This is a genomic window from Klebsiella sp. 54, from assembly GCF_018223875.1.
Lineage (GTDB): Bacteria > Pseudomonadota > Gammaproteobacteria > Enterobacterales > Enterobacteriaceae > Klebsiella > Klebsiella quasipneumoniae.
In genome coordinates, this window is sequence record NZ_JAGRRA010000002.1 from 224,070 (window position 1) to 337,696 (window position 113,627).

Here is a 113,627-nt window from a genome sequence, read left to right on the forward strand (position 1 = left end):
CGGCTTCCCGTACCTGATGATCACCCCGGGCTTTATTCTGCTGGTCTTTGTGGTGATCTTTCCCATTCTGTTTGGTTTCGCCATCGCCTTCACCAACTACAACCTGTACCACACGCCGCCGGCGAAGCTGGTGGACTGGGTGGGGCTGAAAAACTTCGTCAATATTTTCACCCTCTCCATCTGGCGCTCCACCTTTCTGGATGTGCTGCAGTGGACCGTGGTGTGGACGCTGCTGGCGACCACCCTGCAGTGTACGGTGGGCGTGCTGTTGGCGATTCTGGTGAACCAAAAAGATCTGCGCTTTAAGCCGCTGATCCGCACCATCTTTATTTTGCCGTGGGCGGTGCCGGGGTTTGTCACTATCCTCGTCTTTGCCGGGATGTTCAATGACTCCTTCGGGGTGATTAACAACGCGATCCTGTCATTCTTCGGCATCAGTCCGAAGGCATGGCTAACCGACCCGTTCTGGACCAAAACCGCGCTGATCATGATGCAGACCTGGCTTGGCTTTCCGTTTGTCTTTGCCATGACCACCGGCGTGCTGCAGGCGATCCCGGACGATCTGTATGAAGCGGCGACGATGGACGGCGCCAGCGCCTTTACCCGCCTGCGCACCATCACCCTGCCGCTGGTGCTGTACGCGATCGCGCCGATCATCATCACCCAGTACACCTTCAACTTTAATAATTTCAACATTATTTATCTGTTTAACAACGGCGGCCCTGCGGTGGCGGGATCTAACGCCGGCGGGACGGATATTCTGGTGTCGTGGATCTATAAGCTGACGATGTCCTCGTCGCAGTACGCCATCGCGGCGACCATCACTATCCTGCTGTCGATCTTCGTCGTCGGCCTGGCGCTGTGGCAGTTCCGCGCCACCAAATCCTTCAAAAATGACGACATGGCGTAAGGGAAGCAACATGGCTCAATCACCTAGTATTAAACGCGAAAAGTGGATACGACTCTCTCTTACCTGGCTGGTGGTTATCCTGGTCTCGGTGGTGATTATCTACCCGCTGGTCTGGACCGTCGGGGCGTCGCTGAACGCCGGCAATAGCCTGCTCAGTACCTCGATCATTCCGGAAAACCTGTCGTTCCAGCACTATGCCGATCTGTTCAATGGCAATGTGAATTACCTCACCTGGTACTGGAACTCGATGAAAATCAGCTTTCTGACCATGGTGCTGACCCTGATTAGCGTCAGCTTTACCGCTTACGCCTTCTCCCGCTTCCGCTTTAAAGGGCGGCAGAACGGGCTGATGCTGTTCCTGCTGCTGCAGATGATCCCGCAGTTTTCCGCGCTGATTGCCATCTTTGTGCTGTCGCAACTGCTTGGCCTGATAAACAGCCATCTGGCGCTGGTGCTGATCTACGTCGGGGGAATGATCCCGATGAACACCTGGCTGATGAAGGGGTATCTCGACGCGATCCCTAAAGATCTGGATGAGTCCGCCCGCATGGACGGCGCCAGTAGCTTTCGCATCTTTATTGAGATCATCATGCCGTTGTCGAGGCCGATCCTCGCGGTGGTGGCGCTGTTCTCCTTCACCGGCCCGCTGGGGGATTTCATCCTCTCCAGCACCATCCTGCGTACCCCGGATAAATACACGCTGCCTATCGGTCTGTATAACCTGGTGGCGCAAAAAATGGGGGCCAGCTACACCACCTACGCGGCGGGGGCGGTGCTGATTGCCGTGCCGGTCGCGATCCTCTATCTGGCGTTACAAAAATACTTCGTCTCCGGCCTGACCTCGGGCAGTACTAAAGGATAAGCACATGAAAAGATTTACACCCGCATGGCTTGCGGTTTGTCTGGCATGCAGTTTTTCCCTCCCTTCGCTGGCAGCGGACGCGCTTGAAACCCGCGCCTTTCAGGGTATGCCGGCGGACTTTATTAAAGGCGCGGATATCTCCACGCTGCTGGATGCCGAAAAGCACGGGGCAATTTTCTACGACCAGAATAACCAGCGTAAGGATCCGATCGCCATTCTGAAAGAGAACGGCGTCAACTATGTTCGCCTCCGCCTGTGGGTGGATCCGCAATCGGCAAGCGGCGAGGGCTATGGCGGCGGGAATAACGATCTGGCCACTACCCTGGCGCTGGCGAAACGGGCGAAAGCCCAGGGAATGAAGCTGCTGCTCGACTTCCATTACAGCGATTTTTGGACCGATCCCGGCAAGCAGTTCAAACCGAAGGCCTGGGAAAAGATGGATTATCCGCAGCTGAAAACGGCGATTCATGACTATACCCGGGATACCATCGCCCGCTTTAAGCAGGCGGGCATCCTGCCGGATATGGTGCAGATCGGCAATGAGATCAACGGCGGTATGCTGTGGCCGGAAGGGAAAAGCTGGGGGCAGGGGGGCGGCGAGTTCGACCGGCTGGCCGGGCTGCTGAACGCGGCCATTGATGGTCTGAAGGCGAATCTGCGCAATGGCGAGCAGGTGAAAATCATGCTGCATCTGGCTGAAGGGACCAAGAACGATACCTTCCGCTGGTGGTTTGACGAAATAGAGAAACGTCATGTGCCCTATGACGTGATTGGTTTGTCGATGTACACCTACTGGAACGGGCCGATCAGCGCCCTGAAGGCCAATATGGATGACATCAGCAAACGCTATAACAAAGATGTCATTGTCGTCGAGGCGGCCTATGCCTATACCCTGGCTAACTGCGATAAAGCGGAAAACAGTTTTCAGGCCAAAGAGGAAAAGGACGGAGGCTATCCCGCCACCGTGCAGGGGCAATATCGCTATATCCACGATCTGATGCAGGCCGTAATAGATGTTCCCGACCAGCGCGGCAAAGGTATTTTTTACTGGGAGCCGACGTGGATTGCTGTGCCGGGAAATACCTGGGCCACCCCGGCGGGGATGAAATATATCCATGACGAATGGAAAGAGGGTAATGCGCGGGAAAATCAGGCGCTATTTGACTGCCAGGGAAAAGTATTGCCGTCGGTAAAAGTATTTAATTAATTATTTGTCGTTCTTTTCAGGAAGTTTATTATGAATAAATTTGCACCTTTACATCCAAAGGTTAATACGCTGCTGCATGGCGCGGATTATAATCCGGAACAATGGGAGAATGACCCCGACATTATTGATAAAGACATTGCCATGATGCAGCAGGCAAAATGCAATGTGATGTCGGTGGGCATATTTAGCTGGGCGAAACTTGAGCCGCGCGAAGGGGTATTTGATTTCGCCTGGCTGGATACTATTCTCGATAAACTGTATGCCGCCGGCATTCATGTATTTCTGGCCACGCCGAGCGGCGCGCGTCCAGCGTGGATGTCTCAACGCTATCCGCAGGTTCTGCGGGTGGGGCGCGATAGGGTGCCGGCCCTGCACGGCGGCCGTCACAACCACTGTATGTCATCGCCGATCTATCGTGAGAAGACCCTGAAAATTAATAGCCTGCTGGCGGAGCGCTATGCTGCGCACCCGGCGGTGCTGGGCTGGCATATTTCCAATGAATATGGCGGCGAATGCCATTGCGAGCGCTGCCAGGCCCGCTTTCGCGGCTGGCTGAAGGCGCGGTATCAGACCCTGGAGAACCTCAACCAGGCCTGGTGGAGCACCTTCTGGAGCCATACCTATAGCGACTGGTCGCAGATTGAATCGCCTGCGCCGCAGGGCGAAACGTCGATCCACGGTCTGAATCTGGACTGGCATCGCTTTAATACCGCCCAGGTGACCGATTTCTGCCGCCATGAAATCGCCCCGCTGAAGGCGGCGAATGCCGCCCTGCCGGTGACCACCAACTTTATGGAGTATTTCTACGATTACGACTACTGGCAGCTGGCGGAGGTGCTGGACTTTATCTCGTGGGACAGCTATCCGATGTGGCACCGCGATAAAGACGAAACCGCGCTGGCCTGCTACACCGCGATGTATCACGACATGATGCGCAGCCTGAAGGGCGGCCAGCCGTTTGTGCTGATGGAGTCCACGCCGGGCGCGACTAACTGGCAGCCGACCAGCAAACTGAAGAAACCGGGCATGCATATTCTCTCCTCGCTGCAGGCGGTGGCGCATGGCGCCGACTCGGTGCAGTATTTCCAGTGGCGGAAAAGTCGCGGTTCGGTTGAGAAATTTCACGGCGCGGTGGTCGACCATGTCGGGCACATCGATACCCGTATTGGCCGTGAAGTCAGCAAACTCGGTGAGATACTGAGCAAGCTACCGGAGGTCCGGGGCTGTCGCACCGAGGCGAAAGTGGCGATTATCTTCGACCAGCAGAATCGCTGGGCGCTTGATGACGCCCAGGGACCGCGCAATCTGGGGATGGAGTATGAGAAGACGGTCAATGAGCACTACCGTCCGTTCTGGGAGCAGGGCATCGCCGTCGATGTGATTGACGCCGACGCTGATTTAACGCCATACCGGCTGGTCATTGCCCCGATGTTATACATGGTGCGCGACGGCTTTGCCGCGCGGGCGGAGGCGTTTGTCGCCAGCGGCGGCCATCTGGTGACCACTTACTGGACCGGCATCGTCAACGAATCCGATCTCTGCTATCTCGGCGGCTTCCCTGGCCCGCTGCGCAATCTGCTGGGCATCTGGGCGGAAGAGATCGACTGCCTGAATGACGGCGAGTTTAATCTGGTGCAGGGCCTGGCCGGGAATCAGTGCGGTCTGCAGGGCCCGTATCAGGTGCGCCATCTCTGTGAACTGATCCATACCGAAAGCGCGCAGACGCTGGCCACCTACCGGGATGATTTTTATGCCGGAAGGCCAGCGGTGACGGTGAACGGCTTCGGGAAAGGTAAAGCCTGGCATGTGGCCTCCCGCAACGATTTGGCCTTCCAGCGCGACTTCTTTGCCGCCCTGAGCAAGGAGCTGGCGCTACCGCGGGCGATCGCGGCGGATTTACCGCCCGGCGTGGTGGCTACTGCGCGCACCGACGGTGAGAGCACGTTTGTCTTCCTGCAGAACTACAGCGCGCAAAGCCATACCCTGAGCCTGCCGTCAGGGTATCGGGATTGCCTGACCGACGCGGCGGTGTCGGACCCGCTAACCCTGTCAGCATGGGATTGCCGTATTCTCCGTCGCCACGCCTAATCTTTTTTCTCCACGCCTGCTCTGACGAGCAGGCTTTTTTTTATCTATTACCCTGGAGTTTATGATGGTGAGTTTAAAATCTTTCCTGCACTATTTCTCTCCGGCACGTCCGGCACAGCCGTTAAGCGAAGCGGAAAAACAGCAAATCGAGGCGTTGGTTCAGGCCTTCGGCGGTGAAGCGAATATTACCCAAGTGGACGCCTGTATTACCCGTCTACGGGTAACGGTTCGTCATCTGGCAGCCGTGGACTCGGACGCATTACAGCAGCAGGGCGCGCTGGGTGTCATTATTCTTGGCCAGCAGGTTCATGCTATTTTCGGTAAGCAGTCCGATGCGCTACGTCAATTGCTGGATGACCATTTTGCTGCGCGGAAATAAATAAAACGGGATAACCTGAAAACAGGTTATCCCGAAAATAAGACAAAGACAGCAGTGGCAATAATGATTACCGGAGGGAAATTAATGACCTTACAGTTGGAGATATCAATAACGTATTTGTCTTACCAGCGCGATATTACCACCAGGCCTCAACCTGCACGCCGAAATTCCAGGTATTATTCGCCGTCTGGTCTTCAAACGGTTTACCATCTTCGGAATCATTCAGATACGACGCGAAAATACGTAATTCCGGGCGTGACATAAAGTCCGGCCCGTCCGCCAGGCCCAGCGCAATGGTATATTTCTCACCGGCCTGTTTGTAGCTGGTGCCATTGTTATAGCTGTCTTTCTGATAGAAACCGCCGACTTCGCCAATCAGGCGCACGTAGTCGGTGAACTGATACTGCCCGCGGGCGACCAGCGACAGCATCCGCGTTTTATCGGTATAGTCGGTAATGTCATCCGCCGAGCCCCAGGTCAGAACGTGGTTGATGGAGAACTTCTCGGTAATGGGGATCAGACCGGTGTTAATCACGCGATAGCCGGTGGCGTCGTTCACGTAGTTCCACATATCGTACCAGCCGCCGCCCTGGGAGACCATATTCTGCGCCAGACCTTTGTTGGCATACTGCAGCACGGTTTTGTTATAGCCGCCCAGCATATCCTGACTGATTTCACCGGTCAGCATCACGCCATTTTCGGCATCGTACAGTCCGCCGTAGCTGTCCTGTTTTTTGGTGGTGTTCGGCATGGCGTAGTCGATGCCGAATTCGGTCCACGACCCGGACCACGGCTTCCATCCCGCGTAGCGTAAATCGATATAGTTGATATTGACGTTGCTGTCGCCATCGACGCGATAGTCAACGTCGTTGGCATCGCCGCGGATCCACGCCAGCGAGACGGCGCCCGGGCCAAGGGTGTAGTTTTCCACCCCGGCCCCGGAGCCGGAAATGTTCCAGTATTTAGTATCGATGATGTGCAGGTCGTGACGCTGGTAGTAACGTTTGCCGCCCCAGATCACCGCATTCGGATCGCCCGGGATCAGCCCTTTGATCTGCAGGTTCAGCTGACGTAAGCCGAACTGCGCGTCATCGTTCAGCGTGGTTTCATTATCGTTAGAGCCATCGGAGACCATGCTGACCATGCTGTCGAGATAGAAACTGACATCATCTTTTTTGTAGACCTCGGAGCCTAACTCCAGCTCGCCATAGGTATCCGATTCGTTCCCCAACCGGCCCAGCTTGTTCTTTTGCCATTCCGCTTCGCTACCGTCGCCGGAGACCCCAACCCCGGCACGCAAATAGCCATGAAAATCAACGGTCGGGATCGCAGCGGTAGCCGCAAAGGCGGAAGGGGCGATTAGCGCAGCGGCTAATGCTGTGGAAAGGACGCGCAGTGTCGTATTCATCTCTATCCTCTTATTGTTTTGTATTACGTTCACATAACTGATGTCATAAAATGCCTAAATGTAACTTCAGGCAAATGAGATATGATTATTGTGTGACTAAGTGCAAATAATAACGCTGGTTTTTGTTGTGATGAGTGAAGTGTTTCACAATTAACCTGGTTGTGAACGTAATACTTTTTGTGGTGTAATTTTGCGATGAGAGGTAGCGGTGAGCGTTTTTTCAAATGGCCCCTGTTACAATCATGGGATAACAACATAAGGAACCGGACCATGAAGTCTAAAAGCGCTACTCTGGAAGACGTCGCTCGTCATGCGGGCGTCTCTTACCAGACCGTGTCCAGGGTACTCAACAAATCTGCCAATGTATCCGAAGCGACGCGCCGCAAGGTGGAGAAATCGATAGAGGCTCTGCGCTATGTGCCAAACCGGCTGGCGCAGCAGCTGGTGGGGAAGGAGAGCCAGACGGTCGGACTGGTGACGATTTCGCTGGCCTGGCATGCCCCCTCCCAGGTGGCGGCGGCGGTAAAACGCTATGCTAATCTGGAAGGTTACCAGGTCCTGATTTCAATGATTGATGAGAGCGTCAACCAAAGCATCCAGGATTCCATCAATGAGCTGAAGTCTCAGCGGGTGGATAAGGTCATTATCAACGTGCCGCTGGAGACCGAACAGGCGCAGAAAATCGCCGCTGACAATGATGATATCGTCTGCCTGTTTCTCGACGTTGATCCCTACAGCTCCGTGTTTAACGTTTCGTTTAACCCGGCGGACGGCACCCGGGCCAGCGTCAAATATCTCTATGAGATGGGGCATCGGGAGATTGCGTTGCTGGCAGGCCCGGACAGCTCCGTATCGGCGAAACTGCGGCTGAAAAGCTGGCTCGAGACCCTGGATGGCTACGGTCTGAAGCCGGTGACCGTCCTGCGAGGCAACTGGGATGCGCAGAGCGGCTACGCCGGCGCGCTGCAGATGCTGCGGGAAACGCCTAATTTCAGCGCCGTGCTGGTGGGCAATGACCAGATGGCGCTGGGGGTGCTCAGCGCCTTCCATCAGCATCAGGTGGCGGTGCCGGGAGAGAAGTCGGTGATTGGCTATGACGATACCTACGAAAGCTCCTTTTTCTATCCGGCATTGAGTACGGTCTCGCTGGACCTCGACCTGCAGGGGAAAGAGGCGGTGCGGCGGATCCTCGCCAGTACCAGCGGTGCGGCGCATACCTCATCCATCCTGCCGGCGCGCCTGGTGATTCGCCATTCCAGCGGCGCCAGAGTCGAGCAGGGGAAAGATCTGCAGGCTATCGCGGAGCAACTTCGCGCTATCGCCCACCGTCTGGCGCCCTGAAGCCAAAGGCGAGGAAACTCGCCTCTTTGTTATTACCCCTGATATGACCATGGTTGATCTTTGTCGTGGAACGGCGTACCTTAATTGTTATGTTATAACATAATGACGAGGTCATCATGAAAGCCCATATCCATCCTCCCTATCGCACGGTGGTGTTTCACGACACCAGCGCCAATGAATATTTTAAAGTTGGCTCAACCATCCGCACCGAACGCGTGATTGAGCTCGACGGTGAGACGTATCCGTATGTGACGATCGACGTCTCCTCGAAATCGCATCCGTACTACACCGGCAAACAAAAAACGTTCGCCAGCGAGGGTAGCGCGGCCCGTTTCCGCCAGCGCTTTGGCGGCTTCATTGATGCAAAAAGGAAGGCATGATGCAGGTCGTTAACTCATTACGCAGCGCCAAACAGCGCCACCCGGATTGCCAGCTGGTCAAACGCAAAGGGCGGCTGTACGTGATCTGCAAGAGCAACCCCCGCTTCAAAGCAGTGCAGGGGCGCAAAAAACGTCGTTAACGGAAGCTTTCCAGGGGACGGCGCTGCTGACCGTCGGCGGTAAAATTGTCGGCGGCCAGCCATTGGCGCATGGCGCTATCCAGCTGCGGCCATTCGCCATCAATCACTGAAAACCAGTCCGTGTCCCGGTTGTGTCCTTTGCTCACCAGCGCCTGACGAAAACGTCCTTCGTACTGAAATCCCAGTCGCCTTGCCGCCCGGCCTGACGGCGTATTGAGGCTATTGCATTTCCATTCATAGCGACGGTAGCCGAGCGTCTCGAACACATACTGCATCAACAGCCAGTGCGCTTCGGTGGCCATAGCCGTTCGGCTTAGCAGCGGAGAGAAATGGACATGCCCCACCTCGACCACGCCATGGGTGGCATCGATGCGCATTAACGCCAGCGAGCCGACCGCCGTTCCACGCTGCTGGTCAACGACGGCGAAATGGATCGGATCGGCCAGCGTCGCAACCTGCGCCACCCAGGCGCTAAATTCAGCCAGGCTCGTTTCCGGTTCGCGCAGCAGCCACGTCCAGCTGCGGGCGTCGGGCGCCAGCTGATGGGCAGCAAACAGATCGCTGGCGTGGGCGAGGGTGAGTGGTTCGAGCCGACAGCGGCTGCCCTGAAGTACCTGCCGGGTCGGCCAGGGGCGGGGTTGCCAGTCGGGCAGCGCGGCGCCGAGCGCCTGTCCAAACTGATTGTATTCACACATTGCGGTTTCCTTATTGAGGATGTACAGGCAGCGTACGCGCTGGCTGGTTCCATAAAAAGTGCCATTAGAGTATGTTTTTATGGATCCACGAGGAGGCGACATGAATATACCGGACGATGCGTTTTATGGGTTGGTGACGCAGGGGATGCGGCAGCGAACGGACGAAACCCTGCAGCGTGCCCTTTACCACACTTTGCGCCATGCCATCCTGCAGGGAACCCTGGCGGCCAGCTGCCGTTTGCCAGGATCGCGCGTGATTGCCGGTCGACTGCATCTGTCGCGTAATACGGTGAATGCCGCACTGGAGCAGCTGACGCTGGAGGGATACCTGACGCGAAGCCGTCAGGGGACGCAGGTGGTGCCGCTCGCCGCTAGCGGTCGGCAGGAGGTAATCGCGCCACCCGTTGTGCTGTCTGAGCGGCTGCAGGGGCTGCCAGCCGCTATGCGCCGTGACTCGCCGGCGCTGCCGTTTACGCCTGGCATGCCGGCGGTGAACTATTTCCCGCTGCCGCTGTGGCGGCGGTTAATCGATAAGGCATTGCGCGACGAAGGCAGCACGCTGCTGGGCTACGGTGAGGCCGCGGGCGATCCCCAACTGCGGGAGGCTATCGCCCGCCATCTGGCGCTCTCCCGGGGCATCCGGTGCGATATCCGGCAGATCGTCATCACCGAGGGGGCGCTGGAAGGGGTCAACTTATGCGCCTCGCTGTTGACCAACCCGGGCGACAGCGTGTGGCTGGAAGAGCCGGGGTACCTGGGCGCCAGGAGTGGTTTCCAGCGAGCGGGGCTGCGGGTCTGTGGGATGGCCGTCGATGGTGAAGGGATGTGTATTGCCAACGGCGTGGCAGAGCCACCCCGGCTGATTTTCACCTCTCCCTCTCATCAGTATCCCCTTGGGAGCGTCATGAGCGCCGCGCGGCGTCTGGCGCTGGTGGAGTATGCCCATCGGCACGGCGCGTGGATTGTGGAGGATGACTACGACAGCGAGTTTCGCCACAGCGGAGAGCCGATCCCGGCGATGCTGGGGATGGTCCCGGATGCCCCGGTGGTCTATCTCGGCACCTTCAGCAAAACCCTGTTTCCGGCGCTGCGTATCGGTTTTATGGTCATGCCGTCCGCGCTGGCGGATGCCGCTCAGGAGGCCATTGGCGCGCTGCTGCGCGGCGGGCACCGCGCTGAACAGCGTGCGCTGGCCAGCTTTATCGAGATGGGACACTATGCGCGTCATCTGGCAGCGATGCGTCGTCTGTACCGCAAACGTCAGCAACAGCTGCGCGAGGCGCTGGCACAAGAGATTACCGTGCCGTGCGAAGTCCTCGGTGGGGAAGGGGGACTCCATCTGACGTTGGCCATAGAGGGGATCGACGATCAAACGATTGCGCAGCAGGCGCGTCAGTTTCAGCTGGCGCCCGCTGCGCTAAGTCATTTCTATCTCGACCCGCGGCGGGGGCGGAGCGGGCTGGTGCTGGGGTATGGCAATACTTCGGCTTCCCGCTATCCGCTGGCGCTGCGGACGCTGAATCGTCTTATTGCGCAGTACCGGCGCGGGTCAGCGTAAAGACATCGTAAAAGGAGAGTTCGCCTTTGGTGTCGACCATTTTTTTAAGCTGTGCCTTCTGCTCGCTATCGACGTCCGGCGACTGCAGGATACGGTCGATCAGCTGTTGGGGGACAAAGCGGGTGTTGTACCATTCGCCGTTGTAACACACGCGAAAGTCGAGGACATCGATATCTTCGTAACGATAGCGTGGATAGACGTCAAAGAAGAAAAAAGCGTTGAACAGGATGAACAGCACCACCAACAACCAGACCGAATCCACCAGCGTTTCAGAGCGCAGCATGACCACCAGCGTCGCCAGAAACGCAGCATACATGGCAACAAACAGGCCCGGATGGTTGCGGATGAAACTGATGCTAAAACGCGGGCGATTATCGCGTTTTTCCTGCACGTTAAGTTCGTCAATGGTGTGAGTCAGCAGGCGTTGTATTTCTGTCATCTTGGTCCCCGAATTCTGCAATAAGCCCGCCCCGTGCGCCCGATGGATCAGGTGCGGCAGGCTCAGCCTGAAGGTTATTTTATGTTGCAGTATTCTGCGGAGAAAGTAACAGATCAGTTACAGAAAAGCATAACAGTTACGCATTCGGCGGCGGAAGGCGCTTGATGATCTGCGCCGGGTTGCCGCCGACAACGGTACTGGCGGGAACGTCTTTAGTGACCACCGCTCCGGAGGCGATGACCGCATTATCGCCAATGGTCACCCCGGGATTGATCACCGCCCGACCACCAATCCACACATTGTGGCCAATGGTCACCGTTTGCCATATTCCTGGCCGCTGTTTCGGGCCTCAGCATCCAGCGGATGGGTGGCGGTATAGATATGGACGCCCGGCGCCAGCATGCAGTTATCGCCAATATGGATAGGGCAGACGTCCAGCATCACACAGTCGAAATTGGCGTAAAAACCGGCGCCGAGAAAGATATTGTAGCCGTAGTCGCAGCGAAAGCTTGGCTCGATATACGCATCGCCAGCGCGACCGAACAGCTCGGCCAGAATATGCTGACGTTCTTCCTGGGCATTCGGGGCGGAATGATTATAACGGTGCAGCAGCTGTCTGGCGCGCAGGCGATCGGCGCGAAGCGTTGGGTCGCCAGATAAATAGAGCTCACCGGCGATCATTTTGCGTTTTTCTTCACTCATTGGTCTTCCTTATACCTGACGTTAGAGGGTCGCAACAGTATAAAAAAGAAACCGGTTACAAGTTTGCTGTTGGCTGAATGCTGTGATGACTATCACAAAGATGTCCTGCTGAGGCTGGCGATTACCATCCGGTCAGCAGACCGCGTCGGGCGCACTAATTAGCGGATAAATTTCCAGACCGACGTCGGGATTTTATCGTACAGCTTATTCATAGTCAGTTCAGCCAGACGATGATCGGCGGCTGAGTAAAATACCGCCAGCTCATTATCAGAAAGTTCATATTTGTTTTTTTCAATGACGCGCTCCAGCGTGTCAATTGTCTGGCAACGACGTAAGCGCATCAAATAGTCTGTTTTAGTTAATGGCTTATCAGACATAATTCCACCTTTTGATTGTAATAATCCTAACACGAAAGACTGGCCGGATTTTCCCGGCTGGCGTTGACAAAACAACGAAATAACCGATTACCGGATTTTTTCCACTTTTGCAAATCCGTAGAGTTAATGCCGTAGTTACTGAACAACGTAAATGTGTCGTCCAGATATTCGTCAACCTGAGCGATCAGCTTATTATCCTCAGCGTACTTAATTTTATAATTAAGGGCGAATGTGGCAATGTGCTCGATCAGTTCATTTAACTGGAGATTGACAGCCGATGTCGGGTCGTTGACCCAGCCATGGTTGCTCTCTTCCAGGTTTGCAAGGCAGTCATGATACAGCGTTTCGCAGAGAAAGCGTAGTTGTGCGATATCATGTCTTTTTGGCGAGTATTCGTCCATAACGCATCCCCTTTTGAGTGGTTTAAACGACGACTAACAAACACCGTTGTGGGATGAACACGACTAACTGACCTGACACTAACTGAGTAATCCTGCTGATTTAACTATAATCCACTCTCCAGGAGATTTCATCGTGCTATTACGAAAAATTACAATTATCAGAGAGAAATTATCTTAAAAATAGACGAATTAATTTCTGCGGCCCGGGCGCGCAGCCTGAAAAATAGAGATGTCTTATCAATCATTGGCTTAAGACAGGCAGTCGTCGCGTTCAGAAACCGCCGGCCGTGAATGATGATATTAGGATTATTCCTGGTAAATGAGCGTAAGAAGATCCTAAGGGCTAAACAGCGCGATAGATATAGTCTGCAACACATCAATAGATATTAAATGCAGCGCGAAAAATAAACAATGGCAATATGTGCCCTGTCGGTAATGAACAAAAAAAGGGCCGCGGTGGCGGCCCTTTGTTCAGTAGTGCAGATTAATGATGCTCAACCTGATGGCTGTGCTCAATATCTTCCGTTTTCTTACTAAAGCGGCGACGAACCACCACAAAGAACACCGGCACGAAGAAGATAGCCAGGATCGTCGCGGTCACCATCCCGCCCATTACGCCTGTACCGACGGCGTTCTGCGCACCGGAGCCAGCACCGGAGCTGATAACCAGCGGCATAACCCCAAGGATAAACGCCAGAGAGGTCATCAGGATCGGACGCAGACGCATACGCACCGCTTCAAGCGTCGCCTCAATCAGCCCTTTGCCCTCTTTCTCCATCAGGTCTTTGGCGAATTCAACGATCAGTATCGCGTTCTTCGCCGACAGGCCGATGGTGGTCAACAGGCCAACCTGGAAGTAAACGTCATTGGTTAAACCGCGGAGGGTGGCGGCTAACAGCGCGCCGACCACACCTAACGGTACGACCAGCATGACCGAGAACGGAATCGACCAGCTCTCATACAGCGCTGCCAGACACAGGAAGACGACAATCAGCGAGATGGCATACAGGGCAGGGGCCTGGTTACCGGACAGCCGCTCCTGATAAGACATCCCGGTCCAGTCGTAGCCGATACCCGACGGCAGTTTACCCGCCAGCTCTTCCATCAGGCTCATCGCCTCACCGGTACTCTTGCCTGGCGCTGCCTGGCCAAGAATTTCCATCGATGGCAGACCGTTGTAGCGTTCCAGACGCGGCGAACCGTATTCCCAACGCGAGGTGGAGAAGGCGGAGAACGGCACCATCTGGCCATCGCTGCCGCGAACATACCACTTGCCGATGTCCTCAGGCAGCATACGGTATTTCGCTTCGGACATGATGTACACTTTCTTCACGCGGCCGCGGTCGATAAAGTCGTTGACATAGCTTCCGCCCCAGGCAGCGCCCAGCGTGGTGTTAATGTCGCTGATGGAGACGCCCAGCGCCTGGGCTTTTTCCTGATCGATATCGACTTTGAACTGCGGTGTATCTTCCAGACCGTTAGGACGCACGCCGGTCAGCACGTCAGGATGCTGCGCCACCATGCCAAACAGCTGATTACGTGCCTGGGTCAGTTTTTCGTGTCCCAGGCCGCCCTGATCAATCAGCTGGAAGTCAAAGCCGGTCGCGGTACCCAGTTCAACGATAGCCGGCAGGTTAAAGGCGAAGACCATCGCGTCTTTAATCTGCGAGAAGTAGCCCATCGCCCGACCAGTGATCGCTTCAACTTTGTTTTCTTCGCCCGGACGTTGGCTCCAGTCTTTCAGCGAGACGAACGCGATACCGGTGTTCTGGCCGCGGCCGGCGAAGCCGAAGCCGTTAACCGCAAACACGGATTCCACGTTGTCCTTCTCTTTGGTGAGATAGTAATTCGTCATCTCATCCAGCACTTTCTGCGTGCGCTCCTGGGTGGCGCCGGCAGGCAGCTGGGCCATACTCAGGAATACCCCCTGGTCTTCGTCCGGCAGGAACGAGCTGGGAAGACGAACGAACAGCCACGCCATGCCCACCACGATGATCAGATACAGCACCAGATAGCGACCGGTGCTGCGCAGAATGTTGCCTACGCTGTCGGTGTAATGGTGCGTGCTCTTATCGAACATGCGGTTAAACCAGCCGAAGAAACCGGTGGTCGCGCCGTGGCTGCCTTTCTGAATCGGCTTCAGCATCGTGGCGCACAGCGCCGGCGTCAGGATCAGCGCGACCAGCACCGATAGCGCCATCGCGGAAACGATGGTGATGGAGAACTGGCGATAGATGGCGCCGGTTGAACCGCCGAAGAATGCCATCGGGATAAATACCGCCGACAGCACCATGGCGATACCTACCAGCGCGCCCTGAATCTGCCCCATCGATTTACGCGTCGCTTCTTTCGGCGGCAGGCCTTCTTCGGCCATGACGCGCTCGACGTTCTCGACCACCACGATGGCGTCATCCACCAGCAGGCCGATGGCGAGCACCATCCCGAACATCGTCAGGGTGTTTATCGAGAAGCCAAACGCCGCCAGCACCGCGAAGGTCCCTAACAGGACCACCGGCACCGCGATGGTCGGGATCAGCGTGGCGCGGAAGTTCTGCAGGAACAGATACATCACCAGGAAGACCAGGATGATCGCTTCCACCAGCGTTTTAACCACTTCGTGAATAGAGATTTTCACGAACGGGGTGGTGTCATACGGGTAAACGATTTTCATCCCCGACGGGAAAAACGGCTCCATCTTCGCCAGTTCAGCGCGGATCGCGTTGGCGGTATCCAGCGCGTTCGCGCCGGTAGCCAGTTTAATACCCAGACCGGACGCTGGCTGGCCGTTATACTTCGCCACCACGTCATAGCTTTCGCCACCCAGCTCAATTTTGGCGACATCACGCAGACGAACCTGGGAACCATCCTGGTTCACCTTCAGCAGGATGTTGCCAAACTCTTCCGTATTGGTCAGACGCGTCTGTGCGACGATGGACGCGTTGAGCTGCTGGCCTTTCACCGGCGGCGTACCGCCTAACTGACCAGCGGCTACCTGGGCGTTCTGCGCTTTCAGAGCGCTGATCACGTCCACCGGCGTGAGCTGGAAGTTGTTCAGTTTATTCGGATCCATCCAGATACGCATCGCGTACTGGGAACCGAAAAGCTGAACGTCACCGACGCCGCTGGTACGGCTGATCGGGTCCTTCATGTTGGCCGCCACGTAGTCCGAAATATCGTCCTGGTTCATGGTGCCGTTGGTGTTAATAACGCCGACAACCATCAGGAAGCTGCTGGACGCTTTCTCAACGCTGATCCCTTGCTGCTGTACTTCTTGCGGCAGCAGAGGGGTGGCCAGGGCCAGCTTGTTCTGAACCTGAACCTGGGCGATGTCCGGATCGGTACCGGATTCGAAGGTCAGGGTGATGGTCGCCGTACCGGTGGAGTCGCCATTCGAGGACATGTACATCAGGTGATCGATACCGTTCATATTCTGTTCGATAACCTGAGTCACGGTGTTTTGCACGGTTTCGGCGTCAGCACCGGGGTACATGGCGGTAATGGAAATTGCTGGCGGCGCAATCGTCGGATATTGCGCCACCGGCAATTTGAGGATCGATAATCCCCCAGCCAGCATGATGATGATGGCGATCACCCATGCAAATATGGGGCGATCGATAAAGAAATTAGGCATGTCTTAACGGCTCCTGTTTAAGTTAAGACTTGGTTTGTTCTGATGGCGCGTTGCCAGCGGCTTGCTGTTTATCATCAGAAGCTACTTCCTGCGCTTTTACCTGCACGCCTGGTTTGATTTTTTGCAGGCCGGTGACGATAACGCGATCGCCGGATTTCAGACCGTCAGTGACCAGCCATTTATCGCCAATCGCTTGAGAAGCAGTGACCTGGCGGACTTCGACCTTATCGCCTTCACCCACAACCATAACGCTGGCATCGCCGCGCGGCGTACGGGTGACACCCTGTTGCGGCACCAGCAGGGCGTCAGGGTTAACCCCTTCTTCCAGACGGGCACGGACAAACATCCCCGGTAGCAGGGTGTGATCCGGGTTAGGGAAAATAGCGCGCAGCGTGATAGAGCCGGTGGTCTGATCGACGGTGACATCCGAGAATTCCAGCGTGCCGGCCTGCGGATACTTAAGACCGTCGTTAGTCACCAGCTCCACTTTCGCTTTCCCGTTTTCCTGTTTCAGGCGGCCATCGGCCAGCTCCTGTTTCAGGCGCAGGAAATCATTGCTCGACTGGGTGACGTCGACATAGATCGGATCCAACTGCTGAACGGTTGCCAGGGCGGTTGTTTGACCATTTTGCACCAGCGCCCCTTCGGTCACCGCGGATTTACCAATGCGGCCGCTAATCGGCGAGGTGACTTTGGTGTAGGCCAGATTGATGCGCGCGGTTTCAACGGCTGCTTTCGCCGCGACCACGGCCGCATTGCTCTGCTGCGCCGTCGCGACGGCGGTATCGTAGTCTTGTTGACTGATATATTTAGTGCCTAACAGTTTCTGATAACGCTTGACCGTCAGTTGATCCATGTTTGCCGCCGCCTGGGCTTTTGCCAGGTCGCCTTTGGCGCTGTCATAGCTGGCCTGATAGGTGGCTGGATCGATCTGATACAGGGAAACGCCGGCCTGGATATCGCTACCTTCCACGAAGTTACGTTTTAAAATAATGCCACTGACCTGAGGACGAACTTCCGCAATGCGATAGGCGCTGGTGCGGCCTGGCAGTTCGGTGGTTATTTGTAGAGGTGCGGATTTGAGCGTCACAATACCGACTTCCGGCATGTGCTGGGCTCCTTGTTGAGCCGGTTTATCGTCACATCCTGTTAGCGCTAAGCTGCCTGAGAGCATCAGAACGACCGCCAGAGGCGTTAACCCTCTGTTTTTGTTCATATGTAAACCTCGAGTGTCCAATTTCAAAATGTTCAGTGGCTCAAACAACCACAAACCCACTACAGTCTTTCTATTATGGTCGTGCTATGGTACATACATTCACAAATGTATGTAAACGTAACCTCTGTAAAGTCATTAACCTATGGCACGAAAAACCAAACAACAGGCACGTGAAACCCGGCAACTGATTCTGGATGTTGCTCTGCGTCTGTTTTCGCAGCAAGGCGTATCATCTACCTCGTTGGCAACAATTGCAAAAGCTGCGGGTGTAACGAGGGGGGCTATCTACTGGCATTTCAAGAATAAATCAGATTTATTCAACGAAATTTGGGAGCTGTCAGACGCCAGTATTAGCGATCTCGAAATTGAGTATCGGGCAAAATTCCCCAACGATCCACTCTCAGTTATCAGGGAGATATTAGTCTATGTTCTTGAAGCGACAGTGACAGAAGAGCGTCGTCGGTTGATGATGGAGATTATCTTCCATAAGTGTGAATTCGTCGGAGAAATGACCGTAGTGCAGCAGGCCCAGCGGCAGCTCTCCCTGGCGAGCTACGAGCGTATCGAGCAAACCTTAAAAGAGTGTATCGCGGCGAAGCTGTTGCCTGCCAATTTACTCACCCGGCGAGCGGCGATTTTAATGCGCAGCTACCTTTCAGGCCTGATGGAGAATTGGCTGTTTGCTCCCGACTCGTTCGACCTGCATGCGGAAGCGCGTGACTACGTCGCCATCCTGCTGGAGATGTATCAATTCTGCCCCACGCTTCGCGGCCCGGAGAGCCTGCCAGCTTAACGAAGCGTGCGGATGAGCGTGAATTTTTAGCGCAGTCCGCCGCTATTCGCCAGCGATGAGAAGTGCTATTCTGCGCGCTTGCGACGACCCCCGGTATTCTCCGGCATTTGCATTCATTCATATTAACTATGCTGCACACGATCTCCAGGCAACGCGCCACGTTCATCTTTACCATTATGCTGCTCTGTTTTATTGGCCTTTTCAGTCCAGTTCAGGGCCGCGCCGCAGACCTCCCTGACCGGGCGGAGGTGCAGAGTCAGCTCAACACATTAAACAAGCAAAAGGAACTGACTCCGCAGGATAAACTGGTCCAGCAGGATTTGACCCAGACCCTGGAAACGCTGGATAAAATCGATCGCATCAAGAGCGAGACGACGCAGCTCCGCCAGCAGGTCGAGCAAGCCCCGGCGAAGCTGCGCCAGGCGGTGGATAACCTTAACAACCTGAGCGATGTCCCGAACGACGACGCGACGCGCAAGACGCTGAGCACGCTCTCCCTGCGTCAGCTGGAATCACGCGTCACCCAAACGCTGGACGATCTGCAGAATGCGCAAAACGATCTGGCAACCTACAACAGCCAGCTGGTTTCCCTGCAAACGCAGCCGGAACGGGTGCAAAATGCGATGTACAACGCCTCCCAGCAGCTGCAGCAGATCCGTAATCGTCTGAATGGCACCTCGGTGGGCGATGAGACTCTGCGTCCGACCCAGCAGGTGTTGCTGCAGGCCCAGCAGGCGTTGCTCAACGCGCAGATCGAGCAGCAGCGTAAGAGCCTCGAAGGCAACACTATCCTGCAGGATACCCTGCAGAAGCAGCGTGACTATGTAACCGCCTGGAGCAACCGGCTGGAGCATCAGCTGCAGCTGCTGCAGGAGGCGGTGAACAGCAAGCGGCTGACGCTGACTGAGAAAACCGCCCAGGAGGCGGTCACGCCGGATGAAACCACGCGTATTCAGGCCAACCCGCTGGTCAAGCAGGAGCTGGATGTTAACCACCAGTTGAGCGAGAAGCTGATCCAGGCGACGGAGAATGGCAACCAGCTGGTGCAGCGCAATATCCAGGTAAAGAACTGGCTCGACCGCGCCCTGCAGTCTGAGCGGGATATTAAAGAGCAAATTTCCGTGCTCAAGGGCAGCCTGCTGCTGTCGCGCATTCTTTATCAGCAGCAGCAGACGCTGCCGTCGGCGGATGAGCTGCAGGATATGACTAATCGCATTGCCGACCTGCGGCTTGAACAGTTTGAAGTTAACCAGCAGCGCGACGCCCTGTTCCAGAGCGATGCCTATGTCGCTAAGCTGGAAGAGGGGCACAGCGCTGAAGTAACCGATGAAGTGCACGCCGCGCTGCTGGAAGTGATCGACATGCGTCGCGAGCTGCTTGACCAGTTCAATAAACAGCTGGGGAACCAGCTGATGATGGCCATCAACCTGCAGATCAACCAGCAGCAGCTGATGAGCGTCTCCAGCAGCCTGAAAGAAATCCTGACCCAGCAAATTTTCTGGGTGAACAGCAATAAACCGATGGACTGGGAGTGGATTAAGGCCTTCCCGGAAGCGCTGAAAGGTCAGTTTAAGGCGATGAAAATCACCGTGAACTGGGAAAAAGCGTGGCCGGCGGTATTTATCGCTTTCCTCGCCGGATTACCGCTGCTGCTAATTGCCGGCCTGATCCGCTGGCGTTTGCAGTGGCTCAAGGATTATCAGGCGAAGCTGGCTTCTCAGGTAGGCCAACTACGCAATGATACCCAACTGCATACGCCGAAGGCGATCTTTATCGACCTGATCCGCGCCTTACCGGTGGTGCTGGTGATTCTGGCGATTGGCCTGATCTTACTCACCATGCAGTTAAATATCAGCGGACTGCTGTGGGCGTACAGTAAAAAACTGGCGATGTTCTGGCTGGTGTTTGGCCTGTGCTGGAAAGTGCTGGAAAAGAACGGCGTGGCGGTCAGCCACTTTAATATGCCGGCGCAGTTGACCAGCCACTGGCGGCGGCAGATTGTCCGCGTCAGCCTGGCGCTGCTGCCGCTGAATTTCTGGTCGGTGATTTCCGAGCTGTCGCCGCTGAACCTGATGGACGATGTGCTGGGGCAGCTGGTGATTTTCTTCAACTTACTGCTGATCGCGGTGCTGGTCTGGCCGATGTGCCGGGAAAGCTGGCGCGATAAAGAGTCGCACAGCCTGCGCCTGCTGACGATCACGGTGCTGTCTATCGTTCCGGTGGCCCTGATGGTGCTGACGGCGACCGGCTACTTCTACACCACGCTGCGCCTGGCGGGACGCTGGATCGAGACGGTTTATCTGGTAATGATCTGGAACCTGCTGTACCAGACCGTGCTGCGTGGCCTGAGCGTGGCGGCGCGGCGTATCGCCTGGCGCCGGGCGCTGGCGCGCCGTCAGCATCTGGTGAAGGAGGGCGCGGAAGGCGCCGAGCCGCAGGAGGAGCCGACTATCGCCCTCGAGCAGGTTAACCAGCAGACGTTGCGCATCACCATGCTGGTGATGATCGCGCTGTTCGCGGTCATGTTCTGGGCGATTTGGTCGGATTTGATCACCGTTTTCGCCTATCTCGACAGCATCACCCTCTGGCATTACAACGGCACCGAGGCGGGGGCCAGCGTGGTGCGCAGCGTGACGATGGGCAGCCTGCTGTTTGCCATTGTGGCGTCGATGGTTGCCTGGGCGCTAATCCGCAACCTGCCGGGGCTGCTGGAGGTGCTGGTCCTGTCGCGGCTCAATATGCGTCAGGGGACTTCCTACGCCATCACCACCATTCTTAACTATGCGATTATCGCCATTGGGGCGATGACGGTATTCGGGTCGCTGGGCGTCTCCTGGGACAAACTGCAATGGCTGGCGGCCGCGCTGTCGGTTGGTTTGGGTTTTGGTCTGCAGGAGATCTTCGGTAACTTTGTCTCCGGCCTGATTATTCTGTTCGAACGTCCGGTGCGCATCGGGGATACGGTGACTATCGGCACCTTCTCCGGTACGGTAAGCAAAATCCGTATTCGCGCCACCACCATTACCGACTTCGATCGCAAAGAGGTGATCATCCCGAACAAGGCGTTCGTTACCGAGCGCTTGATCAACTGGTCGCTCTCCGACACCGTGACCCGCGTGGTAATCCGCCTCGGCGTCGCCTACGGTTCCGACCTGGATAAGGTGAAGGAGGTGCTGCTGAAGGTGGCGCACGATCATCCGAAAGTGATGCAGGAGCCAGCGCCGGCGGTCTTCTTCACCACCTTCGGCCCCAGTACGCTGGATCATGAACTACGTCTGTATGTCCGTGAACTGCGCGATCGCAGCTACACGGTGGATGAGCTCAACCGCGCCATCGACCGTCTGTGTCGGGAGAATGACATCAACATTGCCTTTAACCAGCTGGAAGTCCATCTGCGAAATGAAAAGGGTGATGAAGTCACGGAAGTGAAGCGGGATGGAAAGGGCGACGATTTAGCTCCCTCCGTCGCGTCTTAACTGAAGAGGGGCGGCGCAACGCCGCCCCTGCTGCATCAGGGCGCCAGCGCGGCGAGCTCCTCGTCGCTAAGCCCGGTGAGTTCCCGCACGATTTGTCTTTCGAGGCCGCGCGCCAGCATTCTGGCGGCGATGCTGCGAGTGGCGGCTTCTCGACCTTCCTGCTCGCCCTCCTGCTGCCCCTGTTTACGGCCTTTCTCTTCCAGCCATTCGGCAATGGTCATCATCAGCTCCTTATGCCTGGGCGACTGCGCCGCCAGCGCGCGGATCAGCGCCCCCGGATGTTCCGTTGTACCCGCCTGCAACATATAGCGCAGCAGCGTATTCAACTGCGCTTCTGTCAGATAGCCTTGCGTCATCAGCGCAATCAGCGGCACCTGCAGCTCGGCCAGATCGCGATGGCGGATATGCTTTTGCAACAGCTCCAGCATGGCCATCCGCCGATGACGGACGATCTGATTATCTGGCATAACGGTGAGGTCCACCAGCGGAAAATCACCGCTATAGAGCGCCTTCGCCAGCGCCGGTTCGGCGAATAGCTGTTGCCAGTTGCGGGGCCAGGGCCAGGGGGTGACCTTGCCGTGATAAAACAGAATCGGCACCACCAGCGGCAGCGTATCGTGGCCAGCGTCCAGATGACGCTGCATGGCGGCCAGCGCGTAGCGCAGCAGTCTAAACGCCATCAGCTTGTCCGGGGTACTCTGGTGCTCAATCAGCGCGTAAACATAGCCCGGTCCGTGGCGGGTGCGCAGTGAGTAAAGGATATCGGAATAGCTGGCGCGCAGGTCCTCTTCAACAAAGCTACCGGAGACCAGCTGCAGCGAATCCAGCTCGCAGATTGCCAGAAACGGCGCGGGCAGATACAGCTGCATGAAATCCTTCGCCACCGCATGATGCATCAGCATCTGGCGAAAAACCGCATCGTGCGGGGTTTGACTGACCTTTTCCATCAATATTGCCTCCATCGGCGTCATGCGCAGAGGACCACTCTGCCAGCACTCCGCCGTGGGCAACATCTTACTTCTGCGGCGTTTGCGAGGCGCTTTCCGCGTTTTTTAACTTGTTTGCATAATCCCGCCTGACAATTTCCAGCGCGTCCAGCACGGTTTGCGCCGGGATCTGATGTGATTCCAGCAACATGATTAAATCGACGGCCAGTTTGACCTCATCGGGGGCATTTTCCAGCGACATCGGACTCTCCTGTTAGCGCGTCAGCCGCGCCAGTACGTTTTCAATCTTATCCAGCGCCTGTCGGCAGCGTGCCAGCCGTCCACTGTAGACCTCGACTTCCCTGGCCAGCCGCTGCTGCTCGTCGAGGCTGGTAGCCTGCGTCAGCTGGCGCTGGCGTTGGTCGCGCATCGCCAGCAGGCGGCGCTCATACTCCTGATGCTGTAGGCGACGGCGCTGCCAGCGGCTCAGCGTTGGCGAGGCATGGTCCCAACTGCGCAGCGACCAGGTGGCGGTTTCGCGACGCAGCGCAGCGATTTGCGCCGCCAGACGCTCGGCGATCCAGGCTACCTGCGGCAACTGCTGGCGCTCGACGGCCTGGCGGAGCTGGTGAAAGTTGTGTTGGGCTTCCGCCAGATAGGCCTGCATCAGCGTGCTGCGGGTGTGGAAGAGCTGGCGGTCAAAGCGCGGGCTGAGGGTCGCGTGCTCCGCCAGCGGCGCCACCTGCGCGGCCAGCTCGCTGAGCTGATTGTTCAGCGTTTGTAAAAGTTGAGCTGTTTTCACCAACCCCCTCCATTCTCCATCAGCCAACTGTGCTACATTAGCCGTATCTGTTTGATAACGATTCACATTATGCCACCTGTTATTTTAACCATTATCGGCTGGCTGGCGGTAGCGCTGGGTACGCTGGGCGTCTTCTTACCGTTGCTGCCGACGACGCCGTTTATTCTGCTTGCTGCCTGGTGCTTTGCCCGCTCATCGCCGCGCTTTCACCAGTGGCTGCTGTATCGCTCATGGTTCGGCGGCTATCTTCGCCACTGGCAACAGTACCGCGCCATGCCTCGCGGCGCCAAACCGCGCGCCATTGCCATGATCGTGGCGACTTTTGCTATTTCGCTGTGGCTGGTTAAGCTTACGTGGGTGCGCATCATGCTGTTGGTCATTCTGGCCTGTCTGCTGATCTTTATGTGGCGCATTCCGGTGGTTGACGCAAAGCAACAAAAGCACTGATGCGCAATAATGCCTGTTGCAATTGTTGCTGACAGCCAGTAAATTCTGGCGTTTTCGAGCGCGGGTAAGCCTGGTCAAAGGTTAAACAAATGTTTCTTTGGCCCCTTTTGCACGCCCGTGGGTAACACCGTTTCAATCAGGCATACACTTATGACCGCAACTGCACAGCAGCTTGAATATCTGAAGAACAGCATCCAGAGTATCGAGGATTATCCAAAACCGGGCATTCTTTTCCGCGATGTCACCAGTTTACTGGAAGACCCGAAAGCTTACGCGCTCAGCATTGAACTGCTGACCGAGCGCTACAAAGACGCGGGAATTACCAAAGTGGTAGGGACTGAGGCGCGTGGCTTCCTTTTCGGCGCACCGGTTGCGCTGGCGCTGGGCGTGGGCTTTGTTCCGGTACGCAAGCCGCGTAAGTTGCCGCGTGAAACCATCGCTGAGAGCTATGAGCTGGAGTACGGCACCGATCAGCTGGAGATCCACGTTGACGCCATCAAACCGGGCGACAAAGTGCTGGTGGTGGACGATCTGCTGGCGACCGGCGGAACCATCGACGCGACGGTCAAACTGATCCGCCGTCTCGGCGGCGAAGTGCAGGATGCCGCTTTCATTATCAATCTCTTCGATCTGGGCGGCGAACAGCGCCTGGAGAAGCTGGGGATCCACTGCTTCAGTCTGGTGCCGTTCCCGGGCCACTAAGCAAATCCCTCCACATAGCCTCGCCGATCGGGCGGGGCTGTGATAGCATGACCCCTTCGTGATTTCACCTTCCAGCGTTTCAGAGCCAGCCCATGAGTTATCAGGTCTTAGCCCGTAAATGGCGCCCACAAACCTTTGCTGACGTCGTCGGCCAGGAACATGTGCTGACCGCACTGGCGAACGGCTTGTCGTTAGGGCGCATTCATCACGCTTATCTCTTTTCCGGTACCCGCGGAGTCGGTAAGACCTCCATCGCCCGCCTGCTGGCGAAAGGGTTAAACTGTGAAACCGGCATCACCGCCACCCCCTGCGGCGTGTGCGATAACTGCCGGGAAATTGAACAGGGGCGCTTTGTCGATCTGATTGAGATTGACGCCGCCTCACGCACCAAAGTCGAAGATACCCGCGACCTGCTGGATAACGTCCAGTACGCGCCGGCCCGCGGCCGCTTTAAGGTCTATCTCATCGACGAAGTCCATATGCTGTCGCGCCACAGCTTCAACGCGTTATTAAAGACGCTGGAGGAGCCGCCGGCGCACGTCAAATTCCTGCTGGCGACGACGGATCCGCAGAAGCTGCCGGTGACGATCTTATCCCGCTGCCTGCAGTTCCACCTGAAGGCGCTGGACGTTGAACAGATCCGCCATCAGCTGGAGCATATTCTTGGCGAAGAGCAGATTGCCTTCGAGCCCCGCGCGCTGCAGCTGTTGTCGCGCGCCGCCGACGGCAGCCTGCGCGATGCCTTAAGCCTGACCGATCAGGCTATTGCCAGTGGAGAAGGGCAACTGACGGCGGCGTCGGTGAGCACCATGCTCGGCACCCTCGATGACGATCAGGCACTGTCGTTGATTGAAGCCCTGGTCGCCGCCGATGGCGAGCGAGTCATGGCGGGCGTCAATGACGCCGCCGCGCGCGGCGTTGAATGGGAGGCGCTGCTGGTGGAGATGCAGAGCCTGCTGCACCGCATCGCCATGGTTCAGCTGTCCCCTTCGGCGCTGGGCGCCGACATGGCCGCGGTCGAAGTGCGCATGCGCGAACTGGCGCGCACCGTACCGCCGGGCGACGTTCAGCTCTACTACCAGACGCTGCTGATTGGCCGCAAAGAGCTACCCTATGCCCCGGACCGGCGGATGGGCGTCGAAATGACGCTGCTGCGCGCCCTGGCGTTTCATCCGCGTAAGCCGCTGCCGGAGCCCGAGGTGCAGCCGGCGCAGGCCGCCGCGCCGCGCCAGCCGGTTTCCCCCGCAGCGCCGCCGCCACAGCCGCCGCAGAGTTTGCCGCCGACCACCAGCCAGGTGCTGGCGGCCCGCAGTCACCTGCAGCGCAGCCAGGGAGCAACCACCCCAAAAAAGAGTGAACCGGCAGCCGCTTCCCGCGCGCGGCCGGTGAATAACGCTGCGCTGGAGCGACTGAGTTCGATTACCGAGCGCGTCCAGGCTCGTCCGGCCGCGGCGGCGCTGGAGCAGGCCCCGGCGAAGAAAGAGGCTTATCGCTGGAAGGCGACGACGGTGGTTGAAGAGACCAAAGTCGAAGTCGCCACGCCTAAAGCGCTGAAAAAAGCGCTGGAGCATGAAAAAACGCCTGAGCTGGCGGCCAAGCTTGCCGTTGAAGCGGTCGAGCGCGACAGCTGGGCGGCAGAAGTGAGCCAGTTGGCAGTACCGAAGCTGGTCGAGCAGGTGGCGCTCAACGCGTGGAAAGAGCAGGAGGGCAATCGCGTCTGTCTGCATCTGCGCTCCAGCCAGCGCCACCTCAATTCCGCCGGCGCACAGCAAAAGCTGGCTGAAGCGCTGGGGGTGTTGTACGGTACGCCCGTTGAATTGACCATCGTGGAAGACGATAATCCCGCGATGCGCACGCCGCTGGAGTGGCGGCAGGCTATTTATGAAGAGAAGCTCGCGCAGGCGCGCGAAGCGATTATTGCGGATAATAACATTCAGACCCTGCGTCGTTTCTTTGACGCCGATCTGGATGAAGAGAGTATCCGCCCCATTTGACTGCAAGTTTGACTTGCAGTCAGTACCTTTAATGATGACTGACTGAGAGAGAAGCCTATGTTTGGTGGAAAAGGCGGCCTGGGTAACCTGATGAAGCAGGCCCAGCAGATGCAAGAAAAAATGCAGAAGATGCAGGAAGAGATCGCTCAGCTGGAAGTGACCGGCGAATCCGGCGCGGGTCTGGTGAAAGTGACCATTAACGGCGCGCACAACTGCCGCCGCGTGGAGATCGACCCAAGCCTGCTGGAAGATGACAAAGAGATGCTGGAAGATCTGGTGGCTGCCGCGTTCAACGACGCTGCGCGCCGTATCGAAGAGACCCAGAAAGAGAAGATGGCTTCCGTCTCTGCCGGTATGCAGCTGCCGCCAGGCTTCAAGATGCCGTTCTGATGCAAACCAGCCCGCTGTTAACTCAGCTTATGGAAGCACTGCGCTGTCTGCCGGGCGTCGGCCCGAAGTCGGCGCAGCGCATGGCGTTTACCCTGCTGCAGCGCGATCGCAGCGGCGGGATGCGTCTGGCGCAGGCGCTGACGCGCGCGATGTCGGAGATCGGCCACTGTGCCGATTGCCGCACCTTCACCGAGCAGGAGGTGTGCAATATCTGCAGCAACCCGCGTCGCCAGGAAAACGGCCAGATCTGCGTGGTGGAGAGTCCGGCGGACATCTACGCCATTGAGCAGACCGGGCAGTATTCCGGCCGCTACTTCGTGCTGATGGGGCACCTGTCGCCGCTCGACGGCATCGGGCCTGATGACATCGGGCTCGATCGCCTGGAGCAACGGCTGGAGGCGGAGTCGATCACCGAGGTGATCCTTGCCACCAACCCGACCGTTGAGGGCGAGGCGACAGCCAACTATATCGCGGAGCTGTGCGCGCAGTATGGCGTCGACGCCAGCCGAATCGCCCACGGCGTGCCGGTGGGCGGAGAGCTGGAGATGGTCGACGGCACCACGCTGTCCCACTCGCTGGCCGGTCGCCACAAGATTACTTTCTGAACAAATGGAGGCGGCTATCGCCGCCTCCGCTTGAAAAATTTCCCCGCTGTCCCCATCTCCCACTCAACGGTTTTTTACCCATTTAAAATGGCATTGTTGAGGTTGAATCAGATGAAAGGACAAGAAACTCGTGGTTTTCAGTCAGAAGTAAAACAGCTTCTGCACCTGATGATCCATTCCCTCTATTCCAACAAAGAAATCTTTCTGCGTGAGCTGATTTCCAACGCCTCTGATGCGGCCGATAAGCTGCGTTTCCGCGCGCTGTCGCAGCCGGATTTGTATGAGGGAGACGGCGAGCTGCGCGTGCGGGTTTCGTTTGATAAAGACAACCGTACCCTGACCATTGCCGATAACGGTATCGGTATGAACCGGGAAGAGGTTATCGACCATCTCGGCACCATCGCCAAATCCGGCACCAAAGCGTTCCTCGAATCGATGGGTTCCGACCAGGCAAAAGATAGCCAGCTGATTGGCCAGTTCGGTGTCGGCTTCTATTCGGCCTTCATCGTGGCGGATAAAGTGACCGTCCGTACCCGTGCGGCAGGCGATAAACCTGAGAACGGCGTGTTCTGGGAATCCGCCGGCGAAGGGGAATATACCGTGGCCGACATCACCAAAGCCGATCGCGGGACCGAAATCACCCTGCATCTGCGCGAAGGTGAGGACGATTTCCTCAACGACTGGCGCGTGCGCTCCATCATCAGCAAGTATTCCGACCATATCGCGCTGCCGGTTGAGATTGAGAAACGGGAAGAGAAAGACGGCGAAACCGTTATCAGTTGGGAAAAAATCAACAAGGCGCAGGCCCTGTGGACTCGCAGCAAGTCTGAAGTTAACGACGACGAATACAAAGAATTCTACAAGCACATTGCCCATGACTACAGCGACCCGCTGACCTGGAGCCACAACCGCGTGGAAGGTAAGCAGGAGTACACCAGCCTGCTGTATATCCCGTCGCAGGCGCCGTGGGATATGTGGAACCGCGATCATAAACACGGCCTGAAGCTGTACGTCCAGCGTGTGTTCATCATGGACGACGCCGAGCAGTTTATGCCGAACTACCTGCGCTTCGTACGCGGCCTGATAGACTCCAACGATCTGCCGCTGAACGTCTCCCGTGAAATTCTGCAGGACAGCAGCGTGACCCGCAACCTGCGCACCGCGCTGACCAAACGCGCGCTGCAGATGCTGGATAAGCTGGCGAAAGACGACGCCGAAAAATATCAGACCTTCTGGAAACAGTTCGGCCTGGTGCTGAAAGAGGGGCCGGCGGAAGATCCGAGCAACCAGGAGGCGATCGCCAAACTGCTGCGCTTCGCGACCACCCATACTGACTCCTCCGCGCAGACCGTGTCGCTGGAAGAGTACGTCTCGCGCATGAAAGAAGGTCAGGAGAAGATCTACTACATCACTGCCGACAGCTATGCGGCGGCGAAGAGCAGCCCGCACCTCGAGCTGCTGCGTAAGAAAGGGATCGAAGTGCTGCTGCTCTCCGATCGCATCGACGAGTGGATGATGAGCTACCTGACCGAGTTCGACGGTAAAGCGTTCCAGTCTGTCGCTAAAGCCGACGAGTCGCTGGACAAGCTGGCGGATGAAGTGGACGAGTCCACCAAAGAAGCCGAAAAAGCGCTGGAGCCGTTCGTTGAGCGTGTGAAAAACCTGCTTGGCGACCGGGTCAAAGAGGTGCGTCTGACCCATCGTCTGACCGATACCCCGGCGATTGTCACCACCGATGCCGACGAGATGAGCACCCAGATGGCGAAGCTTTTCGCGGCTGCGGGCCAGGCGGCGCCGGAAGTGAAATACATCTTCGAACTGAACCCGGCGCATCAGCTGGTGAAACGCGCAGCCGATACCCAGGATGACGCGCAGTTCGGCGAATGGGTGGAACTGCTGCTGGATCAGGCGCTGCTGGCCGAGCGCGGCACGCTGGAAGATCCGAACCAGTTTATCCGCCGTATGAACCAGCTGCTGGCTTCCTGACGCGAACCTGAACGAGTAGCCCGGCCGAGCGACGCGACGCCGGGAACGGGATAAATGCCCCGTCTGAGCGATTTGCTCAGACGGGGCATTTCACATTGGATTGCATAAAATATCTCACCATTAACCGTTTCAGCCGCACCGCCTTCCTTGAGCCATCGCCGTTCTGGTGGTATGGTTTAGCGTTTTTGAAAAATTGAATCGACTTTTGAGGGGATTTTCGTAATGCGTATTATTCTGCTTGGCGCTCCGGGCGCGGGTAAAGGAACTCAGGCTCAGTTCATCATGGAGAAATACGGTATTCCGCAAATCTCCACCGGCGATATGCTGCGCGCTGCGGTAAAATCCGGCTCTGAGCTCGGTAAGCAGGCGAAAGACATCATGGACGCCGGCAAGCTGGTGACCGATGAGCTGGTTATCGCGCTGGTTAAAGAGCGTATCGCCCAGGAAGATTGCCGTAACGGCTTCCTGCTGGACGGTTTCCCGCGCACTATTCCGCAGGCTGACGCCATGAAAGAAGCGGGCATTACCGTTGATTACGTGCTGGAATTCGACGTGCCGGACGAACTGATTGTCGACCGTATCGTTGGCCGTCGCGTTCACGCGGCATCCGGTCGCGTATACCACATCAAATTCAATCCGCCGAAGGTGGAAGGCAAAGACGACGTGACCGGCGAAGAGCTGACCACCCGTAAAGACGACCAGGAAGAGACCGTGCGTAAGCGTCTGGTGGAATATCATCAGATGACGGCGCCGCTGATCGGCTACTACACCAAAGAAGCGCAGGCGGGCAACACCAAATACGCCAAAGTCGACGGCACCAAAGCGGTGGCTGACGTGCGCGCCGAACTGGAAAAAATCCTCGGCTGATAAAGCCTTTTCTCATCCTGCTGCGGCAGGATGAGAACTCCTCTCATTCCTACCTTTTGCTATGATTGGTTCCGTTTAGCGCCATTTCAGCTACAATTGGCTGCGATTCAAATGGTTAAGAGGCGGTAATGCATCAGACGAAAACAGGTATCTTGCTGGCCAATTTAGGCACTCCCGATGCGCCCACCCCCGGTGCGGTGAAGCGTTATCTGCGACAATTCCTCAGCGACAAACGGGTGGTGGATACGTCTCGTCTGCTATGGTGGCCGCTGCTGCGCGGCGTCATACTGCCGATTCGCTCTCCCCGCGTGGCTAAACTCTATCAGTCCGTCTGGATGGAAGAGGGGTCGCCGCTGATGGTATACAGCCGTCGCCAGCAGCAGGCGCTGGCTGCCAGACTGCCGGATACCCCGGTGGCGCTGGGCATGAGCTATGGAACGCCGTCGCTGGCCAGCGCGGTGGATGATTTACTGGCGCAAGGGGTGGGGCACATCGTGGTGCTGCCGCTGTATCCGCAATATTCCTGCTCGACGGTGGCTGCCGTCTGGGATGAGCTGGCGCGGATCCTCGCGAAAAAACGCGCCATTCCCGGTATCTCGTTTATTCGCGATTACGCCGGGCACCCGGACTATATCCATGCTCTGGCGGCCAGCGTGCGCGCCTCGTTTGCCGTTCATGGGGAACCGGATCTGCTGCTGCTTTCCTATCATGGGATCCCGCAGCGCTATGCCAACCAGGGAGATGATTATCCTCAGCGCTGTCGTGATACCACGCGGGAACTGGTCTCCGCGCTGGGGCTGCCACCGGAGCGGGTGATGATGACCTTCCAGTCGCGCTTTGGCCGGGAACCCTGGCTGACGCCGTACACCGATGAGACGCTGAAGATGCTCGGCGAGAAAGGGACGAAGCATATTCAGGTGCTGTGCCCGGGCTTTGCCGCCGACTGTCTCGAAACGCTGGAAGAGATCGCCGTCCAGAACCGGGAAATCTTCCTCGAAGCGGGTGGCAAGCAATATGAATACATTCCGGCGCTTAACGCGGACGCCGCGCATATTGAGATGATGGTCAACCTGACGGCGCCTTATCGCTGATCGCGCGCAGGGCGGGGAATATGCTACTATTTCCCGCTTGTTCCCTGTTATTTAAGCGCCACTATGAAATTTCCCGGTAAACGCAAATCCAAACACTATTTTCCCGTTAACGCCCGCGACCCGCTGCTACAGCAAATTCAGCCGGAGAATGAATCCAGCGTCTCCTGGGTGGTGGGTATCGACCAGACGCTGGTGGATATCGAAGCGAAAGTGGATGAGGCGTTTATCGTGCGCTACGGCCTGAGCGCGGGCCACTCTCTGGTGATTGAAGATGATGTCGCCGAGGCGCTGTACCAGGAGCTGGTGCGCAATAATCTTATTACTCATCAGTTTGCCGGCGGCACGATCGGCAATACCATGCACAACTACTCGGTGCTGGCGGACGATCGCTCGGTGCTGCTTGGCGTCATGTGCAGTAATATCGAAATCGGCGGCTATGCCTATCGCTACCTGTGCAATACCTCCAGCCGTACCGATCTGAACTATCTGCAGGGCGTTGACGGCGCCATTGGCCGCTGCTTCACCCTGATCAGCGATAGCGGCGAGCGCACCTTCGCCATTAGCCCGGGTCATATGAACAAGCTGCGCCCGGAAAGCATTCCGGAAGCGGTGATCGCTGGCGCCTCGGCGCTGGTGCTGACCTCCTACCTGGTACGCTGCAAGCCGGGCGAGCCGATGCCGGACGCGACGATGAAAGCCATCGAGTATGCCAAAAAGCATGATGTGCCGGTGGTGTTAACTCTTGGTACCAAATACGTGATTGCCGATAACCCGGCGTGGTGGCAGCAGTTCCTGCAGGATCATGTCTCGATTCTGGCGATGAATGAAGAGGAAGGGGAAGCGCTGACCGGTTTTGCCGATCCGCTGTCGGCGGCGGACAAAGCGCTGGACTGGGTCGACCTGGTGCTGTGCACCGCCGGACCGGCGGGGCTATATATGGCGGGCTTCACCGAAGAAGAGGCGAAGCGTAAAACCCAGCATCCGCTGCTGCCGGGGGCGATCCCGGAATTTAACCAGTTTGAATTCAGTCGCGCGATGCGTCACCAGGACTGCGTCAATCCGCTGCGTATTTATTCGCACATCGCGCCGTATATGGGCGGCCCGGAGAAGATCATGAACACCAACGGCGCAGGCGACGGCGCGCTGGCGGCGCTGCTGCATGACATCACCGCCAATAACTACCATCGCAATAACGTACCCAACTCCAGCAAACACAAATGCAAATGGCTGACCTACTCCTCGCTGGCGCAGGTGTGTAAATATGCCAACCGCGTGAGCTATCAGGTGCTGAACCAGCACTCGCCGCGTTTAACCCGCGGCCTGCCGGAACGTGAGGACAGCCTGGAAGAGGCGTACTGGGATCGATAAGCGAGTCCCTCTCCCGACGGGAGAGGGCTGTACATCAGCCAGTGACCACTTCACCGGCGGGTGGCGTTTCCAGAAGCTGCAGCATGGCGCGGGCAATTTCCCGCTCGCCCATCACCACCTGATTGGCCCCACGGTCGATAATGTAATCCACTTCATCATCGTAATGGGCGCGGGCGATAATCTCGATATTCGGACATTTTTCCCGTGCGGAGGCGACAATCTCGCCGGCCTCATAGCCGTTGGGAATGGTCAGCAGCAGCCAGCGAGCGCAGTCGAGATGCGCCAGCTCCATGATCTCTTCATTGGCGGCATTGCCCAGCACCGCGCTGATCCCGCGCTCGCGTAGCTCATCCACGCGGGTGCGCGAGGTTTCAACCACCACCAGCGGGATCCCCTGGGCCATCAGCTTCTCGCCCAGCAGGCTGCCGACGCGGCCGAAGCCGACCAGCAGCGCGTGGTTGCAGATATCGACCGGCACCTGCTTCTCGTCTTCCAGCACCTCTTCCAGGGTCTGCTCGTCGAGGGTTTCGGTTTTATCGAGATATTTCTCCAGCAGGGTAAACAGCACCGGGTTGAGCATAATCGAGATGATCGCCCCGGCCAGCACCAGGTTTTGCCCGGCCTGCGGCAGCAGGTTAAGCGCCATCCCCAGGCCGGCGAGAATAAAGGCAAATTCACCAATCTGCGCCAGGCTGGCGGCAATCGTCAGTGCGGTACGCGGCGAGTGGCCAAACATACGCACGAGGAAAAAGGCGGCTGCGGATTTACCAAAGATAATGATCGCCAGCGTCGCCAGCACCGCCAGCGGCTGCTGGACCAGCACCATTGGGTCAAACAGCATGCCGACGGAGACAAAGAACAGCACCGCAAAGGCGTCGCGCAGCGGCAGGGTGTCATGGGCGGCGCGGTGGCTCAGCTCGGATTCATTAAGCACCATGCCGGCAAAGAAGGCGCCGAGGGCGAAGGAGACATCAAACAGCTCCACGGCGCCGAAGGCGATGCCCAGCGCCAGGGCCAGCACCGACAGGGTGAACAGCTCGCGCGAGCCGGTGGCCGCGCTGCGCGACATGATCCACGGCACCAGCCGACGGCCGACCAGCATCATGATGGCGATAAAGGCCACCACTTTGCCAATGGTGATCCCGAGGTCGAGGGCGAGGGAAGCGAAGCCGACGTTGCCTTTCTCCGCCATACCGGCCACTGCCGGCAGCAGGACCAGCGTCAGGACCATCACCAGGTCTTCCACAATCAGCCAGCCGATGGCGATCTGCCCGCGCTGACTGTCAATCAGCTGTCGTTCCTCCAGGGCGCGCAGCAGCACCACGGTACTGGCGGTAGAGAGACACAGGCCAAAGACGATGCCGGTCATCAGCGACCAGCCAAGGGCGGCGGAGAGCGCCATACCCAACAGCGTCGCCACAGCTATCTGGGCGATGGCCCCGGGAATGGCGATCGACTTTACCGCCATCAGATCCTTGAGGGAAAAATGCAGCCCGACGCCGAACATCAGCAGGATCACGCCGAGTTCCGCCAGTTCCGGAGCCAGTTTGGTGTCAGCAACAAAGCCAGGGGTGAAAGGTCCGGCCAGCACGCCCGCTAAGAGATATCCCACCAGAGGAGAAATACGTAGCTTATTGGCAATCATGCCGAGAATAAAGGCGAGCACGAGGCCGCCGACAATGGTGGTGATTAGCGGTGTTGCGTGGTGCATTCCGTCTCCTTTCCAGTGGTGAATCGGTCCATTTTGCTACCCTGTCCGCGTAATAGTTTATGACAAAAACGTTCACTTTGTTTATGAATAATTCTTGAATTGTGCAAAAAAATGCAATTAGGGGATGAAAAGGCACAGAAGGGAAAATCGAGGGAGGAATGCGCGCATCAGGCCGATGGTGCAAGGGGTAACGGCGGCCAACGTTACACTTTGGCCGCCGGATAATCAGGCTTTTTGCCGGTTATCAGGAAGAAATATCGTCAGGAATCCCAGCAGCGGCAGGAAGGCGCAGATTTTATACACCAGGTCGATACTGGTATGGTCCGCCAGCAGGCCCAGCACCGCGGCGCCAAGGCCGCCCATGCCAAAGGCGAAGCCGAAAAACAGACCAGAAACCATACCGATACGTCCCGGCAGCAGCTCCTGGGCATAGACCAGGATAGCGGAGAAGGCCGAGGCGAGGATAAAACCAATGATCACCGTTAAAATCCCGGTCCATTCAAGGCTGGCGTAGGGTAAAACAAGGGTGAAGGGCGCCACACCGAGGATAGAGCCCCAAATAACATATTTTCGCCCAATCTTATCGCCAACGGGCCCGCCAATCACCGTCCCGGCGGCCACCGCGAACAGGAAGGCAAACAGATGCAGCTGGGCATTTTGCACCGATAAGCCGAACTTATGCATCAGATAAAACGTGTAATAGCTGCTGATGCTCGCCATATAGAAATATTTCGAGAAAATCAGCATCAGCAGAATACCTACCGCCAGAATCACCTTATTGCGCGGCAGCGGATTGACGATCGCCGGCTTCGGTTTGCCCTTATTCATCCGGTGCTGTGCGGCGTACCAGCGGCTGATTTGCGACAGCACGACGATAGCCAGCAGGGCGGCCAGTACGAACCAGGCGACGTTGCCTTTACCATACGGGGCGATGATCACCGCCGCCAGCAGTGGACCAAGCGAACTGCCGAAGTTGCCGCCGACCTGGAACAGCGACTGGGCCAGGCCGTGACGGCCGCCGGAGGCCATCCGCGCCACGCGGGACGATTCCGGATGGAAAACCGAGGAGCCGGTACCCACCAGCGCGGCGGCCAGCAGCACCATACCGAAGCTACCGGCCAGCGCCAGGAGGATCAAACCGCAGAGGGTAAAGCACATGCCCACCGGCAGCGACCACGGCATCGATCGTTTATCGGTAATATAGCCAATCACCGGCTGGAACAGCGATGAGGTGAGCTGGAAGGTGAGGGTGATCATCCCGATCTGCACAAAGGTAAGGGAGAACTCGGCCTGCAGCAGCGGGTAGATCGCGAGAATGAGCGACTGGATCATATCGTTAAGCAAATGGGACAGGCTGATCGCGCCTAAGATGCCAAACGAGGTGCGCGCTTTTTGCGGCGGCGCAGCGGGGCCGGACACGGGTTGAGCGGTCTGATTGATTGCCATAGGTTCACGTCACTTTTTTATATAGCTTTCGTTATTTGTACGCCATGCGACTGCCCTGATTTTCCCGGCTACTGCATGGGAAATATGACGAACGGGCTAACGCACTGCCATACAACGCGAAGGCGTATAGAGGATGCAGGTGGAATTATTATCCAACTAACATACCTGCTGATAAGGTTTGAAGGAAGTCGCAATTCTGAAAACATATTTGTCAATGCGGCTAACTCGCTATACTTTCGGCACTTGGGATTAAGTCAGGGAGTGAAGCATGCATTGTTTAAAACACAGCGTGGCGCTGGCGTTATTCGCCGCGTTATCGCTGGGCAGCCTGTCCGCGCAGGCCTATGAGCAGGATAAAACCTATAAAATTACCATCCTGCACACCAACGATCACCACGGCCATTTCTGGCGCAATGACTACGGCGAATATGGCCTGGCGGCGCAGAAAACGTTGGTGGACGGTATTCGTAAAGAGGTGGCGGCTGAAGGCGGTAGCGTTCTGCTGCTGTCCGGCGGGGATATCAATACCGGGGTGCCGGAGTCTGATTTACAGGATGCAGAGCCCGATTTTCGCGGCATGAACCTGATCGGCTACGACGCGATGGCGGTGGGGAACCACGAGTTTGATAATCCGCTGAGCGTGCTGCGCCAGCAGGAAAAGTGGGCGAAGTTCCCGTTCCTGTCGGCCAATATTTATCAGAAAAGCACCGGCGAACGGCTGTTCAAACCCTGGGCGCTGTTTAAGCGCGGCGGGTTAAAAATCGCGGTGATTGGCTTAACCACTGACGATACGGCCAAGATTGGCAATCCAGAATATTTCACCGATATCGAATTCCGCAAACCGGCGGAAGAGGCGAAGCTGGTGATCCAGGAGCTGCAGCAGAATGAAAAGCCGGACGTGATCCTGGCCACCACCCATATGGGCCACTATGACAACGGCAACCACGGCTCTAACGCGCCGGGGGATGTCGAGATGGCGCGGAGTTTACCCGCGGGCTCGCTGGCGATGATCGTCGGCGGTCACTCGCAGGATCCGGTGTGCATGGCGTCGGAAAATAAAAAGCAGGTCGACTATGTGCCAGGGACGCCGTGCGCCCCGGATCGTCAGAACGGCATCTGGATCGTCCAGGCGCATGAGTGGGGCAAATACGTCGGCCGCGCCGATTTTGAGTTCCGCAACGGCGAGATGAAGCTGGTGCACTATCAGCTGATCCCGGTCAACCTGAAGAAAAAAGTGACTTACGATAACGGCCAAAGCGAGCGGGTGCTGTATACGCCGCAGATCGCGGAGAACCCGCAGATGATGTCGCTGCTGACGCCGTTCCAGAACAAAGGTAAGGCGCAACTGCAGGTCAAGATCGGCAGCGTGAATGGTCATCTGGAGGGCGATCGCAGTAAAGTGCGTTTCGTGCAGACCAATATGGGCCACCTGCTGCTGGCGGCGCAGATGGCGCGCAGTAATGCGGATTTCGCGGTGATGAGCGGCGGCGGGATCCGCGACTCCATTGAGGCGGGCGATATCACCTACAAGGATGTGATGAAGGTCCAGCCGTTTGGCAATGTGCTGACCTATGTCGATATGAGCGGCAAGGAGGTGGTGGATTACCTGACCGCCGTCGCGCAGATGAAGCCGGATTCCGGCGCCTATCCGCAGTTTGCCAACGTCAGCTTTGTGGCCAAAGACGGCAAGTTGAACGATCTGAAAATCAAAGGCGAACCGGTGGATCCGTCGAAGACCTATCGGATGGCGACGCTGAGCTTTAACGCCACCGGCGGCGATGGTTACCCGAACATCGCCGATAAACCCGGGTATGTGAATACCGGCTTTATCGATGCCGAAGTGCTAAAAGAGTATATCGAGAAGAACTCGCCGCTGGATGCCGCCGCCTATGAGCCGAAAGGCGAGGTGAGCTGGCAGTAAGCCTGGGTTTCGGGTGAGCTATTTCCACGGTGGCGCTACGCTTACCGTGGCTATGAGTTGGGGAGCCCGGATAAGGCGCGTGCGCCGCTATCCGGGATAGTGTTATCAATCGCGGCGGGCGATATCGGCGAACTTCGCATCCAGAAGCTGCGCCAGATCGCTGGCCGCCAGCTCAATATCCAGCCCGCGTTTGCCGCCGGAAATATAGATAGTGGCAAATTCCTGCGCCGGGGCGTCAATCACCGTCGGCAGGCGCTTCTTCTGCCCCAGCGGACTGATACCGCCCACCAGATAGCCGGTGATACGCTGCGCCACCATCGGGTCGGCCATGTCGACTTTCTTGGCGCCCAGCGCTTTCGCCACTTTCTTCAAATCCAGTTGCCCGGCGACCGGGGTGATGGCGACCGCCAGATGCTTCATATCGCCATTAACGGCGACCAGCAGGGTCTTGTAAACCTGATCGGCATTGAGGCCGAGCTTGCGCACCACTTCATCACCGAAGTTGGTCTCATTGGGATCGTGATCGTAACTGTGGATCTGAAAGGGAATTTTGTTTTTTTCGAGTAATTTAACGGCGGGAGTCATAGCTATCCTTCTTACCAACCGGTTTTGCGTGACGTCAGAATACGCCCGCAGGTTGTCTAAAAAATAGTACCATCTTGCGCAATAGTGTTGGCAGTGATGGTCACTTTGAGCGACAATCAGACGATCCGGGATACAAATCCCGGGATAATAATAATGATGAAATTCCTCTTTGACGGGCCAATAGCAATATTGGCCATTTTTTTATGTCAGCATATCCGGCAGATTCCCTTCGCCATACAGATGCAGCGCGCCGACGGCGACCACGTAGCGCCCCGGCGGCAAGGCCAGCAGCGTCTCGCGCCAGGCGAGATTGCGCTGATGCATCAGCACATCATATAAAGACTGGCTGAAGGTCGTCGGCAGCGATACCGCACCGCGCGACGGCGGTTGCTCCAGCCACCAGCCGATCATGACCTGCAGTAAACGGGCGTTGGTGCGCCAGTGGGTCAGCGTATCTTCCAGCAGCGCCATTCCGCCATCGGGCAGGTCGCGCAGCAGCGCGATCTGGCTGTCGGCGCCTTCCAGCTCCATCACCGCTATGTTGCTCTCGCGGGCGGCCATCAGCAACTGATAATCGATACCGTAATCCGGCCGCAGCCCCAGCTTCTGCGCCTGGGTGGCCTGCAGAACCATCGCCACCTGCCACAGCGGCAGGCTGTCGAACAGCTCGACCGACAGGCCCAGCTCGCCGGCTCGCGCTTGTAGCTCGCTCAGCTGCGCGTCGCTCAGGCGCTCCGCCAGCGGCGGATAAGCGGGGAGATTGCTAAACGGGGTTTCATTGCCGCTGATATCGGCCTCGACGATTAACGCATCGGCCTGGCGTATTTTTTTCAGCAGTTTCGCTGGCGGCGGCGCCATGTCGCGGGTGCCCATATGGATGCTGCCGACGAGGTGCAGATAGCGTTCGCCGGGCAGGACGATATCCATCGCAGGCCAGGAATAAGACGAGCCGACGGCGGCTCGCCACAGCATTTTTATCCGGTTTAACAGGCCCATACGCGCTCCGAAGTGTGAGGCATTCATGCTAGCGCATATGGTGATACACGTCACCCTTCCGGCGGGCTTTTCTTGTCCCGGAAAAAAAGCGGGCGCCGATCCTGTCAGCGTCCGCTTTCCTGCAGCAGCGTTTACTCTTTTGGTTTAAAGCGCAACAGGCGGTTAGCGTTACTCACCACGGTGATCGACGATAGCGCCATCGCCGCGCCGGCGACCACCGGATTGAGCAGCGTGCCGGTCAGCGGCCAGAGGATCCCGGCGGCAATCGGGATGCCCAGCGAGTTGTAGACAAAGGCCCCCAGCAGGTTCTGCTTCATATTGCGTAAGGTCGCCTTCGAAATCGCCAGCGCATCGGCCACGCCGTGAAGACTATGGCGCATCAGGGTGATCGCCGCGGTTTCAATAGCGACATCGCTGCCGCCGCCCATGGCGATCCCGACATCCGCCTGCGCCAGCGCCGGGGCATCGTTAATCCCATCGCCAACCATCGCCACTTTGTGCCCCTGGCTCTGCAGACGCTTAATGGCGTCGGCTTTACCGTCCGGCAGCACGCCGGCAATCACTTCATCAATGCCGGCTTCTTTGGCGATGGCATTCGCGGTAGTGGGGTTATCCCCGGTGAGCATCACCAGGCGGTAGCCCTGACGATGCAGGCGCGCCAGGGCGTCGACGCTGTCTTCGCGCAGCGGGTCACGGATGGCGAACAGCGCGGCCGCCTGACCATCCACCGCCAGCAGCACCGGCGTAGCGCCGCGCGAGGCCTGCGCCATCATCTCGCTTTCTATATCGCTGGTGGCGATATGCTGCTCGTTGAGCAGCGCCTGGTTGCCGAGCAGCAGGCGATGACCTTCCGCCTCACCGCTGACGCCAAGGCCGCGCAGGGTGCGGAAGCCGCTCACTTCCGGCAACGGGCTGTCTCCGGCTTTATCGAGGATCGCTCGCGCCAGCGGATGGCTTGAGCCCTGCTCGAGCGCGGCGGCAAGACGCAGCGCGGTAATCTCATCAACGCCAGCGAAAGTTTTCACCGCCACCACCTGCGGCTTGCCTTCGGTCAGGGTGCCGGTTTTATCGAACACCAGGGTGTCGAGTTCACTGGCGCGCTGCAGAGCATCGGCGTCGCGCACCAGTACGCCGTATTCCGCCGCCCGGCCAACGCCGGAGATGATCGACATTGGCGTCGCCAGCCCTAAGGCGCACGGACAGGCGATAATCAGCACCGTGGTGGCGATCACCAGGGTATAGACGATCTGCGGCGCCGGGCCGAAGAAGTACCAGATCGCCGCGCTAATCAGCGCAATGGCGACCACCGCCGGGACAAACACCGCGGAGATTTTATCCGCCAGCTGGCCGATCTCCGGCTTGCTGCTCTGCGCCTGGCGCACCATGCGGATAATACGTGCCAGCGTGGTCTGGCTGCCGACGGCGCTGGCGGTGAACAGCACGCTGCCGTCCTGCACCACGGTGCCGGCGTGAATGGCATCGCCATCGCCTTTTTGCTGTGGTACCGGTTCGCCGGTGAGCATCGCTTCATCAAACCAGGCTTCGCCCTGGCTTATCACGCCGTCAACCGGAACGCGATCGCCAGTGGTCAGGCGCAGCGTCATGCCGGCCTGAACTTCAGCGAGCGGCAGATCCTTTTCTCCCTCAGGGGTCACCACGCGGGCTGAAGGCGGCGTCAGGTCGAGCAGTTTTTCCAGCGCTTTTGAGGAGCGCTGGCGGGCGCGGGCCTCCAGCATATGGCCGAGGTTAATCAGGCCGATAATCATTGCGCTGGCTTCGTAATAGAGATGGCGGGCTTCCATCGGGAACCACTGTGGCCACAGGTTGACGCTCATCGAGTACAGCCAGGCGACGCCGGTACCGAGGGCCACCAGCGTATCCATGGTGGCGGTGCCGTTTTTCAGGCTTTTCCACGCGCTGCGGTAGAAGTGCCCGCCGGCGAAGACCATCACCGCAAGGGTGACGAGGCCGATGACCAGCCACAGCGAACGGTTGTCGTCGCTGACCATCATGTTATCGCCGATCATGCCCCAGACCATCACCGGCACGCCGACCAGCAGGGCGACAATCGCCTGCCAGCGAAAACGTTTCATGGTGGCGATGGCGGTTTCCTGCTGACGTTCGCGGCGTTCCAGATCGTCCTCGATCGCCTCCGCGCCGTAGCCCGCTTTCTCCACCGCCTGCACTAATTCTGCGGCGGACGCACTGCCCATCACCAGCGCCGTGCGTTCCGCCAGGTTAACCCGCGCCTGTGAGACGCCCGGCACCGCGGCAAGCGCGTTCTGTACCCGGGAGACGCAGCTGGCGCAGCTCATGCCGTTGATCAGCAGCTGTTGACTGTCATCTTCGTCATGGGCTGCCGGAAGCTCAGGAGTGGCCGCTGTCAGTGCTTCCGACGGGATTGATGATTCTGCCAGCGGTTTAGCCTTTGGGTGGCTGAGCTCCGCGCCGTATCCGGCTTGTTTAACGGCTTCAATCAGCGCTTGTGCGCTGGCGCTGCCCGTCACATGGGCTTCAGTGAGGGTGACTTCCGCTTGCTCAACGTCAGGACGCTGTTCCAGACTCTCTTTCACGCGTTTGACGCAGTGGCCGCAGGAGAGGCCATCCAGCGTCAGGTCGATAGTGTTAGACATAAATAACTCCTGAATAATTTTCCGGTCAACGATTGACCAGAACCACTCTTTCATCGAGTATTAAGAAGGTTAAACCTTCCAGCAAGGGGAAGGTCAAGGAGAAAAAATGAATATCAGCGATGTGGCGAAAAAAACCGGCTTAACCAGCAAAGCGATTCGTTTTTACGAAGAAAAGGGGCTGGTGACGCCGCCGTTGCGCAGCGAAAATGGCTACCGCACCTACGGTCAGCAGCATCTCGATGAACTGACGCTGCTGCGCCAGGCGCGGCAGGTGGGGTTTAATCTGGAAGAGTGCCGCGAGCTGGTGGCCTTGTTCAACGACCCGTCGCGGCACAGCGCCGATGTGAAAAAACGCACGCTGGAGAAAGTGGCGGATATCGAGAACCATATCCGCGAGCTGCAAAATATGCGCGCGCACCTGCTGGCGCTGGCCGAATCCTGTCCCGGCGACGACAGCGCGGAATGCCCGATTATCGATAATCTTTCCGGCTGCTGTCATCGCAAGGCGCAGGCTTAACGAACGACGGGTCTGATCCGTAGCGTAATCCCTTCCACGGCGACCACTTCGACTTGACTGCCTGGGGCGAGGTCCTCGTCAGCCATCACCGGCCATGAGCTGTCGCCCACGCGCACGTGGCCGCGGCCGTTTACCAGCGGGGCATCCAGCGTCAAACGGCGGCCTATCAGCTGCTGCCCGCGCTGGTTGAGTTGAGCATCGGCAGGACGCTGCAGTTTGACGCGCTTGCGCAGCCACTTCGACCACAGCCACGCCGCCAGCAGAGTGAGGGCGGCAAACAGCGTGCCTTGCCATTCCCAGCTCAGCGGCAGGAGCCAGGTCAGGGCGCCGGTCACCACGCCGGCGACGCCGCTCCACAGCAGGTATCCGCTGCCGCCCAGCATCTCGGCCGCCAGCAGCAGCCCGCCGAGGCTTAGCCAGAACAGATGAGGGTGGGCGAGGATCATGTCGATCATGATTTTTTCCGATCGCCAGCGCCTTCTTTGATCAGCTCGCTGATCCCGGCGATCGATCCCATCAGGCTGCTGGCATCCAGCGGCATCAGCACCACTTTACTGTTGTTGGCGGCGCCAATCTGCTGCAGCGCATCGGTGTACTTCTGCGCCACGAAGTAGTTGATCGCCTGAATATCGCCTGAGGCGATCGCCGAGGAGACCATCTGGGTGGCGCGGGCTTCCGCTTCAGCGGAACGCTCGCGGGCCTCCGCCTGCAGGAAGGCGGACTGCCGCTCGCCCTCCGCCTTGAGGATCTGCGACTGCTTTTCCCCTTCCGCTTTCAGAATTTCCGCCTGACGCACCCCTTCGGCCTCAAGGATATAGGCGCGTTTGGTACGTTCGGCTTTCATCTGGGCGTTCATCGAGGCGATAAGCTCCGCCGGTGGGCGAACGTCGCGAATTTCGACGCGGGTGATTTTCACCCCCCACGGGTTGGTGGCGTCGTCAACGATATGCAGCAGGCGGGTGTTAATGCTGTCGCGCTGGGAGAGCATTTCGTCCAGCTCCATCGAGCCGAGCACGGTACGAATGTTGGTCATCGTCAGGTTGACGATCGCCTGCTCAAGATTGCTGACCTCGTAGGCGGCCTTTGGCGCGTCAACCACCTGAATAAAGCAAACGGCGTCGATGGTGACGTTGGCGTTATCTCTGGAGATAACCTCCTGTGAGGGGATGTCGAGCACCTGCTCCATCATGTTCACTTTGCGGCCGATGCGGTCCATAAACGGCACGACTAAGCTTAATCCCGGCTGCAGCGTCTGGGTAAAACGCCCGAAGCGCTCCACCGTCCACTGGTAGCCCTGCGGGACGATTTTCACCGCCGCGGCCACAATGACCAGCGCGACGAAAATAAGGATAGGAATAAAAATCAGCATCAAAAACCTCCTGTCTTGTTGCCTGGTGAAGCGCTACAAAGAAATAGCGCGTGTTTAAACTGAGTATATCTTTCTCCACCACCGGGAGAAAGGAAAGTGCGGTAAACTAGCGGTGTTTCAGAAAATAATCAGGAAGCCTCATGAAGGAAAATAACGCGCTTTTGCGTCTCGAGGGTGTGGGATTTAAGACCGACGACGCAGTTATTTTACACAATATCAATCTTGAGCTCAGACCCGGGGAATTTAAGTTGATTACCGGGCCTTCCGGCTGCGGGAAAAGCACCTTGCTGAAAATTATCGCCTCGCTGCTCAGTCCGACCTCCGGACGCCTGTTTTTCGACAATGCCGATGTCGCGACGCTGTCGCCGGAAAGGTATCGCCAGCAGGTCTCTTACTGTGCGCAGACGCCGGCGCTGTTCGGGGATTCGGTTTACGATAACCTGATTTTTCCGTGGCAGATCCGCAATAAACAACCGGATCCGCAGGCGCTGGTGGCCGACCTGCAGCGCTTTGGTCTGGGCGAAAATATGCTGGAAAAATCGATTAATGAACTATCCGGCGGGGAAAAGCAGCGCGTCTCGCTGATCCGCAATTTACAATTTCTGCCGCGCGTGCTGCTGCTGGACGAAATTACCAGCGCGCTGGATGACAGTAATAAACAGAATGTGAATGACATTATTCATGGCTATGCGACGGAAAAGCAGGTCGCTGTTCTGTGGGTCACCCACGATCGCAACGAAATTTCGCATGCCGATGAAGTGATTACCTTGCAGCCTGCCGGCGGAAACATGCAGGAGGTACGGCATGAACGGGCATAACATTACGAACGAATCGTTGGCGCTGTCGATGGTGCTGGTGCTGATCGCTATTCTGGTGAGCTATCGGGAAAAGCTGGCGCTGGAAAAAGATATTCTCTGGAGCATCTGCCGGGCGATCGTGCAGCTGATTATCGTCGGCTATGTATTGAAATATATCTTTAACGTCAATCATGCGGTTCTGACGCTGTTGATGGTGCTGTTTATCTGCTTTAACGCGGCGTGGAATGCCAAAAAGCGCAGCAAGTATATCGATAAGGCTTTTGTCTCGTCATTTATCGCCATCACCACCGGCGCCGGGCTGACGCTGGCGGTGCTGGTGTTCTCTGGATCGATAGCCTTCGTCCCGATGCAGGTGATCCCGATTGCCGGGATGGTGGCCGGGAACGCCATGGTAGCGGTGGGACTGTGCTACAACAATATGGGCCAGCGCTTCAGCAGCGAGCAGCAGCAGATTCAGGAGAAGCTGAGCCTCGGCGCGACGCCGAAAATGGCCTCGGCGCGGCTGATCCGCGACAGCATTCGCGCGTCATTGATACCCACCGTCGATTCAGCGAAAACGGTCGGCCTGGTGAGTTTGCCAGGGATGATGTCGGGGCTAATTTTTGCCGGTATTGACCCGGTAAAGGCGATTAAGTACCAGATCATGGTGACCTTTATGCTGCTGTCGACCGCCAGCCTGTCGACGATTATCGCCGGCTATCTGACCTACCGGAAGTTCTTCAACGCCCGCCATCAGCTGGTGGTGACGCAGCTGAAAAAGCGCCCGTGAACGATCCCGGGTTGCGGCGTTCACGCCTCACCCGGGCGACTAAGGCTAGGTTCCTCATCGTTCGCGTAGCCCGGATAAGCGCAGCGCTATCCGGGGCTGGCAACGGATTAGTACAGCAGCGAATAGAGCTGACGGCGGTATTTGGCGGCCAGCGCATCGCCGGTACCGAGGGCGGCGAGGATCTCCTGCAGCATCTTGCGCGCCTGGCCGTCGCCAGCGCCTAAATCCTTCTGCAGATGGCTGAACAGCAGCGCCAGCGCTTCTTCGTTACGCCCGACCTGATGCAGCTGTAGCGCCAGCTGGGAGGCCAGCTGCGCGTCCTCCGGATTCTGTTCCACCTGCTGCTGCAGCTGCTGGATTTCCGGCGTGTCGGCGGCCTGTTTGAGCAGCTCAATCTGCGCCACCAGACCCTGATAGTGGGTATCCTGATCCTGCAGCGGGATGGTCTTCAGCACGCTTTCCGCTTCATCGGACCGGTGCAGAGCAATCAGCGTTTCCGCCAGCAGCAGGCCAATCTGGCTGTCCTGATTCGACAGCTGCCAGGCCTCCTTCAGCAGCGGCAGGGCATCGGCGTATTTTTCTTCCTGCATCAGGGCCAGGGCCTGCTGCGCTTTCAGCTCCTCTTCGCGGGGCAGGACTTTATCCAGCAGGGCGCGGATCGCTTCTTCCGGCTGCGGGCCTTCAAAACCGTCCACTGGTTGGCCGTTCTGGAACAGATAAACCGTAGGGATGGCGCGCAGACCAAACTGTGAAGCGAGCATCTGCTCGGCGTCGCAATCGACCTTTGCCAGCGTAAACTGGCCGTTGTATTGAGCGGCCAGGCGCTCAAGAACCGGGGTCAGCTGTTCGCAGTGCTGGCTGCGGGCAGACCAGAAGTAAAACAGCACCGGGACGTTCATGGACTGCTGTAGCGTCTGCTGCAGGTTCGCTTCGCTAATGTTGACAATATTCTGTTCGGACATGGGCATTTCTCGTTAGTCGATTTCTGTTTTACATGGGGGCGGCATGCCGCGCTTCAACTCAGCCGTGGATAATTTTGTCCATCGCGCGGGCTGGCAGCAGGCGTTTGAGCAGCGCCACCGCGTGGGTGACCAGGGTGACCGGGTAGCGCAGCTTCGGCTTATCGCTGATAAAAGCGTGGCGCACTTTTTCCACTACCGCCTCCGGCCCGAGGGTAAAACGGGCGGCGATGCCCGGGTTTTCAACGGGCTTGTCGCTTTGCGTCTGGTTGACGTTATCGGTAAAGCGGGTGCGGATCGGGCCCGGCTCAATCAGGCTGACCTTGATACCGCTGTGACGCAGCTCCATGCGCAGCGCGTCGGACCATGCCTCGAGGGCGTATTTACTGGCGGCGTAGGCGCCGCGGCCGGGGCTGGCGATAAGCCCCATCACCGACGAGGTCATCACGATGCGACCTTCGCCGTGCGGCGTCATCGCTGGCAGCAGCAGCATGGTGAGCTGATGGGCACCGAAAAAGTTAGCGGAAAACTGCTGTTCCATCTGCTGGCGGCTGATGGTGTTCAGCGGGCCATAGACGCCGTATCCGGCGTTATTGAACAGGCCGTAGAGACGATTATCGGTCAGCGCAAGCACCTCCGCCGCCGCGCGCTCCACGCTCTGCGGGTCGTCCAGATCGAGCAAAATACCGGTTAGCCCCAGCTCCTGCATCCGCGCCACGTCCTCTGCCTTGCGGCAGGCCGCCAGCACGCGAAAGCCCTGGCGGGTTAAATCCAGTGCGCTTTCCAGACCAATTCCGCTGGAACAGCCTGTCACTAAAACCGTTTTTTGCATAACTTTACCTGTCAGCGACCCCTGGCGTTCAGGAGTCATGATTAACTAAGGGAGCCAGCCGGTTCGCCATCCACTCGGCGATAAACGGCTGCGCGTCGCGATTCGGGTGAATGCCGTCGTCCTGCATCCACTGGGGTTTCAGATACACCTCCTCCATAAAAAAGGGCAGGAGAGGAATAGCGAACTCTTTGGCCAGGGCCGGGTAAATCGCGCCGAAGGCTTCATTATAGCGGCGGCCATAGTTCGCCGGCAGGTGAATTTGCATCAGCAGCGGCTCGGCGTTGGCCGCTTTGATATCCTTAATAATGGTGCGCAGCGTCTGCTCGGTCTGCTGCGGCGGAAAGCCGCGTAGCCCGTCATTGCCGCCGAGCTCAACCAGCACCCAGCGCGGCTGATGCTGTTTAAGCAGCGCAGGCAGACGGGCCAGCCCTTGCTGGGAGGTATCGCCGCTGATGCTGGCGTTCACCACTGGCGTTTTCGCCTGCCACTTCTCATTGAGCAGCGCAGGCCACGCGGCGTTGGCCGCCATCCGATAGCCAGCGCTCAGGCTGTCGCCGAGGATCAGCAGCGTATCCGCCGCCATCGCGCGGCAGGTAAACAGGAACAAAAACAGGAAAGGCACATGCCAGCGGAAAACATACTTGAAGTTCATCATCTTAAGAAGTCCGTCGGTCAGGGGGAGCATCAGCTCTCCATCCTTACCGGAGTTGAGCTGGTTGTCAAACCGCGGCAGACCATCGCCCTGATCGGCGAGTCGGGCTCCGGTAAATCGACCCTGTTGGCGATCCTCGCCGGCCTGGACGATGGCAGCAGTGGGGAAGTATCGATGCTGGGCAAACCGCTGCATCGGATGGATGAGGAGGCGCGGGCGGCGCTGCGGGCGCAGCACGTCGGTTTTGTCTTTCAGTCGTTTATGCTGATCCCGACGCTCAACGCCCTGGAGAACGTCGAGCTGCCGGCGCTGCTGCGTGGCGCCAGCGATAGCCAGAGCCGGGGCGATGCCCGCGCGCTACTTGAGCAGCTGGGGCTTGGCAAACGCCTGCACCACCTGCCGGCACAGCTCTCCGGCGGTGAACAGCAGCGGGTCGCGCTGGCCCGGGCCTTCAATGGTCGTCCGGCCATTCTGTTCGCCGATGAGCCCACCGGCAACCTCGATCGCCAGACCGGGGATAAAATTGCCGATCTGCTGTTCTCGCTTAATCGCGAACACGGCACCACCCTGATCCTCGTCACTCACGATCCGCTGCTGGCGGCGCGCTGCGACCGTCGTCTGCGCCTGGTGGATGGCCAGCTGCGGGAGGAAGCATGATCGCCCGCTGGTTCTGGCGCGAATGGCGCTCGCCGTCGCTGCTGATCGTCTGGCTGGCGTTAAGCCTCGCCGTGGCCTGCGTGCTGGCCCTGGGGTCGATAAGCGATCGGATGGAGAAAGGCCTCAGCCAGCAAAGCCGTGAGTTTATGGCAGGCGACCGCACGCTGCGCAGTTCGCGCGAGGTGCCCGCTGAGTGGATCGCGCATGCGCGCCAGTCAGGGCTGAGCGTCAGCGAACAGCTGAGCTTCGCCACCATGACCTTTGCGGGCGATACGCCGCAGCTGGCGGACGTCAAGGCGGTGGATGACCGCTATCCGCTGTATGGCACTCTCGAGACGCAGCCGCCGGGGCTGAAGCCCCAGGCGGGCAGCGTGCTGCTGGCGCCAAGGTTGATGGCGCTGCTGAACCTGAAAACCGGCGATACGATTGACGTTGGCGACGCCACGCTGCGCATTGCCGGGGAAGTGATTCAGGAGCCGGATGCGGGGTTCAACCCCTTCCAGATGGCGCCGCGGCTGATGATGAATATGGCCGACGTGGCAAAGACCGGCGCCGTGCAGCCCGGGAGTCGCGTCGCATGGCGCTATAAGTTCGCCGGCGACGCTGAACAGCTGGCCAATTATGAGCAGTGGCTGCTGCCGAAACTCGGCCCGGAGCATCGCTGGATTGGTCTTGACCAGGACGACAGCGCGCTGGGCAAATCCCTCGAACGCTCGCAGCAATTCCTGTTGTTATCCGCGCTGCTGACGCTGCTGCTGGCCGTCGCGGCGGTGGCCGTGGCGATGGGCCACTACTGCCGCAGCCGCTACGATCTGGTCGCCATACTCAAGACGCTGGGCGCCGGACGGGCGCAGCTGCGCAAGCTGATTGTCGGCCAATGGCTGCTGCTGTTGACGCTGTCGCTGATAACCGGCGGGGCAGCAGGGCTAGCGCTGGAGCGCCTGCTGCTGCTGGTGCTCAAACCGGTTCTGCCCGCCGCGCTCCCGCCGGCCAGCGGCTGGCCGTGGCTGTGGGCGGTGGGCGCGACCGGCGTGATTTCCCTGCTGGTGGGCCTGCGCCCCTATCGGCTGCTGCTGGCGACCCTGCCGCTGCGGGTGCTGCGCCAGGACGTGGTGGCTAACGTCTGGCCGCTGAAAATCTGGATCCCGACGGTCAGCGCCGTGGTGGTGGGCCTGCTGGCGTGGCTGATGGGCGGCAGCCCCCTGCTGTGGTCGGTGCTGGCCGGGGCGGTGGTGCTGGCGCTGCTGTGCGGCCTGGTGGGCTGGGGATTGCTGTGGCTGCTCAAACGCCTGACGCTCAGCGCCTTGCCGCTGCGCCTGGCGGTGAACCGCCTGCTGCGCCAGCCGTGGTCGACCCTCAGCCAGCTGGCGGCGTTTTCCCTGTCGTTTATGCTGCTGGCGCTCCTGCTGGTGCTGCGCGGCGATCTGCTCGACCGCTGGCAGCAGCAGCTGCCCCCGGAGAGCCCAAACTACTTTCTGATCAATATCGCCCCTGAGCAGATAATGCCGGTGAAGACTTTCCTCGCCGAACACCAGACGCGGGCGGCGGAATTTTATCCGATCGTCCGGGCTCGTCTGACGCAGATCAACGGCCACTCCACGGACGGGAACAAAGACGAAGCGCTGAATCGCGAGCTTAATCTCACCTGGAGCGAACAGCGTCCGGATCATAATCCGCTGGTGGCCGGCAGCTGGCCGCCGAAGCCGGGCGAGGTATCGATTGAGGAGGGGCTGGCGCAGCGGCTGGGGGTGAAGATCGGCGATACGGTGACCTTTACCGGCGATACTCAGGACTTCAGCGCGAAGGTGAGCAGCGTGCGCAAAGTTGACTGGGAGAGCCTGCGGCCCAACTTCTTCTTTATTTTCCCCTCCGGGGCGCTGGACGGGCAGCCGCAGAGCTGGCTCACCAGCTTCCGCTGGGATAACGGTCCCGCGATGTTGACCCAGTTGAACCGCGAGTTTCCTACAGTCAGCCTGCTGGATATCGGCGCCATCCTGCGTCAGGTCGGCCAGGTGCTCTCCCAGGTCAGCCGGGCGCTGGAGGTGATGGTGGGCCTGGTCACGGCCTGCGGCGTGCTGCTGTTGCTGGCGCAGGTCCAGGTCGGTATGCGCCAGCGGCATCAGGAGCTGGTGGTCTGGCGCACGCTGGGGGCCGGAAAATCGCTGCTGCGCGCCACGCTGTGGGCGGAGTTTGCCCTGCTGGGGCTGGTCTCCGGCCTGGTGGCGGCGATAGGCGCCGAAGTGGCGCTGGCGATGCTGCAGACGAAAGTCTTTGATTTCCCCTGGACGCCGGACTGGCGGCTGTGGGTGATGCTGCCGCTGACGGGGGCGGTGTTGTTATCCCTGTGCGGCGGCGGGCTGGGGCTGCGTTTGTTAAAAGGGAAAGCGTTGTTCCGTCAGTTTAACCAGTAAGATTATTGCATTTTGATGATGCGCCGCCGTTTTTGGCGGCGCTTTTATTTTAAGCGCACAAATTGATAACTCGTTGATTTTTAAGCGCACAAAACATTAAAAAACCGACAACACGCTGTACTGATTCGCGGTTAATATTCAGCTGGTAAATATAAGGTTGCTTATTAATCAAGGAAAAACTATGGCACATAAAATAAAAGCGCTGGCGATCTCGATCGGCGCAACACTGGTGTTCACTTCATTTGCTTCTCACGCGGAGATCACGCTGCTGAAACAAGATCCGCAGGCGGGCGATCCGTTAAGCCGGCTTAACTTTACCGTCGGCGGGAGTATTCGTCCGCAATTCAACATGATGACCGGCGATGGCGATAAAGGCTCCTATAAGCGTAACGGTTTCGACGGCGGCACTCGTTTCCGCTTCGCGGCGGATTACTACCTGTTCGATGATATTAGCTGGATCAGCTACTACGAACTGGGGGTGAACATTCCGGCGCTGTTCGACTGGGATAACCACTACGCGGAAGGGGCGAACAATACTACCCGCCGCATGCTGTATACCGGCCTGAAAAGCGATACCTGGGGGACGTTAACCTACGGTCAGCAAAACAGTATTTACTATGATGTGGTGGGGGTGAAAACCGATATCTGGGACTACGATATGATTGCCCAGGCGCCGGGCAACGGTATTAACGGCGATTACGATGGTTCTTATCGTTCACGTAATATGCTGAAATATAAGAAAACCGTTGGCGATGTCGATCTTTACGGCTCTTATCTGTTCGAAGACAGCGAATACCTGCCGGGTAACGGTCTGCGCTATAAACGTAAAGGCGGCGGTTCTGTTGGCGCGGACTACCACATCATGAAGGATCTGACCTGGGGGACTGCGTGGAACTACACCCGCGCCGAAATGCGCGACCCGTCAACTTCCGACAGCAAAACCTATGACCAGAACATCGTCGGTACCGCGCTGAGCTGGACCCCGGATAACTGGACCTTCTCCTTCGGCGGCGGCTGGTATCAGAACTTCCTCACTACCAAAAAAACCGATGTGCATAATTACTTCGCCGGCGACGCCTGGGGGATTGAATATTTTGCGGGCTATAAATTCCCGATCAATCAGTATGCCGTTAAATCTATTCAGCCGTACTTTATGGGCGACCGCCTGCAGTACGTGAATGGCCGCAACTACCAGCGTATCGATAACGGTCTGGGGATTAGCTTCCAGCTGGATTACGGTTTCCGCGTTGACTACGAGCACGTGTTTACCTCCAGCACCGACAATCTGGGCGATATGAACCTGGTGCGTCTGCGCTACGACTTCTAAGCGGTCACATCTCCCCGGTCGCGATGCGCTCACCGGGGCTACAAATCATGCCGACCGGTAGCCCGGCTAAGGCGTTTACGCCGCAAGCCGGGACAATCGAGCATGCGATTACTTCTCCAGCCAGGCGGCGACCTCCTGCCAGCTGCCGCGAAAAATAATCTTCCCGGCTTTTTTCCCCAACTGATAGCGATACATCGGGTCGTAGTATTCTTCCAGTAGCGGCACCAGCCAGGCGAAGTGCGCCTCGGTGCTGGCGGTGCGCTGCTGCTGCGCCAGCGCCTCATCGAGGCGTTCAGTGAGCTGGGCAAAACGCTGCAGCCCCAGGCGACGGCGGATGGCAAACAGGCCGTGATGCAGATACTCGCCGTATGCCTGCCAGCCTTTCTCTTCGCCATACGCGGCGATAAAGTCGCGATACATGCGATCGAAATACTCCTCGCGCAGACGTTCGAGGCGAACGTCAAACGGATCTTCCACCACCGCCAGCGGCGATTGCGCCATGCGGATGCGCAGGCACTCCGGCAGATGGTTGGCGCCGATCATATGGCCTTCATCTTCCAGCACCCAGCGCGTCTGCTGTTCGGCTTTTTTGAGCAGGCTGACCGCCAGGTGGTTTTCAAAGGTGGCTTGCGGATGCTGCGGCTGTAGCGTGCGGCCAAACGAAGAGCCGCGGTGGTGGGCATGGCCCTCCAAATCGATACCGTCCGGTCGCGAGCAAACCAGCTGGGTTTTGCCGTTGCCGGTGCAGCCGCCAATCAGCACGATCGGCCGCTGTACCAGCGCGTCGGTAGCCTGGATCGCCGCCTGGCGCAGCGCTTTATAGCCGCCGACGATCAGGGGGTAATCCACGCCAGCTTCTTTCAGCCACTGCTGGACAATATGCGAGCGCTGGCCGCCGCGGGCGCAGCACAGGTAACCGTGCGGGTAACGGGCGCATGCTTCCAGCCATGACCGGATCCGGCTGGCGCGCAGATCGCCCTGAACCAGCTTATGGCCGAGCGCCAGCGCCGCTTCCGGCCCCTGGCGCTTATAGCAGGTGCCGACCGCGGCGCGTTCTTCATCATTCATCAGCGGCAGGTTGATCGCCGCCGGCATCGCGCTTTGGCTAAACTCCACCGGGGCGCGTACGTCAATCAGTGGCGTATCGCTGGCGAGAATGGCGCGATAATCCGTCCCATTGGTCATGGGGTATCCTCTGAAGTCAAAACAGAAATGGGCTTTACAGCAAGGGGGGGATTGTACGCGCCTCAAGGTGTGCCGGGGAAGGGGATAGATCAAATCCCCGGCACGAAGAGTTTAGCTGAGCTGCGATTGCGCCCAGAACAGACCGCTGGTGTACTCCGCTGGCAGCAGCGGCTTGATCGCTTCCAGCGTCGCGCTCAGACGGTCAGTATCGCTGTCGGTCAGGTTCAGGTGGCCGACTTTACGACCCGGGCGCACCTCTTTATCGTACCAGTGCAGGTGGACCAGCGGCAGCTTCAGCCAGTCGTAATTGAGATCGGTGCCGATCAGGTTGATCATTACCGACGGGCTGTTAACCACTGGCGGCGGCAGCGGCAGGCCGGTAATCGCTCGCAGATGCAGCTCAAACTGGCTGATGGAGGCGCCATTTTGCGTCCAGTGGCCGCTGTTGTGCACGCGCGGCGCCAGCTCGTTGATCAGCAGTCCCTCGGCAGTGACGAAGCACTCCATCGCCATCACGCCGACGTAGTTCAGCTCGTTCATGATCGCCGTCAGCATGCTTTCCGCTTGCTCCTGCTGGCGGACATTGGCCTGTGGGAAGGCGACGCTGGCGCGCAGAATACCGTCCTGATGCAGGTTGCGGGTCAGCGGGTAGAAGACGGTGCTGCCGTCATGGGCGCGGGCACCCACCAGCGACACTTCGCCGGAGAAGTTAATCCCCTGCTCGACGATGCACTCGCCGTAGTTATCGGCCGGTAGCTGATCGATCTCGTTTTCCCGCAGACGCCACTGGCCGCGGCCGTCGTAACCGCCAACGCGACGCTTAACGATCGCCAGTTCGCCAAGGCGGGCAAACACCGTCGGCCACTCGCTTTTATCCGCCAGCAGCTGCCACGGGGCAGTGGCGAGACCAAGCTTGTCAAACAGCTGCTTTTGCGTCAGGCGATCGGCGATAATCGGGAAGACGTCGCGGTTGACGAACGCCGGGTGGCGGGCCAGCTCGCGGGTGAGGGCGGTTTCCGGCCAGCGTTCAATTTCTGCCGTGATGACGCTCTGCTGGAATGGCACCGCTTCCGGATCGGCTTCCAGCCCCACCGGCCAGACGGCGATACCCAGCGGCTCGCCGGCCTGGCGCAGCATGCGGCCTAACTGGCCGTTGCCGAGTACGCATACCTGTTTCATGCCGCACCCCGCGGGTCCGGGTTATCCAGCACTTCATCGGTTTGCGCCTGGCGCCAGGCGCTCAGGCGCTGGTGGAGTTCAGCATCATGCTGGGCGAGGATCTGCGCGGCAAGCAGACCGGCGTTCGCGGCGCCGGCTTTGCCGATGGCCAGTGTGCCGACCGGAATACCGCGCGGCATCTGAACAATGGAGTAAAGGCTGTCGACACCGCTTAAGGCTGCGCTCTGAACCGGTACGCCGAGCACTGGCACCAGGGTTTTCGCCGCAATCATGCCCGGCAGATGCGCCGCGCCGCCTGCCCCAGCAATAATCACCTGATAGCCATTGCTTTCGGCGCTTTCAGCGAAGCTGAACAGCTTATCGGGCGTGCGATGGGCGGAGACCACTTCGACATGGTACGGAACGTTCAGGGCATCAAGAATTTCTGCGGTAAATTGCATGGTAGCCCAGTCGCTTTTGGACCCCATCACGATGGCGATACGCGCCGAATTATTGCGGGAAGACATGCGTCTTAAAACTCCTGTGGGTGTGTTTCACACTGCTTTAGAGGCCACAGAGAATAGCATGAACTGCCGGCAAGGAAAACGGTTGCGTGTGCATGGTTAGCCGTCTTTTGTCTCGCTCTGCGATGACGACGATCGCGGCTTATTGGCCTTGATCTCATTCATGCAACAAGTGATAAGCAGTACTAACCCCCAGGGGAGCATCAGGGTACCCATCATCAGTAAATAGATTTGTACCAGTCGGCTCTCGTGAGGGCGAGTACAGAGCAAATAAATGGCATAGAAATAAATAGCCCACGCCAGCATCGCACACCAGACAAACGTCAGCGTGTTGCCGAGAGCGACGCCGATTAAGGCGATATAACTTATCCCTAACGGATTGAGGATCGTGATGATCATTCCCCAGATCAGCGGCTGGCTCCACTTTTTCCTGCTCATGCTCGTTCCTTGAGAGTGATGTTGTGGAAGACTAGCATGCGCAATGCCGGCAGGAGCATACCTCCGTCCAGGCAAGAGGGGATTTCAGAATTGTGCTCGCGCAGGAATTAGAACGGGAAATGGATCAGTTCGACGTCGTCCGGCGTCACCTTCACCATCGAACCTTCGCTGTGCCAGGCGCCGAGTACCACGCGCCATGCGGGCTGGCCGTTGGCCTGCAGGTCATGGACCGCCGGGCGATGGGTATGGCCGTGGATCAGCCACTGCACGTGATGCCGCTCCATGGCGTTAACCACCGCCTGTGGATTCACATCCATAATTTCCATTGATTTGCTGCTGTTGGCGGCTTTGCTGTCGGCGCGCATGCGGGCGGCGATGCGGCGGCGGACAAACAGCGGCAGAGCCAGGAACAGACGCTGGATCCACGGGGTGTGGACTTTCGCGCGAAACGCCAGATAGCCTTGGTCATCGGTGCACAGCGTGTCGCCATGCATAATCAAGACGTCACGGCCATAGAGGTCCAGTCGCTCTTCTTCGGCGAGCAGGATCATCCCGCTCTGACGGGCGAAGCGCTGGCCGACGAGAAAATCGCGGTTGCCGTGAATGAAGTAGCAGGGCACGCCGGCGTTGACGACGGCTTTGATTGCCGTAGCGATTTGCTGATGCAACGGGTTGGGATCGTCATCGCCGATCCACGCCTCAAACAGATCGCCAAGGATATACAGGGCGTCCGCCTGACGGGCTTCCCCCTGTAAAAAACGCAGAAAACCGGCGGTGATCGCCGGTTCTTCTGTTTGCAGGTGCAAATCTGCAATAAAAAGTGTCGCCACGAATTACTCGCTGACGGTGACGCTTTTGATGATCACATCGTCTTTCGGCACATCCTGGTGCATGCCGCTGCGGCCGGTGGCAACCGCTTTGATTTTGTCAACCACGTCCATGCCTTCAACCACTTCCGCGAAGACGCAGTAGCCCCAGCCCTGCAGGCTTTCGCCGGAGAAGTTCAGGAAGTCGTTGTCAACCACGTTGATGAAGAACTGCGCGGTGGCAGAGTGCGGCGCCTGAGTACGGGCCATCGCCAGCGTGCCGCGGGTGTTTTTCAGACCGTTGTTTGCTTCGTTCTGAATCGGAGATTTGGTCGCTTTTTGTTTCATGCCAGGTTCAAAACCGCCGCCCTGAATCATGAAGCCGTTGATAACACGGTGGAAAATGGTGTTGTCGTAGAAACCTTCGCGGCAGTAGTCCAGGAAGTTTTTAACTGTTTCCGGCGCTTTGTCGTCAAACGTTTTGATTACGATATCGCCATGATTGGTGTGGAAAGTAACCATTTTTGCATCCTGTTCCGATGAGTGTGGTGCCAGCACCCGGTGTCGGGTGAGATATAGGGGGGTGTTATAGCATAACCGCGGGGGTCGATGCACCTTGCAATGTGTGCTGCGTCCTGTCTGAATTATGGGTATTATAGAGGCTTCATTACCCACACACGTCTACACGGAATCTTCGATGTTAAAAATTTTTAATACACTGACGCGCCAGAAAGAGGAATTTAAACCTATCCATGCCGGGGAAGTCGGCATGTACGTGTGTGGTATTACCGTTTACGATCTCTGTCACATCGGCCATGGGCGTACCTTCGTCTCTTTTGACGTTGTGGCGCGTTATCTGCGTTTTCTCGGCTATAAGCTGAAGTACGTGCGCAATATCACCGATATCGACGACAAAATCATTAAGCGCGCTAATGAAAACGGCGAAAGCTTTGTCGCGCTGGTCGATCGGATGATCGCCGAAATGCACAAGGATTTTGACGCCCTGAATATTTTGCGTCCCGACAGCGAGCCGCGCGCGACGCATCATATTGCGGAGATCATTGAGATTACCGAGCAACTGATCGCCAAAGGCCATGCCTATGTGGCGGATAACGGCGACGTAATGTTCGATGTGCCGACAGACCCGAACTACGGTTTGCTGTCGCGTCAGGATCTCGATCAGCTGCAGGCTGGGGCGCGCGTCGACGTGGTTGACGTCAAGCGTAATCCGATGGACTTCGTCCTGTGGAAGATGTCGAAAGAGGGCGAGCCAAGCTGGCCGTCGCCGTGGGGCGCAGGCCGTCCGGGATGGCATATCGAGTGCTCGGCGATGAACTGCAAACAGCTGGGCAACCATTTTGACATTCACGGCGGCGGTTCCGATCTGATGTTCCCGCATCACGAAAACGAAATCGCTCAGTCCACCTGCGCCCATGACGGCGAGTACGTTAACTACTGGATGCACTCCGGCATGGTGATGGTCGACCGCGAGAAGATGTCGAAATCGCTGGGCAACTTTTTTACCGTCCGCGACGTGCTGAAGTATTACGATGCCGAGACCATTCGCTACTTCCTGATGTCCGGCCACTATCGCAGCCAGCTGAACTATAGCGAAGAGAACCTCAAGCAGGCGCGTTCGGCGCTGGAGCGTCTGTATACTGCGCTGCGCGGTACCGACAAATCCGTCGATGCGGCGGGCGGCGAAGCCTTCGAAGCACGCTTTATCGAGGCGATGGACGATGACTTCAACACCCCGGAAGCCTACTCGGTGCTGTTCGATATGGCTCGCGAAGTGAACCGTCTGAAAACCGAGGACGCGGCCGCGGCGAACGCCATGGCGGCCCACCTGCGTAAGCTTGCGTCGGTGCTGGGGCTGCTGGAGCAGGAGCCGGACGCCTTCCTGCAGAGCGGCGCGCAGGCTGACGACGCGGAAGTGGCGGAAATTGAATCGCTTATCCAGCAGCGTCTGGACGCGCGTAAAGCGAAAGACTGGGCGGCGGCGGATGCGGCGCGCGATCGTCTTAACGAGATGGGTATCGTGCTGGAAGATGGCCCGCAGGGCACCACCTGGCGCCGGAAGTAAGCCATAAAAAACGCCCGCTTAAGCGGGCGTTTTCCTTTTCGCTGTCAGGCCGTGACGGTGACGCTCTGGCCTTCAAAGCTCACTGTCTGACCGGCGACGATTTTGCAGCGTTTGCGAGTTTCCACCGCGCCGTCGACTTTTACCAGCCCGTCGGCGATGGCGATCTTCGCCTGGGCGCCGCTTTCGCTCCAGCCTTCGAGTTTCAGCAGATCGCACAGCTCAACGTGCGGGTGTTTTCCTAAGGAAAATGTCGCCATCTCAGGCCTCCTCAACGTCGTGGTACTCTTCGCACGCCTGCAGCGTGTTCTGAATCAGAGTGGCGACGGTCATCGGGCCAACGCCGCCGGGAACCGGGGTGATGTAGGACGCGCGTTCAGCGGCATCTTCATACACCACGTCGCCGACCACTTTGCCGCTTTCCAGACGGTTAATGCCGACATCGACCACAATCGCCCCTTCTTTGATCCATTCGCCAGGAATAAAGCCCGGTTTACCCACCGCGACGATCAGCAGGTCGGCGTTTTCGACATGATGGCGCAGGTTTTTGGTAAAGCGGTGGGTGACGGTGGTGGTGCAGCCGGCCAGCAGCAGCTCCATGCTCATTGGGCGGCCAACGATATTGGAGGCGCCAATGACCACCGCATTCAGGCCGTAGGTGTCGATATTGTAGCGTTCCAGCAGCGTCACGATACCGCGTGGGGTGCACGGACGCAGGCGCGGCGCCCGCTGGCACAGGCGGCCAACGTTGTAAGGATGGAAGCCGTCAACGTCTTTATCCGGCGCGATGCGCTCAAGAACTTTGACGTTATCTATCCCTGCAGGCAGGGGCAGCTGAACCAGAATACCGTCGATGGTCTTATCGGCATTCAGGGTGTCGATAAGCTCCAGCAGCTCGGCTTCGCTGGTGGTTTCCGGGAGATCGTAAGAGCGGGAGACGAAGCCCACTTCTTCACATGCTTTGCGCTTGCTGCCGACATAAATCTGCGAGGCCGGGTTGCTGCCGACCAGCACGACGGCCAGCCCAGGGGCGCGTTTTCCGGCCGCAACGCGAGCCTTCACTTTTTCCGCAACCTCAGAGCGTACCTGCTGCGCAATCGTTTTACCGTCAATAATTTTTGCTGCCATCAGAGAGAGGATTCCATCTGTATCTTTACGAAAGGGGGATGAGGATATTTTGTCAGAAGCCGGCCTCGCTGTCAGTCCTCGTTTGCTGTTTTATCCTGTCTGCGGTGAATTTAGCCTGTTTTGACCCTGGTTATTACATGGTTATTGGTGCGTTGCGCCTGGCCACTCAGTCGATTTACTGGCGTAAGAGCCCCGCTGGTACGCTTCTTGTACAGTTGGTGGAGGATATTTCGCCAGCGTCGTATAAGCTCCACAGTTTCCTGGCAAAATGGATTGACTCAACCGACGTGGACCGTATAATTCCAGGCGTTTCACTCCGCGAAGCACTCGCTTCTCAGGGCGCCCTTAGCTCAGCTGGATAGAGCAACGGCCTTCTAAGCCGTAGGTCACAGGTTCGAATCCTGTAGGGCGTGCCATTAAAAAACAATAAGTTATGTCAGTTTTAACCCAGTCGGATTTCCTCCTTGTGTCGTATTTGTGTCGCTAGCGACAAAAATGGCCAAAATTTTCCGTGCGTGTTCAGTCAGGTGGTTCGGCGCCAGGTGAGCATAGCGACGGACCATTTCGATGATTCTAATGTCTTCCAGTATCTGTCGGACGATGGCCAGTGAGAGTACAGCATTACGGCTCTGCAATATCGAACAGAATGGTTAATGCTGGTTATAGCTGAGTGCAGAATAAGCGCTCTGCAGGAATGTGAAAATATGTTGCCGGTAACAGGCTAATAGTCATTATAGCTTTAGGTTATGTCTGACTGGGTTAAGTATCGCATTTTAAGCTGGCGTGAGGTACAGTTGTTAAAGATCAATATTGAACACTATTTGAAAGCATACCCTCGATGTTCATCCACTGCCTGGAAAGATCCAAATGAACATCAAATTCGTCGCCATCTCCGTATTCGCTGTTGTGTGTGTCTTTGCATCAGATATTTCCATCGCCAAATCGAATTCCTTAAGCGATGATCAGGTCAGGCAAAGAATTATTGATGACTCTGTCGCATCCTATCCCGGTACCTGTGCCTGTCCCTTCAATACCGCCCGGAACGGCAGCTCGTGCGGTGGCCGCAGTGCCTGGAGCAAAGCTGGTGGGTACTCACCTATTTGCTACAAGAAAGAGGTAACAAAGGAAATGGTGAAGGCGTGGCGACAAGAGAATCAATGATAATAATCATTATCTGAACCAGGTGATTACTTACACTGGAATTGTAGGTTAAATAATATTAAATGATTATTTCGAATACGGCAGGCCATTTGCAGTAAGCACTGTTCTGTTAGAGGCGGCAGAGGCCACGGCATATATTATTTAACCTTGTGATATTTGACCCCAGCTAATATTTTTCCCCTCTCTGACGGATTAAGTGCCACATATCCTGTTACGAAGAGCACGGGGTTACTCACACATAAGACACTCCCTCTTCTCACGACAAAACCGGTTCAGCGTGTTGTGTGTGGAGACAGTACCCATCAACTCAATCTGATAACAAAAAGTTTAATTTTTTTCCCCGCCGCCCTGACTATAGTTAGGGCACTTTCACTTGCCCAAAAGGTCACGATTATGAAATTAGTTATCGCCTCCGTAATTTCCCTTCTCAGCTTCAGCGCGCTGGCGGCGCCAGAGGGCACGCTCAGCGTACACATTCTTAATCAGCAAACCGGGCTCCCTTCGCCGGGGGTGCAGATTGAGCTGGATAAGCAGCAAGGGGAGAGCTGGCAGCATATCGCCACCGGCAAAACGGATGCCGATGGGCGGATTAAATCGCTCTATCCGCAGGCGGAAAATATGGAGCCGGGGGTTTATAAAGTGACGTTTAAAACCGGTGACTATTTTAAAAGCCAAAACATGAATACGTTCTTCCCGGTGATTCCTGTTATTTTCAATGTCACAAAGCAAAATCAAAAACTGCATATCCCGCTGCTGCTCAGTCAGTACGGATACTCTACCTACCGCGGCAGCTGATGACCCAAGCCGCTATCCAGCCAACGCCTGCGCGTCTCCCGCAGGCGTCACCCTTTCCCCGCACAACGACCTCCACGCCTAACGCCCGGTCTCTTCCTCTTTTACGTGTTAATGGCCTCGCCGGACATCGCTGGCAGGGTGGGAAATCCTCAGATACGCAGACCGTGAGGAAAGGTCAATACCAGGGATAAATCTCTGGCGGGCCGGAAAGCGCTGCGCCTACACCGGCAGGAGGCTCATCATCAGCCAGGCGATGGCGATGCAGATAAGCGTCATCGACAGCACAAAATTCATGGTAGCTCCTCTTCATCCTTTCTGTACTCAGCGTAAATTTTGACAGCGCTGATCGCCTTTATCCTTGGCGATTTGTGCCGCTATCCGACGATGGGGTGGGGAAAGATGGCCTGTTTCCCCGGGAAGGCCAGCAAAATATCCTCTTTGTCAGAGTTATAGTGATGACATCAATGAATAAGCTGCATCACATTGGTTATGTTGGTCTTTCCGCCTGAAGAATGACTTCAGGTCGCTGATAAGCTGCTGGGGGAACTGACAGGATGAGCACCACACCGTTAACGCTTTCTATTGCCGGGCAACCGACGCCCATCACCCTGCCGCAGGTGCCGGGAACCCGGGGCCATGTGGGAGTCGACATACGCGAGCTGAATCACTCCGGATTCTGCAGCTACGACCCTGGCTTTGCCAACACCGCCGGATGCCAGTCGGCGATCTCGTGGATCGATACGGAAAACAGCGTGCTGCTGCACCGCGGCTATCCGGTGGATCAGCTGGCTCGCCAGTGTGATTTTCTCGAGGTGGCGTACATCATGCTGCGGGGCGACGCGCCGGATGAGGCCAGCTATCAAACGTTTCGCGAGACCATCACCCGCCATACCCTGGTGCACGAGCAGATAGCCCGCATGTGCAGCGGCTTTCGCCGCGATTCGCACCCGATGGCGCTGATGTGTGCTCTGGTGGGGGCGCTGGCGGCGTTCTATCATGATGTTCTGGACGTGGAAAATCCGCAGCACCGGGCGCTGGCCGCCACGCGGCTGCTGTCGAAAATGCCCACTATCGCCGCCATGAGCTACAAGTACACCATTGAACAACCCGCCGCCTATCCGCGCAACGATCTCTCCTATGCCGGAAATTTCCTGCAGATGCTGTTTGCTATCCCGGCCGAAAAGTACGTCCTCAATCCGGTTATCGAGCAGGCGATGAACCAGATCCTGGTCCTGCATGCCGATCACGGGCAGTGCGCCTCCACCACCACGGTGCGCGCGGCGGGCTCCTCCGGAGCGAACTTATTCGCCTGCGTCGCCGCCGGGCTGGCATCATTATGGGGACCGATGCACGGCGGCGCCAATGAGTCGAGCATGCGGATGCTGGAGGAAATTGAAAGCGTCGATCAGGTTCCGGCGTTTCTGCGTCAGGCAAAGCGCGACCCGCAGGCATTTCGCCGCCTCGGTTTTGGCAACTCACGCTACCGTCACCGTGACCCGCGCGCCGATATCCTGCGTGAAACCAGCCATCGGGTCCTGGCGGAGGTAGGCATGTCTGACCGTCTGCTGCAGGTGGCGATGGCCCTTGAGGACGTGGCGCTGACCGATCCCTACTTTGTGGAAAATGGCCTGTCGCCGAGCGTGGATTTTTATACCGCGGTGATCCTCAAGGCGATGAATCTGCCTTCGTCGATGTTTGCGGTGGTCACCGCGGTCGGTCGGACGGTCGGCTGGGTGGCGCACTGGAACGAGATGCACCAGGCGCCGCTGACCATCTACCGGCCACGGCAGATTTACGTTGGCGAGGGCTATCGGGATTACGTCTCCCGACGCGGCGAGCGGTCAACGGGCCCGCAGTGACTGCGGGCGAGGCGAACGTCAGCGCGACCTTTGTGGTGACCTATAACTGATCGGCCTGACGGCGCGGCGCCGTCAGGCATGTGCCAGTAAAGGAAACATCAACTTCCTGTCTTTAAACAAGTTTTCCTTCTGGTCATAGACAAAGAGGATATCTTCTCCCTCAATCTTCTCGTACTCGCCGAGCCGGTCTTCATTGGGGGTAAAGCCGAGGATAGCCTGGTAAACATGGTCATCGGCCAGCTCGTTGACCAGCGTCGACAGGCTTTTGCCCGCATCGCAGAACAGGTCAAAGCAGATCAGCACCGGACCGTTTTGCATGGCGATAACCACTGCCTCATTTTTTGCCGAATAGTAAACGAAATGCTTCATAAAGGCTGAGCAATAAAACATCAGCAGGCCAAAGTTGTGCTCCACCCGCAGCGGTGAGAACGGGTTGGATTTTTCATAGTAATGGCGGAGCAGGGCGACATCGTCAGCGCTGTCCATATCCAGTTTGCGAAAATCACCAGCGCGCGGAGCGACCGGCATAATATATTGATGCTCTTCGCTGCGGGTGAAACCAAATTTGGGGTAAAAATCCACCGTGGTGGGATTGGCAAATAAAAAGAAGGCGTCCGCCTCCTGCTGCCAGTCCTGCAGAATATGGTGGATAAGCTGGCCGGCTAATCCCTTATTGCGGTGGTCCGGTTCGGTCATCACGGTACCAATCTGAATATACCGCCGGGGCTCGCCCTGCCAGCGCAGATCGATGATGTTGGCCGAGGCGTTAGCGATAATTTTATTACGTTCGACAAAGGCGTAGGGGATATAGGCGTCAGTCCAGTAACCTTGCTGATACCACTCTTCAAAAGACAGGTCGAAAGTCTTAACGGCAAGGTCAATGAAGCTTTTTCTTAATATGTTATTTTCTCTGACTTGCTTCACTAATTGATAATTCATTGTCATAGTTCCTTCTCACTATGGCTTCTGAAAGCGACGACGTCGGCAAAGGCACTTGCGTCGAATGAGCGCTGTAAACGTAGCATATCTGGGAAAAGGATCCGCAATGTCGATGCTTAACCTTTGCCCGAGTCACAAATAACCGCATGAAGGCGTCACAAATGACGTTGAACATCCCGCCGCGCAGCACGTTATCTCCGTGCTGCAGAGCAACCAAGGGGCCAATGCAACAGGCGATGAGAAAATATGCTGTTTGTTTTTTGGGCAACCAGTCGCGCTGTAGAGGTCTGGTTTATTTTTTTATGCGTAAAAAAGGAAGTTTTACGCGATGTGGCTAATAATAGAGTAGCCGCAATCGCAAGACTGAAATTAGTGATTGAACAACGTATAATATCGTGCTTTGTGTCTTAGTGTTACCGCACGAATTGGAAAAATACAACCGGCAGGATCCGCTACTTTATTTCGCGGTTTTTGCTCAGCTATTATTGAGTGAATTAACAGGATTACTATGTCAAATTTACCCAAATTTTCCCGCGCGCTGTTGCACCCGCGTTACTGGCTGTTATGGCTGGGAATTGGCCTCTTATGGCTGCTGGTGCAATTACCGTATCCGGTGATCTACCGACTGGGCACTGCGCTCGGGCGGCTGGCAATGCGGGTGATGAAAAGCCGCGCACGGATTGCCAGACGTAATCTCGAACTCTGCTTTCCCGCGATGAGCGTCGCCGAGCGTGAGGCACTGCTGGTGAAAAACTTTGAATCGCTGGGCATGGGGCTGATGGAGACCGGCATGGCCTGGTTCTGGCCGACGCACCGGGTGGCGCGCTGGACCGAGACCAGCGGCGTAAACGAGGTGGTCGAACTTCTGGAACAAAAGCAGGGCATCTTACTGATCGGTATCCATTTTCTGACCCTCGAAATGGGGGCGAGAATGTATGGCATGTTTACCCCGGGGATCGGCGTCTACCGGCCCAATGATAACCCGCTGATTGACTGGCTGCAGACCTGGGGACGCTTGCGCTCGAACAAGACCATGCTGGATCGAAAAAATCTGAAAGGCATGGTCAGGGCGCTGAAAGAGGGAGAGATCCTCTGGTACGCGCCGGATCATGACTACGGGCCGGCCAGCAGCGTTTTTGCGCCGCTGTTTGCTGTCGAGCAGGCGGCGACCACCACCGGCACCTGGATGCTGGCGAAGATGTCCGGGGCGACGATTGTGCCGTTTGTTCCGCGACGCAAGCCTAACGGTATGGGATATGAGCTGATCTCCCTGACGCCGGAGCGCACGCCGCCGCTGGCCAGCGCCGAGGTTACCGCGGCGTGGATGAACCAGATTATCGAACAGTGCATCCTGATGGCGCCTGAACAATATATGTGGCTGCACCGGCGCTTTAAGACCCGCCCGGAAGGGGTGCCGCCGCGTTACTGAACGCTGCGGCCAAAAAATCAGCGCACCGGTAGCACGCTTATTAAATCGCCGTCTATACTGAAAGAGCCTGATCTAAGGCCCATTCCAAGGAGATTGCAGGATGAAAAAAGTGATAGTCGCGTTAGCCCTTTCCGCCGTTGCATTTGGCGCGTCCGCCGCGCAGTTGATCACCAAAGAAGAAGCTAAACACTTCAAACTGACCAAGGTCGGACCGATCTCGGTGGGGCCGTCAGGTGGGCAGTTCTCTTCACCTTCCGATCTGCACGATCAGCTCTCTAAGCTGGCCGATGAGAAAGGCGGAAAGTACTACGTGATTACTGCTGCGCGTGAGCATGGTCCTAACTTTGAAGCCACAGCGGAAGTGTATAAATAATCGATTCTTCCGCGTGCCATAACGGCACGCCACTGACTGAGCCTGGAGCGCATTACGCCTCCGGGCTTATTTTTTTCCGCTGCCCACGTTCCGCCGGCTAAGCGGAAGCGAAAACGTTTTTTATCGCTATATATGAATTTGATGATCACGATGTTAATGAAATATTGCTTTTTATTGTCGCTAAAAGGCGAATTCCAACCTAATGCCTGAGGGAGTGACCCCTGGCAAAAATAGGTAGGACAAATGTGTTATCATCGCGCCTTTCCCTTTTTGTCTGGGGCTTTCTTGTATGCTACAACCTGTTGTTCGCGTCGGTGAATGGCTGGTAACCCCCTCTGTAAACCAAATCAGCAGGAAGGGGCGCCAGCTTACCCTTGAACCGCGTTTAATCGACCTTCTGGTCTTTTTCGCTCGCCATCCGGGGGAAGTGCTTAGTCGGGACGAGCTTATCGAAAACGTCTGGACCCGGAACGTTGTGACCAGCCACGTCGTCACGCAGAGTATTTCTGAACTGCGCAAGTCGCTCAAAGACGGCGACGACGTTAGCCTTGAGTACATCGCGACGGTACCCAAACGGGGGTATAAGCTCACGGTGCCGGTGATCTGGTGCACCGAAGAAGGGGAGGAACTCGCCCCACAGATGGAGGCGCTGACGCCTTCGCCTTCGGTCGCCGCGACCGCGCCGCCGGCTGCCGGTGCGCCGCCCGATGCGCCCGTCTCCGCCGCCGATCCCGCCGTGCCAGCTCCCGCTCCGACAGTGGCCAGCGCGCCGTCAGTGCGTAAACGGCTCACCACCGCCCTGGTGTGGGGACTGTTCCTGTTGGCGCTGGGCACCTGCGTGGCGCTGGTGGCGCTGTCGAGCATGGAATCGCGGCCGCCGGTCAACAAGGCGCGCCTGTTGCTTAATCCGCGCGATATCGATATCCACCTGGTGAATGGTAACTCCTGTACCAACTGGTCGTCGCAGCACTCCTACGCGGTCGGCCTGGCCAGCCTGATCACCACCTCGCTGAACACCTTCTCGACCTTTATGGTGCATGACAAAACGGACTACAACATCAATGAGCCGAGCAGTTCCGGTAAAACGCTAACCATTGAGTTCGTCAATCAGCGCCACTACCGGGCGCAGCAGTGCTTTATGTCGGTCCAGTTGGTGGATAATGCCGACAGCTCGACGATGCTCGATAAGCGCTACTTTGTGACCAATGACAACCAGCTCACCATCCAGAACGATCTGATGAACAGCCTGTCGGATGCCCTGACGCAGCCGTGGCCGGCGCGGATGCAGGCGATGCTCAGGCAGTATCAGCCGTCGCAAAGCGTGGCGTTAACCTATTTCTACCAGTCGCATCAGCTGTTAATGAAGGGCGATGTTGACTCATTAAGTAAGGCCAGCAGCCTGCTGGATGATGTGATTAAACGGGCACCTGATTTTATTTATGCGTATGCCGAAAAGACGCTGGTGGATGTATTACGCCATTCGCAACAGCCGCTGGATGATAAACAGCTGGCAGCCCTCTATAGCGAAGTTGAGCGGGTAGGGGAGATGCCAGGTATTAAAGACATGGCGATTTATTATCAAATAAAAGCGGTGGATTTGCTGGGGAAGGGCAAAGTCGATGAAGCGAATACCGCTATTAACAGTGCGATCGATTTAGAGATGTCGTGGCTGAATTATGTGCTGTTAGGCAAAGTCTATGAGATGAAAGGTGAGAACCGGCTGGCAGCAGATTCTTACATTACGGCGTTTAATTTACGCCCCGGGGGAGACACATTGTACTGGATTGAAAACGGGGTTTTCCAGACGTCGGTCAACCGGGTGGTTCCGTATCTCGATAATTTCCTCTCTTCAGAATAAGTAAACCCTCATCGTGTGCAAGGTTTTGGGCATAATGAGGTTAAATTTATGTTTCTCATGAAGCCTCTTGTTGTTATTTGTATTTAGCATTCAGGAGGCTTTAAATAACAGTTCGGCAACACGCCGCATCTGGTTTAAGTGCATGTAAAACAATAATGTTTATCTTTTTCTGACACCCTGTTGTCATGTTTATATGTTAAGCGAAAAAGGTCAAAATATCATTTGTCTGATGTTTGTTGTTATTTCACTTTATCTTTAGGACTTATCTCGTACAAATCAGTAATCTTGTTGGCAGTTGGTCGGGTCAATTAATGGTTCTGTATCATGATCTGTACCTCCCAAATAAACTTAGGAGAAAAACAACCATGAGTTCTGCCAAGAAGATCGGGCTATTTGCCTGTACCGGTGTCGTCGCCGGTAATATGATGGGGAGCGGTATTGCATTATTACCTGCGAACCTGGCCAGCATCGGTGGTATTGCCATTTGGGGCTGGGTAATTTCAATTATTGGTGCGATGTCTCTGGCTTATGTTTATGCCCGACTGGCCACTAAAAACCCGCAGCAGGGTGGCCCAATTGCTTACGCAGGAGAAATATCTCCGGCATTCGGTTTCCAGACCGGTGTGCTTTATTATCATGCAAACTGGATTGGTAACCTGGCTATCGGGATTACCGCGGTTTCTTATCTGTCTACGTTCTTCCCCATTTTAAATAACCCGGTGCCAGCAGGGATTGCCTGTATTGCCATCGTGTGGATCTTTACTTTCGTTAATATGCTCGGCGGGACCTGGGTCAGCCGTCTGACCACCATTGGTCTGGTGCTGGTGCTTATTCCAGTGGTGATGACCGCGGTCGTCGGCTGGCACTGGTTTGATGTCGCTACCTATCAGGCGAACTGGAACACCTCCAGCACCACCGATAGCCACGCGGTCATTAAAAGTATCCTGCTCTGCCTGTGGGCCTTCGTTGGCGTAGAATCCGCCGCCGTGAGTACCGGGATGGTGAAAAACCCGAAACGTACCGTACCGCTGGCTACCATGCTGGGTACTGCGATGGCCGGTATCGTCTATATCGCCGCGACTCAGGTTATCGCCGGTATGTATCCTGCTTCTCAGATGGCCGCGTCGGGTGCGCCGTTCGCGATTAGCGCCTCCACCATCCTCGGCGGCTGGGCTGCGCCGATGGTATCCGCTTTCACCGCCTTTGCCTGCCTGACTTCTCTGGGCTCGTGGATGATGCTGGTTGGCCAGGCAGGTGTCCGCGCCGCCAACGACGGTAACTTCCCGAAAGTGTATGGCGAAGTTGATAGCAACGGTATCCCGAAAAAAGGCCTGCTGCTGGCCGCGGTGAAAATGACCGCGCTGATGGTACTGATTACCCTGATGAACTCCGCCGGTGGTAAAGCCTCTGACCTGTTCGGCGAACTGACTGGTATCGCGGTACTGCTGACCATGCTGCCTTACTTCTACTCCTGTGTTGACCTGATTCGTTTTGAAGGCATCAACATCCGTAACTTTGTCAGCCTGATTTGTTCGGTACTGGGTTGCGTGTTCTGCTTCATCGCGCTGATGGGCGCAAGCTCCTTCGAACTGGCCGGCACCTTTATCGTTAGCCTGATTATCCTGATGTTCTACGGTCGCAAAATGCACCAGCGCCAGAACAACACATCGGATAGCAACAGCCCCGCTAACGCGCACTAATCAGTAACCCTTTTTCCTGAGGCTCCTTCCATCACCTGTCATAGCGCGACGGGAGGGGCTTTCTACATCTGGAGATTTGACTATGAACGTTATTGCAATCATGAATCACATGGGGGTTTACTTCAAAGAAGAACCCATCCGTGAACTGCATCGTGCTCTCGAACGCCTGGACTTCCGCATTGTCTACCCGAACGACCGTGACGACTTATTAAAACTGATCGAAAACAACTCTCGTCTGTGCGGCGTGATCTTCGACTGGGATAAATACAATCTCGAGCTGTGCGAAGAAATCAGCAAAATGAACGAGTACATGCCGCTGTATGCGTTCGCTAACACCTACTCCACGCTGGACGTTAGCCTGAACGATCTGCGCATGCAGGTTCGCTTCTTCGAATATGCGCTGGGCGCTGCGGAAGATATCGCGAACAAAATCAAACAGAACACTGACGAATATATCGACACCATTCTGCCGCCGCTGACCAAAGCGCTGTTCAAATATGTGCGTGAAGGCAAATACACCTTCTGTACCCCGGGCCACATGGGCGGTACCGCCTTCCAGAAAAGCCCGGTAGGCAGCATCTTCTACGATTTCTTTGGCTCCAACACCATGAAATCCGATATCTCGATTTCGGTTTCTGAACTGGGTTCCCTGCTGGACCACAGCGGCCCGCACAAAGAAGCGGAAGAGTATATCGCTCGCGTATTCAACGCTGAACGCAGCTATATGGTCACCAACGGCACCTCTACCGCCAACAAAATCGTCGGTATGTACTCCGCGCCGGCCGGCAGCACCGTGTTGATTGACCGTAACTGCCACAAATCGCTGACTCACCTGATGATGATGAGCGACATTACGCCGATCTACTTCCGTCCGACCCGTAACGCCTACGGCATCCTCGGCGGTATCCCGCAGAGCGAATTCCAGCACGCGACTATCGCCAAGCGTGTGAAAGAGACGCCGAACGCGACCTGGCCGGTACACGCGGTGATCACCAACTCGACTTACGATGGTCTGCTGTACAACACTGACTTCATCAAGAAAACCCTGGATGTGAAATCCATCCACTTTGACTCCGCGTGGGTGCCTTACACCAACTTCTCGCCGATCTATGAAGGCAAATGCGGGATGAGCGGCGGCCGCGTCGAAGGGAAAGTGATTTACGAAACCCAGTCCACGCACAAACTGCTGGCGGCGTTCTCTCAGGCGTCGATGATCCACGTGAAAGGCGACGTTAACGAAGAGACCTTTAACGAAGCCTACATGATGCACACCACCACCTCTCCGCACTACGGGATCGTGGCGTCCACCGAAACCGCGGCAGCGATGATGAAAGGCAACGCCGGTAAGCGCCTGATCGACGGCTCTATCGAACGTTCCATCAAGTTCCGTAAAGAGATCAAACGTCTGAAAGGCGAGTCTGACGGCTGGTTCTTCGACGTATGGCAGCCGGAACATATCGACGGCCCTGAATGCTGGCCGCTGCGCTCCGACAGCGCATGGCACGGTTTCAAAAACATCGATAACGAACACATGTACCTCGACCCGATCAAAGTCACGCTGCTGACTCCGGGGATGAAGAAAGACGGCACCATGGATGACTTCGGTATTCCGGCAAGCATCGTGGCGAAATATCTCGACGAACACGGCATCGTGGTGGAGAAAACCGGTCCGTACAACCTGCTGTTCCTGTTCAGCATCGGTATCGACAAAACCAAAGCGCTGAGCCTGCTGCGTGCGCTGACCGACTTCAAACGCGCGTTCGACCTGAACCTGCGGGTGAAAAACATGCTGCCGTCGCTGTACCGTGAAGATCCTGAATTCTATGAGAACATGCGTATTCAGGACCTGGCGCAGAACATTCACAAACTGATTGAGCACCACAACCTGCCGGATCTGATGTTCCGCGCCTTCGAAGTGCTGCCATCGATGGTGATGACCCCGTATGCAGCGTTCCAGAAAGAGCTGCACGGTCAGACGGAAGAAGTGTACCTCGAAGAGATGGTCGGCCGCGTCAACGCCAACATGATCCTGCCGTATCCTCCGGGAGTGCCGCTGGTGATGCCGGGTGAAATGATCACCGAAGAGAGCCGTCCGGTGCTGGAGTTCCTGCAGATGCTGTGCGAAATCGGCGCCCACTACCCGGGCTTCGAAACCGATATCCACGGCGCCTATCGTCAGGCGGATGGTCGTTACACCGTTAAAGTGCTGAAAGAAGAGAATAACAAGTAATAGACGCACACCAGGGAAGTGGCTTGCCACTTCCCTTTTTCACGCTGCAAGGAGAACACATGAAAACACCCTCACAGCCGCGCGCGATTTACTACATCGTTGCGATCCAGATCTGGGAGTACTTCAGCTTTTACGGCATGCGCGCCTTACTCATCCTCTACCTCACCCACCAGCTTGGCTTCGACGACAGCCACGCCATCAGCCTGTTCAGCGCTTACGCATCTCTGGTTTACGTTACCCCTATTCTCGGCGGCTGGCTTGCCGACCGCCTGCTCGGCAACCGCACGGCGGTGATTGCCGGGGCGCTGTTGATGACTCTCGGCCACGTGGTGCTGGGCGTTGAGTCGACCTCCGCATGGAGCCTGTACGTCGCGCTGGCGATCATTATCTGCGGCTATGGCCTGTTCAAATCCAATATCAGCTGCCTGCTTGGCGAACTCTACGCCCACGACGATCCGCGTCGCGACGGCGGCTTCTCGCTGCTGTACGCCGCCGGCAATGTCGGCTCCATCGCCGCGCCCATCGCCTGCGGGCTGGCGGCCCAGTGGTACGGCTGGCATATCGGCTTCGCCCTGGCGGGAATCGGTATGTTCATCGGACTGATGATTTTCTTAAGCGGCAGCCGCCATTTCCGGCATACCCGCGGCGTCGATAAACCGGCGCTGCGGGCGGTGAAATTCGTGCTGCCGACCTGGGGCTGGCTGCTGGTGATGCTGTGCCTGGCGCCGGTGTTCTTCACACTGCTACTGCAAAACAACTGGTCCGGCTATCTGCTGGCGATCGTCTGCTTGTTTGCCGCCCAGATGGTGGCGCGGATCATGATCAAAGCGCCCGAGCATCGTCGCGCGCTATGGCAGATCGTCCTGCTGATGCTTGCCGGGACGCTGTTCTGGGTGCTGGCTCAGCAGGGCGGGAGCTCGATTAGCCTGTTTATCGACCACTTTGTTAACCGCCGCCTGCTGAACTGGGAGGTGCCGACGGCGCTGTTCCAGTCGGTTAATGCGGTGGCGGTGATGGCGGCCGGCGTGGTACTGGCGTGGCTGATGCGCCCGGAAGGCAGCGTACGTTCGGTGCTGCGCGTCTGGTTGAAATTCGCTTTCGGCCTGCTGCTGATGGGCGGCGGCTTTATGCTGCTGGCGCTTAATGCCCGCCACGGCGCCGCTGACGGTCAGGCCTCGATGGGCATGATGGTCGCCGGGCTGGCGATGATGGGCTTTGCCGAACTGTTTATCGACCCGGTGGCGATGGCGCAAATCACCCGCCTGAACATGCCCGGCGTCACCGGGGTGTTGACCGGGATCTACATGCTGGCCACCGGCGCGGTGGCCAACTGGCTGGCGGGCGTGGTCGCCCAGCAGACCACCGAATCGCAAATCAGCGATACGGCGATTGCCGCCTATCAGCATTTTTTCTCGCAGATGGGCGAATGGACCCTCGGCTGCGTGGCGGTGATGGTGATTATCGCCTTTGCCGCAGCCTGTAGCGTCGGCAAACGCCGCGCGGCGGCTGGCGAACTTCCCGGCGGCGGCGCCTGATGCGCGTCCCGGCGGGCTATCGGCCAGCGCGATTTATCGCCCCGGTAAGCGCAGCGCGACCGGGGGTATTCCATCAACAGCGGAGCGCAAAGCCGCTCCTTGCACAGCGTAGTGAACAGGAGGAGGATATTCTGGCAGGCGCGGAAGCCAACGATAAAAAATACCGTTAGTGAAGGCATAGCTGAGTGAGATCAGCTTGAAGTGAAGCCAGATTCGTTACTCTTGTTCTTCGGTGTAAAGCCGGAGACAGGCCGCGCGGAAGGGTGACCTGGTTCAATTTATCGAAGCTAGTTTGAAAGCAAGGTTATGAGGAACCCATATGTCTGAACAACAAGCACAAGGTGCCGATGAGGCCATTGACCTTAATAATGAACTGAAAACTCGTCGCGAAAAACTGGCTGCGCTGCGTGAGCAGGGCGTAGCTTTCCCCAACGATTTCCGTCGCGATCATACCTCTGACCAATTGCACGCTGAATTCGATGCGAAGGATAACGATGAACTCGCTTCCCTGAACGTTGAAGTTGCGGTGGCCGGCCGGATGATGACCCGCCGCGTGATGGGCAAAGCCTCCTTCGTCACCCTCCAGGACGTCGGCGGCCGTATCCAGCTGTACGTGGCCCGCGATGACCTGCCGGAAGGCGTCTACAACGAACAGTTTAAGAAATGGGATCTCGGCGACATCATCGCCGCCCGCGGCAAGCTGTTCAAAACGCAAACCGGCGAACTCTCCATCCACTGCACCGAGCTGCGCCTGCTGACCAAAGCCCTGCGCCCGCTGCCGGATAAATTCCACGGCCTGCAGGATCAGGAAGTCCGCTATCGCCAGCGCTATCTGGATCTGATCGCTAACGAAGAGTCGCGCCATACGTTCCGCATCCGCTCGCAGATCCTCGCGACCATGCGTCAGTTCATGGTGGCCCGCGGCTTTATGGAAGTGGAAACCCCGATGATGCAGGTGATCCCTGGCGGCGCGTCCGCCCGTCCGTTTATCACTCATCACAACGCGCTCGATCTCGATATGTACCTGCGCATCGCGCCGGAACTGTATCTGAAACGTCTGGTGGTCGGCGGTTTCGAACGCGTGTTTGAAATCAACCGTAACTTCCGCAACGAAGGGATCTCGGTACGTCATAACCCAGAGTTCACCATGATGGAACTGTACATGGCGTACGCGGACTACAAAGACCTGATCGAACTGACCGAGTCGCTGTTCCGCACCCTGGCGCAGACGGTTCTGGGCAAAACCGAGGTGCCGTATGGCGACCAGGTTTTTGACTTCGGCAAGCCGTTTGAAAAACTGACCATGCGCGAGGCGATCAAAAAACATCGTCCGGAAACCAACATGGCGGATCTGGATAACTTCGACGCGGCGAAAGCGCTGGCGGAATCTCTCGGCATTCAGGTAGAGAAAAGCTGGGGTCTGGGGCGCATCGTCACCGAAATCTTCGATGAAGTGGCGGAAGCGCACCTCATCCAGCCGACCTTTATCACTGAATATCCAGCGGAAGTTTCCCCGCTGGCGCGCCGCAACGACGTGAACCCGGAAATCACCGACCGCTTCGAGTTCTTCATCGGCGGCCGCGAAATCGGTAACGGTTTCAGCGAGCTGAACGATGCGGAAGATCAGGCGCAGCGTTTCCAGGATCAGGTCAACGCCAAAGCGGCGGGCGATGACGAAGCGATGTTCTATGACGAAGACTACGTCACCGCGCTGGAGTACGGCCTGCCGCCGACCGCCGGTCTGGGCATCGGTATCGACCGCATGGTGATGCTGTTTACCAACAGCCATACCATCCGCGACGTAATCCTCTTCCCGGCCATGCGTCCGCAGAAGTAATCTGTTGCACTCCCTCCCGGCCCGCGCCGGGAGGTCTCCCCGCATGAGTCACATCACATTGCTTGCCTGGCCGGATGAACCGGTCACCGCAGTCTATCGGCATGGTGTGCCCCCGCCGGGGAGCAGGGAGTTTACTCTATTTTTTGCAACGTGCCGCGCTGGCTGCCGTTTGTCCAGTTGCCGTTAAAGGCGTCGTTGAGAGTAAAGGTTGAGTTTTTCACCCGGAAAGTCAGCTTACCCTGGCTCGCTTTCGCGTCCTCCACCAGATGACCATGAGTTTTCACCGTTTTAGCGGTGACGGTAATCTCATCAATTTTATCGCCATATTCAGTATAAACATACCAGGTGCCCAGCCAGGGGCCGAAGCCGCTGCTGGCCTGCTGCGCGGCGGCGGCATTCTCGGCTTTGGTTTTATGAATATCGCAGGTGGTCCCGTCGGTCATCTGCGTACAGCCGGAGCGTTCAAGCTGCTCCCGGTATTTCGCGCTAATGGCGTGGGCCGGCGCGGCGGCGACCAGCGCCAGGGTGAGGGTGGTGAAAAGCCAGGTCTTATTCATCTTATTGTTTCTCATTGCGATAGCGGCGCGCATTGTCATAAAGGTTGATACACATTGGTGTATTCTCCGGGGGCGTCAGAATAAATATAACCGCAGCCATTCCTGACAAATAATGAGCAGAAAGGCGAAGAGTTATTTATTTGTAAAAACATCATTACCCTGATTTTATTTATCACCGTATCTTCCCGCTGCTTGTCATATTATTGCAGAGAGAATGTTAAGTAATTGATGTTTTAAAAGCGATTATTTGTCACTTACGCAAATAACAGCAGGCCAGGCCTGGGCGCAGGGCTAAAGCCCGCGCTGGTGCAGTATTGAGTTTTTTTCATATTGCTATCATCATATTTCGAATGAAAGGGATAACCTCTGAAACGGGTTATTAAGCCAGTAATTTTTATCTGCAAAATAAGCCTGCAGCAAGCATTATTTCCATTAATTTTTCAGGGCTACTGGCGACAACGGATATTCCGCCCGCGGCAATGATGGATTTCCATCATTTCTCCGTTTTCATCGCTGGTCGTCGCCTGCTTATAGTGACGGCACACCAGACGACTGGCTGAAAAGGAGATAAACATGGCGACAGAGCACCTGCAGTGGGGCATTAGCCCCCTGTGCTGGACCAACGATGTGCTGGAGGATTTAGGCGGCGATATCCCTCTCGACACCTGTCTGCGCGAGGCGCGGGAGGCGGGATTTCAGGGCATTGAGTTAGGGCGCAAGTTTCCCCGCCAGGCGGAGACGCTGGGGCCTCTGCTGGCGGCGGCTGACCTGCGGCTGGCGTCCGGCTGGTACAGCGGCTTACTGGCTGACCGCAGCGCAGAAGCGGAGCTTGAGGCGGTGCGGGGCCACGCGCAGCTCCTGCAGCAGCTCGGCGCCAGGGTCATGGTCTATGGCGAGTGCGGGCAGCTGCCCGGTGAAACGCCGCTTGATGAGCCGATCTCGCTCTCGCCGCCGTTAAGCCGCGTCAGTCTGACGGCGTATTGCCATAAGCTGAATACCTTTGCCGACCTGCTGCTGCGGGACTACGGTCTGCGGCTGGCCTATCACCATCACCTGATGATGCTGGTGGAGCACGACGACGAGCTGGAGCGGTTTCTGTCACAGACCCATGACAACGTCGGGCTGGCGTTTGATACCGGACACGCCTTCGTCGCCGGGGTCGATATCCCGCGCGTGCTGGAAAAATATGGTCACCGTATCCGCCATCTGCATCTGAAAGACGTCCGTCCGCAGGTGTTGGGGCGCCTGTATCGCGAAAACCTGAGCTTTAACGAGGCGGTGCGCGCCGGGCTGTTTACCATCCCTGGCGACGGCTGCATCGACTATGCGCCGATCCTCGACTTTGCCCGCGACAGCGACTACCGCGGCTGGCTGATTATCGAAGCCGAGCAGGACCCGGCGATGGCGCCGCCGTTGGCCACCGCCCGCCGCGCCTTCGCCTGGCTGGCGCACCATTTCTCGTCCCCTTCATCATCAGAGGAGCACGCATCATGAGCGCGCGGTTAAATATTGGTCTCATCGGCTCCGGTTTTATGGGCCAGGCGCACGCCGACGCTTACCGTCGCGCGGCCATGTTCTATCCCGATCTGCCGAAGCGCCCCTATCTTTACGCGCTGGCGGATCAGGATCAGGCGCTGGCCGAACGTCATGCGGTGAAGCTGGGGGCGGAGAAGGCTTACGGTGACTGGCGCGAACTGGTGAACGATCCGCTGGTGGACGTGGTGGATATTACCTCGCCGAACCATCTGCACTACACGATGGCGATGGCGGCGATCGCGGCGGGTAAACATGTCTATTGCGAGAAGCCGCTGGCGGTTAACGAGCAGCAGGCGCAGGAGATGGCGCAGGCGGCCCGGCGCGCGGGGGTGAAGACCATGGTGGCCTTTAACAACATCAAAACCCCGGCGGCGCTGCTGGCAAAGCAGATTATCGCCCGGGGCGATATTGGCGAACCGGTGCGCTTTCGCGGCACCTTTGATCAGGGGTTTTATAACGACCCGAACCTGCCCTGGTCCTGGCGCTGCTCGAAAACCCTCGGCGGCAGCGGGGCGCTTGGCGACCTCGGCGCCCATACCCTGTCCGTCGCCCAGTTTTTGATGGGCGGGATCCGTGAAGTGACCGCCAGCGCGCAAACCTGTCTGCGCCAGCGTCCGGTACCGCAGACCGATGCCGGGTATGCCAGCCGGGTCGCGGCCGATGCCGAGTGGCGGGAAGTGGAAAATGACGATCAGGTTCAGTGTCTGGTCAATTTCGACAGCGGCGCCGCGGGGGTGATTGAGGCCTCGCGCATCGCCGCCGGGCGCATCTTCGGCGTGTTCTGGGAGGTCTCCGGCACCGAAGGCACGCTGTATATGGACGGGGAGCGCTTTAACGAACTGCAGGTCTATCGCTTCCGCGATGACAAACACGACCGCGGCTTTAAAACGCTGTATGCCGGGAGCCAGATCCCGGCCTATGCCGGCTTCTTCGGCTTCGATTTTGGCGGCGGCGGGCTGGGCTATTTTGACGTCAAGGTGATTGAAGTGCATGACCTGGTGCAGGGGATTTGCGGGGACGACGACTGCTATCCCAGCTTTGAATTTGGTTTACAGAATCAGCGTGTGCTGTCGGCGATTGAAGCCTCGATGGTCAGCCGTCGCTGGGTTAACGTGGTTAAGGATTAAGGAGCCGCTATGTTTCCCTCACAATTACCGACCCCGCGCCGCCCGGCGGCGCAGAGCATTCCCTCCCTGCGCTGGGGCATTATCGGTCCAGGCTGGATCGCCGAGCGTTTTGTGCACTCATTGAAAACCCAGAGCCGGCAGCAGGTGGTGGCCGTTGCCTCCCGCAGCCAGGCGAAGGCCGACCGGGTAGCCGCGGAATGGGGGATCCCCCAGGCTTACGGCCATGTGGCGGAGATGCTGGCGCGTCCGGATATTGATGCGGTGTATATTGCGACGCCGCACAACCATCACTTTCCCGACGGCATGCAGGCGCTGAAGGCGGGCAAACACGTGCTGATTGAGAAGCCCTTCGCGCTCAACCTTGGCGAAGGACGTGAACTGCAGGCCGAAGCCGCCCGCCAGGGAAAACTGGCGCTGGAGGCGATGTGGTGCGATTACGCGCCGAAGTATGATGTGATCCGCCAGCTGCTGGAGGATGGGGTGCTCGGCGACCTGCATACCCTGCTGGCCGATCACGGCGAGTATTTTACTACCGACCACCGCATCTTTAATGCCGACCTTGCCGGCGGGCCGATGATGGATCTCGGCAGCTATCTGACCTCGTTTGCGCTGATGGTAGGCGGCATGCCGCAGGAGATTGTCGCCCGCGGCAGCGCGACGGCAGAGGGGCTTAACGGCCAGACGTCGATGTTGTTCAGCTGGCGGAACGGGATGCAGGGGCTGTTAAACACGACGTTGTTCAGCAACACGCCGGGCGGGGCGGTGGTGGCCGGACGTCAGGCGACCCTGACGATCGACGGTCAGTTTTACGCCCCCGGCGGGTTCACCCTCGCCGCCAGCCAGGGCGGGCAGGCGCTGCGCTGGGAAGAGCCGCGCAATCGCTACGACCAGCTGTTCTGGCAGGCGGAGCATTTTGCCTGGTGCGTCGGTCAGGGGCTGCAGGACTCGCCGCTGCGGCCGCTCAGTCGGGTGCTGCAGAATCTGCAGGTGATGGATGAGGTGCGGCGCCAGGTGGGCGCGGTGTTTAACGAAGAACGCTAAGGGGCCGGCCGGGCTTTGGTTTGCAGGCAGCGCGAGCGTGTCCGCCATTGCCCGGCAGCGGGACGCGCACGGTGCCGGCTGTCCTTGCCCGGCGGCGCTGCGCTTGCGCGGGCCTGGAATATCTATGCAACCGTTTGATATTAAAGCGGATTAATGCCTGTGCTATGTAGGCCGGGCAAGGCGTTGCCGCCGCCCGGCATAAAGGCAGGTTCAGAGCCTGATAGCTGGTGCCACGCAACCCCTCATCGACAGTCGTCGACGGCGACAAACTGGCCGCGCTGCAGAGACTGAACGGCCGCTTCGGCAATCGCCTGCGCCTGCAGGCCGTCCACCAGGCCGGGCAGGTCGGCCACGGTTTCGCCATTCAGAGCGCGGATAAAGGCGTCAAGATGCTGGTAATAAGATCCTTGCACCCGGCTGAACCAGTCCGGCCACAGGCCTGGTTCAATGCGCTGATTGCCGCGCCACAGGGTAGGGCCCGCCGGCGACTGGCTGCCGGACTCCAGCGCGCCCTCTGCGCCCAGCAGGGTGATCCGTTCATCATACCCGTGGCCGGTGCGGCGGGTGTTGTCCAGCTGCGCCAGCGCGCCGCCGCGCATCTGCATCATCAGGATGGAGGTGTCAACATCGCCAAATTCGGCGATTTCCGGCAGGGCCAGCGCCGCGCCCATCGCCGCCACGGTATGCACTTCATCGCCGGTGAGAAAGCGCAGAAGGTCGAAGAAGTGAATCGCCTGATCGCGCATCTGACCGCCGGAGCTGCGCAGATAGTCGAGCGGCGGCATGCTGGAGGCGCGGCAGACCATCTGCACCAGCTCCACCCGACCGATCGCGCCCTGCTCCAGCTGGCGGCGGAGCTGCTGATGGCTGCTGTCGAAGCGCCGGTTAAAGCCGACGGTGACCGGCACGTTCAGGGGAAGCACCCGCTCCACCACCTCGCGGGCGCGCGCCAGGGAGAGGTCGATCGGTTTTTCGCAATAGACCGCCTTGCCCGCCCGGGCGGCGGCTTCCAGCAGTTCGGCATGCGACGGGGTTGAGCTGGCGATCAGCACAGCGTCGATGGCGTCGCTACGGAGAGCCTCGCTCACTGTCACCGCCCGGGCGCCATAGCGGGCGGCCAGCGCCTGGGCGCGCTCCGGCGCGACATCGGCTACCATCGTCAACTCGCTCCCGTCATGACGGGCGAGGCTGGCGGCATGAACCTGACCGATAAAACCACTGCCTACCAGGGCAAAACGTTTGCAATTCATTATTTTTCTCCAGAATGGCGAAGGGACGGTGCCACCATAATCGGTTTGCTAAACTCACTGACACTGCCGTTTTGATGTATTTCCATCATTGAAGAGAGGGGCGATGAAAAACATGTCACTGGCGATGCTGGCCAGACAGATTGGCGTCGGCGTGGCCACTGTGGACCGGGTGCTGAACGAACGCGGCGGCGTATCGCCGCAGACCACGCGCAAAGTGCTGCAGGCGGCGCGGGAGGCGGGGCTGAAGCGGATCCTGCCGGAGGAGCACCGCTTTCCGTGGCAGATTGAGCTCTTTCTCAGCAGCAATGACTCGTTCTTTTTTCCGCAGCTGGCGCAGGATTTCGCCGCCGTCGCGGATAGCCTCGGCTATCGCCGTCTGACCCTGCACCGCACCTTTGTCCCGGAGTCGCAGCCGGCGACCCTGGCCCGGCGCATTATGCGCAGCTGCCAGCAGCGTCAGGGGATCATCGTCTTCGGCAATGACCACCCTGTGGTGCATGACGCGCTGCGCCGCTGCCGGGAAGCGGGCGTCCCCGCCATCACCCTGGCGACGGATCTGCCCGGCGCCGACCGGCTCTGCCACGTCGGGATCAATCAGCTGCAGGCTGGCCGCACCGCGGGGTTAATGATGGGGAGAATGACGCCGCGGCCCGGGGAGGTGCTGATGGTGAGCGGCCGGGAGGATTACAGCGCGCATCGCCTGCGCATCCAGGGGTTCCGCGAGGTGCTGAGCCAGCGCTTTCCCCACCTGCAGCTTAATGAGGTGCTGGCGGGCGAGGAGCGGCGGGAGCAGATCACCCGCCTGCTGGAGCAGGCTCTGTGCCGCAGCCGGCATATTGTCGGGATCTATAACACCGGGCTTGGCAATACTCAGATAGCCGAGGCGCTGGCTCGCCACCGCCGCGAAAGCGACGTCTGCTGGATCACCCATGAGCGCTACAATACCACCCGCCAGCAGCTGGCCCGGGGCAGCCTGGCGTTAACGCTCGATCAGAACACCCGCCAGCACGCCCAGCTGGCGATCGACCTGATGCTGCGCCATCTGGAGTCCGGCTATCAGCCGCAAACCTATGCCGACGGGAAAGTCGACTTTATCCTCTACAGCGCCGAGAACGTGGACTAAGGCGTGCGGCGCCTCCCTTCCTGACAACACGGATTTCCCCGGCGGGTAAATGCCAACCCCGCCGGGGGCGATCGCTTTAAAGCGTTGTCTGCCTCTCATTTTTCGCTCATTTATGCAGCAATGTTAGATGTCTGTCAAAATTCTGTTACTGCATAGTTTTAAAATTTTCATTTCAGTTATTTACTTATAAAAGTTTCAAATGTCTTGTTAATGAAATAAATGGTCTGGAATTCATGGTGTGGCATAAATGGACTGATGTTTCAAAAAAGTGGTGATAAAACAGCCATTATTTGTGATTCCGATCACGACGAAATGCGGAAAACCCCGCAGCGCCGTCGCCGTCACAACAGACATTTGTCGCAACCTGACTGAAATTAATTTTTCATTTTGTTTCATTCACCGGCGTACCTACAAAATCAAGGATCAACTATGAATATTAAGAAAACGATTGTTGCCTCTTTGTTAGCCTGCATGCTGCCTGCGGTGGTTATGGCAAAAGATGTCTCCATTGGCGTCTCGATGGCGCTGTTTGACGATAACTTCCTGACGATCCTGCGTACCTCGATGCAAAAAGAGATGAAAAAAGATGGGGTGAAATCGCAGATCGAGGACGCGAAAGGGGATGTCTCCCAGCAGCTGCAGCAGGTGCAGAACTTTATCGGCCAGGGGGTGGACGCCATTATCGTTAACCCGGTGGATACCAATGCGGTGAAACCGATCATGGATCAGGCCACCAAGGCCGGGATCCCGCTGGTATTTGTGAACCGTCGCCCGCAGGCGGAGCTGACCGACAAGATGGCCTATGTGGGGTCGGACTCGATTCTCGCCGGCCGTCTGCAGATGGAAGCGCTGGCGAAAGCGATGAACGGTAAGGGCAATGTGGCGATCCTGCTCGGCGACCTGGCGAATGAATCCACTCGCGACCGCACCAAAGGGGTGGAAGAGGTTGTCGCCAAATACCCGAACATCAAAATCGTGCAGAAGCAGACCGCGAAATTCACCCGCAATGACGCCGTGGACGTGGTCAGCAACTGGATGACCAGCGGCGAGGATATCCAGGCCATCGCCTCCAACAACGATGAAATGGCGATCGGCGCCCTGCAGGCGCTGGGTAAAAACCCGAACCATATTCTTATCGCCGGCGTGGATGGCACCCCGGATGCGCTGCAGATGCTGAAGAGCGGCAAGATGATCGCCACCATCTTCCAGGATGCGAAAGGCCAGGGTGAGGGCGCCGTAGACGCGGCCATCAAGCTGGCGAACGGTGAGAAAGTGGAGAAAATCATCGACGTGCCGTATCAGCTGATCACCAAAGAGAACATGGCTGAATTTACCAATCGTAATCAGAAATAATCCTGGCCAACCTGTGGTACGGAGGTGGATGTATGAACGCTTTTGCCCTTGAAGCCGAAGGTATCAGTAAGTTCTTCCCCGGCGTGAAGGCGCTCGACAATGTCTCATTACGCGTGCGCCCGGGAACGGTGCACGCCCTGATGGGCGAGAACGGCGCCGGTAAATCCACGCTAATGAAGTGCCTGATCGGTATCTATCGCCCGGATAAAGGATCGATTCGCGTGAAAGGTGAGCCGGTGGAGTTTACCGACACCATGGATGCGCTGCGCTCGGGGATATCGATGATCCACCAGGAGCTGAATCTGGTGCCGCATATGACGGTGGCGGAGAATATCTGGCTGGGGCGCGAGCCGATGAAGTACGGCTTTGTCGACCACGGCCAGCTGACCCGCCAGACCCAGGCGCTGCTGGATAAGCTGAATATTCGCTTAACCGCCGACCGGCTGGTGGGGGACCTGAGCATCGCCGCCCAGCAGATGGTGGAGATTGCCAAAGCGGTCTCATGGAACGCGGATATTGTGATCATGGATGAGCCCACTTCGGCGCTGACCGAAGGCGAGGTAGCTCACCTGTTCACCATCATCCGCGACCTGCGGGCCCAGGGCAAAGCGATCATCTATATCAGCCATAAAATGGATGAGATCTTCGCTATCACCGATGAGATCAGCGTCTTTCGCGATGGGACCTGGGTGGGGAGCAAAAACACCACCGAATTTACCCGCCAGTCGCTGATTACCCAGATGGTGGGCCGCGAATTAACCCAGCTGTTCCCGAAATTTAATAACACCATCGGCGAAGAGGTGCTGACGGTGCGCAATCTGACGCGCCAGGGCGTGTTCCATGATGTCAGCTTTACCGTGCGTCGCGGCGAGATCCTCGGCGTGGCCGGGCTGGTGGGCGCCGGGCGCAGCGAGGTGATGGAAAGCCTGTTTGGCATGGAACGCTTCGACAGCGGCGAAGTGCTGATCGACGGGGCGCCGGTGACCATTGATTCCCCCTCCGTGGCGATTGAAAAGGGAATGGCGTTATTAACCGAAGACCGTAAAAAGTCGGGCCTGTTTCTGGTGCTGTCGGTGCTGGAAAATATGAGTATCGTCAAAATGCCGGAATATATCGGCAAGAGCGGTTTTGTCCAGCACGTGAAAATGGCCGAAGACTGCATGGAGCAAATCCGTCGGCTCAATATTAAAACGCCGACGATGGATCAAATTATTAATAACCTCAGCGGGGGGAATCAGCAAAAAGTTCTGATTGCGCGCTGGCTGTTAGCGCAACCGAAAATCTTAATTCTCGATGAGCCGACCCGCGGCATCGACGTCGGGGCGAAGGCGGAAATTTATCATCTTATCAGTGAACTGGCGAACCGGGGGGTGGCGGTCATTATGGTCTCCTCTGAGCTGCCGGAAATCCTTGGCATGAGTGACCGGGTCATGGTGATGCATGAAGGCCGTATCACCGGCATCCTGGAAAAAGACGAAGCCGACCAGGAAACCATTTTGTCGTTGGCATCCCATTGAGGCACAGAGAATGAGTAATATGAAATTAACGGCGGCTCCGGCCAGCGAGGGTTCCTCCTTCTTCGCTAATTTGCGGCATAAAATGCCGAAAGATACCGGCATCTTTGTGGTGATGCTGGTGATTGCCCTGACCTTTGAAATCGCCGGCTGGTATGTTCGCGACCAGTCGTTCCTGCTCAATACCAACCGCCTGGTGCTGATTGTGCTGCAGGTGGCGATCATCGGCATCATCGCCGTCGGCGTCACCCAGGTGATCATCACCACCGGGATTGACCTCTCCTCCGGCTCGGTTATCGCCCTCGCGGCGGTGGTGGCGGCGAGCCTTGCGCAAACCTCCGACAGCCTGTCGCCAATGTTCCCGGCGCTGGTCAACCTGCCGGCGGTGATCCCGATTTGCGCGGGGATCGGCGTCGGCCTGCTGTGTGGGCTGACCAACGGTTTCCTGGTGACGCGAACCGGCATCCCGCCATTTATCGCCACCCTCGGGATGATGGTCTCGGCGCGCGGTCTGGCGCAGTATTACACCCAGGGCAATCCGATAAGCTTCCTCTCCGACAGCTTTACGGCGATAGGCCAGGGGGCGATGCCGGTGATCATCTTCTTCGTGATTGCCGCAGTGTTTCACATTGCGCTGAAGCATACCCGGTATGGCAAATATGTGTATGCCATCGGCGGCAACATGACCTCGGCCAAAGTGTCCGGCATCAACGTGAATAAATACCTGGTGATCGTCTACACCATCGCCGGGGCGCTCTCCGGGCTGGCTGGGGTAGTGCTGGCGGCGCGCGTCAGCAGTGGCCAGTCGAGCATGGGGATGTCCTACGAGCTGGACGCGATTGCCGCGGCGGTGATCGGCGGCAGCAGCTTAATGGGTGGGGTGGGGCGCATTACCGGCACCCTGATTGGCGCGATGATCCTTGGCCTGATCAAGAGCGGCTTTACCTTTGTCGGCGTCGATGCCTACGTGCAGGATATTATTAAAGGGATCATTATCGTCGCGGCGGTGACCATCGACATGCGCCGCAACCGGAAAAAACGCTAATCTTATCAACTGGCGGCAACGGCGAAGCGCGTCGTTACCGCCAGCCCTGTCCAGAAATAAACAAAATACGTCCCGCCAGGCGCCGGCTGTCTGTTTTTCCCGCGCTGCGCATCCTGTACAGTTTCGCGACTTTTGTTGTCCATTCGCCAGGGGGCCACGCCTTGCCCCCTGTTTCTGGAGTCGTATGAATACACCATCCTTAATCAAATCCTCGCCGCTCTCGCGACCGGGGAGAAGGGGCATTATCGTCAGCCTGCTGGCGGGACTGGCGATCCTGATCCTCAGTCGGGGCGTGAACCTGCCGGCCAGAGAGGTTTACCGTGAGATGCATACCCGGCAGCTGGAGGAGGATGCGCGGTGGGTGGCGGAACGCCTTGAACAGCGGATGAACACCCCCGCTCCGCAGCGGGAAGCGACCTGGCCGCTGGCGGTGATGCGCGCCGATCTGCATACCCTGGCCCGGCAGCGGCATTATCGGCTACTGCTGGTGAATGGCGACGGGCATCTGCTGCCGGCCAGCGTGCTGGCCCAGGTGCAGGCACAGTTCCCGCGGGAGATGCAGCCGCCGCTGTTCGGCAGCCATTACCAGACCATTCAGCCCTTCGCCCCGCATCAGCGGATGTTAAGCCGGGCGCTGAACGGCAATGCCGGCCTGGCGGGCTGGAATCTCGTGATGCTGGCGCCGGACGGCGGATTGCCCTCGCTGCTGATGGCTTACCGCTGGCAGGTAACAATTGGCCTCGGCGTGGTGCTCGCCAGCGTGCTGCTGACGCTGAGGCAGGCGGCGCGCGCCCGGCGAAAACGCTAATCGCCGCCGGCGCCGTCAGGCATGGCGAAACTGCAGGGTAGCGGGCAGATAGCGCTGGAGCGGCTCCGGCGCCTGGCCGTCGATCAGCTGGCTGAGCAGATCGTAGCAGTGCCAGGCCAGCTGGCGATTATCCTGCTGCACGGTATCAATGCGCAGGGAAAGTGAATCGTACAGATAGTGATCGTCGAAGCTGGCGAGATGAATATTGGAGTCCAGCAGATGGTGCTGGCTCATATAGCGCAGGACCCCTTCCAGCAGGCCGCAGGCCGCGGTGAACAGCGCCTTCGGCGGCCGTCCCAGCCGCGCGCAGAGCGCGGCGAACATCTCGTAGCCGGAGCTGGGGTGATAGTTGCCGTTGATCACCCATTCGGGACGCAGCGTAACCCCCGCCTGAGCCAGGCCCTGGGTGAATCCCGCCAGCCGGTCGCGCGAAGGCGATAGCCGCGGCTGGCCGCCGAGAAACCAGAACTCGTCCGCATGCTGAGGGGCGATGCGGGAGATCAGTTCGGCCGTTGGGGTGACCGAGTCAGTCATCACCAGCGGCAGGGCGCTGTCGCTGGGGGAGCGGTCAAACAGCACCACCGGCAGCTGTTCGCTGAGCTTCAGGTAGTCGGCATCGCTGTGCATGCACGAGGCGACGATCAGGCCGTCGACCTGGCGGGCAATCATGTTATTGACCACCACGCTCTCCTGGCCGGGGTTTTCGTCGGTGCAGGAGATAAGCAGCTGCACGCCGGCTTCCCGGCAGAGCGTCTCAAGCTCATGGGAGAAAACGGCAAACCCGTAGTTGGTGATTTCCGGCACCACCAGGCCAATGGTATGGCTGCGGTTATCACGCAGCGAGCGCGCGTGAATGCTCGGCTGATAGTGCTGCTCGCGGGCGATCGCCAGCACGCGCTCGCGCGTCTCCTGCGCCACGCGCAGCTCTTTGCCACGACCGTTGAGTACCAGGCTGGCGGTCGCTTTGGAGACGCCCGCCAGTTCGGCGATATCTTTGATAGTTACGCGTTTGGTTTTCATCAGTACCCGGGAGCCTGAAAGCAAAACGCTTATTCTACCATGCATGGCCGCAGCAGCCAGCGGCAGAATGCCACCGGCGTCGCACCGCTGAAGATGAGCTGCCCCGGATAGCCCGGGAAGAAGCGGCTGCTCATTACCCCTTCGCCATCGTTGATGAAAATTTCCACACTGGAGCGGTCGATAAAGATCTGCAGCCGCCGCGCCTCGCCGCGCCAGTAGCGATGATGCATCTCCGCCGTCTGCAGGCCGCGGCGCGACAGGCGCAGGCCGTCGCGGTTGACGGTGAGCTGTAGGGCGCCGGCAAAATCCAGCCCCAGCGTGCTGTTGGGGGCGATGTCAAAGGCCAGCTCCATCGGGGCGAGGGGCAGGGTCTGCCCGCGCCAGCCCTGGGCTTCCCCGCGCAGGGCGGTCAGTTCGCGCAGCGGACGCTGATACAGGGCACCCGACTGCCAGGCCAGTTCGCGCACGCAGGTCATCTGGTGGATCCATCCCTGCGCGCGGGTGGGCTGATGCATCTCTTCCCCGTCCGGGACGCCCATCCAGCCGACCAGCAGGCGGCGGCCATCTTCGGCCAGCATGGTCTGCGGCGCGTAGAACTCAAATCCGCTGTCCAGCTCGTGCAGCGGGCCATGGTCGAAGGCGCCGCGTTCGGCGTCGAAACGGCCTGCCATCCACACCGCAGGATAGGTATTGAGAAAACGCTGAGCTTCGCGGGCCAGCCCCTGCGGGCAGCAAATCAGCAGGTGGGTGTCCCCCAGCGGAAACAGGTCCGGGCACTCCCACATGTAGCCACCGTTCGCCAGGCCGTTAACGTCATGCCCGGCTATCTCGCCCACCAGGCGCCAATCCCGCAGGTCGCTGGCGGTAAACAGCAGCACTTTGCCGCGCTGTTGCACATCCTGCGCCCCGAGGACCATGTACCAGCGCCCGTCCTGGCGCCACACCTTAGGGTCACGTACATGGCCGGTATAGCCTTCCGGCAGCGGCAGTACCGGCCCCAGCTTGCTGAAGGTGCCATCGGCATTTTCCGTCGCCAGACATTGCCAGGCGGTGCGCCCGCCGTCGGGGAACTTCACGTTGCCGGTGTAGCACAGGGTCAGGGTACCCTCGAACTCGACTGCGCTGCCGGAGTAGCAGCCGTTGCGGTCATACTCTTCATCCGGCATCAGGGCGATAGGTTCATGCCGCCAGTGCAGCAGGTCGGCTGAGCTCCAGTGTCCCCAGCACTTATAGGTGTGGTCGCAGGCGAGCGGGTTCCACTGATAAAACAGGTGATAACGCCCGGCGACCTGGCAAAAGCCGTTGGGATCGTTCAGCAGTCCGCTGACCGGCGCCAGATGCCATTGCGGGTAATGGTCGTCGGCCAGCGCCTGCGGCTGGCCCTGCATAACGGCCTGCAGGATCGCAGGCAGGCGTGACGGTAATGACATTATTCAGCGTCCGTTTTGTATTTCAGCGTCAGAGAGAGCGCGAAGGCCACGGCGAAGGCGATCGCCATCCCGATAATGTAGTTCAGCAGCGAACTGGCCTGCACGATGGCCATTCCCGGGATCGCCGTCAGGCCCACCGCGGTCATGTAGACGTGCATCGACACCACCCAGGCGCCGCCGGCGGCACCGCCCACCAGCGCGGCGATGAACGGTTTCACAAAGCGCAGGTTAATCCCGAAGATCGCCGCCTCGGTGATCCCCAGCATCGCCGAAAACGCCGACGGCAAGGTAATGGCTTTGATTTTGGCATCTTTGGTTTTAAACCACACGGCAAAGCAGGCGCCGCCCTGAGCGACGTTGGCCATCGCCCAGATAGGCAGCAGGAAGTTGACGCCGATTGACGGATTGCCGAGCAGACCCGCCTCAATGGCATGGAAGCTGTGATGGATACCGGTAATGACGATCACCGAATAGAGGCCGCCGAACAGCAGGCCCGCCAGCCAGCCGGCATGGCTGATAAGCGTGCTGAGGATAAACGAAATGCCGTCGCCGAGCGCGCGCCCGGCCGGGCCGATCAGCAGTAGGGCGATAAAGCCAGAGATAATCACCGTCAGGAACGGCGTGAGGATCAGATCCAGCGCGTCAGGAATAACGCGGCGCAGCCGTTTTTCGACAAGGCTCATAAACCACACCGCCAGAAGCACCGGGAAGACCGTACCCTGATAGCCGATCATCGCCACTTCGATGCCGAAGAAATTCATGGTGTGGAAGCCGGCGGCGACGCCCCAGGCGTTGGTCAACGCCGGGTGGGTGAGGATCCCGCCGAGGGTCGCGCCCAGATAAGGGTTGCCGCCAAATTCGCGGGCGGCGGTAAAGCCGATCAGGATCGGCAGAATAATAAACGCCGCCGAGCTGCACATATCCAGCATGATATAGATAGCGTTGCCCGGGTCGACCCAGCCGTAGGTTTTCACCATCCCCAGCAGGCCCATCAGCAGGCCGGAGGCGACGATGGCGGGAATAATCGGCACAAAGATGTTGGACAGCAGGCGGGCAATGCGCTGGAACGGGTTCAGCTTTTTCGCCGCCAGGTCGGCGGCTTCGGATTTGCTCGATTCGCTGATACCCGCCGCCTGGATAAAGGCAGCATAGACTTTATTGACCACCCCGGTGCCGAAGATGATCTGCATCTGTCCGGCATTACGAAAGCAGCCTTTCACCCCGTCGATTTTGCCAATCGCCTGCTGGTCGGCGAGCGCGTCGTCGACCAGCACCAGCCGCAGCCGGGTGGCGCAGTGCGCGGCGCTGGCGATATTTTCCTTGCCGCCCAGCAGGGGAAGCAGTGAGCGGGAAATCTGTTCAAAATCCATAGTACCCTCTGAATGCATGATGATATGGCGTGGGCGGCGCCGGCCATGGCTGGCACCGCGAACCTTATATTTATGTTTTACTTACCCTGTCGCCCGGGTTCACGTCAGAACCAGGTCTCCATTTGCATACCGAACGACCATTCGCCGCCCGATTTGAACCCGTTGCTGCCTAACGCGTCGTCGTTGGCGTAGTTATCCAGCTTTTTGCTCCAGTCCATCCACGATGTATAAAAGCGGATCTCCGGGCGCGAGAAGAAGTCGCCGATGCTGCCGACCTTGAAGGTCGGGGCGAAGGTCAGCTTGTAGAAGCTGCCATTGACCGCATGGCGATCGTTGTAGCCTTCAGGCTGCAGATCCATGTACTGATAGCTGCCCTCCCAGGCGAGGGCGAAGTTCTGCGTCACTTCCTGAATCAGACGCAGGTTGAGAGTGGCCCACTGATAGCTGTCGCCATCGACATAGCGATCTTTACTGCTCTGCGCCAGCACGGCCGGGGCAATAAACCAGCGATCGCTCAGCGGGGTGGTGCCGTAGCTGGCGAAACGCCAGGTGTTGGCTCCCGGACGCAGCGCGCCGTCGGAGCCGATGCCTTTGACCTCGGCGCCCAGGCCGTGACCGTACAGCAGGGCCGTTTTGCTGGTCCCGTCGCGCAGGCCATAGAAGCTCTCATTGTGCAGACCCAGCAGGGCATGAACCCCGGTGTTAGCGGCATCGCCTTTCACCAGATTGCCGTTTGCGTCCTGGCGGTCGTCATTATCTTTCGCCCGCATCCCGCTGACCATCATCTGCACCGGGCCGGCAAAGTTATTCATGCTGACGATATAGTTCTGCACGCTGTTGCTGCTGTCGGCGATATCGCCAAAGTTGCGGCCGTATAACGAGAAGTTGCTGCGCAGGCTGTCGTTCCACTTCACGTCGTAGATCCCGCCGCCGGTCCCGGCGAGGAACACCACATCCGAGTCAATCCAGTGGATATCGAAGTTGTCGCGGTCAAAGCGCTTCCCGGCCCACAGGGTCGAGCCTTTGAACGGACCCTCGAAGGTCGGCAGGTTGCCCAGCTCGACGAACGCCTGGCGCACGTTCAGGTCGCTGCTGCTCGCCGTCCAGTCGTTATAGGTGGTTTGCCCATCGGCCACCATCACTTTGAACCGGGTGGTCGCCCCGTTGTCCAGGGTCTGCTTATGTTCGAGGTTCATTTCCACATAGGTGTCGGCCTGGTTGCCCAGACGACCAATGGCGCCGCCGGTTTCCCCGGCGGGGGTCATATAGGCCCCGGATTTCGTGCTGGCGGCGGAGTCGTTCATGATCACCCCGGAGCGGGCGTAGCCGTGGAACTCAAAGCCGCCGGGCCGTTCGGCTTTTTCTTCCAGTTGGGTGGTGCGTTTGGCCACCTGCTGGGTGGTGGCCTGGGTTTGTTGCTGCTGCTGGGTTAGCTGCTGAACTTTCTGCTCCGCCGAGGCGGCGCGGCTTTCGGCAGTGCTGGCGCGAGTCTCGGCATCCTGCAGACGTTTTTCCAGGGCGGCGAGACGCGCTTCAATGCTGTTCAGGTCTGTCTGCCCATGGGCGGCGGCGGCGCCGGTTAGCAAAGCAATAAGAATGGCTAACTTCCGTTTTTTATACATGTTGGTGACATCCAAAGGTAAATCAGTGAGTGTGCTAACGTTTGCTAAACCGGTTTAGTTAATATGGTAAACATGTCGGTAATGCGGTGAAAATAAAAATTGCTAAACCGGTTTAAGAATTGTGATGTCGCCAGCAAAGTGGGCCGTTAGCCGGCCCAACGGGATCACAGCGAGCGCTGAAGATCGTCCCTGTAGGGCAGGGCGGTCATGGCGCCTTTGGCGGTGGTGGCCAGCGCGCCGCAGGTTTGCGCCAGCGTGAGGTCGGGAGCCAGGGCGGCGAGGTTGTCAGGGATACCGTGGGCGGCGAGTCCGGCGAGCAGCCCGGCGACAAAGGCATCGCCGGCGCCGGTGGTATCGACGGCGACCACCGGGCGGGCAGGGAAGTGGCTAACCTGCCCGCGCAGCGCGGCCTGCACCCCCGCTTTGCCCTGGGTCACCAGCAACAGCGTCGGCTGGAAGCGGGCGTTCAGCCGGGCGATGCCGCTGACGATGTCGTCGCTGCCGCTGATAAAAGCCAGCTCCTCTTCCGAGAGTTTTATGGCGTCGGCGAGGGCCAGCGCCCGGTCGAGACAGTCGCGCAGTTCCTGCGGATCCTGCCACAGGTCGCTGCGGATATTGGGGTCGAAGCTGACATAGCCCCCGGCGCGCTTTATCGCCTCCATCGCCGCGAATGCCGTGCTGCGGCTCGGCTCCGCGCTGAGAGCGATAGAGCAAACGTGCAGCCACTGACCGGCGGAAAACGGCGGAAGATCCTCAGGCGCAAGAAACAGGTCGGCGCTCGGGCGGACCATAAAGGTAAAGGTGCGCTCTCCGTGGCGATCGAGATCGACCACCACCGTGGAGGTGCGCTGCGCCGCATCGAGGCGCATATAGTTCACATCCACCTTCTCCTGCGCCAGGGTGTGACGCATAAAGCGGCCGAAGGGATCGTCGCCGACGCGGCCGATAAACCCGCTATCGCCGCCGAGCCGCGCCACGCCGACCGCGACGTTGGCCGGCGCGCCGCCGGGGCATTGCAGCAGGCGGCCCTCTCCGTCGGGCAGGAGATCGACGACCGCATCGCCGAGTACCCAGATTTTACCATTCATAGGACTAGTTCCTCTTAGCTAAACTTTGTTAAACCGTTTTAGCTAATTAAAGCACAGCCTGGCGGCAAGCGGAACGATTGGCGGACGAAAGGGCGGGGCGAGGGTGAAAAATGTGAGCCAGGCGGAATATTTCGCCACTCCAGATCTGGACTTTTCCTTCCTGACCCGCTTAGGTATAGTTCCACAGGCCGCGGTTAGCCCCGCCGCGGTGATAAAAGGTGAAGGAGTGCGTAGCGCGATGAACCCCAGTTTTGGCGATATTTACGATCGGTACCAGAAGCTGACGCTGACCACGCACCTGCCGGCGGTGATCGCCTGCAGTGAAACCCTGAGCCTGAGTAAAGACCAGCCGTTTCTGCCGCAGCCGGGCTATCTCTATTTTTTGCTGCAGGGGCAAATGACGCTGGCCTTTGGTGACGAGCAGAACCTTATTGGGATTGTTATCGCGCATATGCCGTTAGGGTTGCTGGAACATTATTGTCCGTCGGTGGCGCTCTATTATCAGTGTCTGGGCGAATGCCAGCTGGCGAAAATATCCGCCAGCGATTTTGAACGGATATTCTTTCATTCGTCGCCGGGCTATATGCAAGAGCTGACCACGATCCTGGCCTATATGGGTATATTTGCCCTTGATGCCCACTATGAACGCGGCAGCCAGACTAGCTTTCAGACTATTAAGTCGATGCTGTCGCGCTATTTATATCGCGCTGAAATCGATGGCGGGCAACATGAAAGTCTGTCGGCATTTATTATTAAACGGACCAATCTCTCGCGCAGCTATGTTTATCAGGTGCTGGCCGCCCTGCGCGAGGGGGGATATATCACGGTGAAAAAAGGCAAACTGATTTCCATCGACCGCTCTATTCCTGAGAAATTCTGATTCAGATTCGTCGGCTCCCCGACATAACGTCGCTAAAATCCGCCCGGGCAAAGCGCTAAGCGCGCGTTTTCTCCCGGCCCTGCTACGCCTGAATCTGGCCGTTTTATTTATTTAACCTTGCACTCTGGAGTTATTTTATGACCCTGGACTATGTGGCGCTGGCGATTCTGATCGCCGTGGCCTTAATACTTTTTTATGGCGTGATTGTTATTCACGATATTCCTTATGAAATCGCCAAAGAGCGGCGCCATCCTCATCAGGATGCGATTCATTATGCCGGCTGGGTCAGCTTATTTACCCTGCATGCCCTGTGGCCCTTGTTGTGGATCTGGGCGACGCTGTGGCGCGAAGACCGCGGATGGGGGATGCGCCGCATCGCTGACGACCAGCAGGTGCTGCATCAGCGTCTGGAAACGGTGGTCCAGCGGCTGGAGCAGGTGCAGCGCGAAGTGGACCTTCTGAAAGCGAAGGAGGCAAAATAATGGAAACGTTAATGTTGCTGACCTACGCCGCGCTATGCATCGTGGTGTTTAAAGTCTTCCGCATCCCGCTCAATAAGTGGACCGTGCCGACGGCGGTGCTCGGCGGTATCGCCCTGATTGGCGCGGTGATCTTCGGGATGAATTACAACTTCCCCTATACCGACGTCGGCAATCAGGTGTTTCGCACCGTACCGATTGTGTCGCAGGTGCGCGGTCGGGTGCAGAGCGTACCGGTGAGGCCTAACCAGAGGCTGCATAAGGGCGATGTGCTGTTTACTCTCGACCCGACGCCGTTCCAGGCAAAGGTGGACGATCTGCAGGCGCAGATTAAAGCGGCCAGCCAGGATGCGCTCTCCCTCAACGCCGCGTTAAGCCAGGCGGAGGCCGAGCTGAGCAGAGCGGTGGCTCAGCGCGACCAGTCGCGGCGGGAGTATGCCCGCTTTCGGGAGGGGCATGCCCAGGGCGCCTTCTCCGATCAAATGGTCGATACCCGTCTGCAGACGTGGAAAGCCGATGAAGCCAGCGTCAGCGCGGCTCAGGCGAAAGTGGTTCAGGCGCGTAACGCGCTGGACTCGGTGGTGAAGGGCAAAAATACCACCGTGGCCTCCCTGCTGGCGCAGCTGCAGAAGGCTCAGTTTCAGCTGGATAACACCGTCGTCCGCGCCCCGGAAGACGGCTATGTCAGCACCGTCGGCTTACGCCCTGGTACCATGTCCACCGCGCTGGGAATGCTGCCGCTGATGACCTTTGTGCCGGTGGAGGGTGACGCCTCGCGGGAGTATGTCGCGGCATTTCGCCAGAACGCCCTGCAGCGTCTGTACAAAGGCGAGCCCGCGGAGCTGATGTTTCCGGCCATCCCGGGCACCGTCTTCCGTGGGGAAGTGGCCGATGTGCTGCCGGCGATTGGCGAGAGTCAGTTTCAGGGCCAGGGCAAACTGCTGACCACGGACGCACTCAATACCCATGGCCGGGCGCTGGTGGTGCTGAAGGTGACCGATCCGCGTTTTGCCGAATACGCCCTGCCGCAGGGTGCTACCCTCGAGGCGGCGGTCTACTCAGATCACCTGAAAGAGCTGTCGCTGATCAGGAAGATCCTGATCCGCATGAAGAGCTGGGAAAACTACATCTATCTCGATCACTAAGCCGGCGGGCGCGGGGAGGACCAACCATCCCCGCGCCGCGGTCAGGCCTCGCGGTCCACCAGCCCGTCAATAATCACCTGCCGCACCCCCTGCGAACAGGGTTCAATACGGCCGCGCACGCCATAGACGGCCGCCAGGGTCTCAGGGGTGATGACCGTGGCCGGGGTGCCGTCGCCAAGCAGCTGGCCCGCTTTGAGCATCAGCACGTGGTCGGCGTGACGCAGGGCAATATTGATGTCGTGCACCACCACCAGAGTCACGATGTTGCGCCGCCGGGTCTCCCGGCGCACCAGATCCATCACGTGAAACTGGTAGTTGAGGTCAAGCGCGCTGAGCGGTTCATCGAGTAGTAGCAGGCGCGGCTGGCGAATCAGCGACTGGGCGAGACCCACCAACTGTTTTTGCCCGCCGGAGAGCTGATCGAGGTAGCTCATCGCCAGGTGGGCAATTCCCAGCTGTCGCAGCAGCGCCATCACCTCTTCCTGCTGCTGAGCGCTGTGGCGTCCCCCGGCGGCGCGCTGGGCCACGATAATCGACTCCAGCACATGCAGATGCACGCCGGCGGGGAGCGTCTGCGGAAGATAGACCACCTGTTCTGCGCGACGTGAGAACGGCTGCGTCAGCAGATTTTCTCCCTCCAGGCGCAGCTCGCCGCGGCAGGGGCCCAGTCCCGCCATCGCTCGCATTAACGTCGATTTACCGCTGCCGTTTGGCCCCAGCAGCGCGGTGATTTTCCCCCGCGGCAGATGGGGAACCGTCAGGTTCTCGATCACCTTGCGTCTGGGGTAGCCAGCGCTGAAGTGAGACAGCGACAGCCCGGATAACGTCTGGTCGCTCATACTTGCCCCCGGTGACGTAAAATAATGCTCAAAAAGAACGGGACCCCTACCAGGGAAGTGACGATCCCCACCGGAATAATGGCCCCCGGTATCAGGTTCTTCGAGGCGATGGAGGCCAGGGAGAGCACCAGGGCGCCGATCAGCGCGCTGGCGGGCAGGTAAAAGCGATGATCTTCGCCGAAGAGCATCCGCGCAATATGCGGCGCCACCAGGCCGATAAAGCCGATTGGCCCGACAAAGGCCACCGAAAGCGCCGACAGAATGCTGATCCGCAGCAGCGTGGTCAGGCGCAGACGGCGAACGTTAATGCCAAAGCTGATGGCCCGGTCCTCGCCCAGCCTTAGGGCGGTCAGCGCCCACGCGCTGCGCAGCGACAGGGGCATCACCAGCGCCAGGGCGACCAGCAGGATGGCGACTTTGCTCCAGGAGGCGCGGTCGATGCTGCCCATGGTCCAGAACACCAGCCCCTGCAGAGTGTCTTCATTGGCGATGAACTGCAGCATCGAGACCAGGGCGTTAAAGGTAAAGACCAGCGCGATGCCGAACAGAATGACGCCGGAGGTAGCCACCTGGGTCCAGCGGGTAATGCCATCCAGCAGCAGGGCCGCCAGCAGGGCGAAGATAAAGGCGTTGGCCGAGATAAACCACTGGCCGGGAATACCGGGCAGACCAATACCCAGCACAATCGCCAGCGCGGCGCCAAACGCCGCAGCCGAGGAGACGCCCAGGGTAAACGGGCTGGCCAGCGGGTTATTGAGGATGGTCTGCATTTCGGCACCAGCCAGTCCCAGCGCCAGACCGACGATAATCGCCATCACCGCATAGGGTAGGCGGATATCCCAGACGATGGCGCGAATGCCCGGATCGGCGCTGGCCGGATCGGTTAACGTCTGCCACAGGCTCTGCAGCGGCAGTCCGGAAGGGCCGAGCATAAAATCGAACAGCAGTGAAGCGACAATCAACAGCGCCAGCAGCAGCAACAGCAGCAGGCGGCGACGCACGATATGGCGATAATGATCCATCACGCCAGAAGTCCCGGCGGGCAGCTCGTCGAGCACGGAGTCGGAGGTTAAACGCATGCCGGATTACTCGCTCTGCTGCCAGGAAAAGACGAACGGCTGGTCCGGCAGGTCGGTGAAGTGACGCACGATATAATGGTAAGTCTCATCAGGGTTGAGATCGCGGAAGGCCTGCGGATAGATATCTTTCGCCAGATATTCCATGCCGACAATATTCCACGGATGGTTATAGAAGTGGTGATAGACGCCATAGGCCCGCTTTTCCTGTACCGCCGGGATCTGGCTGACCCCCGGTCGCGCCAGCAGCGTCTGCGCCTGGGCTTTCACCGCCTCCGGCTTAACCTCATAGCCGAGGGGCAGCACCTGGCTGTTTCCGCGCTTCGAGCCGGTCATTATCCAGGCGTCGGGCTTCATGCTGATGATTTTCTCCAGCGAGACGAACCCGGAGGCGCCCGGCAGCAGCTGCGAACCGATATTGTTCGCCCCGACCGCCTCCACCAGCCCGCCCCAGCCGCTGTGGCCGTGAGTAAAGCAGCAGGCGTCGCTGTTGCCGGCCAGCGCTTCCACGAAGACGTTGGCCTTCGGCGTGATGGTCGCGGTTTTCTGGCGAATCGACTGCAGCTGCTGACGATAGTAATCGGTAAAGGCTTTGGCCTGGCTCTCGCGGTTGAGGACTTTGCCCAGCAGGTCGATGCTGGGAGCGGTATCTTTCGCCGGGTCGATCTCATAGTCGACAAACAGCACCGGAACGTGCAGGGCGCTGAGCTTGTCGATGACGCCGCTCTCCATCAGCGCTGGCCTGGCGCGCAGCTGGGCGATCATCAGATCCGGCTGGCGGGCGATGACGCTTTCAAGATCGACATTCCCCTTGTCGCTGAAGCCCATGTCAAGGATCGTGGCCGACTGCGGCCACGTCGTTTTCAGCATCTGCCAGGTGGCAACGTCCTGCTTTTTCGCCAGATTATTCCATGCCACCAGCCGCTTAAACGGATTGTCCCGGTCCAGCAGGGCGAGGGTCATAATGTCGCGGCCATCCTGCAAAATAATACGCTGCGGCTCTTTAGCCAGGGTGACCTGCCGGCCGTCGAGGTCAGTAACCGTCAGAGGATATTGGGTTGCATAGCTGAAGAAGGGAGTCGCGATCAGCGCAGTAAGCAACAGCGATCTTACTGATTTTCTTGCCATAAAATGAGTTCCGTTTGCCAATTTATAAATATAATGATTCTGAGAATTATTCTCGAGTAAACGTCAACGGCAAGTATATCAAGCGCAAATTTCACGAAATGTAACAAACATGTTGGAAATTATGCCAACGCCGACAGGGCGCGCAGCGGCAGCATTTTCTGCCATGGTTGCAGGTCGAAGACGTTTTTCAGGCTAATTCCTAATGTCATCCCCGGTTCGTTGTGCCATCCTGAATACGACTCATAACACGACACGTGAGAGAGGATATTATGAAAAAAGCAATGATTGCGTTATCGGCTATTCTGGTTGCGGCTCCGGTTTTTGCTGCGACAACACATGCAACAGATGATACCGTCGCGGCGGCCAATGCCAACGCCAACACCGCTAAAGAGAAGCTGCACCAGGCCCAGCACGAGGGCGAAGAGCAGCAGCTGAAGGCGAAACATGCGGCCGAAGGCAAACAGGATAGCGTCGGCAGCCAGGTGAGCGAAGGCGCGCAGAAGACCTGGAACAAGACCAAAGAAGGGACTGAGAAAGGTTGGGATAAGACCAAAGAGGTCAGCGAAAAAGGCTGGAACGCCACCAAATCCGGCGCAGAAAAGGGCTGGGATAAAACCAAAACCGGCGCTGAAGAGTTAAAAAATAAAGTGACTGAGTAAGTCCTGATATCAGTCTGAATAAAGGTCGCGAGAGCGGCCTTTTTTATTGCTCGTACTCCCCCATAATGCCTTCCCCGACAGCAGAAACCCCAGATGCCAGGAATCGTCCTGGTTAAGCGGATACTCACTCTTTCTTCACATTTTCCCGTTACAAAGAACTTCAATCAGGAGGTGTACGATGAAAAAGATGATTTCTCTGGCGGTAATATTATCCACTGTGCTGAGCGTCCAGGCCTTTGCCGATGGCCCAAACGACGGCCATCGTCCGGGGCAGCCAACGGTGTGGCAGAACGGTTCGGATCATCATGGGCATGCGCCGCAGGGCGGACCTGACGCGCATCGTCAGGGTGACCATGACCAGCGTGGCCCGGATCGTGACGGGCATGACAAGCGCGATCAGGCACGGCATGAGCAGGACCATTTCGCCTGGCGCGGTAACGATTTCCGCAAAGGCCACCCGGCTCCGGCGCCGTTCCGTGGCGATGAGTATCGCGTCCGTGACTGGAGCGACCGCGGCCTGCCGCCCCCGCCGGAGGGCCATCACTGGTCCTATATCGACGGTAACTATGTGCTGATCGCCGCGGCGACCGGGATCATCACCTCGATTCTGGTGAGCGGCGCCCTCGGCCACTAAATGCACGTCTCCCAACGCCGGGCAGGGAACACCTGACTCGGCGATGGATCACCGCCGGGGCTACGGGTTCAGTTCTTCATCCGGCCAGTATTTATAGCCATTGACCATCGCCTGGGCGGCCAGCCCCTTGTCGGTGATTTCATAGACGTTCACTTTTGACGGCAGCGAGGAGGTGTCCTTCGCTACGCCGTTCGCGGAGGCGGCGATCGGCGCGATGCCTTTGTCATCATATTTCGCCGCGGCGTTCGCATCGGCGCCGACCATATATCCCTGGCGGATAAAGGTCTCCAGGGCCGCTTTATCATGGAAAACCAGCACCGTGCGTTGCTGTTTAATCCCCATCCCCAGGCCGGCGCCGCCCTGGGCCATTTTCATATAGGTGTCCTTCCCGGTGGCCTTATCCCGCACCACGCCGTAGCCGCTGCCAAATCCGAACAGCAGGATCTTGCTGCTGTTGTTGGCGAAGACCGCATAACCCTTCGCATGCTGAATATCGCTGCGGGCCTCGGGCTGCACGGTGTAAAGTTTATTGAGGGTTTCGTTGCGCATCTTCTGAATACTGGCCCGCTGCTGGCTGGCGGTATCCCCCTGCGCGCTGCAGCCCGCCAGCGCGGTCATGGCGACGAGGAAAAGCGTCTGTAATCTCATAGAAGTCTTTTTATTTATATCTGAATACGGCCGGAAATAGTAGGGTAAATAACGGTTAATCCTCCATAAAATAAACATTTATTTTTAAATTTCACCGTTTTGAATGCTTTTTACACTGCCGCGAACGCATTATTAAATAAGATGCCGTCATTTCCGATATTAGAAATCCTGCTTGCATAAAGTTTTCACCACGATACCGTGTTAAGTCCTTACGATATTTCCCGGAGAGCGGCATGAGTGATTATGTAATTCCAGAAATTAAAGCGACGGAAGCGGAAATGATTTCTCTGCGTCATTATTTACATGCCAATCCGGAATTAAGTCTGGAAGAGTTTAATACCAGCGAACTGGTCGCCAGCAAGCTGACCGAGTGGGGCTATCAGGTGACGCGCGGCCTTGGCAAGACCGGGGTGGTCGGCAGCCTGAGCAAAGGCGATTCGCCGCGCACCATCGGCCTGCGCGCCGATATGGACGCACTGCCGATCGAGGAAACCACCGGTTTACCCTGGGCCAGTACGGTATCGGGGAAAATGCATGCCTGCGGTCATGACGGCCATACCACCATTCTGCTGGCGGCGGCGAAATACATCGCCTCGCCGGCCTGTCAGTTCAATGGCACGGTGCATCTGATTTTTCAGCCGGCGGAAGAGGCTATCGGCGGCGCCGATTTAATGATTAAAGACGGCCTGTTTGAGCAGTTCCCCTGCGAACGCATTTTCGGTCTGCACAACATGCCGGGGTTGCCGGTGGGTAAGCTGGGCTTCTATGCCGGCAACTTTATGGCCTCGGCGGACACCGTCAAAATCACCCTTACCGGCTACGGCGGCCACGGCGCCCATCCGGAGCGCACCGTCGACCCGATCGTCGCCGGCGCGGCGCTGGTGATGGCCCTGCAGAGCATCGTGGCGCGCAACGTGCCGCCGGGCGAAACGGCGGTGGTCAGCGTCGGCACCTTCCAGGCCGGTATCGCCTCCAACGTCATTCCGGAGAGCGCGGTGATGGAGCTCAGCGTGCGGGCGATGAAGCCGGAAATCCGCGACCTGCTGATCAAACGTATTCACGAGCTCAGCGAATTTACCGCTAAAAGCTATGGCGCCAGCAGTGCGGTGGAGGTTTACGACTCCTACCCGGTATTAACCAACAGCCCTGAAGAGACTGACTTCGCCCGAGCGCTGGCTCTGGAGGTGTTTGGCCGCGAAGGGGTGCTGGAGTCGGTCTCGCCGATGAACGCCAGCGAGGATTTCGCTTTTATGCTGCGCGAACGTCCGGGCTGCTACTTCCTGCTGGGCAACGGCGAGAAGGGGGAGAAAGGCGGCTGCATGGTGCATAACCCCGGCTACGACTTCAACGATGACATTATCACCACTGGCGCGACGCTGTTCGCCCGTCTGGTGGAAAAGCACTGCCGTTAACCTCTGGAGAAGAACTGAAATGAAAAAATCACTACTGCTATGGCTGGCGTTAATGGCGTCGACGTCGGCGCTGGCCGAAGGGGGAAAGGCGATCCGCTTTGGCGTCGACCCGACCTTCGCGCCGTTTGAATGGAAGGATCCGCAGGGCAAGCTGGCGGGGTTTGATATCGATTTAGGCAACGCCATTTGCCAGCAGCTGCAGGCGAAATGCGTGTGGGTGGAAAGCAATTTCGACGGCATTATCCCGGCGCTGAAGGCGCGGAAATTCGACGCCATCCTTTCCGGGATGTACATGACCGAGAAGCGTAAAGCGCAGATTGCCTTTAGCGACAAGCTGTATAACGGGCCGGTGTTCCTCGTGGCGCGTAAAAATACCCTGAAAGGCAATACGCCGGAGCAGCTGAAGGGCAAAACCATTGGCGTCGAGCAGGGCTCGGCGCAGGAGACTTACGTTAATCAGCACTGGCGTCCGCAGGGGATCAACATTGTGGCCTACCAGGGGGCCGATAGCGTGGTGCGCGATCTGGAGTCCGGGCGCATCGACGGCGCGGTACTCTCCGGCATGATGGCCGACTACAGCTTCCTGCAGCAGCCGCAGGGTAAGGAATTCGCCTTTGTCGGCGGCCATCTGCAGGATGATACGCTGTTTGGCGCCGGGGCGGCTATCGGCTTACGTAAAGACGATGAGGCGCTGCGTCAGGAAATAAACGGCGCGATTGCGAAGATCCTTGCCGACGGCACCTATAAAAAATTAGCCAGCAAATATTTTAGCTTTGATGTTTATTCCGGGACATAATGTCTGAGTGTACCCGCGGGCATGGATCGCCCGCCGTAAGATTCCTTTTCTGATTATCCAATCGACCTCCTCTCCTGACCATTGTGGTTACCTGAGGGAAGCAGAATATAAGCTAAGGAGTACTCGGCATGATGACACGTCCCTTGGGCAAAACCGGATTTTCCATCGCCCCGTTAGTGTTTGGCGGTAACGTCTTTGGCTGGACCATTGATGAAAAAACCAGTTTTGCCCTTCTTGATGCTTTTGTTGACCACGGCTTTGACGCTATCGATACGGCGGATGTTTATTCCCGCTGGGCAGAGGGCAACCAGGGCGGCGAATCCGAAACCATTATTGGCCGCTGGCTGCAGGCGCGTCCCGGCATGCGCGATAAGGTCAAAATCTTCACCAAAGTCGGCTCCGATCTCGGCCTTCCCGGCCATAAGGGACTCAGCAAAGCCTGGATCCAGCAGGCGGTAGACGACTCCCTGCGCCGCCTCAATACCGACTATATCGACCTCTATTTTTCCCACTGGCCGGATCCGCAAACCCCGGTAGCGGAAACGCTGGAGGCTTTCCACAGCCTGCAACAGGCGGGGAAAATTCGCGCGATGGGGGCCTCTAACCTCGATGCAATGCAGCTGGCGGGGGCGCTGGAGGTAGCGCGCAAGGGCGGCTTGCCTGCCTGGCAGGTGCTGCAGCCGGAATATAACCTCTATCACCGCTCCGCGTTTGAAGGCGCGCTGTGCGATCTCTGCGTCAGCCGCGATATCGGGGTGGTGACCTACTACAGCCTGGCCTCGGGATTCTTAACCGGTAAGTACCGTCAGCCGTCGGATCTGGCGCAGAGCCAGCGCGGAGGGGGGATTGGTAAGTACCTGAATCCGCGCGGGATGCGGATTATCGATACCCTGGTGGCGGTCGCGGATGAGCAGGGGGCGAAGCCGGCGGAAGTGGCCCTCGCGTGGCTGATCGGCCGCGAAGGGGTGACCGCGCCGATCGCCAGCGCCACCAGCGTGGCCCAGGTGGAAAGTTTTGCCCGCGCGGCGGCGCTGAGCCTGAGCGCGGAGCAGGTGGCGCGACTGGACAGCGCCAGCGCCTGAGTCACGCCCTCTTCCCGGCGGGGAGAGGGTGGACAAATGGCGCGGACCGCAGGCCGGGTAAGGCGCAGCCGCCACCCGGCGAAATAACGGCACAATCGTCAATTTCCCTGTTTGCAATGCGCCTGGCAGGGCTACAACTTCTATGTGATTTCCGGACAGATTGCGCTCCCGATATGTCTTCTGCGCTATGTCTCTTATGGCGCTGGGAGCGCACAGGGGGCGGCCAGTCGCCGCCGCCCCCTGTACCCCCGGGCTCCGGCCAGCAAAATCGCCGCTGCGCGGTCCCTTCGACTTATCCCTGCAGGCTTCGGGTCGGGCCGAGGCAGCGTCCGTGCAAAACACGGCCCTCAGCCCGCATCCATGCGGGCTGCCCCGGCCTTCCGGGAACGTCTCAGCGATTTTGAGGCCGTCAGCACCGGCAGTTTCAGTCGTGCAAGTGGGTAAATCAAGGACAGGTCGCACGAACCCTGTAGGCCGGGTCAGGCGCAGCCGCCACCCGGCATAAAGCGGCTCCGTACCCGCTGTCATCGCCCGGCGGCGCTGCGCTTGCCGGGCCTACGATGTATCAGCCTGTGAGAGGACCCCGTAGGCTGGGTAAGGCGTAGCCGCCACCCGGCAACATGACGGGCAGGGGGCCTGAAAGCGTGCCCGGCGGCGCCCCTTTATTCCTGATGGCGGGTGAGGTTGAGGATCTTCGCGCTGGCGCCGACCGGGAAATTGCTGAGGGCGCCGAAGTCGCTGCCCTGATAGCCCATGATCTTGCCGTCGGTGCGCATCTGCTGAAGATCTATCAGGATCACCCCCAGCGTGGGAATGATTTTCTCGCGCCAGACAAACAGATAGAGATCCTCCGCCACCTGCACGTAGTGGCAGCGGTCAACATCCGCCAGCCCTTTTTCCACGCCGTCCAGACATTGCCAGGCGTAAAAATTATCGTTGAGATAGATGTGCTCATAGCGCTCAGTCGGGCTGTAGGTGTACTGATTGCGCATGCCGACCAGCGCATCGGTAAAGCCCGGCAGCGGCCCCGGCTGCGCATCCAGGCGGGCGAAGACAAAGCGCGTTTCTACCGCGGTCAGCGGCAGGCCTCGCTCCACCCGGCTGAAAGCGTCCAGCCGCGCGGCGGCTTCGTCCGGCAGCTGGCCGTAGACCAGGGTGGCGTTGCGCTGCGTCAGGTTGCATACCGCGCTGACGCTGGCGTTATCCCGCTCCGGGTCAAGGAAGTCGATAAACAGAATATCCGGGCGCAGGGCGGTCGCCCGCCAGGGGGCGCGCTTGCCGTTCCAGCTTAGCGTCTGCTCATCTTCGATGATCAGCTGCTGCGGCTCACTTCCGGCGACATAAAAGGTAAAGCGCTCGCCTGCGGGCAGGCTGGCGGTGGCGAGTAAATTACCGTGTGGCGCAAAACCATCGGCCAGCGCGCCGACCTGGATAAATACGGCTTCTGAAGTCATTAGGGCTCCTGAACAGAGTAGGGCGTTAGGCAAACGCCAGAGTGGGAACATCGACGATACTGGCGCCGCCGTCGGCGACCAGCGTGGCGCCGCTGATGATGGCGGCCTGCGGCGAACAGAGAAACTGACAAGCCTCGGCTATCTCCTCGGGGCTGGCGGGGCGGCGCAGCGGAACGTCGCGACAGACTCGCTGATAAGCCTCAGTCAACGATAGCCCTTCCGCCTGCATCAGCGGGAGCATCTCTTCATCCGCCATCGGCGTGGTGACCCAGCCGGGGCAGACGGCGTTGGCGCGCACCCCCTGGGGACCGTAATCGCGGGCGACGGAGCGCATCAGGCCGATTAAGGCGTGTTTGGCGGTGACGTAGCCGCAGGCCTGCGGACCGGCGGCCAGCGAGGCGATGGAGGCGACAAACAGCACGTTGCCACGGCGGGTAATCAGCGAGGGCAGGCAGGCGCGAACGCTGGCGAAGGCGCTGGTGAGATTGCCGTCCAGCGCCTCGCGCCACTGGCGGTCGCTGGTCTCGGCGGCGGGGCTGTTGCCCATCCCGCCGGCGCTGCAGATGAGGACATCAACACCGCCGCTCTGGTCGAGAATGGCCGGCAACAGCCGCTGGCGCCACACCTCGCCGTCGGCGGCATCGCCCATCAGCGCCGTGGCGCCGGTCTCATCGGCAACAGCCTGCAATGGCGCCTCGCGCCGTCCGGTAATAAACACCCGGTCGCCTGCGGCGCGCATCAGCCGCGCGCAGGCGGCGCCAATTCCGGTTCCGCCGCCGGTGATCACCACGACTCTCGCCATTCGCTCTCTCCTGTAATGGGGTTTCCGATTACCTTAAAAAGCGCGTCAGCTCCCGGCTATCGCCCGGAAGAACGATAGCCGCGGGGTTAATGGATCTCGCTCACCGGGATCGCCTGCGGCGCCGGAACCGGCTTCATGGTGGCGGGATCAACCGCCAGATAGCGTCCGGTTTTGCTGTCGATACCGACGTAATCGATCATCTTGCCCTGCGCCCGGGTGACCATGGTGCGTCTGGCGAACGCCTCGTAGGCCTCGCTCATCGCTTTGACCCGATCGGGATGTTGGGCCGCGACGTCATGGGTCTCCAGCGGGTCGTCGTGCAGATTAAACAGCTGCCACGGCGCGTCACCGGCGGTGAGGCCCCGCGGCACCAGCCGCCGCAGCTTCCATTCACCATCGACCCACGCCGCCTGATGGTGCAGCTCAACGCCGTATTTCCCGCGCGGCGGCGCCTGTACTTCGCCGGTGAGATAGCGCTTAAAGCTGACGCCGATCATCGGCAACACCGGCTTCTTCGCCAGCGATTTGTTCGGATCGATACCGGCGAATTCATACAGGGTCGGCGCTACGTCGTACACCGCCATCGTCGAGGCGTCGATGTGACCGTGGCGCGTGATCCCGGGACCGGCGATCATAAAGTCGGTGTTAATCCCGCCCTGGGCGCTGGTGGTCTTATGGTAGTTGGCGTAGGGGGCGTTGCTGACGTTGGCCCAGTGGGGGCCGTAGGAGACAAACGAGCCTTTGCGGCCGATGTTGTCATAGCGGTTATCGAACTGCTTCCAGAATTCCGGGGTAGATTCGTAGTAGAAACCCTGCGCCGGGTTGGCGCCGTTATCGGTTAAAAAGACCAGCAGGGTATTTTTATCGCGCCCGGTCTGCTTCAGTGTTTCCATCAGGGTGCCGATTTGCGCGTCCATATTGGCGATCATCGCCGCATACACCTGCATCACTTTCGCCGTATATTTCTGCTGCTCCGGGGTCAGCGCCTCCCACTCTTTATCCAGTTCAAGGTGCGGCAGCGGGGTGTCGTCATGGATAATTCCCAGCGCTTTCAGGCGGGCGATGCGCTGGCGATAGACCTCGGCGTAACCCTGCTCATACTGGCCTTTGAAGCGCTTGATCCACTCGTCGGGGGCCTGCAGCGGGTCGTGCGGGGCGGTGAAGGCCAGCCAGGCGAAGACCGGTTGTTCCGGCGGCGTATCTTTAATCCAGCTATTCATCTGCCGGGCGTAGGCCTCGCTGGAGTAGAAATCATCCGGTAGGGAGACGCGCTCGCCGTCGCGGGTGTAGTAGGTGTGGAAGGCTTCAACGGTCCCGAGCGGGACGGCGTCGTTAAAATGGCTGGTGCCGCCGCCCATAAAGGCGAAGGCGTGGTTAAAGCCGCGGTCCTTCGGCGTGGCGCCGGGAACAAAACCGAGGTGCCACTTGCCGGCCATCAGGGTGTTATAGCCCGCGTCTTTAAAACGCTCGGCCATGGTGGTGACGCGGTCGGTCAGCCGCAGCTCGTAGCCCTCCTTGCCAATGGTGCTGTCGTACCACCACATACCGCCCATCCCGGCCTGCTGGTTGCTGTTACCGGTGAGCAGCATCGAACGCGCCGGGGCCGACATCGGCGAGGTGTAATACTGGCTCATGCGCATCCCCTGCTCGGCCATCGCCTGCAGGTTGGGGGTGGGGATTTCGCCACCGAAGGGGCTGATGTCAGAGTAGCCCATATCATCGGCGATAATCACGATGACGTTCGGACGCTCTTGCTGGGCGGCGTGCGCGCCACCGGCGAGGATCACACTGACCGCCGCGGCCATGGCTGTTTTATTCACAACGGATTCTCCTGTTTCTGCGGGTATCACTTTCAGAGCAATGGGCTACGCCGGATGCGCGGCCCCGACAAACGCGGCCCGCCAGGCTTGTAGCCCTTGAAGGTCGCGGGAAAAGGGGCGCACGGGCGCCAGAATTTCGCTAAAGAAGCGGTAGTAGCCGCCGCAGAGGCGGTTGTTGCCCGCGGCGTTCAGATGCGCCGGGCAGCCGCCCTGGCAGACCATTTTGACCGCGCAGGTCTGGCATTCGCGGCGCAGGCTTTTCTGCTGACCGAAAGGCAGCTGCACCGAGGCGTCGACCGCGTGCGCCAGCGTCATGTCGTCAAGGCGGCCCAGCCGATGTTCGGCGTTGATCAGATGGTCGCAGGCGTAGAGCTCTCCGTCGGGCTCCATCACCAGATTGCTGCCGCAGCGGGCGCTGTGCACGCAGCTGCCGCTGGTGTGAGTGAAGTACTGCGCCCACGCCTGCTCGATATTGATGACGAACACCCGCCCCTTGTCGCAGCGCTTCTGCCACTGCCGCCAGATGCCGACCATAAAACGCCCCCAGTTATCGGCACTCAGCTGATAGCCCTCGCGCAACGCTGCGCCTTCGCTCATCAGCGGCTGAAACTGTAGATAGCGCGCGCCGAGGCTGACCAGCCGGTCATAAATCGCCGCCGCGTGGGCCGCCATCTCGTTATGCACCACCACCAGCAGGTTAAAATCCACCTGATGCTGGTGGAGAAAGCCGATGCCGCGCAGTGCCGCCGGCCAGCTGGCCCGGCCGCGTTTATCCGGACGATGCTGGTCCTGTAGCGCTTCGCTGCCTTCGAGGCTCAAGCCGATAATAAAGCGATGCTCGCGGAACAGCCGGCACCAGGCGTCGTTGATCAGCGTGCCATTGGTCTGCAGACTGTTGCTGATGGTGACGCCGTCGGGGGCATAACGCGCCTGCAGGGCGAGCGCTTTTTTGTAAAAGCTCAGGCCGGCCAGCAGCGGCTCACCGCCCTGCCAGACAAAGTTGATTTCCCGCGCGCCGACGGGCTGGGCCGCGATGTAGCGGCGGATAAACTGCTCCAGCCGCGCCTCGTCCAACTTGTTGACCGGCGTTTCATCCTGGGGGTAATAGCAGTAGCGGCAGGCGAGATTGCAGGCGGGGCCAATCGGCTTCATCAGAATATGAAACGGCACCGGCGAGCGCGGCTCAGCGGCCAGCGGAATTTGCTGCTGGCGCAGGGCGGCGATATTCAGCATCGGCTTATCCTCGGTTAATGACCGGCGCTGTTGCTATTATTTTGGCAACAGCGGGTCAGGCGTAATCACATGATTAAGCCGCGGCGAAAATTAATGGCATCCTGTTAAGGGTATAAGTGAAAAAAAACAGAAATCCATCGTTCTTAAGGATGAGAGAGACGCGTCCGGGATAGGGTTTTTTTATCACCAGAGGCAGGTACGCCGGGTATTAATCTTTTTTGTTTATGTTTTAACGCCGCTATCGTAAGGCATGGCGAGTGTGTTTTTTAAATGCTTTATATAACAATGCATTGCTGAAAATTTTGTAACGGCTATCACATTGTTAATATGTTAATGATTGTGTTACTTAAATGTGAAATGTATGCTTCAATTATCGGTAGTCATCCATGTGTCATGCACCATCATCTCGACGGGGAGGCCCTATCATGTCTGCTTTGTTAAAAGCCAGCCGTAATGATGCGATAATAGCCCGTTGTTTACAGACTATTTCTCAGTTAATTCCACTGACTTCAGCGGTGTTTTATCGAGTAAATAACCGGTTAAAACCCGAAAACTATATATTGCATAATATTTCCGATAATACGCACCAACAATATCTGGAAAACTTCCAGCCGCTGGATCCGCATTTACCGGCGCACTTTAGCCACCAGAACACCACCGTGGCGGCGATGACGCCGCGGCTCTGCGATCGCAACCGGCATTATTATCATGAATTTATGTTGCCGAATAACGTGCGTGACATGACCGAGATCTTCATCCGCCGCGAGCGGCGGATCATCGCCGGTATCTCGCTGATGCGCGACGTGCCTTTTTCCAGCGAAGAGCGTCATCGGGCCCAGGCGGTGCTGCCGCTGGTGGAGTTGGCGATCCGCGACTGCCTGCAGGAAGAAGATGACCTGCCCGCTATCCTGACCGCCAAAGAGCGGGAAATCGTCGGCATGGTGCGCGAAGGGGCCAGTAATAAGCTGATTGCCCGCCAGCTGGATATCTCGCTCTCGACGGTGAAAACGCACCTGCGCAATATCTTCGCCAAGACCGAAGTGGTCAATCGTACCGAACTGGTTTCCCGAACCTGGATGCCGGCTGCTCAGCGTACGCTGCATCTGTGATCTGACTTTCACATCCCGCGCGCGCCGTGGCAACACGGCGTTTTCCTGATGCCTGTGGGTATCACTCCCTGGAGGATCCTCCGGGGGGAGGCTTTTTTGACCGGAGCACGCCCTACGATGTCGAGTACACCTGTCACTGATAATGCGCTTTCCCGGCCCGCCGGGCTGGTGGTGTCCCTGCGTTTGCTGGCGGCGATTGTGATTTTTGCCGCTATTGCGCCGGGTATTCTGATGACCGCGCCGGCGGTGGCGGCGCAGCTGGCCAGCGAATGGCAGCTAAAACCCGGGCAGGTAGGCTGGCTGTTCTCAGCGGAGCTGGGGGCGATGAGCCTGGCGACGCTCCCGGCGTGGTGGTGGATGAGTCGCCTCGACTGGCGGCGGGTCGCCCTGATGGCCGGGGCGGTGTTTCTGACCGCCAACCTCGCCTCGGCGGTGGTCACCCAGTATGAGACGCTGCTGGCGGCGCGCTTTATCGCCTCACTGGCGGGCGGCACGCTGATGATTCTGTGCATCAGCTGCGCGGCGGGAACGCCGAACCCGTCGCGGGTCTACGCCTTTTGGGTGCTCGGGCAACTGCTGTTGGGGATGCTTGGCCTGCTGGCGCTGCCCGGCCTGTTCGCGACCTTTGGCCTGAAGGTGGTGTATCTGATCCTCGCCGCCATCATGCTCTGCTGCCTGCCGCTGGTGTCCGCTTTCCCGCCGCGCTTTCAACCGCTCTCTGCCTCCCGCCAGCAGCCGTCGACGGCGCTGTGGCGTCAGGCGCTGGCGGTGCTGGCGGTGCTCACTTTCTATATCAGCCTCAGCGCAGTGTGGACCTTTATCGGCACCATCGGCAGCACGGCGGGGCTGAGCCCGACGCAGGTGGGGCTGGTGCTGGCGGCGGCGACGGTTTGCGGCATTATCGGCGCCGGCGGCGCGGCCCTGCGCGGCACCCGGCGCGCCGATCGCTTACCGGTGTGGTTGGGCTATGGGCTGCTGATAGTCAGCGTCGGGCTGCTGGTTGGCCAGCCGCTGCTGGCGCGCTACGCCATCGCGGCGCTGCTGTTTAAGTTCACCTGGACCTTCGTGCTGCCCTTTATTCTCGCCCGCGTCGCCGGGCTCGATAACAGCGGTCGGCTGATGAACAGCATCAATCTGGTGATCGGCGGCGGCATGGCGGCCGGCCCGGCGCTCGCGGGGGCCTTACTGCAACACTTCGCCAGCGCCGACCCGCTGCTGGCGGCGGCAGGTGTCTGCGCGCTGCTGTCACTGATTTTAATTGTGGCGGCTTCCGCCGCCGGGAAGGGTTAGCCCACGGGAGGATAGAGTGAAAAGAAAAACCGGTTTCTTCTTTGATGAACGTTGTTTCTGGCACAGTACCGGGCTGCACGCAGTGACGCTGCCGGTGGGCGGGTGGGTACAGCCACCCGCCGGCGGCGGTCATGCCGAATCGCCGGAGACCAAACGGCGGATGAAAAACCTGATGGATGTCTCCGGGCTGACGCCGCAGCTGGCGCTGCGCAGCGCGGCGCCGGCGAGCCTTTCGGACCTGCGGCGGATCCATCCCGACAGTTATCTGGAGCGCTTCAAGGCGATAAGCGATAACGGCGGCGGCATGCTGGGCAAAGAGGCGCCGCTGGGGCCGGGCAGTTATGAAATCGCCTGTCTTTCCGCCGGGCTGGCCTGCGCGGCGGTGGAAGCGGTGCTGAAGGGGGAACTGGATAACGCCTATTCGCTGTCGCGTCCGCCCGGACACCACTGCCTGCCGGACCAGTCGATGGGCTTCTGTTTTCTTGCCAATATCCCCATTGCCGTGGAGCGAGCGAAAGCGCTGCTCGGGCTCGGCAAGGTGGCGATCATTGACTGGGACGTTCACCACGGCAACGGCACCCAGCACATCTACCTGCAGCGCGACGACGTGCTGACTATCTCCTTGCATCAGGACGGCTGCTTCCCGCCGGGCTACTCTGGCGAGGAGGATCGCGGCGTGGGGGCGGGGGAGGGTTACAACATCAATATTCCGCTGCTGGCCGGCGCGGGGGATGACAGCTGGCGCTATGCGCTGGAAACCATCGTTATTCCGGCGCTGGCGCGCTTTGAGCCGGAGCTGATTATCATCGCCTGCGGCTATGATGCCAACGCCATGGATCCGCTGGCGCGCATGCAGCTGCACAGCGACAGCTTCCGGGCGATGACTGAACAGGTCCAGCAGGCGGCGGATCGCCTGTGCGGCGGGAAACTGGTGATGGTGCACGAAGGCGGCTACGCCGAATCCTACGTGCCGTTCTGCGGCCTGGCGGTGATGGAGGCTCTGAGCGGCATCCGCACCGAGGTCCAGGATCCGCTGCGGGAATTTATTCAACAACAACAGCCGCGGGCGGAGTTTGCGCAGTTCCAGAGGCAGGCTCTCGATCGGCTGGCGCAGCAGTTTGGCCTGCTATAAAACGCCTCAGCTTCCCCGCGGTGATGGCGGGGAAGTCAATGCTTTCTCTTCTACGATTTCACCGCGCATCCACTGACTTACTGCCTGATCGGTCATCGCCAGCACGCTGAGCAGCAGCATCCGCTGCTGCGCTTCCAGCCGCAGATAACGGCGCAGCGGCGGCATTTTACAGACCACTTCGCTGGCGGCCCAGGGTTCAATGCTGCAGCGCCAGCCGCGACCGTCAAAGGTCAGCGAAAAGCGGCGGTAGTCCAGCTCGCTTAAGGTCTGCTGGAGATTAGGAAAACCGTTGAGATAGCCGGCGAG

Annotated in this window: 104 protein-coding genes, 1 tRNA gene, 3 pseudogenes and 1 other annotated feature (2 of these 109 cut by a window edge); of the genes and pseudogenes, 60 read left to right on the forward strand and 48 right to left on the reverse strand. The window is 58.4% G+C overall.

Annotation, left to right across the window (positions count from 1 at the left end; genetic code table 11):
• The 5 genes from KHQ24_RS02780 to KHQ24_RS02800 form a co-directional block, all read left to right on the forward strand.
• Nucleotides 1–910, forward strand: partial view of a carbohydrate ABC transporter permease gene (locus KHQ24_RS02780; RefSeq protein ID WP_017898898.1) — the 3' portion only. It extends 398 nt beyond the left edge of the window; only the last 910 of its 1,308 coding nucleotides appear in the window; its start codon lies off the left edge, out of view; the stop codon is at nt 908–910.
• A gap of 10 nt (nt 911–920) precedes the next feature.
• Complete coding sequence (locus KHQ24_RS02785; protein ID WP_004204761.1) at nt 921–1,772, forward strand: sugar ABC transporter permease; 852 nt, start codon at nt 921–923, stop codon at nt 1,770–1,772.
• 4 nt (nt 1,773–1,776) lie between these two features.
• Complete coding sequence (locus tag KHQ24_RS02790; RefSeq protein ID WP_048294262.1) at nt 1,777–2,979, forward strand: glycoside hydrolase family 53 protein; 1,203 nt, start codon at nt 1,777–1,779, stop codon at nt 2,977–2,979.
• Between the two features lie 30 nt (nt 2,980–3,009).
• On the forward strand, nt 3,010–5,067 hold the full coding sequence (locus KHQ24_RS02795; RefSeq protein ID WP_211777115.1) for a beta-galactosidase: 2,058 nt from the start codon (nt 3,010–3,012) through the stop codon (nt 5,065–5,067).
• Between the two features lie 64 nt (nt 5,068–5,131).
• On the forward strand, nt 5,132–5,446 hold the full coding sequence (locus KHQ24_RS02800) for a glucose PTS transporter subunit EIIB (RefSeq protein WP_004204757.1): 315 nt from the start codon (nt 5,132–5,134) through the stop codon (nt 5,444–5,446).
• 136 nt (nt 5,447–5,582) lie between these two features.
• On the opposite strand, the gene KHQ24_RS02805 is transcribed toward KHQ24_RS02800, so the two are convergent.
• A complete protein-coding gene (locus tag KHQ24_RS02805) occupies nt 5,583–6,854 on the reverse strand; it encodes a maltoporin (RefSeq protein WP_004204756.1) in 1,272 nt (423 codons plus the stop codon).
• 270 nt (nt 6,855–7,124) lie between these two features.
• Here KHQ24_RS02805 and KHQ24_RS02810 point away from each other — a divergent pair, with 270 nt between their 5' ends.
• The 3 genes from KHQ24_RS02810 to ykgO all read left to right on the forward strand — a co-directional run bounded on the left by KHQ24_RS02810 (nt 7,125) and on the right by ykgO (nt 8,715).
• Nucleotides 7,125–8,195, forward strand: coding sequence for a LacI family DNA-binding transcriptional regulator (locus KHQ24_RS02810; RefSeq protein WP_004204755.1), 1,071 nt, complete (start codon nt 7,125–7,127; stop codon nt 8,193–8,195).
• 116 nt (nt 8,196–8,311) lie between these two features.
• Nucleotides 8,312–8,575 carry a type B 50S ribosomal protein L31 gene (locus KHQ24_RS02815; protein ID WP_004204754.1) on the forward strand — a complete coding sequence of 88 codons (264 nt, stop codon included), beginning with the start codon at nt 8,312–8,314 and terminating at the stop codon, nt 8,573–8,575.
• On the forward strand, nt 8,575–8,715 hold the full coding sequence (gene ykgO / locus KHQ24_RS02820; protein ID WP_002892018.1) for a type B 50S ribosomal protein L36: 141 nt from the start codon (nt 8,575–8,577) through the stop codon (nt 8,713–8,715). Before KHQ24_RS02815 ends, ykgO begins: the two co-directional genes overlap by 1 nt.
• Here the strand turns inward: ykgO and KHQ24_RS02825 are convergent.
• The gene (locus KHQ24_RS02825; protein WP_004204753.1) at nt 8,712–9,410 is read right to left on the reverse strand and encodes a GNAT family N-acetyltransferase; all 699 of its coding nucleotides are present in this window, start codon (nt 9,408–9,410) and stop codon (nt 8,712–8,714) included. The two genes, ykgO and KHQ24_RS02825, sit on opposite strands and share 4 nt — an antisense overlap.
• A gap of 100 nt (nt 9,411–9,510) precedes the next feature.
• Here KHQ24_RS02825 and KHQ24_RS02830 point away from each other — a divergent pair, with 100 nt between their 5' ends.
• A complete protein-coding gene (locus KHQ24_RS02830; RefSeq protein ID WP_017898894.1) occupies nt 9,511–10,968 on the forward strand; it encodes a PLP-dependent aminotransferase family protein in 1,458 nt (485 codons plus the stop codon).
• Here the strand turns inward: KHQ24_RS02830 and KHQ24_RS02835 are convergent.
• Nucleotides 10,937–11,407, reverse strand: coding sequence for a YlaC family protein (locus KHQ24_RS02835; protein WP_017898893.1), 471 nt, complete (start codon nt 11,405–11,407; stop codon nt 10,937–10,939). The two genes, KHQ24_RS02830 and KHQ24_RS02835, sit on opposite strands and share 32 nt — an antisense overlap.
• 42 nt (nt 11,408–11,449) lie before the next feature.
• On the opposite strand from KHQ24_RS02835, the gene KHQ24_RS02840 reads away from it, so the two are divergent.
• The gene (locus KHQ24_RS02840; RefSeq protein WP_032426076.1) at nt 11,450–11,572 is read left to right on the forward strand and encodes a hypothetical protein; all 123 of its coding nucleotides are present in this window, start codon (nt 11,450–11,452) and stop codon (nt 11,570–11,572) included.
• On the opposite strand, the pseudogene maa reads toward KHQ24_RS02840, so the two are convergent.
• The 5 genes and pseudogenes from maa to acrA form a co-directional block, all read right to left on the reverse strand.
• Nucleotides 11,544–12,109, reverse strand: a pseudogene (gene maa, locus KHQ24_RS02845) (maltose O-acetyltransferase). The gene KHQ24_RS02840 and the pseudogene maa overlap by 29 nt on opposite strands.
• Nucleotides 12,110–12,267: 158 nt before the next feature.
• On the reverse strand, nt 12,268–12,486 hold the full coding sequence (locus tag KHQ24_RS02850) for an HHA domain-containing protein (RefSeq protein WP_002892050.1): 219 nt from the start codon (nt 12,484–12,486) through the stop codon (nt 12,268–12,270).
• A gap of 26 nt (nt 12,487–12,512) precedes the next feature.
• Nucleotides 12,513–12,887, reverse strand: coding sequence for an Hha toxicity modulator TomB (gene tomB / locus KHQ24_RS02855; RefSeq protein WP_002892066.1), 375 nt, complete (start codon nt 12,885–12,887; stop codon nt 12,513–12,515).
• 484 nt (nt 12,888–13,371) lie between these two features.
• On the reverse strand, nt 13,372–16,518 hold the full coding sequence (acrB, locus tag KHQ24_RS02860; RefSeq protein WP_004204748.1) for a multidrug efflux RND transporter permease subunit AcrB: 3,147 nt from the start codon (nt 16,516–16,518) through the stop codon (nt 13,372–13,374).
• 22 nt (nt 16,519–16,540) lie between these two features.
• Complete coding sequence (gene acrA, locus KHQ24_RS02865) at nt 16,541–17,734, reverse strand: multidrug efflux RND transporter periplasmic adaptor subunit AcrA (RefSeq protein ID WP_004204747.1); 1,194 nt, start codon at nt 17,732–17,734, stop codon at nt 16,541–16,543.
• Between the two features lie 142 nt (nt 17,735–17,876).
• Between acrA and acrR the strand changes: the two genes are divergently transcribed.
• Nucleotides 17,877–18,527, forward strand: a complete 651-nt coding sequence (gene acrR / locus KHQ24_RS02870; protein WP_004204746.1) for a multidrug efflux transporter transcriptional repressor AcrR — start codon at nt 17,877–17,879, stop codon at nt 18,525–18,527.
• Between the two features lie 128 nt (nt 18,528–18,655).
• Nucleotides 18,656–22,003: a mechanosensitive channel MscK gene (mscK, locus tag KHQ24_RS02875; protein ID WP_004204744.1), complete on the forward strand. Its 3,348-nt coding sequence runs from the start codon at nt 18,656–18,658 to the stop codon at nt 22,001–22,003.
• Nucleotides 22,004–22,038: 35 nt separating this feature from the next.
• Here the strand turns inward: mscK and KHQ24_RS02880 are convergent, their stop codons facing one another.
• From KHQ24_RS02880 to priC, 3 genes are all read right to left on the reverse strand, one after another.
• A complete protein-coding gene (locus KHQ24_RS02880) occupies nt 22,039–22,950 on the reverse strand; it encodes an Rpn family recombination-promoting nuclease/putative transposase (RefSeq protein WP_136084652.1) in 912 nt (303 codons plus the stop codon).
• Nucleotides 22,951–23,017: 67 nt separating this feature from the next.
• The gene (gene rsmS / locus KHQ24_RS02885; protein WP_004204742.1) at nt 23,018–23,191 is read right to left on the reverse strand and encodes a pleiotropic regulatory protein RsmS; all 174 of its coding nucleotides are present in this window, start codon (nt 23,189–23,191) and stop codon (nt 23,018–23,020) included.
• A 12-nt stretch (nt 23,192–23,203) separates the two neighbouring features.
• Entirely contained in the window at nt 23,204–23,731 is a 528-nt protein-coding gene (gene priC, locus KHQ24_RS02890) for a primosomal replication protein N'' (protein ID WP_004204741.1), read from the reverse strand.
• Nucleotides 23,732–23,800: 69 nt separating this feature from the next.
• On the opposite strand from priC, the gene KHQ24_RS02895 reads away from it, so the two are divergent.
• The 9 genes from KHQ24_RS02895 (at nt 23,801) to KHQ24_RS02935 (ending at nt 33,181) form a co-directional block, all read left to right on the forward strand.
• Nucleotides 23,801–24,178, forward strand: a complete 378-nt coding sequence (locus tag KHQ24_RS02895; RefSeq protein ID WP_004204740.1) for a DUF454 family protein — start codon at nt 23,801–23,803, stop codon at nt 24,176–24,178.
• Nucleotides 24,179–24,328: 150 nt separating this feature from the next.
• Nucleotides 24,329–24,880, forward strand: a complete 552-nt coding sequence (apt, locus tag KHQ24_RS02900) for an adenine phosphoribosyltransferase (protein WP_004204738.1) — start codon at nt 24,329–24,331, stop codon at nt 24,878–24,880.
• Nucleotides 24,881–24,972: 92 nt separating this feature from the next.
• Nucleotides 24,973–26,874, forward strand: a complete 1,902-nt coding sequence (dnaX, locus tag KHQ24_RS02905; RefSeq protein WP_094311734.1) for a DNA polymerase III subunit gamma/tau — start codon at nt 24,973–24,975, stop codon at nt 26,872–26,874.
• Nucleotides 26,207–26,271: a sequence feature (DnaX frameshifting element), on the forward strand. It overlaps the preceding gene by 65 nt.
• Nucleotides 26,875–26,931: 57 nt before the next feature.
• A complete protein-coding gene (locus KHQ24_RS02910) occupies nt 26,932–27,264 on the forward strand; it encodes a YbaB/EbfC family nucleoid-associated protein (protein ID WP_002892173.1) in 333 nt (110 codons plus the stop codon).
• Nucleotides 27,264–27,869 carry a recombination mediator RecR gene (gene recR / locus KHQ24_RS02915; protein WP_002892177.1) on the forward strand — a complete coding sequence of 202 codons (606 nt, stop codon included), beginning with the start codon at nt 27,264–27,266 and terminating at the stop codon, nt 27,867–27,869. The genes KHQ24_RS02910 and recR overlap by 1 nt, the downstream gene beginning before the upstream one ends.
• A 111-nt stretch (nt 27,870–27,980) precedes the next feature.
• On the forward strand, nt 27,981–29,855 hold the full coding sequence (gene htpG / locus KHQ24_RS02920; RefSeq protein WP_004177228.1) for a molecular chaperone HtpG: 1,875 nt from the start codon (nt 27,981–27,983) through the stop codon (nt 29,853–29,855).
• A 222-nt stretch (nt 29,856–30,077) separates the two neighbouring features.
• On the forward strand, nt 30,078–30,722 hold the full coding sequence (adk, locus tag KHQ24_RS02925) for an adenylate kinase (protein WP_002892184.1): 645 nt from the start codon (nt 30,078–30,080) through the stop codon (nt 30,720–30,722).
• 128 nt (nt 30,723–30,850) lie between these two features.
• Complete coding sequence (gene hemH, locus KHQ24_RS02930) at nt 30,851–31,813, forward strand: ferrochelatase (RefSeq protein WP_017898889.1); 963 nt, start codon at nt 30,851–30,853, stop codon at nt 31,811–31,813.
• A gap of 63 nt (nt 31,814–31,876) precedes the next feature.
• Nucleotides 31,877–33,181, forward strand: a complete 1,305-nt coding sequence (locus tag KHQ24_RS02935; RefSeq protein ID WP_032455647.1) for an inosine/guanosine kinase — start codon at nt 31,877–31,879, stop codon at nt 33,179–33,181.
• A gap of 34 nt (nt 33,182–33,215) precedes the next feature.
• Here the strand turns inward: KHQ24_RS02935 and ybaL are convergent, their stop codons facing one another.
• Together ybaL and KHQ24_RS02945 are read right to left on the reverse strand one after the other, a co-directional pair.
• Complete coding sequence (gene ybaL / locus KHQ24_RS02940) at nt 33,216–34,892, reverse strand: YbaL family putative K(+) efflux transporter (protein ID WP_004204732.1); 1,677 nt, start codon at nt 34,890–34,892, stop codon at nt 33,216–33,218.
• Nucleotides 34,893–35,117: 225 nt separating this feature from the next.
• A complete protein-coding gene (locus KHQ24_RS02945) occupies nt 35,118–36,338 on the reverse strand; it encodes an MFS transporter (protein WP_004204731.1) in 1,221 nt (406 codons plus the stop codon).
• 268 nt (nt 36,339–36,606) lie between these two features.
• On the opposite strand from KHQ24_RS02945, the gene ushA reads away from it, so the two are divergent.
• A complete protein-coding gene (gene ushA / locus KHQ24_RS02950) occupies nt 36,607–38,259 on the forward strand; it encodes a bifunctional UDP-sugar hydrolase/5'-nucleotidase UshA (RefSeq protein ID WP_004204729.1) in 1,653 nt (550 codons plus the stop codon).
• Between the two features lie 105 nt (nt 38,260–38,364).
• On the opposite strand, the gene ybaK is transcribed toward ushA, so the two are convergent.
• The 3 genes from ybaK to copA form a co-directional block, all read right to left on the reverse strand.
• Nucleotides 38,365–38,844: a Cys-tRNA(Pro)/Cys-tRNA(Cys) deacylase YbaK gene (ybaK, locus tag KHQ24_RS02955; protein ID WP_049093330.1), complete on the reverse strand. Its 480-nt coding sequence runs from the start codon at nt 38,842–38,844 to the stop codon at nt 38,365–38,367.
• A 201-nt stretch (nt 38,845–39,045) separates the two neighbouring features.
• Nucleotides 39,046–39,840, reverse strand: coding sequence for a TraB/GumN family protein (locus tag KHQ24_RS02960; RefSeq protein ID WP_211777116.1), 795 nt, complete (start codon nt 39,838–39,840; stop codon nt 39,046–39,048).
• Nucleotides 39,841–39,971: 131 nt separating this feature from the next.
• A complete protein-coding gene (copA, locus tag KHQ24_RS02965; protein ID WP_087771499.1) occupies nt 39,972–42,473 on the reverse strand; it encodes a copper-exporting P-type ATPase CopA in 2,502 nt (833 codons plus the stop codon).
• 106 nt (nt 42,474–42,579) lie between these two features.
• Here copA and cueR point away from each other — a divergent pair, with 106 nt between their 5' ends.
• Complete coding sequence (gene cueR / locus KHQ24_RS02970; protein WP_004204725.1) at nt 42,580–42,990, forward strand: Cu(I)-responsive transcriptional regulator; 411 nt, start codon at nt 42,580–42,582, stop codon at nt 42,988–42,990.
• Here the strand turns inward: cueR and KHQ24_RS02975 are convergent.
• On the reverse strand, nt 42,987–43,445 hold the full coding sequence (locus tag KHQ24_RS02975; RefSeq protein ID WP_064178018.1) for an NfeD family protein: 459 nt from the start codon (nt 43,443–43,445) through the stop codon (nt 42,987–42,989). The two genes, cueR and KHQ24_RS02975, sit on opposite strands and share 4 nt — an antisense overlap.
• Entirely contained in the window at nt 43,442–44,359 is a 918-nt protein-coding gene (locus tag KHQ24_RS02980) for an SPFH domain-containing protein (protein WP_004204723.1), read from the reverse strand. Before KHQ24_RS02980 ends, KHQ24_RS02975 begins: the two co-directional genes overlap by 4 nt.
• A 140-nt stretch (nt 44,360–44,499) precedes the next feature.
• On the opposite strand from KHQ24_RS02980, the gene fetA reads away from it, so the two are divergent.
• Together fetA and fetB are read left to right on the forward strand one after the other, a co-directional pair.
• A complete protein-coding gene (fetA, locus tag KHQ24_RS02985) occupies nt 44,500–45,177 on the forward strand; it encodes an iron efflux ABC transporter ATP-binding subunit FetA (RefSeq protein WP_004204722.1) in 678 nt (225 codons plus the stop codon).
• Nucleotides 45,164–45,946 carry an iron efflux ABC transporter permease subunit FetB gene (fetB, locus tag KHQ24_RS02990; RefSeq protein ID WP_004204721.1) on the forward strand — a complete coding sequence of 261 codons (783 nt, stop codon included), beginning with the start codon at nt 45,164–45,166 and terminating at the stop codon, nt 45,944–45,946. Before fetA ends, fetB begins: the two co-directional genes overlap by 14 nt.
• A gap of 107 nt (nt 45,947–46,053) precedes the next feature.
• Here fetB and KHQ24_RS02995 read toward each other — a convergent pair whose 3' ends face one another.
• The 3 genes from KHQ24_RS02995 to tesA are packed head-to-tail and all read right to left on the reverse strand — an operon-like array spanning nt 46,054 to nt 48,389.
• Complete coding sequence (locus tag KHQ24_RS02995) at nt 46,054–46,908, reverse strand: co-chaperone YbbN (protein WP_049093329.1); 855 nt, start codon at nt 46,906–46,908, stop codon at nt 46,054–46,056.
• Nucleotides 46,909–46,966: 58 nt separating this feature from the next.
• Nucleotides 46,967–47,776, reverse strand: a complete 810-nt coding sequence (locus KHQ24_RS03000; RefSeq protein WP_074186539.1) for an SDR family oxidoreductase — start codon at nt 47,774–47,776, stop codon at nt 46,967–46,969.
• A complete protein-coding gene (gene tesA / locus KHQ24_RS03005) occupies nt 47,766–48,389 on the reverse strand; it encodes a multifunctional acyl-CoA thioesterase I/protease I/lysophospholipase L1 (protein ID WP_025999119.1) in 624 nt (207 codons plus the stop codon). The genes KHQ24_RS03000 and tesA overlap by 11 nt, the downstream gene beginning before the upstream one ends.
• Between tesA and ybbA the strand changes: the two genes are divergently transcribed.
• Together ybbA and ybbP are read left to right on the forward strand one after the other, a co-directional pair.
• A complete protein-coding gene (gene ybbA, locus KHQ24_RS03010; RefSeq protein WP_004146399.1) occupies nt 48,360–49,046 on the forward strand; it encodes a putative ABC transporter ATP-binding protein YbbA in 687 nt (228 codons plus the stop codon). The two genes, tesA and ybbA, sit on opposite strands and share 30 nt — an antisense overlap.
• Nucleotides 49,043–51,457 carry a putative ABC transporter permease subunit YbbP gene (gene ybbP / locus KHQ24_RS03015; protein WP_064189738.1) on the forward strand — a complete coding sequence of 805 codons (2,415 nt, stop codon included), beginning with the start codon at nt 49,043–49,045 and terminating at the stop codon, nt 51,455–51,457. The genes ybbA and ybbP overlap by 4 nt, the downstream gene beginning before the upstream one ends.
• On the opposite strand, the gene KHQ24_RS03020 is transcribed toward ybbP, so the two are convergent.
• Complete coding sequence (locus KHQ24_RS03020) at nt 51,419–51,547, reverse strand: hypothetical protein (RefSeq protein WP_032431199.1); 129 nt, start codon at nt 51,545–51,547, stop codon at nt 51,419–51,421. The genes ybbP and KHQ24_RS03020 overlap by 39 nt on opposite strands.
• A gap of 91 nt (nt 51,548–51,638) precedes the next feature.
• On the opposite strand from KHQ24_RS03020, the gene KHQ24_RS03025 reads away from it, so the two are divergent.
• Entirely contained in the window at nt 51,639–52,784 is a 1,146-nt protein-coding gene (locus KHQ24_RS03025; RefSeq protein ID WP_023319869.1) for a porin, read from the forward strand.
• Between the two features lie 108 nt (nt 52,785–52,892).
• Here KHQ24_RS03025 and mnmH read toward each other — a convergent pair whose 3' ends face one another.
• From mnmH to ppiB, 6 genes are all read right to left on the reverse strand, one after another.
• Complete coding sequence (gene mnmH, locus KHQ24_RS03030) at nt 52,893–53,969, reverse strand: tRNA 2-selenouridine(34) synthase MnmH (RefSeq protein WP_064188059.1); 1,077 nt, start codon at nt 53,967–53,969, stop codon at nt 52,893–52,895.
• A 111-nt stretch (nt 53,970–54,080) separates the two neighbouring features.
• Entirely contained in the window at nt 54,081–55,148 is a 1,068-nt protein-coding gene (gene purK, locus KHQ24_RS03035) for a 5-(carboxyamino)imidazole ribonucleotide synthase (protein ID WP_211777117.1), read from the reverse strand.
• Nucleotides 55,145–55,654: a 5-(carboxyamino)imidazole ribonucleotide mutase gene (purE, locus tag KHQ24_RS03040; RefSeq protein ID WP_004204711.1), complete on the reverse strand. Its 510-nt coding sequence runs from the start codon at nt 55,652–55,654 to the stop codon at nt 55,145–55,147. The genes purK and purE overlap by 4 nt, the downstream gene beginning before the upstream one ends.
• Nucleotides 55,655–55,750: 96 nt before the next feature.
• A complete protein-coding gene (locus KHQ24_RS03045) occupies nt 55,751–56,089 on the reverse strand; it encodes a hypothetical protein (RefSeq protein ID WP_004204709.1) in 339 nt (112 codons plus the stop codon).
• Nucleotides 56,090–56,196: 107 nt separating this feature from the next.
• A complete protein-coding gene (gene lpxH / locus KHQ24_RS03050) occupies nt 56,197–56,919 on the reverse strand; it encodes a UDP-2,3-diacylglucosamine diphosphatase (RefSeq protein WP_094333902.1) in 723 nt (240 codons plus the stop codon).
• A 3-nt stretch (nt 56,920–56,922) separates the two neighbouring features.
• A complete protein-coding gene (gene ppiB, locus KHQ24_RS03055) occupies nt 56,923–57,417 on the reverse strand; it encodes a peptidylprolyl isomerase B (protein WP_004151319.1) in 495 nt (164 codons plus the stop codon).
• A 175-nt stretch (nt 57,418–57,592) separates the two neighbouring features.
• On the opposite strand from ppiB, the gene cysS reads away from it, so the two are divergent.
• Entirely contained in the window at nt 57,593–58,978 is a 1,386-nt protein-coding gene (cysS, locus tag KHQ24_RS03060; protein WP_004204706.1) for a cysteine--tRNA ligase, read from the forward strand.
• A 44-nt stretch (nt 58,979–59,022) separates the two neighbouring features.
• On the opposite strand, the gene ybcJ is transcribed toward cysS, so the two are convergent.
• On the reverse strand, nt 59,023–59,235 hold the full coding sequence (gene ybcJ / locus KHQ24_RS03065; protein ID WP_004143016.1) for a ribosome-associated protein YbcJ: 213 nt from the start codon (nt 59,233–59,235) through the stop codon (nt 59,023–59,025).
• Nucleotide 59,236: 1 nt separating this feature from the next.
• Complete coding sequence (folD, locus tag KHQ24_RS03070; RefSeq protein ID WP_004143017.1) at nt 59,237–60,103, reverse strand: bifunctional methylenetetrahydrofolate dehydrogenase/methenyltetrahydrofolate cyclohydrolase FolD; 867 nt, start codon at nt 60,101–60,103, stop codon at nt 59,237–59,239.
• Between the two features lie 339 nt (nt 60,104–60,442).
• On the opposite strand from folD, the gene KHQ24_RS03075 reads away from it, so the two are divergent.
• Nucleotides 60,443–60,519 (forward strand) — tRNA-Arg (locus KHQ24_RS03075).
• A 15-nt stretch (nt 60,520–60,534) separates the two neighbouring features.
• Here the strand turns inward: KHQ24_RS03075 and KHQ24_RS03080 are convergent.
• Nucleotides 60,535–60,672, reverse strand: a pseudogene (locus KHQ24_RS03080) (integrase); the annotation flags it as partial.
• A 298-nt stretch (nt 60,673–60,970) separates the two neighbouring features.
• Here KHQ24_RS03080 and KHQ24_RS03085 point away from each other — a divergent pair.
• The 4 genes from KHQ24_RS03085 to KHQ24_RS03100 all read left to right on the forward strand — a co-directional run bounded on the left by KHQ24_RS03085 (nt 60,971) and on the right by KHQ24_RS03100 (nt 63,918).
• The gene (locus KHQ24_RS03085; protein ID WP_004202381.1) at nt 60,971–61,264 is read left to right on the forward strand and encodes a hypothetical protein; all 294 of its coding nucleotides are present in this window, start codon (nt 60,971–60,973) and stop codon (nt 61,262–61,264) included.
• A 393-nt stretch (nt 61,265–61,657) separates the two neighbouring features.
• Complete coding sequence (uraH, locus tag KHQ24_RS03090) at nt 61,658–62,059, forward strand: hydroxyisourate hydrolase (protein WP_002892366.1); 402 nt, start codon at nt 61,658–61,660, stop codon at nt 62,057–62,059.
• A 368-nt stretch (nt 62,060–62,427) separates the two neighbouring features.
• The gene (locus KHQ24_RS03095) at nt 62,428–62,568 is read left to right on the forward strand and encodes a hypothetical protein (RefSeq protein ID WP_032446989.1); all 141 of its coding nucleotides are present in this window, start codon (nt 62,428–62,430) and stop codon (nt 62,566–62,568) included.
• 45 nt (nt 62,569–62,613) lie between these two features.
• A complete protein-coding gene (locus KHQ24_RS03100; protein ID WP_049004659.1) occupies nt 62,614–63,918 on the forward strand; it encodes a citrate synthase in 1,305 nt (434 codons plus the stop codon).
• 72 nt (nt 63,919–63,990) lie between these two features.
• On the opposite strand, the gene KHQ24_RS03105 is transcribed toward KHQ24_RS03100, so the two are convergent.
• Nucleotides 63,991–64,857, reverse strand: coding sequence for a GNAT family N-acetyltransferase (locus KHQ24_RS03105; protein WP_004202384.1), 867 nt, complete (start codon nt 64,855–64,857; stop codon nt 63,991–63,993).
• A gap of 508 nt (nt 64,858–65,365) precedes the next feature.
• Here KHQ24_RS03105 and KHQ24_RS03110 point away from each other — a divergent pair.
• The 7 genes from KHQ24_RS03110 to lysS all read left to right on the forward strand — a co-directional run bounded on the left by KHQ24_RS03110 (nt 65,366) and on the right by lysS (nt 75,819).
• Nucleotides 65,366–66,286, forward strand: coding sequence for a Kdo(2)-lipid IV(A) acyltransferase (locus tag KHQ24_RS03110; RefSeq protein ID WP_017898813.1), 921 nt, complete (start codon nt 65,366–65,368; stop codon nt 66,284–66,286).
• 100 nt (nt 66,287–66,386) lie between these two features.
• A complete protein-coding gene (locus KHQ24_RS03115) occupies nt 66,387–66,659 on the forward strand; it encodes a DUF1471 domain-containing protein (protein ID WP_004202387.1) in 273 nt (90 codons plus the stop codon).
• Between the two features lie 289 nt (nt 66,660–66,948).
• Nucleotides 66,949–68,517, forward strand: coding sequence for a lysine decarboxylation/transport transcriptional activator CadC (cadC, locus tag KHQ24_RS03120; RefSeq protein WP_017898812.1), 1,569 nt, complete (start codon nt 66,949–66,951; stop codon nt 68,515–68,517).
• A gap of 365 nt (nt 68,518–68,882) precedes the next feature.
• Entirely contained in the window at nt 68,883–70,217 is a 1,335-nt protein-coding gene (gene cadB, locus KHQ24_RS03125; RefSeq protein ID WP_004202389.1) for a cadaverine/lysine antiporter, read from the forward strand.
• 82 nt (nt 70,218–70,299) lie between these two features.
• Complete coding sequence (cadA, locus tag KHQ24_RS03130; protein ID WP_002892486.1) at nt 70,300–72,447, forward strand: lysine decarboxylase CadA; 2,148 nt, start codon at nt 70,300–70,302, stop codon at nt 72,445–72,447.
• Between the two features lie 59 nt (nt 72,448–72,506).
• On the forward strand, nt 72,507–73,982 hold the full coding sequence (dtpD, locus tag KHQ24_RS03135; protein WP_004202391.1) for a dipeptide permease DtpD: 1,476 nt from the start codon (nt 72,507–72,509) through the stop codon (nt 73,980–73,982).
• Nucleotides 73,983–74,301: 319 nt separating this feature from the next.
• Nucleotides 74,302–75,819, forward strand: coding sequence for a lysine--tRNA ligase (lysS, locus tag KHQ24_RS03140; RefSeq protein WP_004202393.1), 1,518 nt, complete (start codon nt 74,302–74,304; stop codon nt 75,817–75,819).
• Nucleotides 75,820–75,950: 131 nt separating this feature from the next.
• On the opposite strand, the gene KHQ24_RS03145 is transcribed toward lysS, so the two are convergent.
• Nucleotides 75,951–76,376, reverse strand: coding sequence for a hypothetical protein (locus tag KHQ24_RS03145; RefSeq protein WP_025999107.1), 426 nt, complete (start codon nt 76,374–76,376; stop codon nt 75,951–75,953).
• Between the two features lie 573 nt (nt 76,377–76,949).
• Between KHQ24_RS03145 and iolE the strand changes: the two genes are divergently transcribed.
• From iolE to KHQ24_RS03160, 3 genes are read left to right on the forward strand one after another with little or no spacing between them, the layout of a single operon-like run.
• Entirely contained in the window at nt 76,950–77,870 is a 921-nt protein-coding gene (iolE, locus tag KHQ24_RS03150; RefSeq protein ID WP_062914516.1) for a myo-inosose-2 dehydratase, read from the forward strand.
• Nucleotides 77,867–79,039 carry a Gfo/Idh/MocA family protein gene (locus KHQ24_RS03155; RefSeq protein ID WP_004202397.1) on the forward strand — a complete coding sequence of 391 codons (1,173 nt, stop codon included), beginning with the start codon at nt 77,867–77,869 and terminating at the stop codon, nt 79,037–79,039. The genes iolE and KHQ24_RS03155 overlap by 4 nt, the downstream gene beginning before the upstream one ends.
• Before the next feature lie 9 nt (nt 79,040–79,048).
• Nucleotides 79,049–80,080, forward strand: coding sequence for a Gfo/Idh/MocA family protein (locus KHQ24_RS03160; RefSeq protein WP_023319879.1), 1,032 nt, complete (start codon nt 79,049–79,051; stop codon nt 80,078–80,080).
• A gap of 242 nt (nt 80,081–80,322) precedes the next feature.
• Here the strand turns inward: KHQ24_RS03160 and KHQ24_RS03165 are convergent, their stop codons facing one another.
• A complete protein-coding gene (locus tag KHQ24_RS03165; RefSeq protein ID WP_064178028.1) occupies nt 80,323–81,330 on the reverse strand; it encodes a Gfo/Idh/MocA family oxidoreductase in 1,008 nt (335 codons plus the stop codon).
• Nucleotides 81,331–81,433: 103 nt separating this feature from the next.
• On the opposite strand from KHQ24_RS03165, the gene KHQ24_RS03170 reads away from it, so the two are divergent.
• The 5 genes and pseudogenes from KHQ24_RS03170 (at nt 81,434) to KHQ24_RS03190 (ending at nt 87,135) form a co-directional block, all read left to right on the forward strand.
• Complete coding sequence (locus KHQ24_RS03170; RefSeq protein ID WP_048294337.1) at nt 81,434–82,453, forward strand: LacI family DNA-binding transcriptional regulator; 1,020 nt, start codon at nt 81,434–81,436, stop codon at nt 82,451–82,453.
• 429 nt (nt 82,454–82,882) lie between these two features.
• Complete coding sequence (locus KHQ24_RS03175; RefSeq protein WP_002892597.1) at nt 82,883–83,806, forward strand: sugar ABC transporter substrate-binding protein; 924 nt, start codon at nt 82,883–82,885, stop codon at nt 83,804–83,806.
• A 32-nt stretch (nt 83,807–83,838) separates the two neighbouring features.
• Nucleotides 83,839–85,323 (forward strand): sugar ABC transporter ATP-binding protein, encoded by a 1,485-nt coding sequence (locus KHQ24_RS03180; RefSeq protein WP_004202401.1) that lies wholly within the window; start codon nt 83,839–83,841, stop codon nt 85,321–85,323.
• 19 nt (nt 85,324–85,342) lie between these two features.
• Nucleotides 85,343–86,365 (forward strand): ABC transporter permease, encoded by a 1,023-nt coding sequence (locus tag KHQ24_RS03185; protein WP_025999105.1) that lies wholly within the window; start codon nt 85,343–85,345, stop codon nt 86,363–86,365.
• 184 nt (nt 86,366–86,549) lie between these two features.
• Nucleotides 86,550–87,135, forward strand: a pseudogene (locus KHQ24_RS03190) (hypothetical protein).
• 53 nt (nt 87,136–87,188) lie between these two features.
• Here KHQ24_RS03190 and KHQ24_RS03195 read toward each other — a convergent pair.
• The 5 genes from KHQ24_RS03195 to KHQ24_RS03215 form a co-directional block, all read right to left on the reverse strand.
• Nucleotides 87,189–88,193, reverse strand: a complete 1,005-nt coding sequence (locus KHQ24_RS03195; protein WP_023288689.1) for a LacI family DNA-binding transcriptional regulator — start codon at nt 88,191–88,193, stop codon at nt 87,189–87,191.
• Nucleotides 88,194–88,222: 29 nt separating this feature from the next.
• The gene (locus tag KHQ24_RS03200; RefSeq protein WP_211777119.1) at nt 88,223–89,623 is read right to left on the reverse strand and encodes a sucrose-6-phosphate hydrolase; all 1,401 of its coding nucleotides are present in this window, start codon (nt 89,621–89,623) and stop codon (nt 88,223–88,225) included.
• Nucleotides 89,623–90,993, reverse strand: a complete 1,371-nt coding sequence (locus tag KHQ24_RS03205; protein ID WP_017898801.1) for a sucrose-specific PTS transporter subunit IIBC — start codon at nt 90,991–90,993, stop codon at nt 89,623–89,625. Before KHQ24_RS03205 ends, KHQ24_RS03200 begins: the two co-directional genes overlap by 1 nt.
• Before the next feature lie 104 nt (nt 90,994–91,097).
• On the reverse strand, nt 91,098–92,615 hold the full coding sequence (locus KHQ24_RS03210) for a carbohydrate porin (RefSeq protein WP_004202408.1): 1,518 nt from the start codon (nt 92,613–92,615) through the stop codon (nt 91,098–91,100).
• Between the two features lie 164 nt (nt 92,616–92,779).
• On the reverse strand, nt 92,780–93,703 hold the full coding sequence (locus KHQ24_RS03215; protein WP_023319884.1) for an aminoimidazole riboside kinase: 924 nt from the start codon (nt 93,701–93,703) through the stop codon (nt 92,780–92,782).
• Between the two features lie 238 nt (nt 93,704–93,941).
• On the opposite strand from KHQ24_RS03215, the gene KHQ24_RS03220 reads away from it, so the two are divergent.
• From KHQ24_RS03220 to KHQ24_RS03230, 3 genes are all read left to right on the forward strand, one after another.
• Nucleotides 93,942–94,583: a Crp/Fnr family transcriptional regulator gene (locus KHQ24_RS03220; protein ID WP_074440954.1), complete on the forward strand. Its 642-nt coding sequence runs from the start codon at nt 93,942–93,944 to the stop codon at nt 94,581–94,583.
• Nucleotides 94,584–94,720: 137 nt separating this feature from the next.
• Nucleotides 94,721–95,065 (forward strand): DUF3302 domain-containing protein, encoded by a 345-nt coding sequence (locus tag KHQ24_RS03225; protein ID WP_004202413.1) that lies wholly within the window; start codon nt 94,721–94,723, stop codon nt 95,063–95,065.
• On the forward strand, nt 95,065–96,207 hold the full coding sequence (locus KHQ24_RS03230; RefSeq protein WP_017898797.1) for an HlyD family secretion protein: 1,143 nt from the start codon (nt 95,065–95,067) through the stop codon (nt 96,205–96,207). Before KHQ24_RS03225 ends, KHQ24_RS03230 begins: the two co-directional genes overlap by 1 nt.
• 41 nt (nt 96,208–96,248) lie before the next feature.
• On the opposite strand, the gene KHQ24_RS03235 is transcribed toward KHQ24_RS03230, so the two are convergent.
• From KHQ24_RS03235 to KHQ24_RS03245, 3 genes are read right to left on the reverse strand one after another with little or no spacing between them, the layout of a single operon-like run.
• Nucleotides 96,249–97,046, reverse strand: a complete 798-nt coding sequence (locus KHQ24_RS03235; RefSeq protein ID WP_017898796.1) for an ABC transporter ATP-binding protein — start codon at nt 97,044–97,046, stop codon at nt 96,249–96,251.
• Nucleotides 97,043–98,071, reverse strand: a complete 1,029-nt coding sequence (locus tag KHQ24_RS03240; RefSeq protein ID WP_072140534.1) for a FecCD family ABC transporter permease — start codon at nt 98,069–98,071, stop codon at nt 97,043–97,045. Before KHQ24_RS03240 ends, KHQ24_RS03235 begins: the two co-directional genes overlap by 4 nt.
• Nucleotides 98,072–98,131: 60 nt before the next feature.
• Nucleotides 98,132–99,250, reverse strand: a complete 1,119-nt coding sequence (locus KHQ24_RS03245) for an ABC transporter substrate-binding protein (RefSeq protein ID WP_017898794.1) — start codon at nt 99,248–99,250, stop codon at nt 98,132–98,134.
• Between the two features lie 269 nt (nt 99,251–99,519).
• Between KHQ24_RS03245 and KHQ24_RS03250 the strand changes: the two genes are divergently transcribed.
• Nucleotides 99,520–99,909 carry a hypothetical protein gene (locus KHQ24_RS03250; protein WP_002892699.1) on the forward strand — a complete coding sequence of 130 codons (390 nt, stop codon included), beginning with the start codon at nt 99,520–99,522 and terminating at the stop codon, nt 99,907–99,909.
• 178 nt (nt 99,910–100,087) lie between these two features.
• Nucleotides 100,088–100,543: an RcnB family protein gene (locus KHQ24_RS03255; protein ID WP_048294342.1), complete on the forward strand. Its 456-nt coding sequence runs from the start codon at nt 100,088–100,090 to the stop codon at nt 100,541–100,543.
• 60 nt (nt 100,544–100,603) lie between these two features.
• On the opposite strand, the gene KHQ24_RS03260 is transcribed toward KHQ24_RS03255, so the two are convergent.
• The gene (locus KHQ24_RS03260; protein WP_087771446.1) at nt 100,604–101,191 is read right to left on the reverse strand and encodes a YSC84-related protein; all 588 of its coding nucleotides are present in this window, start codon (nt 101,189–101,191) and stop codon (nt 100,604–100,606) included.
• 233 nt (nt 101,192–101,424) lie between these two features.
• Here KHQ24_RS03260 and KHQ24_RS03265 point away from each other — a divergent pair, with 233 nt between their 5' ends.
• The 3 genes from KHQ24_RS03265 (at nt 101,425) to KHQ24_RS03275 (ending at nt 104,481) form a co-directional block, all read left to right on the forward strand.
• The gene (locus tag KHQ24_RS03265) at nt 101,425–102,603 is read left to right on the forward strand and encodes a M20 aminoacylase family protein (protein WP_004202432.1); all 1,179 of its coding nucleotides are present in this window, start codon (nt 101,425–101,427) and stop codon (nt 102,601–102,603) included.
• 19 nt (nt 102,604–102,622) lie between these two features.
• On the forward strand, nt 102,623–103,399 hold the full coding sequence (locus KHQ24_RS03270; RefSeq protein WP_004202434.1) for an ABC transporter substrate-binding protein: 777 nt from the start codon (nt 102,623–102,625) through the stop codon (nt 103,397–103,399).
• Between the two features lie 128 nt (nt 103,400–103,527).
• The gene (locus KHQ24_RS03275) at nt 103,528–104,481 is read left to right on the forward strand and encodes an aldo/keto reductase (protein ID WP_008805510.1); all 954 of its coding nucleotides are present in this window, start codon (nt 103,528–103,530) and stop codon (nt 104,479–104,481) included.
• 662 nt (nt 104,482–105,143) lie between these two features.
• Here KHQ24_RS03275 and KHQ24_RS03280 read toward each other — a convergent pair.
• The 4 genes from KHQ24_RS03280 to KHQ24_RS03295 all read right to left on the reverse strand — a co-directional run bounded on the left by KHQ24_RS03280 (nt 105,144) and on the right by KHQ24_RS03295 (nt 109,790).
• Nucleotides 105,144–105,935 (reverse strand): MoaF C-terminal domain-containing protein, encoded by a 792-nt coding sequence (locus KHQ24_RS03280; RefSeq protein WP_017901098.1) that lies wholly within the window; start codon nt 105,933–105,935, stop codon nt 105,144–105,146.
• Between the two features lie 25 nt (nt 105,936–105,960).
• A complete protein-coding gene (locus tag KHQ24_RS03285) occupies nt 105,961–106,737 on the reverse strand; it encodes an SDR family NAD(P)-dependent oxidoreductase (RefSeq protein WP_004202438.1) in 777 nt (258 codons plus the stop codon).
• An 86-nt stretch (nt 106,738–106,823) separates the two neighbouring features.
• A complete protein-coding gene (locus KHQ24_RS03290) occupies nt 106,824–108,557 on the reverse strand; it encodes an arylsulfatase (RefSeq protein WP_049004046.1) in 1,734 nt (577 codons plus the stop codon).
• Nucleotides 108,558–108,602: 45 nt separating this feature from the next.
• On the reverse strand, nt 108,603–109,790 hold the full coding sequence (locus tag KHQ24_RS03295; RefSeq protein ID WP_087771442.1) for an anaerobic sulfatase maturase: 1,188 nt from the start codon (nt 109,788–109,790) through the stop codon (nt 108,603–108,605).
• Nucleotides 109,791–110,215: 425 nt separating this feature from the next.
• Between KHQ24_RS03295 and KHQ24_RS03300 the strand changes: the two genes are divergently transcribed.
• The 3 genes from KHQ24_RS03300 (at nt 110,216) to KHQ24_RS03310 (ending at nt 113,321) form a co-directional block, all read left to right on the forward strand.
• Nucleotides 110,216–110,899 carry a response regulator transcription factor gene (locus KHQ24_RS03300; RefSeq protein WP_004202446.1) on the forward strand — a complete coding sequence of 228 codons (684 nt, stop codon included), beginning with the start codon at nt 110,216–110,218 and terminating at the stop codon, nt 110,897–110,899.
• Between the two features lie 117 nt (nt 110,900–111,016).
• Nucleotides 111,017–112,189, forward strand: coding sequence for an MFS transporter (locus KHQ24_RS03305; RefSeq protein ID WP_023319895.1), 1,173 nt, complete (start codon nt 111,017–111,019; stop codon nt 112,187–112,189).
• A gap of 16 nt (nt 112,190–112,205) precedes the next feature.
• Nucleotides 112,206–113,321, forward strand: a complete 1,116-nt coding sequence (locus tag KHQ24_RS03310) for a class II histone deacetylase (RefSeq protein WP_048323248.1) — start codon at nt 112,206–112,208, stop codon at nt 113,319–113,321.
• Between the two features lie 6 nt (nt 113,322–113,327).
• On the opposite strand, the gene KHQ24_RS03315 is transcribed toward KHQ24_RS03310, so the two are convergent.
• A protein-coding gene (locus tag KHQ24_RS03315) for a DUF3156 family protein (protein WP_114507951.1) crosses the window boundary here: on the reverse strand, nt 113,328–113,627 show its 3' portion. 294 nt of this gene lie beyond the right edge of the window; only the last 300 of its 594 coding nucleotides appear in the window; the start codon falls outside the window, past its right edge; its stop codon occupies nt 113,328–113,330.

Coding starts and splice junctions, on each gene's coding strand:
- KHQ24_RS03195 (WP_023288689.1), bottom strand. CDS start 88,193: ATGAAAACCAAACGCGTAACTATCAAAGATATCGCCGAACTGGCGGGC.
- KHQ24_RS02850 (WP_002892050.1), bottom strand. CDS start 12,486: ATGTCTGATAAGCCATTAACTAAAACAGACTATTTGATGCGCTTACGT.
- mnmH (WP_064188059.1), bottom strand. CDS start 53,969: ATGACCAATGGGACGGATTATCGCGCCATTCTCGCCAGCGATACGCCA.
- KHQ24_RS03285 (WP_004202438.1), bottom strand. CDS start 106,737: ATGGCGAGAGTCGTGGTGATCACCGGCGGCGGAACCGGAATTGGCGCC.
- KHQ24_RS03250 (WP_002892699.1), top strand. CDS start 99,520: ATGAAAAAAGCAATGATTGCGTTATCGGCTATTCTGGTTGCGGCTCCG.
- ybaK (WP_049093330.1), bottom strand. CDS start 38,844: ATGACTCCCGCCGTTAAATTACTCGAAAAAAACAAAATTCCCTTTCAG.
- KHQ24_RS03105 (WP_004202384.1), bottom strand. CDS start 64,857: ATGAATTATCAATTAGTGAAGCAAGTCAGAGAAAATAACATATTAAGA.
- apt (WP_004204738.1), top strand. CDS start 24,329: ATGACCGCAACTGCACAGCAGCTTGAATATCTGAAGAACAGCATCCAG.
- KHQ24_RS03295 (WP_087771442.1), bottom strand. CDS start 109,790: ATGCTGAATATCGCCGCCCTGCGCCAGCAGCAAATTCCGCTGGCCGCT.
- hemH (WP_017898889.1), top strand. CDS start 30,851: ATGCATCAGACGAAAACAGGTATCTTGCTGGCCAATTTAGGCACTCCC.
- tomB (WP_002892066.1), bottom strand. CDS start 12,887: ATGGACGAATACTCGCCAAAAAGACATGATATCGCACAACTACGCTTT.
- ybaL (WP_004204732.1), bottom strand. CDS start 34,892: ATGCACCACGCAACACCGCTAATCACCACCATTGTCGGCGGCCTCGTG.
- ppiB (WP_004151319.1), bottom strand. CDS start 57,417: ATGGTTACTTTCCACACCAATCATGGCGATATCGTAATCAAAACGTTT.
- KHQ24_RS03200 (WP_211777119.1), bottom strand. CDS start 89,623: ATGTCATTACCGTCACGCCTGCCTGCGATCCTGCAGGCCGTTATGCAG.
- KHQ24_RS03185 (WP_025999105.1), top strand. CDS start 85,343: ATGAAATTAACGGCGGCTCCGGCCAGCGAGGGTTCCTCCTTCTTCGCT.
- adk (WP_002892184.1), top strand. CDS start 30,078: ATGCGTATTATTCTGCTTGGCGCTCCGGGCGCGGGTAAAGGAACTCAG.
- KHQ24_RS03170 (WP_048294337.1), top strand. CDS start 81,434: ATGAAAAACATGTCACTGGCGATGCTGGCCAGACAGATTGGCGTCGGC.
- KHQ24_RS03305 (WP_023319895.1), top strand. CDS start 111,017: ATGTCGAGTACACCTGTCACTGATAATGCGCTTTCCCGGCCCGCCGGG.
- KHQ24_RS02805 (WP_004204756.1), bottom strand. CDS start 6,854: ATGAATACGACACTGCGCGTCCTTTCCACAGCATTAGCCGCTGCGCTA.
- KHQ24_RS03230 (WP_017898797.1), top strand. CDS start 95,065: ATGGAAACGTTAATGTTGCTGACCTACGCCGCGCTATGCATCGTGGTG.
- KHQ24_RS03235 (WP_017898796.1), bottom strand. CDS start 97,046: ATGAGCGACCAGACGTTATCCGGGCTGTCGCTGTCTCACTTCAGCGCT.
- cadC (WP_017898812.1), top strand. CDS start 66,949: ATGCTACAACCTGTTGTTCGCGTCGGTGAATGGCTGGTAACCCCCTCT.
- KHQ24_RS02880 (WP_136084652.1), bottom strand. CDS start 22,950: ATGGAAAAGGTCAGTCAAACCCCGCACGATGCGGTTTTTCGCCAGATG.
- KHQ24_RS03265 (WP_004202432.1), top strand. CDS start 101,425: ATGAGTGATTATGTAATTCCAGAAATTAAAGCGACGGAAGCGGAAATG.
- KHQ24_RS03210 (WP_004202408.1), bottom strand. CDS start 92,615: ATGTATAAAAAACGGAAGTTAGCCATTCTTATTGCTTTGCTAACCGGC.
- KHQ24_RS03160 (WP_023319879.1), top strand. CDS start 79,049: ATGTTTCCCTCACAATTACCGACCCCGCGCCGCCCGGCGGCGCAGAGC.
- KHQ24_RS03110 (WP_017898813.1), top strand. CDS start 65,366: ATGTCAAATTTACCCAAATTTTCCCGCGCGCTGTTGCACCCGCGTTAC.
- KHQ24_RS03045 (WP_004204709.1), bottom strand. CDS start 56,089: ATGAGCAGGAAAAAGTGGAGCCAGCCGCTGATCTGGGGAATGATCATC.
- KHQ24_RS03225 (WP_004202413.1), top strand. CDS start 94,721: ATGACCCTGGACTATGTGGCGCTGGCGATTCTGATCGCCGTGGCCTTA.
- cadA (WP_002892486.1), top strand. CDS start 70,300: ATGAACGTTATTGCAATCATGAATCACATGGGGGTTTACTTCAAAGAA.
- KHQ24_RS02935 (WP_032455647.1), top strand. CDS start 31,877: ATGAAATTTCCCGGTAAACGCAAATCCAAACACTATTTTCCCGTTAAC.
- KHQ24_RS02995 (WP_049093329.1), bottom strand. CDS start 46,908: ATGTCCGAACAGAATATTGTCAACATTAGCGAAGCGAACCTGCAGCAG.
- KHQ24_RS02810 (WP_004204755.1), top strand. CDS start 7,125: ATGAAGTCTAAAAGCGCTACTCTGGAAGACGTCGCTCGTCATGCGGGC.
- KHQ24_RS02835 (WP_017898893.1), bottom strand. CDS start 11,407: ATGACAGAAATACAACGCCTGCTGACTCACACCATTGACGAACTTAAC.
- dtpD (WP_004202391.1), top strand. CDS start 72,507: ATGAAAACACCCTCACAGCCGCGCGCGATTTACTACATCGTTGCGATC.
- cysS (WP_004204706.1), top strand. CDS start 57,593: ATGTTAAAAATTTTTAATACACTGACGCGCCAGAAAGAGGAATTTAAA.
- KHQ24_RS03145 (WP_025999107.1), bottom strand. CDS start 76,376: ATGAATAAGACCTGGCTTTTCACCACCCTCACCCTGGCGCTGGTCGCC.
- ybcJ (WP_004143016.1), bottom strand. CDS start 59,235: ATGGCGACATTTTCCTTAGGAAAACACCCGCACGTTGAGCTGTGCGAT.
- KHQ24_RS02960 (WP_211777116.1), bottom strand. CDS start 39,840: ATGGGCCTGTTAAACCGGATAAAAATGCTGTGGCGAGCCGCCGTCGGC.
- acrR (WP_004204746.1), top strand. CDS start 17,877: ATGGCACGAAAAACCAAACAACAGGCACGTGAAACCCGGCAACTGATT.
- KHQ24_RS03300 (WP_004202446.1), top strand. CDS start 110,216: ATGTCTGCTTTGTTAAAAGCCAGCCGTAATGATGCGATAATAGCCCGT.
- KHQ24_RS03175 (WP_002892597.1), top strand. CDS start 82,883: ATGAATATTAAGAAAACGATTGTTGCCTCTTTGTTAGCCTGCATGCTG.
- fetB (WP_004204721.1), top strand. CDS start 45,164: ATGAACGGGCATAACATTACGAACGAATCGTTGGCGCTGTCGATGGTG.
- ushA (WP_004204729.1), top strand. CDS start 36,607: ATGCATTGTTTAAAACACAGCGTGGCGCTGGCGTTATTCGCCGCGTTA.
- KHQ24_RS02975 (WP_064178018.1), bottom strand. CDS start 43,445: ATGATCGACATGATCCTCGCCCACCCTCATCTGTTCTGGCTAAGCCTC.
- purE (WP_004204711.1), bottom strand. CDS start 55,654: ATGTCTTCCCGCAATAATTCGGCGCGTATCGCCATCGTGATGGGGTCC.
- KHQ24_RS03025 (WP_023319869.1), top strand. CDS start 51,639: ATGGCACATAAAATAAAAGCGCTGGCGATCTCGATCGGCGCAACACTG.
- KHQ24_RS02945 (WP_004204731.1), bottom strand. CDS start 36,338: ATGGCAATCAATCAGACCGCTCAACCCGTGTCCGGCCCCGCTGCGCCG.
- KHQ24_RS02785 (WP_004204761.1), top strand. CDS start 921: ATGGCTCAATCACCTAGTATTAAACGCGAAAAGTGGATACGACTCTCT.
- KHQ24_RS03180 (WP_004202401.1), top strand. CDS start 83,839: ATGAACGCTTTTGCCCTTGAAGCCGAAGGTATCAGTAAGTTCTTCCCC.
- KHQ24_RS03220 (WP_074440954.1), top strand. CDS start 93,942: ATGAACCCCAGTTTTGGCGATATTTACGATCGGTACCAGAAGCTGACG.
- KHQ24_RS02895 (WP_004204740.1), top strand. CDS start 23,801: ATGCCACCTGTTATTTTAACCATTATCGGCTGGCTGGCGGTAGCGCTG.
- fetA (WP_004204722.1), top strand. CDS start 44,500: ATGAAGGAAAATAACGCGCTTTTGCGTCTCGAGGGTGTGGGATTTAAG.
- KHQ24_RS03000 (WP_074186539.1), bottom strand. CDS start 47,776: ATGACTCCTGAACGCCAGGGGTCGCTGACAGGTAAAGTTATGCAAAAA.
- KHQ24_RS03270 (WP_004202434.1), top strand. CDS start 102,623: ATGAAAAAATCACTACTGCTATGGCTGGCGTTAATGGCGTCGACGTCG.
- uraH (WP_002892366.1), top strand. CDS start 61,658: ATGAAATTAGTTATCGCCTCCGTAATTTCCCTTCTCAGCTTCAGCGCG.
- mscK (WP_004204744.1), top strand. CDS start 18,656: ATGCTGCACACGATCTCCAGGCAACGCGCCACGTTCATCTTTACCATT.
- KHQ24_RS02815 (WP_004204754.1), top strand. CDS start 8,312: ATGAAAGCCCATATCCATCCTCCCTATCGCACGGTGGTGTTTCACGAC.
- KHQ24_RS03245 (WP_017898794.1), bottom strand. CDS start 99,250: ATGGCAAGAAAATCAGTAAGATCGCTGTTGCTTACTGCGCTGATCGCG.
- KHQ24_RS03205 (WP_017898801.1), bottom strand. CDS start 90,993: ATGGATTTTGAACAGATTTCCCGCTCACTGCTTCCCCTGCTGGGCGGC.
- ykgO (WP_002892018.1), top strand. CDS start 8,575: ATGCAGGTCGTTAACTCATTACGCAGCGCCAAACAGCGCCACCCGGAT.
- KHQ24_RS03215 (WP_023319884.1), bottom strand. CDS start 93,703: ATGAATGGTAAAATCTGGGTACTCGGCGATGCGGTCGTCGATCTCCTG.
- rsmS (WP_004204742.1), bottom strand. CDS start 23,191: ATGTCGCTGGAAAATGCCCCCGATGAGGTCAAACTGGCCGTCGATTTA.
- KHQ24_RS02795 (WP_211777115.1), top strand. CDS start 3,010: ATGAATAAATTTGCACCTTTACATCCAAAGGTTAATACGCTGCTGCAT.
- KHQ24_RS02825 (WP_004204753.1), bottom strand. CDS start 9,410: ATGTGTGAATACAATCAGTTTGGACAGGCGCTCGGCGCCGCGCTGCCC.
- htpG (WP_004177228.1), top strand. CDS start 27,981: ATGAAAGGACAAGAAACTCGTGGTTTTCAGTCAGAAGTAAAACAGCTT.
- KHQ24_RS03260 (WP_087771446.1), bottom strand. CDS start 101,191: ATGAGATTACAGACGCTTTTCCTCGTCGCCATGACCGCGCTGGCGGGC.
- ybbA (WP_004146399.1), top strand. CDS start 48,360: ATGCCAGCGGAAAACATACTTGAAGTTCATCATCTTAAGAAGTCCGTC.
- KHQ24_RS02840 (WP_032426076.1), top strand. CDS start 11,450: ATGGATCAGGTGCGGCAGGCTCAGCCTGAAGGTTATTTTATGTTGCAG.
- KHQ24_RS02910 (WP_002892173.1), top strand. CDS start 26,932: ATGTTTGGTGGAAAAGGCGGCCTGGGTAACCTGATGAAGCAGGCCCAG.
- dnaX (WP_094311734.1), top strand. CDS start 24,973: ATGAGTTATCAGGTCTTAGCCCGTAAATGGCGCCCACAAACCTTTGCT.
- KHQ24_RS03155 (WP_004202397.1), top strand. CDS start 77,867: ATGAGCGCGCGGTTAAATATTGGTCTCATCGGCTCCGGTTTTATGGGC.
- KHQ24_RS02790 (WP_048294262.1), top strand. CDS start 1,777: ATGAAAAGATTTACACCCGCATGGCTTGCGGTTTGTCTGGCATGCAGT.
- KHQ24_RS02830 (WP_017898894.1), top strand. CDS start 9,511: ATGAATATACCGGACGATGCGTTTTATGGGTTGGTGACGCAGGGGATG.
- lysS (WP_004202393.1), top strand. CDS start 74,302: ATGTCTGAACAACAAGCACAAGGTGCCGATGAGGCCATTGACCTTAAT.
- KHQ24_RS02800 (WP_004204757.1), top strand. CDS start 5,132: ATGGTGAGTTTAAAATCTTTCCTGCACTATTTCTCTCCGGCACGTCCG.
- KHQ24_RS02980 (WP_004204723.1), bottom strand. CDS start 44,359: ATGCTGATTTTTATTCCTATCCTTATTTTCGTCGCGCTGGTCATTGTG.
- KHQ24_RS03100 (WP_049004659.1), top strand. CDS start 62,614: ATGAGCACCACACCGTTAACGCTTTCTATTGCCGGGCAACCGACGCCC.
- ybbP (WP_064189738.1), top strand. CDS start 49,043: ATGATCGCCCGCTGGTTCTGGCGCGAATGGCGCTCGCCGTCGCTGCTG.
- KHQ24_RS03280 (WP_017901098.1), bottom strand. CDS start 105,935: ATGACTTCAGAAGCCGTATTTATCCAGGTCGGCGCGCTGGCCGATGGT.
- recR (WP_002892177.1), top strand. CDS start 27,264: ATGCAAACCAGCCCGCTGTTAACTCAGCTTATGGAAGCACTGCGCTGT.
- cueR (WP_004204725.1), top strand. CDS start 42,580: ATGAATATCAGCGATGTGGCGAAAAAAACCGGCTTAACCAGCAAAGCG.
- folD (WP_004143017.1), bottom strand. CDS start 60,103: ATGGCAGCAAAAATTATTGACGGTAAAACGATTGCGCAGCAGGTACGC.
- copA (WP_087771499.1), bottom strand. CDS start 42,473: ATGTCTAACACTATCGACCTGACGCTGGATGGCCTCTCCTGCGGCCAC.
- cadB (WP_004202389.1), top strand. CDS start 68,883: ATGAGTTCTGCCAAGAAGATCGGGCTATTTGCCTGTACCGGTGTCGTC.
- iolE (WP_062914516.1), top strand. CDS start 76,950: ATGGCGACAGAGCACCTGCAGTGGGGCATTAGCCCCCTGTGCTGGACC.
- acrA (WP_004204747.1), bottom strand. CDS start 17,734: ATGAACAAAAACAGAGGGTTAACGCCTCTGGCGGTCGTTCTGATGCTC.
- purK (WP_211777117.1), bottom strand. CDS start 55,148: ATGAAACAGGTATGCGTACTCGGCAACGGCCAGTTAGGCCGCATGCTG.
- KHQ24_RS03255 (WP_048294342.1), top strand. CDS start 100,088: ATGAAAAAGATGATTTCTCTGGCGGTAATATTATCCACTGTGCTGAGC.
- KHQ24_RS03165 (WP_064178028.1), bottom strand. CDS start 81,330: ATGAATTGCAAACGTTTTGCCCTGGTAGGCAGTGGTTTTATCGGTCAG.
- acrB (WP_004204748.1), bottom strand. CDS start 16,518: ATGCCTAATTTCTTTATCGATCGCCCCATATTTGCATGGGTGATCGCC.
- KHQ24_RS03085 (WP_004202381.1), top strand. CDS start 60,971: ATGAACATCAAATTCGTCGCCATCTCCGTATTCGCTGTTGTGTGTGTC.
- KHQ24_RS03275 (WP_008805510.1), top strand. CDS start 103,528: ATGATGACACGTCCCTTGGGCAAAACCGGATTTTCCATCGCCCCGTTA.
- KHQ24_RS03115 (WP_004202387.1), top strand. CDS start 66,387: ATGAAAAAAGTGATAGTCGCGTTAGCCCTTTCCGCCGTTGCATTTGGC.
- tesA (WP_025999119.1), bottom strand. CDS start 48,389: ATGAACTTCAAGTATGTTTTCCGCTGGCATGTGCCTTTCCTGTTTTTG.